This is a genomic window from Paenibacillus sp. FSL H3-0333 (genome assembly GCF_038002805.1).
GTDB classification, from domain to species: Bacteria; Bacillota; Bacilli; order Paenibacillales; family Paenibacillaceae; genus Paenibacillus_AQ; species Paenibacillus_AQ silagei.
Window position 1 is genome coordinate 7,080,664 of record NZ_JBBODG010000001.1, and the last position, 115,343, is coordinate 7,196,006.

The window sequence follows — 115,343 nt, forward strand, 5'->3', positions numbered from 1 at the left end:
ATCCCTTCCGTCACCTTCAGCTGATTGGTGGCATCGGAGATACTAATCCTTCCGTTGCGCATGGCGGATACGACAACAATCATGGCGATTTCATTGTTGTCCAGCAATTTTCGTTCCAGGGAATCGAGACTGTCATAGAATTCCCGCTGTTTGGCGGTGGATACCTTTTTGAGAATACGGTAGGTCTCCTTGAGCACGCCGCCCGTGGCCATCTGAATCGCAGTGCCCAGATCCACGAGTGAGATCAGACCGGAATCCAGCATTCCCTGGGCGATGTCATCCATTGTCCAGCCGCCAATTCCCACCAGCAATCCCAGCAGCCAGACCGGCTGATAATTGATCGAGATGAGAGCACCCGCAACCTCACTGACCTGTGTAAATCCTCCGTCATACAGCGCTTTGGCTAAGGAGTAGTGGCTCATACTGCCCTTATACTTGTTCAGCAGCTTGGCAACATCAATTGCGGACAGACCGAGCTGCTGCCTCAGAACTGCAATAGTGTTGTCGGTCTGCACATTCCGATAAGCAATGTATTCGCTTGGTGTGTAGTCATTGCGGATCAGCCATTGCAGCTGCTCGTCCACGGGCCAGTCTCTCAGGAAGACCAGCGCCTGCGGTACTGAGAGTCCAAGCTTTTTGAGAATCGCGGCAATAGCATCCCCGCCTTCGCCTACTGCATCAAGCCCTCCCATAATCGCCGTACCCGTATATCCGTATTCACGCATGGCAAGAGCAATCTCTGCTATTGGCGCATTCGGCAGTCCTGCCTTGACAATCTTAATGACCTTGTACGGGAGCAGATTCCACTTCCGCAAATATTGAACGATAGCGGCTGGCGTATTAACACCCAATTGTACCAGCTGTGTTCCCTGCTCCTCTTCCGTACCTGCATTTTGGAGCATTTCGTTGAAGTAATTGTAGCGCATCTTCAGAATGCTGGCATTGTCGTAACCCAGGCTCCGCAGCGTATCCACCAGGTAGCTGGACGGTGCCAGCTCCAGCAGCCCCCGGAGCTCCAGCTCGGCAGCCACATCATTGGCATTCGCTCCCCGGTCCTTCATACGCTTTAGATAGGCGTAGAGCGGATCAGCGCCGAACACTTCAGTCACCGCTGCACGAACACGCTCCGCAGACATGATCGTAGTGGAGATCGTATCCTGCACACCCAACGCATCCAGATTGAAAATCACCTTCAGTGCAAGCACGATATCGGTATCCCGGAATTTCGCCTTCATATAGTTCGCCACCGTTCCCGGGCTGCCCATAGCTGTTGCCGGAATTAGCTTCGCGAGGTAACCGATATTCGTGCTGCTGTAATACACCGTAGTGACGGCCAGACCAAGCTCCGGCCCCTTGACATGCACGGCCAGCAGGGCGGTTGCTTCATCGGCACCCAAGTTATAAGCATCCTTCAAATACTGGAGGATATCCTGCACCGGTGTACCTTGCTTATAGAGCAGGCTTACAGCAGCCTCTGTACCCGTGATTCCATACAGATCAAGTACTTGCTGAAGCGTCCCAGAGGATGTGCCCACTGCGAAATACATTTCGGCCACTATCTTCTGTACCGCATCCGCAGTGTAAATACCCAGTCCGTTCAGGATGGCCTTCGCCTCTGCCTCCGTCTTGCCATAGCTCTTCTTCAGTAATTCTGCGATATACGCCATCCGGTAGCCGCTTGTACTCAAGACCTGCGCCGCTTGCGGGGCGTCTGTAAAGATGCCCTGCGCTCTGAAGAACTCCATTGTGGCGGCATCATACGTAGTCCCATAAATGGCGCTGATGCTGCTCAGAACTGCTGAAGCACTGAACGATCCGTCTGCAATCAGCAGTGCTGCGGCAGCCGCCGCAGATTGGCCGTTATACTCTTTGAGCATTTTGACAATATCCTGGAGCGGGTAGCCCGCAGCCCATAGATAGGCAATGGCCGCTGGCTCTCCTGTAATTCCGGCTTCCTGCAGGATAGATTGAGGCGTTGTGGCCGTAGTGCCTTCCTCCACAGCTGATCCGTAGACCTGCCGCACCGTCCATTCTATAATGCTGGCGTCTTCCAATTGGAGCGACAGCAAAGCGTCATGGGTAGCCGGTAGCGAATTACCATAGTAGTTCTTGGATATTTCGGTCACATCCTGCAGCGTGTAGCCCAGCGAACGAAGATATGGCGCTGCATCCTGGATGGAGGCAATGCCGCTGCGGTCCAGCAGCTCCTCTACACTCTCATTCACCGGCTTGCCATAGTATTCCGCCACAGCAGCCAGAATGTCTGCCGCCGGATAGTTCCCGGGTTGCAGCAGGCTGTAAGTCGTCTCTCCGGCGCTGAGCTTGTAGTGCGTCTTGCCTGCTAGGACCAGGTCGGCGAGTGCAAATCCGGCGCTTCTCAGCTCCGGCACAGCATCGGCGAACACGGTGATCCCCAGCGCATTCAGCGTATCCAGCCGGGTCTGCGTCAGATTCTGCCCGTATACATAGGACACCGAATTCTGTATGTCCTCATCACCATAAGATCCCTCGACGGTCAGAGCGGCGGCAGTCTCTCCGGCCGTTAACCGGTAATGCTCCTTGCCCACCCGGACGATCCCGTTCAGATCGAACTTCATGTTGCGCAGGAAGGATACAGCAGATTCCAGGGTGACCAGCCCGCTGGCTTCCAGTGAATCCACGATACTCTCACGCTGCGAGGTCCGGTAGATATCCGTCACTCCCGCAAGGATATCCTCCTGGCGGTATAGCCGGGAATCTGTGAGCAGCTGCAAGGCTGTTCCCGCAGATAATCCGTATTCTGTCTTGGCCAGCCTGATGCTGTTCGCCAGACTGAACCGGGCCTGGAACACAAAGGCAATGGCTTCCTCGAAGGAGGGAGATCCCTGCCGGACAAGCAGTGCATGAATCACTTGTTCAACAGATTGTCCATAGACTGCGGCAAGGGTCGTTACCAGCACATTCCTGTCAGCCAGAATATTCTTCTGGACGAAGAGCAGCGCCGTCTGACCTGCGTCCTGGTGGAAGGCGTCTTTGGCTGAGCTGGCAATATCTCTAGGCGAAAATCCCGCATTCCACAGATATTCAACAGCTGCGCTTACTTCAGTAATTCCCTGCTCCTGCAGTGCTTCTGCTATCGTACTTCCGAGCGTCTGTCCGTATACGGAAGCAAGCCCGGATAGAATAAGACTCTGATCATTCGGATAAGCGGCGGTAAGCAGCTTGGCGGCTTCTCCGGCCGTAAGCCCGTAATAATCCTTGAGTGCGCGGGCCATATCCGGCAGCTTATAGCCGCCCTTCTGCAGAAATTCCAGTCCGTCTCCCGGCGATTCGAGCTTGGCAGCGCTCAGGAGCTGGGCAATGGTAATCTGCTGCTGGCTATAGAGCGACTGCAGCAGCCCAAGCGTCGCCTGCAGGTTGCCCCGCACTCCGACATGGATCAGCAGCCCCCGCATGACCTCGTCCTGGCTAAATCCGCCCTGAATCAGGGCCGGACCCACCTTGTCCGACTGCCAGTAGGCAGGGTAACGCGCAGCAAGCGTGTTAATCACGGAGGCAGCTGTAGCCCCTTGTGCCCGCAGCGTCTGAATCCACAGCGAGATTGGATCGCTGCCGTAGGCCCAGGCCGCCGCCCGGCCGATATCCTCCTGATCCTCGTTCGTCTGCTGGAGGAGCAGTGCCATCGCAGCAGCGCTATCCAGCCCGTAGACTTCGCGCAGCACCAGCGCCCGGTCCTTCAGCGGATACGGAGCCAGCCGGTCAATGACCTGGCTCATGGTAAGACCTTTTGTAACCAGATAAGCAGTCACATCATTTGCTGCAATTCCGTATGTGCTGAAAGCGGCCACCCATTCACTCCACCCCTGACTGTCGAATTCAGCAGCGACCTCTTCGAAGGAATACCCCGCATTTTTCAGCGCAGAGATCAGGTAAGGCATTCCTTTCGCTCTGACACCCTCTGTAGGGTAGAGATTAATCGTTCCTTCCACGATCATATTCAAGGTATACCGGCTGGATAAGCTCATGGCAACAGTGATATCCGGCAGCGTCGCACCAGCGAATAAATACTGGGTATCCTTCACCACTGTCCGCACATCACAGGCGCAGCCAAATCGGGAAAAGGCCTCGGTACGCTCCAGCTCCACCCAATCCTGCATCGTGAGGCCCATCTGCCGGATAAGCGGCCCTGCAATCTCAACCTTATCCCACAGCCCGGAATTACTCATGGCTGCCGCTATTGCGGTAGCATCCGCCTGCCCATCCCTATCCTGGACGAATACGGCTCGCAGCGCCGTCAGGACATCGGCTGCTTCATAACGGTTGTTGTAATCATGGTAGAACAGATCCATTGCACCGCTCAGCGTGAGCGCTGTTCCCGCTTGTCTGTAAGCATCATACATTGTCTGCAGCGATTGTACCGACGTTTTGCCCGCCAGCCTGAACTGTCTGAACAGTTCATAGGAATTGCTGCCCTGCTTCAGATAATAGTCCGCCAGCTGAACCGGATCATAGCCCCCGTCCAGAAGATATTTCAGGATATGCTCCCGCTGGGATTGGGCAAGCCCTGGTGAGAGAGCCGCAATCGCTGCCGGGAGTTCTGCACCGAACTGTTCACGCAACAGCGCGGCCTGTGCTGAAGCCTGATACCCGCTGGCGGCGAATTGAGCGAGTACCTCGCTTAACGTGACACCTGCCGACACCCATAAATCATTCACGATGATGGCAATTTCCTGCACCTCATAGCGCTTGGCCATTAAGGCGCTAATGATCACGGAGGCACCATCTCCGGCCGATTTAACCGCTTCGGCCACTTCCCGTGCAGATACCTTCGCGTTCAGCAGCTCTGTCGCCGCATCCTGCTGCGAATATTCCCGGCGCAGCAGAGAATACGTATACGCCGCCGGGAAGCCAGCGCCCATGAAGGCCCGCAGCATTTCTGCCGCGCCAGCAAAGCTGTATTGCTCTGCAATTGCCTTGCTCACATCCGCCGCCGAATATCCCGCTTGGGACAGCCAAGTCGCACTGGTAACGGCATCGCCCGAGTACAGCTCCTTGATGACCGCTGCCGATTCCGTTGCCGGTTGCTTGCCTTCGGCCATGGCGGACACGGCCTGTGCATGGCTCAGACCATATGCACTCTGGACAGCTCCGGCAATCCCGAGGCTGTCATAACCTGTCAACCGGAGTAACTGTACGGTATTGCCGCTTGTTTCATTCCAGTTATCCTTTAGGACCTTCGCCGCTTCTGTAACGGATACATTGTAGCGCTTCAGATATCCCAGGATGCCTTTGCTGGACAGACCGAATCTCTGAAGGACCGGACCGATCTCACTGGCCGAATACCCTGCCGAGAGAAGCTCTCCTGTAATCAATCCATCATACGCAGCCGTAGCCGGCTTAAGCGAATTGTAAGCATCATAGAGCGCTGACGCATCCGCGTTCATTGCATACAGGATCGGCGTCAGTTCTGAGCGGATCATCCCATACTCGATCAGCACCGCACGGTACAGATTCGCTGCCTTGAAGCCTCCGGCCCGCAGAAGCTCCGCTGTCTCCAGCGCCGTCTTGCCGTATTGCTTGTGAAGTATTTGAGCCGGGTAGGCTGCATCGTTCTTATAGGCATAGCTGGAGACGAACCCGAGCAGGGTCGCCACATTAGCCACCGGCAATTCGTCAAAGACAGCCAGGAACGTCTGATTGACCGCTTTCACACGGTTCACACCGGTGTAAGCTACCGATACCGTGGAGGCTGAACCAATTACCCGGCCGCTGCTGTTCCAGCTCAAGAGGATCTGCGCCGGATCTGCCCCGAGTGCCGCAGTCACGGAGCTTTGCCATTGACCATCGATCTTGACGGAGAAGGACCCGCTTGAAATCACGCTGGCCAGCGGCTTGTCAAACGTAAGGATAACCTGGGTTCCGTTCTCCGAAGAGGTCGCATCCAGCAGGTGCGGGGGCGTGCTTACATTATTCACCGTCAGCTCCGCACCGAGATCATACCCCGCTGCATCCAGCCGCAGCTTGAATTCCTTATTGTAAGCCAGGCTCGCTGCCACCTTGTACGTCTGTCCGAAGTCTGCCGTGGATACCGGACCCAGTGTTACCGGGTTGTTGCCGGCATCCTGCAAGCTGAACTGTACACCCTGAACCGGTGTACTGAAGCTTACAGTGAAGCCATTCTCATTCACACCTGTGAGACTTGAAGTGACACGATAAGCCACATACACCTTAACCGCTGCCCCAAAGTCATACCCTGTTTTCTTCAGGCTTAGCGAATACGTACTGCCCTCTGCAAGTTGAGCCTGAATGGTGTAGGTACCGGCATCTGTTCCCGCAGCGATATCCACCACCTTGATCTGATCGCCTGCCGCCGTAAGAAGCTCCACATCCTCAGGCTGCACATCAATTCCCTTGCGGCCCAGCAGCACACTTATTCCGCCGGCATCCGCACGGGTGACCTGGCTCGTAACCGCAACTGGCAGCACCACTTCGAGCGGCCCTTCTACCGGGTGGGACGGATCTTGCACCATCAGCGTATACGTTTGACCGGCGGCTATAGGCACACGCACCAGATAGATTTTGCCCGCATCGGCTGTACCCGGATTAGCATCATAGAATGAGCCGGATGTGAGTGTAATATTCTGCCCGCCCGGTCCGCTCAGGCGAACAAAGGACAGACTCAGATTAGGCACAGCCTTGCTCAGATTCAGACGGAAGCCGGTAGGTTCAATGGCGCTCGCCGTCAATAGCAGCATCGGAAGGACATCCAGATGAACAGACGGTCCAAAATCATACCCCTTAGCTGTCAGCGCCAGCCGGTACGCCGCCCCTTCCGTCAGCTTCGCTGCCGCTTGATACGTCAGCCCGCCGTCCGCCGTCACCAGGGAATCTAGCGCAACAGCCTCGCCACTGCTGTCCTTCAGCAGAATGTGGGTGACCTTCAAATCCGGGACTGCGGCTTGCAGCCGCAGGGTGAACCCGTTCTTGGACAGCGCCTCGATAGACTTGGCGACAGGCTGCAGCACCGTTAACGGCAGGACCGCGCCAAAATCATGACCGGCTGCCACTATATTCAGACTATAGGCGTCCCCGTATTGCAGCGCCGCCCGTATGGCGTAGGTCGCACCTCCATCTGAGGTGGTTGCCGCAGACACAACGCTCTGATTGCCCTCCGCATCCTTCAAGATGAAGCTGGCTGCGCTAAGTCCCGGAATAGCCGGGTCCAGCTTCACCGTCAGCCCGTCATTCTGAATTTTGTCATAGCTGAGTGCGACTTGTACCGGCACCTTCACCGCAAGAGCTGCCCCAAAGTCATAGCCTGTCCCGGCCACAGTCAGCGTATAGACCGCTCCATCTGCAAGATTAGCAGACAATACATAACCGGCCCCCCCGTTCAGCTCCTTGACGGCTGTAACCGGAGTGGACTGCCCGGAAGCATTAACCAGCTTGAAGCTGCCAGCCTTAAGCCCGCCAACAGCCGGGTTCAGGAAAACACTCACGCCTTGCCCGTTAACAGGACCAACCTCACCTGCAATCACACTCGGCAGCGTAGCAGACAAGACCTCCCCGAAGTCATGACCCGTCTGTTGCAGCGCAATCGTATAGGTCTGGCCTCCGGCAAATGCTGCCTTCAGGCGGTAAGTCAAGCCATGGTCGTCCGTTTCGGCAGACGACACGGGCAGCTCATTCCCGGCGCTGTCTTTCACCGTGAAATCACTGGCATCCATTCCAAAGACGCCGGGATTAAGTCCGATATCTACAAATGTCGATCCCGTTCTCAACACTGCCGCGCTTATCATAGCCGGAACGTCAATGAAGATCGGGGTGCCGAAGTCATACCCGTGCTTGACAATACGCAGCGAGTAACGCTCTGTTCCCCAGAAGCTCGCTTCTACCTTATAAGTGAATCCCCCGTCCGCTGTCGAGATTTTCATAGGATGGTAGACTGTAGCGTTGTCTCCTTGCTTGATGTTGAAATCACCCGGCAGCAGGCTTGGCATCGCCCGATCGAAGCGTACAGTGAACGCCTGATTGTTCCCGGTCTCCATCCCCTCGAACGCAGCCGCCACAGCCTGGATGGACAACGGCAGCTCGGTACCCAGATCATATCCCGGCACATGCAGGCCCAGCTTATACTGCACACCCGCCTTCAGATACACACTAATCTCATAAGACCGGCCCGCATCCCGGGTAATAACCGATCTTAAGTTGACGGTTTGGCCTTGGTCATCCGTCAGGCTGACATTTCCGGGGTCCAGACTGAGCGGTGAGGACAGGCTCAGCTTGAAGCCGGTCACAGACAACTGATCCACCGTGGCCGAAGCCGCATTCAAGGTGAACGGGTCAATGCTGTCAAAAACATACGGTGTCTTCGCAGCAATCTTCACCGTGTACGTCTTGCCTCCGGCCAGCGGAACAAGCACGTTATAGCTGCCTGGAGCAGTGGAAGCCTGGAGGGATTGTACCGCAGCGATATTTCCCTCTTTATCAGTGACCGTAATATCCGCAGCGCTTAGACCAGGCACCTCCGTGCTCAATACGAGTTTGAAGCCGCTCCGCGACTGGCTGTGAATGATTGCATACACCCCTACTTGGAAGCCCACCGTAAGCGGAGCCCCGAACAGATAGCCGGGATACTTGGCTTGCAGGGTATACGTCTCGAAGGCGTCGAATTTCCCTTCAATATTGTACATCGCGCTTGCCGGACCTTGAGAAGTCACCGTAATCGCGATCTTGCGGCCTTTGCTGTCATACAACGCGAAATGCTCTTCGGTCATATCCGGCAGATTCGGAGAGACGGACACCACAATCTTGTTCAGCACAGTGCCCACCAGCCGGAGAGCAGCCGATGCCGAGATATCGAAGGAGACCGGAGACGCCAGCCGGAAATCATCTCTCGCCAGATCCAGGGTGTACCCTTTGCCCGCTGCCACCGCATTCAGCGTCACCTGGTAGCTTAGCCCCTGATCCGTTGTCTTGAGTGAATACTCATTCACAGGGACTGGATTCCCGCTCGGATCACGGAGGATCACTTGCTGCGGGGTCAAACCGGTTACCTTGGAGCTGAATTGAAGCTTGAACCCCAGTACCGTTATATTGCTGAGTGCAGCCGTAATGATTTTCGATATTGGAAAAGCTACGGGTTCATTCACCTGATAAGTTACATCCGGCTTGTACTGTACCGTATACGTTTGCCCTCCGGCAAAGGTACCGGCAAGGGTGTAGTGAGCGCCTGCATCCGCAGTTGCCGCTGAAGTCAGTGCAATGCTGTCACCAGCGGCATTTCGGATTACAAAATGCCGCTGGGCCAACCCCGGAACCGGCGCATCCAGCTGCACCTTCACACTTGCTGTTGTCGCCTCCATAACTGTCAGCGTTGGCGGCAGCCGGAAGGAGACTGGATTCATTGAGAATTCATCCTTGTCCAGTTTGACCATGTAGGCCATACCCGGCTTCAACTGATTGCCCGGCACTCGAAGCTGGTAGCTCGCCCCGCCGTCTGCCGATTCGAACAGATTCGGATAATAGAGCGTGCCGGCTTCATCCGTTAACGACAGCCCCAGATAATTCTCAATCTCCGGGAACGCGGGAGCGAACTTCAAGGTGAACTGCCCGTCCTTCGTTACATCCGCTATGCTGGCGGCAATCCACTTATTCACATGGAACGTGACCGGCGAGTCGAAGAGGATATACCCTTTCTTCAGCACGATCGTGTAGTCCGCATTCTCCGCAAGCGTTACCCGCACATGATAGGTCCCGCCATTATCACTCGTGGTTAACGTAACTCCGTTCAGCTTGTTATTCTGCGCATCCGTGATCGTAAGGTCGCCAGGCAGGAGCCCCATTACCGGGTTGGCAAAAGAAAGCTCGAAGCCCGCACTCGTGATCTTCGATACACTGGTTGTCCCTGCGTCTGTGGTCGCTGCAACCTTGAAATTCACCCCTGCTTCCGGTAGATGCCCGTTCAGCTTCAGAGTATAGCTGCCTCCCGCCAGGTGGGCCGACAGCCGGTAGCTTGCGCCCTGGTCCGCCGTTGTTGCTGAGGATATCACTACGGGATCTCCTGTATCGTTGTTCAACAATACGAAATTCCCGGCATCCAGCCCATCCACAGCATAATCAAGCTTCGCAACCAGCCCATTGTTATCAATCTCATCGACAGAGACTGTAGCAATTAGCGGAACTAAGAAGGTGACCACGTTCGGGTCCACCTCTGCATCCAGCGCGAGACTATAGTAGCCCGGGGTCAAGGCCGCCGAGAACTGGTAGCTTCTGCCTTCCGGATCATTCATGACCGCCTTCTTGATGGGAATCTCCGGGCCTCCAAAAGCCTTGGTTAGCTTAAAGCCGTATTGCGTATTAATCTTCATCGCAGGTGCCATCACAAGCGTGAAGCCGCTGTACGTCGGATCTACTACAGTGTTCTGGGCATACACATAAATCTTCTTCGGCGCGCCGAAGTCATACCCGTCCGCCTGAACCGATACGTAATAACTCTGACCGCCCTCTCCGTCAAAAGCCACTACATAGATTCGCTGCTGGTTATCCCAAGTGACGCCTGTAACCGCAACCTCATGGCCTGCCAGATCCGTGGCCCTGAAATGTTCAGCCGTCAAATCCGGCACGCGCGGATTCAGTCCGGCCATGAATTGGGTCGGCTTCCGCCCCGCGCCCCACACATTCAGAGTCGCGTTCACCAGTGTGGCCGGCTTCCCGAAGCTGTAGCCCGGAGCCGTAATGCCAAGTACAAACGGGCCTCCGGCATTAATCTGCGTGGTAAGCAGCTTGTAGGTACGGCCTCCGTCACTGGAGCCCGCCGAGTCCAATACAACCGCCCCGCCGCTGCTAGTCTTAAGCTCAAAGGCTGAGACTGTCAACCCCGGCACCGCCCGCCCGAAGTGAACCGTAAGGCCGCTATAAGCACCGGGGTACCCGTCGAAGGTCGTATACTTACTGATCTCCACGGTCTCAGGAACAACTAGGGTCCCTTGTATGAACCGTCCGTCATAGAGATTGACATGGTAAGCATAACTTCCTGCTGCGGGCAAATCCGCAGCTATCACTGCAGATTTCCTGTCCAGACCAAGCTGGACTTCATCCACGGCTACGGCCCCGCCGCCCGGAGCCTGCAGAGTCATATCGCCTGCCGAGAAGTCTGGCGTACCTTGCGCAAACTGCAGCTCAAATCCGCTATGCGTCACCCAGCCTGCCGAAGAGGGAACTTCCTCTGCCTGGACCGCCAGAGCCGCCGGTTCCGTGAACTCATACCCGTCCATATCAAGCGAAAGGGTATACGAATCCTTCGGGGCCAGGCTGGCCCACACTTCATATTGCTGGCCGGGAACCACTGTACTGAGCATATCGATACTGACCTGCCCGCCCGCCGCGTTCTCCAGCACCAGGCTCAGAGAATCTATCTCCGGCACTGTCTTATCCATAGACAGGATAAAGCCGTAAGTACGCACAGTGCCAATCGAAGGTTCAACCTTCACCTTGCCTACGGCTGGTACAGTCACTTCAAGCGCTGTCCCGAAGCTATAGCCGCTCCGTTCCATACTAAGCGTGTAGGTGCTGCCCGGGACAAGTCCTGCAGTAATCGTGTATACACCGCCATCCTCTGCGGAGGCCGCTCCGTCCACCGGAATGCTGCTGCCATCCCCCGCTGTCAAAGCGAAATGAGCTGGGGTTAATCCCGCAACCGGTGGATTCAAGGATACCCGGAAGCCCGTCTCCGTGATGCCGTAGACCTCAGCAGATACTGAGATCACTACCGGGTCCGTAACCGGAACGAATACGGAAACAACCCCGACGAAGTGGTAGCCCGCCTTCGTCACGCTTAACAAGTAGGTAGCCCCTTCCTGCAAGGCAGCTGTCAGCTGGTAAGAGCTTCCGCCGTTATGGGCAGCAGCCTCTTGAATAGCGACAGCTTCGCCCGTCCCGCTGCGCTTCAGGGTGAAGCCAGACAGCGGCAAATCGGCTACCGGCTGATCGAACTGGACCTCCAAGCCCGCTACACTGATATTCTGCACCGCCGTGGCCACCCGAATATCCTCCGGTGTAGTCACCGGAATAACTAAGGTTACCGGGGCGCCGAAGGCATACCCTGCCTTAGAGAGTGTAATGGAGTAGGTCTCCCCCTCTTTTAAGACTGCGGCAACCCGGTAAGAGCTTCCCCCGTTCAGTGAGCCAATGAAGGATATCTCTATGGCCTGTCCCGCTGCATCCTTCAGCGAGAGCTCTGCTGCTGTCAGGTTCGCAACAGGCTTGCTGAAGCTGAGCATGAAGCCGCTTGGAGTACCGAGCGCAGCAGTAACTGCCACCTCAAGCGGCTGCTCTGCAGGCGGCAGGGTTGGCTGAGGTGTTGGGGACGGAGTAGATGTTGGAGATGGCGGGGTCGTCGGGTTGCTTCCGCCACCGCCACCACCGCCACCACTTCCTCCGCCAGTTCCACCCGCTCCACCTGCTCCGGCAGGAGGCGTGCTTGCAGCCGGAGCAGTAACCGTATACTCTCCGCGTGTCGTAGTTTCCACGCTGCCGGGGGAACGTTCAAACACTACTTTTGGAGCATCTACCAGTGCCTTCACGATTTCTCCCGCGCCTGATACACTTGCTGTGCCATGCAGCTCCAGATCACTTACCTTCACGCCTTCGTTCAGCGTAATGGACGAAGCGCTGACTCCCCCTGCAACGCTTAAGCGGCCTATGGTCCCCGAGGTGACCACAACCTTGACGTTGCTCTTAATCTCCACAGAGCTGAACTCCCCGCTCAGGGTGACTTCTCCCGACCCTGAAATGACAACTCCCTCAATACCGCCGGAAGCTGTCCCGCTCTGCTCTGACTCAAGCTTGGCATCGGACTGGACATTCAACTGCCTGATGATCGATATCCCGCCGACCACAACCCGTACCAGACCGTCCGCCCGATCCACGGTTACAACACCGAGCTGCGAATGATTGATATGTACACTATGGGCACCGCCGCCTTGAATATCTGTGCTGCCCTGTACCGTCACCTGTTCAAGGTAGATCTCTCCGTCTCCAACCTTGGAGCCGATGAGCAGATTTCCTTGAACCTGAACGTTGCGCAGCGTTATGCCCGGCGCATTTAGGGTAAGATCACCGGCAACGGTGAACGAGCCTGTAGCAGGACCATAAGTGCCGCCCGTCTCCAGAGTCTTCGCTGGAGGAATGATCCCTCCCTCTGCATGGCTGCCGGACTGCTGCTTCAGACGATCCAGCAGCACAACGGCTTCGGCCCGTGTAAGCTGCCGTGAAGCTGCAATCGTTCCATCCGGGAAACCCTTCATGTAACCGGCACTTAGCACAGCACCCAGCGCATCACGGCCATAGCCCGGAATACTGCCGGCATCCTTGAATACCTTCAGCGGATCTTCGCCGTCCTTCATCAGCACAGGCGTAAGCTTGGCGAGCATTACGGCCGCCTCCACCCGTGACAACGGCTTGTCCGGCTGGAAGGTCCCGTCAGGAAATCCCTTCACATATCCGGCCTGGACCGCTGCCTGCACCTGTGAGACGAACCAGGCCGCAGCGGGAACATCCTTGAAACTGATCTTTCCCGTTCCCTGGTAAGCAAACAAGCGGTTCACTAACGCCACAAACTCTATACGTGAGATAGTCTGATCGGGCCGGAAGCTTCCATCCTGGAAGCCTTTGATATACCCGCCTCCTATCCATTCGCTTAGTTGCGGCTCCGCCCAATGACCGCTAATATCGCTCGCAGCAGAGGCTGTCCCGTTCACAGCCGCAGCCTCTGCCTGGCCTGTCAGCCAAAGTCCGGGACTCCACAGCCCCGCAATTAGACTGACAATCAACAGCCAATGGAGCAGGAGCCTTATTCTCTGTTTTGCCCGGTGGTTCTTCACGCCAATTCCCCCTTCATCACAGCACCCTTGTTTTCGACAATCTTTGAGATTTTTCTCATAGACAAAATCATATCTTGTATATTCGAGTCTAAAGGAAGGGAATAAAAGAATAATGAAAACTTTAGAGGACAAACAGAGAAAAACCGCGCAGCAGCAAGGCTTCGCGGTTTTTTATTTGATGAGATAAATATTTCGGGGCGGTTTGTATTTATTTGAAATTCAGTTCAATTCACTAAACCTTTCGAGCATAGTGGCAACCTCTGCTCTGGTTGCCAGACCCGAAGGATTTATAGTCAAATCCGTGTTGCCCTTCATGATGCCCTTGGACACAGCCCAAGTAATGGACTCTTTGGCATAACCTGAAATTTTATTTGCATCTTTGAAGTTCAGGCTTGAATTTTTAGCTTGAAGGTCAACACCTTTAACCTTTGCGTATCTATGCAGCATAACAGCAATTTGCTCACGGGTGATGGCATCATTGGGAGCAAATTTACCCTTATCATACCCGTTAACAATTTTGCTTTGATTGGCCCAAATCACCGGATCTGAATACCAACGGCCACTTTGAACATCAGAGAATACATTTGCAAATGTAACATTCGGTTTATTCTCCATACGATAGATTACAGTGGCCAGCATCGCACGGCTCATTTTCCCGGAGGGTGAGAATTCCGTTTCAGAAGTTCCCGTGAATAGTCCTTTGTTGTAAACATATCTTACAGAAGAATAGAACCAATCGTCATGTGCTATATCTGTAAAAGGAGTTTTTCTCGCAAAGGTAACAACCACAATGGTGTCACGGCTAACCTCTGGAATGGTGTAAATGTCATGGCCTATAAATTTGTCACCGTTGACAAAGATATATTCGGTCTCAAACCCTTCATCCGGAATCATTCTGATGGTCGCAGAGGTTGTTGCACGAATGGTCTGAGCTTCAAAGCCCTCGGCAATTTTGCCATTTCCGCCTTTAACAGAAGCTTTAACGGAATAGTACAGATCAACTGCGGTGTTATTAACTGTGGTATTGTCGGCCGGAGCAGCCCAACGTTTCGGGCCGACAATTTTGGAGTTCTCGAAATCGGAAACGCCCATGCTAAGCTTCTCTATTGCTTCAGAGATTTCCGAAGCCTGCGCATCCTTTTTATCAAAAACAGCCTCAGCCCCGGCAATCACCTCTCTCAATGTTTGAGCGGATTTTGTCGGATACCAATGATCCGGATAGTAGATGGTTTTGGGATTATCCGCAATAGTAACTGAAGCAAGTAAAGCTTTTGCAGCAACAATGTCTTCATATAATAGAGATTTTGAGGGGTCCTTTACTCCATCGCCCACAATAATTTGCACATCTTCAACCGGTTCAATATACCGGTGTGTCGCATCTTTGTTGGTTAGAATGAAGCTGCTTGAAGAAATACTGAACGTGCCGCTGTTCTTAGCTTGAAATACAGCCGTTCCAATATTTTTCAGTATGGAATCCTCTTTTCCCTTGGCGGTCATATCCAGATAGACATAGTTGATGGCACCATCGGAATATTTCATTGAAATGTCCTTTTCCACATTCACACCGGTATTTTCCAGTACATAAGAATCAAACTGCAGCTTTCCTTGAAAGCCATATACAGGTGCCCTTCCGGCACCCGTATAGGAAAGACTAAGCTTAACAAATATTTTTTCTCCGACTTTAAATGATGATTTCAAGGAACCTGAGCTATCTGTTACTGTGATGTCCACACGATAACTAAGGTCTGCAGCATCATTTGCGCCATAGGCATATGATGGTAGGGCAGCCCCTAGAAGCATGATGCACAAAATGATTTTTAAGTATTTGATCATCTTTTAAGTGCCTCCATTAGTGTGAGCTGCGCATCTACAATATCAACAATGCCGTCACCGTTTGTATCAGCTCTCATCCAATTTTCTACAGAACTAAAACCGTTGTAAACATTGTCTAAAATAGCATTCAATGTTGCCATAACGTCGATTTTATCAATAGCACCACTACCATCGGTGTCTCCACGCAGAAGAACAGGAGATTTCACCGTTGGTTCAAAACCAAGCTTGGCTGTTAATTGCTCGCCTGTGACAAGCTCCTTTGAAGCACCAATATATGCTTTCTTAAGATTGTCATATAACAAAGTTTGTTTGTTGCCTCCAATCACAACCGTTGCCTTGCCCATGTTCATTTCAGTGTATATGGTGTACAACGAGAACCCTTGTGTCTGACGAACTTCATAACGGTAACCATAATCTTTTACTTTGATTTTGATAACGTCTGACAGTTCTTTATAGACCGTCTTCCCGTCCTGGCCTTCAAAGGCAGAAAGTCTATAACTAACCTTGATGGCAGTTTCGCCTGGAGCCAATGCTTCAATGGTCCCGTCTTGTGAGAGTCTGATGATGTTCTGATTATAAAGAACGTCCCACACAACGTCTTCTGCTTTTAGAACGGTACCGTTAACTGTGCGGAGAGCTTTCACAGAAAGCGCCGTTGTCCCGCCTATGCCAAGCTCGATCGAATCAGGCTGATCCTCGGAGCCTTCCAGGTCAGAGATTAGTTTAATGCTTTCATACTCTGACAAAACACGATTCACAAGATACACTGGAACAGCCGTTTCGTTACCGGCATCATCAACCGCTTTAAGCATCAGGGTTTGGTTCGGGTCCTCACTCGAGGCCTTACGATTGACAACGAAGGTTCCGTCCGGACTGATAACAATTCCGTCTGAAGTGCCGTCTAACGTTAATGTTGCGGATGGATCTGTTAGACCACGGAAGCTGTAGCTTGAGTCTGCGCCAACAAAAACAACTTGATTGCTGACAGTGTTATCAACGTTTTCCTTATCAAGGCTGGTTTGAACATCTTCATCAAGGAGTAACGCAGGTGCTTTTGTATCAACAGTAAATCCAATAGCCCCTGATGACCTGCTGCCTTGGAGGGTGTCACGGTTTTCAGCAACCGCTATAAAGTCAACCAGCTGCTGGCCGTCTTCAAGACTTTCTTCAAATGACCAGACCTTCTTAAATTCTTGAGGCGTGTTTTTATCTTCGGTGTTAAGATTTAAGGTCATTTTAACAGGTCTGTCGAAGGTGTACGTCGCCTTAAATTGGTCAGTGTTTAAGTAATAGAGATCTTTCGACCGGTCAACGTTTGTTTCAATGCTTACAAGCTGAGGTTTAGCCGTTGAAGGCATAACAAAGCTTGGCGATGACGCAACTTCGGTTGAACGATAATATTCCGCCTGTTTCAGGGGAGACTCCACAATTCTGGCAGCCTGCACTTTAACAAAATAAGTCTTGCCTTCCTCTAATAGAGGCTGGTTGGTTTGGCTTTCCAATGGTTTTAGAATGATGTCACTGCCCACTTTAAATTGACCAAAGGAATTCTCGACCTCAACCCCATCCTCGTCTTGGATCGCCACGAGATAATGTGTTGCAGTTTCGTCGCTTCCCGTTATATTTACCTTCACATAGCCGTCACCGCTGTAGACCGCAGAAACGGATTTCGGGTTTCGAGGGAGCAATGGATTTGTGAAAGTGAATGTTGAAGAAGTGATTTTCTTGCTCATTCCGCCTTGATGGTTAACAAGCATTGCCACCACATGATATTTCCCTTCAGGGAAGGACTCAGGAAGCGTGAACACATGAGAACCTGATTCAATTTCATCTAACTCCAGGTTGCCAATACTAATTAATGATGAAGTATCTTGAATATTTGCGGATTCGATGGTTTTCATGACGGACGGGTCTTTCGTAACATAGACATTAAGTGCACCCGAATATTTGCTTTGCTTGTCCATAGTCCAGGAAACATTAATATCACGGCTTGTATTATTGCTAGTAGAAGCACTAATCCCTGTAAGCTCTGGCATATAGTCAACACTGTTTACTGCAAAGTTGTCTATATAAACATCAGGTGTTGCAACTGAAATGGACCAGTTCCCCGCAACAATCAGAGAGGGATCAGTGACTGAAATGTATAAATAGTTAGTGCCATCTAAAGATTGAACAAGATAGTTACCGTTGCCCTTGTTATCGTCTTCAACCATTGTCAATTTTTTTCCATCTGGATTGGTGACAATGATTTCTGATGCAGAAGGCTTGATTAAACCGCGAAGTGGAACTTCAAAGAGAAGTGCATCCTTTGTTGTCGGGTTAATCTCTTTTGTAACCCCATTCCCGGCCCTTGTCTTAGCGATGGCCTCCGTACTCAGTCTTCTCATATTCGTTCCATAGATCATGGTGGTTGGCACAAGGTTGCCGCTCTCGTCCAGCGCTTCCGAGTGGACATAGTGAACGGCATCTCCTCTTGAGGAGAGGTCGATGGACCCGCCAAAGCTTAGGTCACCGTTCCAATAATAGATAAAGCCAAGCTTCACCCCAATGACCTTAAAGTTTGCACCCACAAAGTCAGATGAGACTGCTGCCTCAACTCCTGCGATCTCCTTGCCCCCAAGCAGCGGGATGGAGTCTGGAATGAACAGCCCTGCGTAAACATAACCATAAAAATAATCTTCCGTAATTTTAATCGTTATACCGCCACGAATGGCTCCGGCATGAATACTGATGCTGCCGAAGGCATTAAGCTGAAACGGCGAGATCCATTGAACATTCATTCCCGCTTGAATATTAAGAAGCCTTCCCTCTTCGTCTTTCTCCAAGTGGCCGCTGCCTTCTATGGCAAGACCGGATAGTTTAGCATCCAGCTTAAAGTCACCTACAATAATGGCATTAATTAAAAGCCTTGTTTGAAGGTGGATGGTGAGGGGTGGAAGTTCGCCTGCCGGGTCTCCGGCAACGGTGTCTGCAAGGTTCGAAATTCCTCCGCCAAGGCCTGTGATAAATACATAAGGTGCAACCACAGGAACCTTCATTGTAGTTGGCGCTAAAAAGAAGGTGAGCTTATCAAGCATCATCTTGGGAACTTCGTTAATAGGAACCTTCTTCAGTGCCAGTGACCCTTCTACTTCCAGCATGGTAACTGAAACACCGGCATCAATGCTATAAATATCATCAATGGTATTAATGGTTATATCCGCCTTAACACCGGCTTCGTTTCCTACTAACGGGCCTAATATATCTTTGGGCAGGGCTACAGACAGTGTTGTGTTAATGCCAACAAAACCAATTTTGCTGTCTTTACTGCCATAGAGAACATCTTGAACGTTCGCTGTTAGCGAGCCTTTATAATCATAATGCTCCTCACCCTTAGATGGATCAGCAGCTTTTAACGGCATTGAAATTCTACCGCCGAAGCTGATTCCGAAATCATCATCGTCCTGGGTCATCACACCATATTTAATATTGATCAAGAACCCTGCAATATTTTGCATCATAGAACCGGCATCTCCGAGCTGAAGTTCAAATGCTTGAGCAGTCTTCTCGGCAACAGCCTCCCGATCCAGGGTATATTTAGTTCCATTGTTCACTTCGAAATGCCACTTATTATGCCAAATATTAATCGAGTTGATCACTTTGACGGTGCCATCGCCTTCTAGCTTTGCACCCTTGTTGTCAACGGTCATCTTAAGAGCTTCGTTGCTGTCATAGGTCAGGATGCTGTTGATGGTAATATCGCCATCGGCTCTGCTGGCAGAGTAATATTTTTCTTTACCCGTATCCATAAGCCTGATTTTTCCGCGAAGGGTCAACAGAATTTCTGTTTTATTTTCTTCAAATGCTATTTCTTTGTGAAGAATGCCATCTTTTTTCACGCCGCCGGATATAAATTTCTTCATTACATCTTCGTTTGTAAAACTAATATAATCATATAACTGTCTGTTGTTTGCAGCGTCTGTGAATCGGACTAGCGAAACAATACCGTAGCTTGCACTTTTATCCGCTATTTTATTGGTGACGTCCACTTTAGTTGTGGCTTGGATTTTTGTACCGAAGGCATCGATCAGCTGTTGATTCGTAAATCTAAATTCAATGTCATACTTTCCAACCGCCAACGTCTGATTCGTTGAGAAGGCAAGCGTTTGACCTTCCTCAACAAAACTTATTTTTCTTTTGTCAATCAGAACAGCCTCAGCGCTGGATGATGGAACAAGGTACAGACTCCATCCGTCACTTCCCGAAAGGGCCTCCATCAGAACCTTCATATCGCCAGAAACGGTGATATTTTTGTCGCCTTCATAATAAACTGCCGCCGGGAAAACATGCTTCATTGAAACTTCCGGGAGCTTTCCTTCCACTGCTGGAATCAAAATGTTTGTGTTTGCACTATAGTCAACCACTTTATTGGTGTTAGCATCAATTATTTCTGTTGCGTTTAAAGAAACGACCAGACGTTTTGATGTGATCATAGACTGTGTCTCTGCAATAATGTCAACATCCGGAATATCAAACACCGTTCCAATGTTGAGACCGCCCGAAATCTTCACCGTGTATTCCCGTGTATTCGTGGCTGCAAACACAAGTCCCTCTTCGAGGCTAAGCTTCACAATGGGTTCTATAAGTTCTTTTGCTCCTGAGACACTATTGTCAATGACTACATTTGCTTTAATAACACCATTGTTTTCATAAGCTTTTTTGTCGTTAGTAAGTAATACATTTTCAGTGTGGATCCCTATGGATACATGCTCCTTTTTGGTTTGTTCAGCAAAGTTACCGATACCATAGAGCATTTCAGAAATTCTGACTTGACCTGGCTCAATTGATTTTTCATTCCAATAATAAGCCGTTGCAGTGTCAGGAACTAAATATTTGTTGGAGTAATTCGTAAAGTCAACACTAGGGTTTGGTGTATAATCGTATCTTGTGTTTGCAAGATTAATCCAGTGCCCGACAATCACTTTATCAACGTTTACATCCTTGTTGCCGCTCCAGCCGGACAAGAGGGCATAAGCCGTCTTGTTCGAAGCTGAAAGAGAATCAACATATCTAATTTGCTGCGGAAGGTTGTCACCGCTATATTCGGTTTCAACGATTGTCGGTTGCGACGGATTAACCAACACATAAGGTGCATCAATTTCTGAACCAAGCGCGTTGTCTAAAAGAAGCCGGATCCCCACCGTTCCGGCTGTGGCATTGTTATTTTTCACATCATATGAGATACCAATGTTACCAGTCCTTGAATTGTTAGGGTCTATCGAAATGGACACCTTTTGTGTGATGGTATAGCCCTTAATGTCCCATGCAATGGTTAAAAGCCTGTTTTGCTCTGAAACGACAGGTTCATGAAGCTTGGTATCGATTCCAAACCAGCCATATTCCTGACCGAAAATAAAATCCTTTCCGTCGATACGAACGGTTGTGAAGGATGTTCCATTGCTCCTTGCCGTATCTTCCTTATAAAGAAGCGGAAGGTTGTTGTCAAACGCTTTTTGTGGATGACCGTCAATGGTTTCAATGGAGAAACCACCCGTTTTTGAATTGATTGAATATTTCATAAATTCGTTCGCAATGGAATAATCCGCATTGCTAGCGTCAGCATGAACAGGGAAACTTGCAAAAGTGAAAAGCATAGATAGAATAATAGCTGCAGCTACGCTGCGTTTCATTGTTCTATAGAACGTCATTGCCTATTTCCCTCCTTGATTTGAGACATATACATGAATGTTGAAATAGTCGCGCTTATCCGTTTGGATATATACGGTGTACCAGCCGCTCGTAACATTATCGAGGGTATACACTCCGCTTTTCTCCTGCAGGACCATTCCTTTTGTCTTCATCTGACCTTGTGTTAAGACACCTTTTTCATAACGTGCATACGAGATCCCGGAAAAGTTTTTTAATGAGATTTCAACTTTGTTTCCAAGAACCGACGCAGCATTGGAACTGTCTGGCATCACGCCGTTCACAAGGGCTATGGTGTCATAAAGGCCTACCAGGCGAACGGTTCGGCGAATAGTGGTCTGATTCCCTGCATCATCTCTTACCGTATAGTCGATATAGTACGGGTTCGAGCGGACAAATTCATTTGCCGAGATGTTGTCAGGGTTAAACACCCGTCCGCCTGCTCCATAGCTTATGGTGACCCGGTTCGTCAGGTCCACCTTTTTACCCGCAACCATATCCCATGCTTCGAAGTCTAGAAGCTTGGACTTGTCATAGGCAATGGAGGCATCTTTTTTAGGCGTCATGCCTTCGATGAAGATTAGCTCTTCCCCATTTTTAAGTTTTAGCTCTGGGGGTGTTTTATCGATTAGACCAATGTCGACACCATACGAGGTATAGGTCCCTGTTCTTCCTTCAAGGTTAAAATTGTAAAGTCCATTTTCTCTATAGTTCATTGACTTCTCTTGTTCCCAAGGATCGTTTCCGCCCACAAATTTAGCATCTTTGTCAGTCATTACTGTGACATTCACATTCTGGTTCGTTGCCGGGTTCTTGTCTATTCCCACAACATATCCTTCTTCTTTTCCAGAGGTGTCAACACCAACAACAATCTTGTTTTGATGATCCTTTTCCACCCATTCGCCGCTTTGGTTCTTTTCGAGATATTTGTATGTCCAGCGAACTTCTTTAACCCTTGGGCCGCCCACTTCAATTCCTTCAACCGTTACAAGAATTTTTTGCGTGATGCCTGTTTGGTCCCTAACTTGAAAGACGTGCTCCCCGTTAGTTTTAACGTTGATTACTGCCTCTTTATAGGACAGGGCATCGCCGGACTCGTCCTTCACTTCAGTCAGAAGTGCATGTTCATATCCACGATAAGAAACGGTAAGCTCTGTTAGTTTTCTAAGAATGTCCAGCGGAACGCCGTCACTGTCACGGATTTGGTCAAAGGTTACATTCACGCTCAGCTTATCTTCAGCTAATGTGGCAGTGGCTTTGATTTGCGGCGGTGTGGACACAATATTCGATATGGTAATCACTTCCTGTCCTTCGTTGCCATAGTCGTCAACAAAGAACATGGACACTGTACCATTTTTTCTAAACCGAACAGCTTTTGTGCCGGGGATATGTACGATATCGTTGGCAGTTAGGCTTCCGGTAGGTTCTACACCGGTGACTGTAATCGTTTTGATATCCTTGCTGAACTGGGTCAACTCCACATTCACGCTTTGTGCAGTAATGGTGGTTGGTGGCGTGCTGTACGTTTTTGCAATTGCAGTTGGCACTATTTTGTTAATGTTTGAGACGGTGATCGGAGTCATCCAACGGTTTCCAGCGTAGTCATAGGCTGTCACATTATAAATTCCTGAGCTGTCCAGTTCAACGACATATTCATTCTCAAGCGGCTCCCCTTTGAAGGGATAGACCACATCGCCCTTCTTCACCTCTGCGAATGCGATTTCACCTGAATCATCCGTTAAAGTGATCGTTGCAAAGATATTTTGGTTCGTCTTGGCCATATTGGATAACACATAGGATGTTCGGCCAATGGTATTATCAAACTGCTTATAGCTAACCGTATGAGAACCTGTGTTGCCCGATTGATCCCTAAACTCAAATGTGAAGGTGTTATTATCCTCAGTTAGAGTCCTTGAGAAGGCTGCGTTGTTGTTTGTCATCGAAAGAGTTTTTCCGCCTCCGGTAAACTTGAGCGTTGCCATAACCCTTCTATAGGCTTTTCCTTCTGTGATTGGAACCCAGTTCCCAAGATAGTTCTCATAGCTGTATTCCACCGTGTAGTGCTTGTCTTGCGTAATTGGCGTTTTATCAATATTCGAGACTGTGACCGGCAGTACCGTTGCTATTCCGGCTTTGTTTGTCACTTTGAAATATACCGTTGCATTCTGCTCGAAGGTTTCGGTATGCGAAACAACAGAGTCAATGGGGCTGAAGCTTATGCCGTCATACGAACGTTCAAGTTTTAATATCCCGCTTTCCGGGTCATAGACAGAAAGTGTTGCGGTAACATTTTGGTTGGTTGACTCTGTGCTTGAATAGTCCACCTTGGCAACAGGTGCAGTTTCGTCAACCACAGTAATGGCAACATATTCAGCTTCCATCCGGTCAGCTTCCATACCTTCTGCCGTGTATGACTCGAAATAAGCTGATTTTGTTGTTTTTCCGTCTCTTAGCGCTTCGAATACCAGCTTTGAATAAGCTGTTCTTCCTTCTTCTTCTGTAAATGAAGGGTCCGGAACACTTAGCTCTGTATTGAGTTCTAATCCGGATAACACTGCATTTTCAACAAAGAAATATTGTCCGGAATACTTTGGATCCGGAACGACAATATAATACAGCTTGTCGCCCTGGTTATAGGATATAAACCCACCGTTTTGGAGCGTTTGACCATTTTTCTCTACATGACCTGAAATGTCAAATCCTGTAACGAAATTAACATCAGGTGTGAATTCTAGAACGCTATCCCTTCCAACCTCGTCCTGAATATAGAGGCTGATTGTATTATTGTTTTGAATAACAACCTCGTAGTCCATTACATAGTTTGCGGATGTTGTTAGAAGTCCTGTATACAGAAGGTTCGACCTTGCCATTTCACCCACAACATCACCCTCTACAGGTGCGTTAGGCATCACGGTGACTGGAACGTTAAAATAAACGCTAACCGTTGCGGTGGTTTTTGTTGTTGCAGGGTTTGCGCTGACACTTACAATGGATGCCTCCGCGTCAACCAGGTCCAGTTTTGAGTCAAAGAACACTTTTTCAGTTACATTTCCTGCTGTGTCGACGGCTTTGACCCCAATGGCATAGCTTCCACTAAGCCCCTTCAAGTCAATGGTGTAGGTTCTCTGTTTGTTGCCTTCGCCATTAATGATTACCGGACTACTCTGCATTTCCACGGAATGGCTTGATTGAAACAACGCATAGTCCGCTTCGGTTAGAATATGGTTGTCTGCCGGGTCTTGAATAAGCGCGAATGAAACGGTTGTATCGTTCTTGTCTGAGACATCAACTGTAACCACACCATCTTGTCTTGCTCCTTTGTTCACGATGTTACTTGAAGCAAGCGCAGATGGAGCTGCCCGGTCAATGTTAGATACGGAAATAGGAACAAGAACACGATTTCCAAGCTCATCAGACAGGATCAGTTTTGTTGTGATGTTTTCGCTTACCGTTACTGTGAATGCACCGTCTGTATATGGAGAAACTGTGATTTTGTCTGCATCCTCTGGTGCAACTGTCAGTTTGCTAATCCCTGTGCCAGCATCACTTGCGATGATTGTTGCTGTCACGGATGCGTTTGTTGGCTGAATGGTGCTATAGTCCGGCAATTCAAAGGTTGGTGCCTGGCTATCATAAAGAATGGTGAGCGGTCTTGCTTCTGTTAAAAATTCAGGTTTGTCGTCAGCAGGAGCATTGATGAGTCCAAACTGGAAGTAGATGGTGTTGACACCTTCTTGAAGCGGAACCGGTGTGTCGAGTGTAAAGGCATAATTCCCGCCGGAATTGTTGCTCGCTGTAAACTCAGGAACTAAAGCGCCGTTATCTGTTGGCATGCCGTCCGTTGTTGCATAATATACCGGGTTTTGATATTTCAATGCGCTATCAGAAGTCCATGCTACATGCGGTTCATTCAAGACAGCATAGACACTATAGGTTCCATCCGTTGTTGTACCCATTCCGTTTACAGTCTTTGACTCCGTAAAGTTCAATGTGTCAATGATCACAGCTTCTGACCTCATGCCAAAGTATGGGGAAACCTTTTTGCTTACTCTGCCATGCGGATCTTGTGCCACAACAACAATGCTGTACGCACCTGTTGGAAGTCCTGTCAGGGTCAAGGTCTGATTAACCTGGGCTATATTGTCACTGTCCATTGTCAGAGTCAGCGGATAGTTTGGCATATCTTCCATTCTGATCTCTGAGTCTGGCTTAGATAAATAGTAATATGCACTTGCAATTCCACTGCGATCTGTCACTTTCACGTTAAACTGTTGTGATGATTTGAAATGATCGTGCTGACTTATTGCGGTATATTTAATCTCCGGGGAATAGGCGTCATACGTGTATACTTGTGAAAATTCGGCAGTGTTACCAGACTGTTTATTTTTCACACGATATTCCAGTATATATTTCCCGTCCATCAAAACTTTGGTTCCGGCAAGATTAGTTTTTTCAGCTGCACCAACATCATCGCTTGATCCATACACTCTAAATTTTTGTGTAAAGCTTTTGTCATTGCCAGGATCAGAAATCCACCGGTAACTCGTTTCAAGGTTTGGATTGCTTACGTCAAAGCTAATGTCAAAATGCGGCTTTGGAAGACTGGAATCCTCCGTAATCAGTGTGTCGGTAACATTTCCATTGAGAATACTCACAGGTTTTTTATAGTATCTTGAGGCTTGCTCGTTTCTAGAATCGTTCCCCAGTGAGTCTACTGTGAAATAATAGAGAGTTCCCTCAAAGTTGTCCCCTTTTGGAATAGATAGAATGGCAGTTGTGCTATCACCTTCTGAGTCTACGAATGCCCATGTGCCTTGAGTTGAAGCAATTTCTGCGGAGGCAGCTTTAATTTGATTGATTGGCGTGTCAGGCGGCGCCGTCATCCCGTTCATAAAGGTATAATAAGTTCTTGACCAGCCGTTATTGCTTTGCTCAAGGTCGTTCATTTCAAAGCTATAGTCATTTCTTTTGCGAAGCTGTGCATCTTGCGGATGTACCGTTTCGGTTACGGTCACTCGCGGAGCCAGATTATCAATTTTGATGTTTTCAATTTCTGCATATCCGGCCTCTCCGCCCAGCGGATTGTCGGCTTTATCCCATCCATACAGCCGAAGCTTAAATTCGCCTTCCACCCGATCAATTGGACTTAGTTTTAGGCTAACGCCATTGATAACCTGCGTGTTAATAGGTGCGGTAACTGTTGCTCTGTTTCCTGTACCGTCAAAGTTTGTTATTCGGGTCATGGCCGGTTCATAGGAATCACCGGTTTTCTTGTATAACTCATAATTAAAATAGTTTTGATTCGACTCGCTGTGGGCGACATTTCCGTCTGGATAGAGTGTTTCGCTGGCAACCATATAAAATTCATGCAGCTTTTTGATGTTGCCTTGAATGGAATCTGCCCCCACCAGGTCATTTCCATTTTTATCGGTCACTCTTACAGTTGGTGTTTTTGTGTCCACTTTGTGAGTCGAGAAATAAAAACTTTGTGATGTCGGTGATTCTGGAGTTGGATTCTCTAAATAATAGGCCTGAGCGCGTCCCTTTTTCATTAGATAGGTAGATACTTTATCAAGCTGAAGCCTTATGCCCTCGCTTTCAACTGCACTAACATCCAGCGGCACTTGTCCGGTGAACTGAAGTTTGCCGTTTGGTTTGCCGTCACTGCCCTGCAGTTTGGTCATGGTAAGGTCGGCAAGCGGTGTTTCCGTACTGTTCCCAATATATAACGAAGGCGTGGCTTGGAAGTTGGTGATCAGCTCCGTTTTAATTTCTTGCGTCATGGCTTTTTTATGAATGGAAACCGCTTCAACTGTGATGTTAACATCTGTCAATTTACGATTCAGATATCGGTTGTCCTGGCTCGGCGAGTAGGTAACGGTCTGATTGATATCGGGGTTACCGAGATTATATATACTACGATAGAACGTATAAGTTACATCTTTATAATAGTAATCCGCTTGCCCTATCTTTGTTGTTAGATAGGTTTTAACTTCGGGATCTCCTGAGCTTGTATGGGCAAAGGTCCCCCCAAGGCTTTCAGCATTGGTAGACTGGGCAAGCAGCGCCACCCTGTAGGTTAGCGAAATCTCTGCTTTGTTCTGTGCAACCATTTGGTCGTGAAGCTTCTTGCGGTCAATATCCAGCTGAAACGTTTTTGTTTTGGTTGGTTCCTGGAATGTTAACCAATCCCTGCCTACAGCGTCGTCCGAAACAGTATAGCTGAATACAGGAGCATCCTCATATTGCATAATGTCATAGTAACCATATTGATCTCTGACTTTTTTGTTCCACTCTGCATGTTCAGAGCCTGACGAATTCGCATCCAGATAGAACTCTCCTCCAAGCTCGTCAACGTAACCTATATCGGTGAATTTTCTTTTGGTTACATCCGAAATGTCATGATACAGTCTGTCCTTGCCTTTTGTCCATGAGTGTATTGGAATGGTCATTACCTTCTCTGGATTGGTATTCCCCTCAAGATAGGGAAGATACAAATCCACAGATTCACCGTACCAGTCATTACTGCCCACCAGCCAAAAAACGAATTCATTCATTCTCCATGGTGGAATATCTTGCATTTTAAAGGTATGTTTTATATCAGACCAAGCGGGAGCTCCGCCAAGATTTGCTGCATGATCAGAGGTTAGTCCAGATTCATAGGTACTCACGCCCATGTGAATCTCATCACCTGTTCCGCCGTCATCGTTTCCTCCTGTTTTCACACCAAACATATAATTGTACTCTGTTGCTACATTCGCATAAACAGGCGTTACTGATGCCAGAAGCGATAGTACCAGCATCAAGCTTAAAATCTTCTTCATAAAATGCCTCCTCCTTATAAGACCACATTCTGGACAACGATCAGCCTTTACAGCTAGTTTTCGTTGATAATAGTTTCTATATATTTTGAGCTAAAGCCAATGGCTTTTAGCTCTTCTTTCATTTCAAGTGTGTGTGCGATTTTTCTGCTAGGGACATATAAAGCCACACCGTTGCGGTTTTTATAGCCTGCTGAATTTCTTACTTCAAATGCAAGCGCTTGGGCTGCAGCTGTGATTTCTGATGATTGGCCCATGATTTCTATAAGATCATATTGATCAAATATCCCATCGTTTTTGCCTAACAGCTCTGAGTGGTTTGCAAGGTCTGTTAGTGAGCGATCAAATTTCGCCTTTTCTATGGCCTTAACCAAGGAATCTGCCTGAGAAAGCTTCATCATTGACATGGTTGTTTGCATCTTAGCTTCCATCCCCGAATGAAGGGTAAAGGAATCTAATATTAACCGCCCTATTCTTTCAGTGCTGATGTGCGGGTTTCGCTCTATCGCACCTATCCATGTGGTATAGTACAAGCCTGCTGCGGGGGTTGAATCTTCAGAAGCTATGAGATATTTGCCCTGATCTCTAAGAGCATAGGCAGTTTCAACGGTGCCCATAAGACAGGCATCAAAGACGATTAAGTCGAAATACAGATCTGCTGAACCGATTGCCTTGGAAAGCTCCGAGACCTTCATCGTTTTTCGCTCGTTCAGCTCGTCTGCACCAAATCCGCCCATTGTACCGTACCCATGGTCCCATAGAATCAGGATATAACGCTCACTGGGTGCAACGGCTTTGCCCCATACAAGAAAATCCCTGAGTGTTTTAGGGTCTGATGCGGCAGTTTGGATATGACTTTCGTGCTTTTGAAGTTGTCCATGGCTAACTTCAAAGCGTTCTGATGCTCCATCAGCCATATATTTGTTGTGATATTTGAGCGTTCCGCCTGTTTGCAGCAGGATCTTCGTATTTTGGTTGGGTTGACCACGAAGAATTTCTTCCAAGTCATCGGTTAGCCGGCCTTGCTGTGATTCAAGGTCAGAACCCACTGCATAGATTAAAATCGTCGCTCCATCCAGATTTTTATCCTGCTCCCAAAGTGACCTTGCCTCGTTTAATTGTTGCGTGGTGAAGACATCTGTTGCACTAAGGGTTTGACCTAGTGTGGCAAGTTGGTTTTTGGGTCTTGTGTTTAGAACATAACTGCTTATTTTTGCAAGCGTTCCCCGATTGAATTCGCGTTCTTTGGTAAGCTCTATTCCTAGAACTATGGAGGCGAAAGAAACCGCGGTTCCATAGTTAAAGTCTCCCTTGGTTTCTGAATATCCCAACACCCTTAGAACCATTGAACAATACTGGTTAAGCGAGATGGGCCGGTTACCGCCAAAACGAAACTCATCTATTCCATTAACTACACCCTTGGTATAGGCATACGACACGTAGCGGCTTTCCCACCCCGTATCCGTAAATGGACTTTGGTAGTTGCTTTTCAGGGCCTCTTTCTCCTTCCCCCACAGACGCAGCATCATTACAAGGGCTTCTGCTCTGGTAGGCACCCGCGACAGCTCATATCCATTCTCCATTCCACTAAACAATCCTAAGTGGTTAAGCGCTTCTGCATAGCTGGAGTTTTGTGCTGCTGCTGCTGGGGTTGTTGCAAGAAGAAAGACTAAAAAAAAGATAAAACCTCGGATTTTTCCCATCAAGTTCCGGCCTTTCAATTTGAAATCCTATCAAGCTATTACTCTATCATGGCGGATTAACCCCTGTGTGAAAGTTAAAGAAATCTTTAACTTCTCGCTTGCCGCTCGACTTTGGCAGACACCACAAATGTGTCCGTAGCTCACACCATTGATTCTGTGCATCAAACGAAAAATAATGATACTATGTATGATGGGTCAAAGACTTTGCTATAGACTATATCGTTTTTATATGTTGCAACAGGAGAAGATAATATGAGTAACGAACCAAACTTTTGGCTGGATTTACCGAAACCGTTTTTTATATTAGCTCCAATGGAAGACGTCACAGATATTGTATTTCGTCACGTCATTAGTGAAGCTGCAAAACCTGACGTATTTTTCACAGAATTCACAAGTGCAGAAAATTATTGTCACCCTGTTGGAAAAGAAAATGTAGGTGGCCGGTTAATGTTCACAGCTGATGAGCAACCGATTGTCGCTCATATTTGGGGCAATAAACCTGCACTTTTTGAACAGATGAGTATTGATATGAAAAAACTTGGTTTTCGTGGTATCGATATAAACATGGGATGCCCAGCACAAAACGCCGCATCCAGTGGAAAAGGGGCTGGATTAATAAAGCATCCTGAAGTTGCAGCAGAAATTATTCAAGCAGCAAAAGCAGGTGGATTGCCGGTTAGTGTTAAAACAAGATTAGGTTACTCTAAAATTGACGAGTGGCGCGATTGGTTAGGACATATATTGAAACAAGATGTTGCGAATCTTTCCATTCACCTTCGTACCAAAAAAGAGAAGAGTAAAGTAGCTGCACACTGGGAACTAATTCCTGAGATAAAAAAATTACGCGATGAAATCGCTCCAAATACGTTGTTAACTATTAATGGAGATATTCCGGACCGCGCAACAGGATTACAATTAGTAGAACAATACGGCGTTGATGGTATCATGATTGGCCGCGGCATTTTCACTAATCCATTTGCTTTTGAGAAAGACTCTAAAGAACATAGCGCGAAGGATTTTCTCAATTTACTTCTTTTACAGTTGGATCTTCACGATAAATATTCAACAGAAACCCTGCCACGTTCATTTAGACCACTTCTTCGCTATTTCAAAATCTATGTTCGTGGATTTAGAGGCGCAGGCGAACTAAAAGACCAATTAATGGAAACCACTTCAACAGACGAAGTGCGTCGTTTAGTAAAACCTCTTTTAGATCAAGATTTAGATTGAAGAATATTAAAGATTTGAGCTGCGAAAAAGAGGCTTCCCACAAGTTCAATGAACTCATAGGAAGCCTCTTATTTTTGCATCATGTGGTCAAACGGTGTTTCCTTCTCAGGAAACACTTGATGCAAAAGGGTTTGTCACCCTTGTTACATCATGCCGCCCATACCGCCCATGCCGCCCATATCTGGCATTCCGCCACCAGCAGCGGCTGGTTCTGGCTTGTCAGCGATAACCGCTTCAGTGGTCAGGAACATAGCAGCTACGGAAGCAGCATTCTGCAGCGCATAACGGGTTACCTTGGCAGGGTCAACGATCCCTGCTTCGAACATGTTAACCCACTCATCGGTAGCAGCGTTGTAGCCGATGCCGATAGCTTCTTTTTTCAGACGGTCCACGATAACGGAACCTTCCTGGCCTGCGTTAGCAGCGATGGTGCGAACTGGTTCTTCCAGCGCGCGCAGCACGAGGTTAACGCCAGTTCTTTCGTCGCCTTCAGCTACTACAGCAGCTACAGCAGCATATACGTTCACAAGAGCTGTACCCCCACCGGATACGATACCTTCTTCAACCGCAGCGCGGGTTGCGTTCAGGGCATCTTCGATGCGGAGCTTGCGCTCTTTCAGTTCAGTTTCAGTAGCAGCACCGACTTTGACAACGGCTACGCCGCCAGCCAATTTAGCCAGACGCTCCTGCAGTTTTTCTTTGTCGAACTCGGAAGTGGTTTCTTCCAGCTGGGAACGGATTTGGCTAACGCGTGCATTAATGTCCGCCTTGTCGCCGCTTCCGTCTACAATTGTAGTGTTTTCTTTGGTTACGCGCACTTGACGGGCGTTACCCAGTTGCTCGATAGAAGTGCTCTTGAGATCCAGTCCAAGCTTCTCAGTGATCACTTGGCCGCCTGTCAGAGCAGCGATATCCTGCAGCATAGCTTCACGGCGGTCGCCGAAGCCAGGAGCCTTAACCGCTACCGCATTGAACGTTCCGCGCAGCTTGTTCACGATCAGCATCGCCTGAGCTTCGCCTTCGATGTCTTCAGCGATGATTACCAGCGGACGCGCCTGTTGAACGATCTTCTCCAAGAGTGGAAGAATTTCTTGAGTGCTGCTGATTTTCTTGTCTGTAATCAGGATGTACGGGTTCTCCAGAACGGCTTCCATCTTGTCCGTATCGGTGATCATGTACGGGGAGATGTAACCACGGTCGAACTGCATACCTTCAACCACTTCAAGCTCTGTCAGGAATCCGCGGGATTCTTCAACGGTGATAACGCCGTCCTTGCCCACTTTTTCCATAGCTTCAGCAATCAGTTGGCCCACTTCTTCGTCAGCAGCGGAGATTGCAGCTACTTGTGCGATCGCTTGGGAATCCACAATCGGCTTAGCGATATTCTGCAGTTCAGCGACAGCAGCCTTCACTGCTTTGTCGATCCCTTTACGCATAACCATCGGGTTAGCGCCTGCAGTTACGTTCTTCAGACCTTCGCGGATCATAGCCTGAGCCAGAACCGTTGCAGTTGTAGTACCGTCACCGGCTACATCGTTAGTCTTGGTAGCTACTTCTTTAACGAGCTGTGCGCCCATGTTCTCGAAAGCATCTTCCAGTTCGATTTCTTTGGCGATGGTTACACCGTCATTCGTGATCAGCGGGCTGCCGAATTTCTTCTCCAGCACCACGTTGCGGCCTTTAGGACCCAGTGTAACTTTTACTGCATTTGCCAAAGCGTCAACCCCGCGCAGCATTGCACGGCGAGCATCTTCACTGAACTTAATTTCTTTTGCCATTGTATAGTTAACCTCCTAATATAATTTGTGAATGTATTCTGAATCTGACTTATGAGAGACGCTTAAGACTAGTCAAGAATAGCGTGAATGTCGCTTTCTTTCATAATCAGATATTCTTTACCCTCGTATTTGATTTCAGTTCCGGCATATTTCGAGAAAAGCACACGGTCGCCTTCTTTTACTTCCAGCGCTACACGGACTCCGTCTTTCAAAGCTCCGCTGCCTACAGCGATAATAGTACCTTCTTGCGGCTTCTCTTTGGAAGAGTCCGGAAGCACGATCCCGAAAGAAGTGGTTTCCTGTTGCTCGCTTGGTTCTACCAATACGCGTTCACCTAGTGGTTTAATCATGTAAAAATAGCCTCCTTTGAAATTATGTGATTTGCCTTAAAAACATAGATTGAGCTGCGGGGATCTGCGCCATCAGCATCCCTTACGGAATGTTGCTCCGGCCAATCCCGGTTTTTCAGCAGCGTTAGCACTCAACCCTCTGTAGTGCTAACAACAATTTTTATGATACTCAACTTGAAGGCGAATTTCAAGTCCTTTTACACAAAATCATATTTGTTTTTGCCAAAATTATGGTTTCAGCGCTTGTCCGACACACACTCTCCTACATTCTATCCAGCAAGGGGCATATTATGCCCCCTTCCCACTAATCTGCCTTCACATACCGCGACTCCCGCTTAGCGTCCTCAGCCAATTGCCTGCGGTAGACGAATGCGGACAGAAACACACTGAATTCATACAGCACCAGCAGCGGAATCGTCACCAGAAAGTCCGAGATGAAATCAGGCGGTGTAATGACCACAGCAATGAACACAAGCGCGAAATAGGCATAACGGCGCATCTTGCGCAGACGCAGCGGGTTCAGCACCCTGAGCTTGGTCAGGAACATGACAATCAGCGGCAGCTCGAAGAGCAGGGCCAGCGGAATCACCAGACTGAACAGGAAATCGAAGTATTCGGCGATGCCGTAGGTCTCCTCAAGCCCCATATTCCGCGTAATCGAAATCGTGAAGGATAAGGCCATAGGGAACACTATGTAATAGGCAAAAGCAATGCCGGCAATAAACAACACAAACACATAAGGCACATAACGCAGGGCAGCGCTCCGCTCCACAGGCCGCAGTCCGGGGCTGATGAACGCCCATAGCTGGAAGACGATGAACGGCACGGAGAAGACCAGCGAGACCGCCATAGCGATCTTCATATACATCCCGATTCCATCCCAGAAGGAGAACGCATGCAGGACGAAGCCTTGCGCAGCATCGGCACTGATCAGGTACAGATAGATTGGCTTGGCGACGAATAAGCCGAGCACAAGTCCTGCTACGAACACGATCAGCACGTAGATAAGACGTCTGCGCAGCTCCGTCAGATGATCGACGAGGGACATTTCTTCCGCTTCCAGAGACATGACTGACACCACCCGGATTGACATTTTTTCATCTTCAAAAAAAGGGCGCCGCCCCGGTCTAAAAGCAGACCTGGGAAAGACGCCCCTGCGTGGGAACCTTAAAATTATTCCGGCAGACGGCGGTCCTGCGGAAGTTCTGCTGCTGCCGTCTGCGCAGCCGCAGGAGCAACAGTCTCGCTCCGCTTGGCCGCTTCCGGCTCGCTCACAATCTCCCGTGCACCGTCCTTGAATTCACGGAAGGTACGCCCGACTGCCCGCCCCAGCTCAGGAAGCTTATTGGGACCGAAGAGCAGCAATGCCAAGATAACCAACAAGATAATTCCGGGTGTGCCAATACCACCTAACATACCGGTTTCCTCCCATCCTTCTGTCCGTTCATGACAATAGTTAACGATAAAATAATAATACCATAACTTATATCACACATCCATTGTGTATCCTGAACGATTTAGACAAAAGTGAATAGAGCAGAGTCCGATTACTGGCGGTATTGTCCCGTAACCATTAACAGAGCTTCCGGAAGCTGATCCATAATCGCCGCCAGATTCTCATGTACCCCCTTCGGGGTACCGGGCAGATTGACAATCAGAGTTCTTCCGCGGATGCCGCAGATTCCCCGGAACAGCATAGCTGCGCGGTTCTTCTGCATCACCGTACTGCGCATCGCCTCGGAGAGTCCGGGCACTTCGCGTTCAATGACCCGCCGCGTCGCCTCCGGCGTAACATCGCGGATGGCCAGATCGGTTCCGCCGGTTGTCAGCACCAGATCCGCCTGAAAATAATCCGTAAGCTCAATCAGTGCAGCAATAATCTCATCCTGCTCATCAGGCACGATCCGGTATTCAATGATCTCGCCGCCCAGCTCCTCCTCCACCAGCTCCCGAATCACCTGGGCGCTCGTGTCTTCCCGTTCGCCCCTGGCCCCTTTATCGCTGGCCGTCAGGATTGCTGTTTTCCACGCCATAGGTTGTCCCTCCCTCTCTATGTACTATGTATATCCGGCTGCTGAAGCAGCTGCCGCTGCGCCTTCGGCTGTATCATTCTCTGTTGCTGCTCTATTCTGCTTCCAGCGCGTAATCCCCATTCTTGCCGCCGCTCTTGGACACCAGCATCGTAGGTCCGATAATCATGTCCTTCTGCAGCGCCTTGCACATATCATATACGGTCAGCGCCGCTGCCGATACGGCAGTGAGCGCCTCCATCTCCACCCCGGTCTTACCGGTAGTGCTGACGGTTGCTTCTATATATAGTTCATCTTTGTTGTTATCCATGAAGCGGATATCCACTCCGGTAAGCGGCAGCGGGTGGCACATGGGAATCCAGCTTGCGGTCTGCTTCGCCGCCATGATTCCTGCAACCTGAGCTACCGCAAGCACATCGCCCTTGCGGATCGTTCCCGCCTTAATGGCGCTCAGCGTCTCCGGGGCCATATGCACCTGGCTTCTGGCTGCCGCTGTCCGCCTGGTAACTTCCTTGTCGCTCACATCCACCATGCGGGCTCTGCCCTGCTCGTTGAAATGAGTTAATTCCATGCAGCCCTCTCCTTCCGGCAATCCCAGATGCCGTTCTCCGTAATCAGCAGATCCATTAAGGCATCATGCTCCTCAAGCGGTACTTCCGGTACCAGCTGGAGGCCGTAGGCCAGACCAATCCACATAGGCTTGGCAGCCGTACCGGGGACTCCGGCCTCCAGGGCAGTGCGCAAGCGGTCATAATAACCGCGTCCGTAGCCGAGGCGGCCGCCCCGCCGGTCAAAGGCCAGTCCGGGCACGAAGATGACCTCCGGCAAGCCGCTTCCCCGTCCTGCTTGCGCGATGGGGCTGGCAAGTGCAGCACTCCCGGCCGGCGGCTCCATGATCCCGTAGGTTCCAGGGACAAGCTCATCCCAGGAGCTTACCTGGTGAAGGCTTAAGTCCCCGCTCTCCCGGTTGACGCGGGGAAGCAGTACCTCATGCCCTTCCGCCCATGCCGCCGCAAGAAGCGGACGGCAGTTCAGCTCGGAGCGAAACGGCGCATACGCAAGCAGTGAAGCTGCGCCTTCCTGCGAGAACCAGCTCCAGGCATGGGCGCACACCCGGGCGGATAACAGCTCCCGCTGCTCCATGGGCAAGGCATCGCGGAGCGCGGTTTTCCCGGTGCGAAGCTCGCGCTTCCGCCCGGCAAGCTGCATGCTGTGCTCCTGCATAGGCAGCCTCCTCCTTCACTTGTTCCTAGCTTATCATAGTTTGTAAGCTCAGTTTACCACTCTTCTCACCGGTTCGCCAAGGTTGATTCATTCCCCTTGTTAGAAGAATGAGCCTCGCACGGCTAACCTTTTTCATGTAAACTGGAGAATAAGATTAGACAATCGCCTGGGCGCAAGCCGCCGAGGCCAATTTGCAAGGGCGGAGGTTTCATCAGAATGCTTCTTCAAGCGACAGGAATTACGAAATCATACGGTATACAAAGCGTGCTGGACGGCATTAGCCTAATGGTGAACGAGAGGGAGAGAGTCGGGCTGGTTGGCGTCAACGGGGCAGGCAAATCGACCTTTCTGCAGATTCTCGCGGGTGAGATGTCTTATGACAGCGGACAAATTCATAAGTCTAAAGAGACTACGATTGGCTATCTGGCCCAGAACAGCGGCCTGCAGTCGGATAACACCATACAGGAAGAGATGCTCGCGGTATTTGCGCCGCTGCTGGAGGCAGAGGCCGAGCTGCGGCAGCTGGAGACGGACATCGCCGATCCGGCACTTGCCGAAGATCCGAAGCGTTATGAGGATCTGCTGGAGCGCTATGCCAGGCGCTCCGACTGGTTCAAGGATCACGGCGGCTATGAGATCAATACGCGTATCCGCAGCGTGCTGCACGGGATGGGCTTCGGAGAGTTCGCACCGGATACTCCGATCTCAACGTTAAGCGGAGGCCAGAAGACACGTCTGGCACTGGCCCGCATTCTGCTTCAAGCCCCTGATCTGCTCATGCTCGATGAGCCGACTAACCATCTGGACATCGAGACGCTCACCTGGCTGGAGGATTATCTGCGCGGCTACGCCGGCGGCATCCTGGTCGTATCCCATGACCGGTATTTCCTTGACCGCCTGGTGACGACCATTGTGGAGATCGAGCGGCACCAATCGCGCAGATACACAGGCAACTACAGCCGTTATATGGAGCTGAAGGCTGCGGAATACGAGATTCGTATGAAGCAGTATGAGAAGCAGCAGGACGAAATTTCACGGATGGAGGATTTCGTGCAGCGCAACATTGTCCGGGCCTCCACCACCAAGCGGGCACAGAGCCGCCGCAAGGCGCTCGACAAGATGGAGCGTATCGACAAGCCCCTGGGCGACCTGAAGAAGGCCAGCTTCTCCTTCGAGCCTGACTTCATGTCCGGCAAGGAAGTGCTGCAGGTCCGGGAGGTCGCAGTCTCTTTCAGTCCTGAGGCTGCACCGCTCTTCCGCAATGCCTCCTTCGAGCTGCGGCGCGGCGAGACAGCGGCGCTGATCGGACCAAACGGGATCGGGAAGTCCACACTGCTGCAATGCATGACCGGCACCCGCGAGCCTTCCCGCGGAACCGTGAACTGGGGAACCAAGGTGAAGATCGCCTACTACGACCAGGAGCAGACCCGGCTGAATCCGCGCAATACGGTGCTGGAGGAGCTGTGGAGTGAATATCCGATGCTGGAGGAGGCCAGAATCCGTACGATTCTCGGCAACTTCCTGTTCAGCGGCGAGGATGTACTTAAGAAGGTAGCTGCGCTGAGCGGCGGCGAAAAGGCCCGGGTGGCCCTGTCCAAGCTAATGCTTCGCGGAGCCAATATGCTGATTCTCGATGAGCCTACCAACCATTTGGATCTCGTCAGCCGTGAGGTACTCGAATCGGCCCTGATCGATTTTGAAGGCACTTTGCTGTTCATTTCCCATGACCGTTATTTCCTCAACAAGATGGCTGAACGGGTACTGGAGCTGCACCCGGACGGAATTGATCAGTATTTGGGCAATTATGACGACTATATCGAGAAAAAGCTCGAGCTCAAGGCGATTGCCGAAGAGGAAGCCGAGCTTGCCGCCGCCAAGTCCTCCCGCAGTGCCGACAACGAAGCGGTATCCGCCGAGAAAGGAAGCTCCCTCTCCTATGAAGCGGAGAAGCAGGCCAAACGCGAGGAGCGGAACCGGCAGCGCCGTATCTCCGAACTGGAGGAGAATATCGCGAAGCTGGAGGAAGCCATCGCGGGGATTGAGCATGAAATGACTAAGCCTGAGGTGTATCAGGATTATATGGCGCTTCAGGAGCATGAAAGTGAGCTTAAGGACAAAAAACGCGAGCTGGGAGATTTATTTAGCGAATGGGAGAAACTGGCTGAGGAATAATGTAAAGGCGCATCAAAAAAATTTTTAACAGTTTCCAATTTGTTCAAATCTAGTTATCCACAGGCTCATCCACAGTTTCCGTGCATAACTATCGTCTAAAATTAGCCCTTCGGGGCTTTTTTCATGCGTAAAATGGCTACTTTGCTTGTCAAGGACTTTTTATCCACCGAACTATCCACATTATCCACAATTCTCACAATTTTGTTTCATAGCATAACCTCCTGTTTATGATGCTCGCAAAAAAGGCGTTATTGCTGATTTTACACGGTTTTTACACAACTCGTGCGGAATATGTGGATAACGTTGTCCACAGGTTGACAAATGCCGCACGGGGCAAAAATCATGTTAGGTTTAGGCGATATGTACGTTCACTTGTGCGCCATCCGGCCCACGCTCCCACGCAACGCCGAATGTGGTCTGTTTTTCGATTACATTTGGCTCGCGCACCCTCACCCGGCGCATTATGGTCGGTTTTTCGACTACATTCGGCCATACGCCGCTTTGCTAGCCCCTGACAGCAAAAATGCCCCTGCCGATGTCGGTGACATGGCAGAGGCATCCGGTCCTTGAAAGGCGTTGAACCCGCGCCGGTAACTTCGCTCTGTTCTTGGGTCTCTAGCTTTTTAGCTATTCACCGCCGAGCCGGGAGAGGGCACCTCCGATTCCGACAGCAGTGCCGCATTACAAGCGGCGATGTAAGCAATGCCTGCGGCCATCACGATATCGTGATGGATGGCCGTGCCCCGGAACTTGGTGTCCTTCCACTCCACCATGACGGCGGCCTCGGCCTGAGCATTCCCGCCGCTGCCGAGGGAATGCAGCTCCAGCCCGTCGAAGCGGATATCCTCGGCAATTCCTTGCCCTATAGCGGCAATGATTGCTTCCAGCGGACCGTCTCCGGTGCTGGTCTGGGTCGTCTCTGCGCCGCTCTGCAGATGGCGCACTGTCACTGCAGCCACGCGGCGCGGCGCGCTGCCGGCCAGAACCTGGACCTCGCCGAGCGCATAGACCTGCGCCTGCTGTCCTGTGGTGCTGCTGACCATCCGCAGCAGCTCATCATCGCTGACGGCCTTCTGGCGGTCAGCCGTCTCCTTGAAGGATGCGTAGAGCGCGTCCAGCTCCGCCGAATCCAGGGCAATGCCGTACTTCGCGGCGCGGTCCTTCAGCGCATGCCTGCCGGAATGCTTGCCGAGGATAATCATGCTGCGCGGGATGCCCAGCCGCTCCGGGTCCATAATCTCGTAGGTGCTGCGGTCCTTCAGCAGACCGTCCTGATGGATGCCGGATTCATGCTGGAAGGCATTGCGCCCGACCACCGGCTTGTTGAAGGCAATCGGGAAATGCATCGCCCCGCTGATCATCCGTGAGGTATCATACAGCTTATCCAGCACGATTCCAGTCTCCGCGCCGATAGAGTCTCCGCGTGTCTCCAGCGCCATGACCAGCTCCTCCAGCGCACAGTTGCCGGTCCGCTCACCCACACCGTTGACCGTGACCTCAATCTGTGTAGCGCCGCCTTCAATGGCCGCCAGGCTGTTCGCTACGGCGAGACCCAGATCGTTGTGGCAGTGGGCGCTGTAGATGACCTTGTCTCCGCCCCTGGCGCCAAGCCGCACACGCCGGAACATCTCCCCGTATTCCTGCGGCAGCGCATAACCTACCGTATCCGGCAGATTGATAATCGAAGCGCCCTCTTCAATTACCGCCTCGACCATCTCAATCAGATCGTCGATGCCCGTCCGCGCAGCGTCCATTGCAGTGAACTCTACCACATCGCAGAACTGGCGGGCATAAGCCGTCATCTCTCTGGCAACCGCTACAACCTCAGGGCGGCTCATGCGCAGCTGATGGCGCAGATGGATGTCGGAGGAGGAGATGAACAGATGAATCCGCCGCCGCGCGGCATCCCGGGTGGCCCGTACAGCAGCATCGATATCCCCCTTGACTGCACGTGCGAAGCCGCAGATCTCCACGCCCTGAATGTTGCGGGAGATCGTCTCCACCGCAGCGAAATCCCCCGGACTGGATACAGGGAATCCCGGCTCCATGACATCCACTCCCAGGTCCGCCAGCTTGCCGGCCAGAATAATCTTTTGCTCAGGGGTAAGACTGGCTCCCGGGGCCTGCTCCCCGTCACGCAGCGTCGTGTCAAAAATCTGAATTCGTTTCTTTACCGGAATAATCATCGTAATTCCTCCTCAAATTAGGTTTATATCATGGAGGGCTGCCTCCTAAAAAGCACAAAGACCCCCCGTCTCTTATAAAGAGACGGGGGGTCAGCCCTCCGCGGTACCACTCTTTTTGACGCATAGGCTCCCTGATGTCAGAAGTCCCCGCTGCGTCCAGCTTAGATCAGATCTCCCAGCCCCGATAACGGAAGCTATAAAGATCTGAATAGTCCGGTAACGGGGACATCCGTAGCAGCGTACCTGTAGCTCTTTCCGCCGCTCCGCTCACGGGCGAGATTCGCCGGCCTCTGGTGTCTGCGTCGCACCTCCCCGCAGCTCTCTGTTCACCTTAGCCGTCTACTGCTCCCGATCCTTGCGTGTCATTCCTATATAACTCCTCACAAAATGTGCACAAAAAAAGCCTGCCGTCTCATTCAAGAGACGACAGGCTATTCACTGTCGCGGTACCACTCTTGTTGATATCCGAACCTGCTAACCTTCCAGCTGTTCTGCGATACCCACTCCATGTCTGCAAGGTTCCCGGAATGTTCCCACTCCGTCCAGCCTTGACTGACCACCCTCTCACGGAGGTTAACCGTAACGGTGTACCTAAGGTTGCCGGATTACACCCTGTACCGGCCAGCGCTCCTGTTCCAAGAGCTCCCTGCTTCCACCGCTCCGCTCCCGGACGAGTTCAGGTCTCCATCGACTGCGTCGCACCTTCCCGCAGCTCTCTTATCCCGGAGTGACCTTACTGCTTCCGATCCTTGCGTTTGTTCAAATATAAGATGATTGAATTGAACTGATTATACCCGGCGGCTTCTGCAAAAGTCAATAGGCAGATACCGACCATTTCTCCAGCGAATAACCGGGATCAGCTACCATATCCAGCGGAATTCCGCCTTCATGTCTCCATTTCACATAAGCTGCGGCACCAATCATCGCCGCATTATCCGTACAATACACGGGAGGAGGGATAATCAGCTCAATCCCTTCTGTTCCGCAGCGCCGGATCAGGGCTTCGCGCAGCCCCTTGTTCGCCGCTACCCCTCCGCAGAGCAGAAGCTGCTCCGCGTGGTATTCACGGACGGCACGGATCGCCTTCTCGACCAGCACTTCAACTACGGATTCCTGGAAGCCGCGTGCAATGCCCGCGACATCCGGCACAAGCCCCTTCATCTTGCTCTGATTCACCGCGTTCAGCACCGCGGACTTCAGACCGCTGAAGCTGAAGTCATACGAGCCCGGCTCCAGCCACACACGCGGCAGAGCGAAGGCTTCCTCCGCTTCATGCGCCAGCTTGTCCACATGCGGCCCTCCCGGATAAGGGAAGCCCAGGGCCCGCGCCACTTTGTCGTACGCTTCGCCGACGGCATCGTCACGGGTGCGCCCGATAATCCGGAAAACTCCTTCCCGCTCCATATGCACCAGCTCCGTATGCCCCCCTGACACCACCAGCGTCATACCCGGATACTTCAATTCCTTGACCAGCCGGTTGGCATAGATATGACCGGCAATATGATGTGTGCCGATGAGCGGCTTGCCCCAGGCCAACGCCAGGCTTTTGGCAGCCACGACTCCAACCAGCAGCGCCCCCACCAGTCCCGGACCCTGCGTTACCGCCACTGCCGTCAGCTCCTGCGGACGTACGCCTGCCGCGCTTAAAGCCTCTTCAATGACCAGCGTAATCACCTCGACATGCTTGCGGGAGGCCACTTCAGGCACCACACCTCCGAATGCCCGGTGGGTCTCAATCTGGCTGGAGATGATGTTGGACAACACCTCACAGCCGTCCTTCACTACAGCTACAGAGGTCTCGTCACAGCTGGTTTCAATCGCCAGAATCAATACAGGCTCCCTTGCGCCCGTGTCTGTCTTCATTTCAAGTCCACGCTTCCTTCCGTTACAGCTTGCTCCCCGTACTCCGGCAGATCGGCCCACATGATGAGCGCATCCTCGCGGTTGTCCGAATAATAGCCCTTGCGGGTACCCGCAGGCTTGAAGCCTTTTTTGCGGTATAAATTCTGGGCCACCTCATTGGAGACCCGTACTTCAAGCGTGATCGACTGCATGCCGAGATAAGCCGCCGTCTTCATCAGCTCGTCCAGGAGCCGCTCGCCCCATTTACGTCCCCGGTATGCCTCCAGCAGTGCAATATTGGTGACATGCGCCTCATCGACAATCGCCCACATTCCTGCGTAGCCAATAATATGCCCTGCCAGCTCCATTACCATATATTTAGCAAAATGATTGTGGGTCAGCTCGTTGCGGAAGGCTTCCTCTGTCCAAGGCATGGTGAAGGCCTCCCGTTCAATCACAAGAATCGCAGGCACATCCTCCAGCCGCATCAGGCGAAAAACAAGCTCAGTCCCCTGAGCCGGTCTACGTTCCGGTTCGATCATCGTGTATTCAGGCTCCCTTCGCTGCTGCGGCGCAGATTCGCCTCCGCCTCCGACAGCTGCGTATAGTTGGGAATCAGCGTATGCAAATCTCCGCTCTCTTCGTAGAGACCCGCTTCCGCCAGAAATCCGGTCCAGCGTCCTTCCAGCTCATAAGGCACTGCCTGGACGTTGGCGGCTTCCATCAGCGGAGCCAGCATGTCCGCACTTCCGTGCAGCGCCGTCTCCCCTACGAACCACAGGGTGTCCGGCAGATTGCCCTCAGCTGCGGCTTCCTTCAGCCGTACCGCCAGCTCCTGCACCCAGTCGGCCATCAGCCGGATCGCATCCGGCGCCAGCCGCCGGGGCGGCTTGTCCCCGTCCGCCGCGAATACAGCGGTGTATGCCTGTCCCCGCCGGGCATCGATCAGCGGAATGATCCAGTCTGTTCCTGCCGTTCCGTTCGGGGAGGTTATGGAGCCTTGCTTCTGCTGCGCAGAAGCCGCATGGTATCCGCCCCAGGCCAGCGCATGCAGGCTGGATACACCGGTAACCGGTACGTTCCAGGCCCAGGCCAGCGTCTTGGCTGCAGTCACAGCGATCCGTGTTCCAGTATAGGAGCCCGGGCCGATCCCGACCGAGATTCCGCCGATTCTGTCGGCCGTAGTGGCAGACGCCTGAAGTGCCTGCTCAATAATAGGCAGCAGATGAACCGAATGGTTCCGCTCCCCGGAAGCATTAATCTCATACAACAGCTCCCCGCCGCCAGTCACGGCCACTCCCAGAACTGCCGTTGATGTATCCAGCGCCAAAAACCGCTTACGCGGCTCATTATTCGAGTTCGTCATGTTTCTTTACCCCACTTCTGGATCAGCATCCGGCACACTTCGCCGTAAGGCTCTCCGATTCCGGTCACCGTAATCTCCCGTTCCTCCGGGCCGGCGGTCTTCAGCTCTATATGGAGATGCCGCGGCGGCATCAGATCAGCAATGATTCGGCTCCATTCCACCAGACACACACCCTGACCGTAGAAATACTCTTCCAGTCCCAGCTCGTCCGCTTCCTGCAGCGATATCCGGTATACATCCATATGATACAGCGGCAGACGTCCTTCATACTCTTTAATAATGGTAAAAGTAGGACTATTCACAATACCTTCCACACCCAAATGGCGTGCATAGCACTGCGAGAACGCTGTTTTGCCAGCACCTAGATCCCCGTCAAGTCCGATAACCATCCCCGCCGATGACGCGGCAGCAATAGCGGCGGCAAGTGCCTCCGTATCCTGAAGGCCGAATGAACGGGTTGTAAACACCGTTTGTGTATTATTGTCCAAAGCTGCAACTACCACCTTTTTGAAGATCCCTTAACCGTTAACAATACTTTTAATTATATCGGTATGCTACTTGCACCGCAACAGCCTGTCAGTCCGTTGAGAACGCCGGAGCCGCCGCAGGCTTCCCCGGATGCCGGGAGAACAGGCTATGCAGCACCATACCACCAATAATGACCGCAATCCCCGCCCATGACAGGAGGGAAGGCAGCGGCGAGGCCAGCAGGAGCATCTCCCCCAGCAAGGCGAACAGCACCTCCAGTGACTGGGTCGCTTCCACGGCTGCCAGACTGCTCATGCTGTCCCGGACCAGATCGGTAGCCCGGAAAAACAGCACCGTAGCCACAACTCCCGAACTGAGTGCAACGATGACCGATTGTCCTACCTGCGAGAAGGAGGGCAGGCCTGTATCTGCCATCCCATACAGAGCGACAGCCAGCCAGAAGGGCAGACTGGCGAGCGTCATACCAAGAATCCGCTGGAATACATCCAGCTGGCCGCCGCACAGCTCCATCATCTTACGGTTGCCGAGCGGATAGGCGAAGGACGCGATAAGTACCGGGACAATGCCCAGCAGGACCTGGGATGGGGCAAGCTGCCGCGCCTGCTCTACTTGCAGCAGCGCCACTCCCGCGAGAATAATCAGGGAGAGCAGCAGCCCGCGCAGCGGGATTTTACCTCTTATGTATACTCGTCCTCCCGTTCCGCTAACCCATTCTCCGAAGAACGGAGCCAGCAGCGAACCGGAGATAATTGTGATCTGCCACGTTCCTGCTGTCAGCCAGCCCGGTGCATAGGCAGCGGCGAAGCAGATGGGCGCGTAGAACAGCCCGAACCCGACAGTGCCCCACAGCAGCCAGGCTCCAGGCCGTTCTCTCATCGCAGCCAGCAGCGGCTTCAGCCTCCCTCTTCCGGCCACAATCGCCAGCAGCAGCGGGAGCGTGAACAAGTACCGCAGCGAGGCGCTCCACGCCCAGCTTCCTCCCGCAAGCTCCATCCTCCGGTTCAGCACAAACGTCACCGCAAAAAACAGCGCCGAGCAGACACCCAGCAATATCGGACGCACTTCCATCATCTCTTTTCGTCAAAATTCTTCTCCCAAATATAGGGGCTCACCACTCCCGGCGTCAATATCTGTGTCAGCTATTATTAGAGGCTACGGCTCCATACCCCGGCTCTGAGCATAACGATTGTATTCGGTCAGGCCACAAAAAAAAGCAGGAGACTCCCGCGATGGTGTCACCGCCAAGAGAACGCCTGCTCTAATTAGTATTTCACCTGGATACCTACCAGGACTTATTGTGCTGACCCGCTACTTCCCCTGCTCCTCCAGCCGCTCAACACCAACAGTCTGTGTATTCGTCGGCCGGGAGCCTACCTGAACCGTTGCCATACCATTATCCGAATCTACATGCTCAATCCAAACCGGTTCTCCGTCGAGATGCACCGCAATCTTGTCCTTGGAAGCGTAAATATCCTGCGCACGTGTTATATCCATTCTTTTCTTGCCCCCCTATTCCTCTTCATCTTCCGCTGGAAGCTCCCCGATCGTTGCATCAGCATCCAGCAATACTGCGTCCTCGTCCAGTCCGGCATCCTCCGGATCGGCAATAATATTGTCCCAATTGACCGCTTCAGCCGGAATATCCTGCTCGGATAAGGCGTCGCTCCAGTGATAATGCCCCTTGTCCATAATGCCTCCTCTTCTCGCTTCGGGTCAGTGCAAGCTGAACAGCATTATTTTTTCCCATGACTCTCTAATCATGCATCCGGCTAGAAAAAGCCCTGCCTCCCCATACTAAGCCATACCACATCCCATCAGGAGGCGATTCTTATGCATACCGTTTGGAAAGGAGCCATCAGCTTCGGGCTTGTGCATGTTCCGGTCAAGATGTTCTCCGCTACGGAGGATAAAGACATCTCGCTGCGCTACATCCACAAAGAATGCGGCAGTCCGCTGTCTTATGTACGTAAATGTCCTGTCTGTGACAAGGAGGTCACCTGGGAGGAGATCGGCAAGGGGTACGAATATGAGAAGGGCAAATTTGTTCTGTTCGACAAGGAGGAGCTGGATCAGCTAAGCGAGGAGAGCAGTAAGAGCATCACCATACTGGATTTCGTGGATTTGACGGAGATTGACCCGATTTATTTCCAGAAGACCTACTATTTATCGCCAGACCAGGCAGGCGCCAATGCTTACCGTTTGCTGATGGAGGCGATGCGTCAGACCGGGAAGATCGGTATTGCCAAGATCTCCATCCGCTCCAAAAGCAGTCTGGCCGCCATCCGCGTCCTGGCGGACTGCTTGGCGATTGAAACGATCTATTACCCGGACGAGGTCCGTCCGGTATCGCAGGTTCCCGGCCTGCCGGAGCCGGGCAGCGTGAACGACAAAGAGCTGGATATGGCCAAGCTGCTGATCTCACAGCTGTCCACCCCGTTCGAGCCTGCCAAATATACGGATGATTACCGCCAGCGGATGCTTGATCTGATTACGCACAAAATTGCCGGGGAAGAGTTCCATATTGCTCCGGCCCGCCAGGAGAACAATGTTATCGATCTGATGGCTGCCCTGCAGGCCAGTATCGAAGCTGTGCAGCATATTCCTTCCGATCCCGGACCGGCTAAGGGAGGCAGCGGGGCTAAGCCAAGGACAGCCGCCGGTGCGAAGAAACGTCCGGCCAAGGCCACTGCCGCAGGGACTCCAACCGATACAGCCGCCGCTCCGGTTGTAGATGAAGCTACCGGACCAATTCCGGTGATTGCCCCGAAGCCGAAGCGCCGGAGCGCGAAGAGCAAGGGAACCGGTGCCTAGAGGCCGGGCGTCTGCACCCGCCGCCAGGCTGGACAGCTCCCTTCAGCTTAAGACCATCACTCCGTTTGAGCCTGTACTGGCCTCTGTGCTTCCAAGCGGAGAACAGTGGATCGCCCAGATCAAATGGGACGGCGTGCGGATGATCTCCTATTACGACGGGAGCCATGCCGAACTGATTAACCGCCGGGGCAACCGCCGCACACTCCAGTATCCTGAGCTGGCCGAACCAGGAAGCTATTGCCGGGCCGGCTCCTTCATTCTGGATGGCGAGATCATTGCGCTCAGCGGCGGCAAGCCCTCCTTCCATGAGGTTATGCGGCGGGACAGCCTGAAGAACGAGGCGGCGATCCGGGCAGTGCAGCCGCAGGTTCCGGTGCTGTATATGGTTTTTGATATACTGTATTGTGACGGCATCTGGCTGCTGGATGAACCGCTGTCCCGGAGGCAGGAGCTGCTGAAGGAGATGCTGCTGCCCCATCCCCATGTGCAGCAGGTGCCCAGCTACCCGGATCCAGTCCAGTTGCTCGCTGCGGCGCGGCAGGGCAGTCTGGAGGGGATCGTCTGTAAGGATATGCACAGCGCCTATGCGCCGGGCGGCAAGGACAAGCGCTGGCAGAAGCTCAAGATCATCTCCGATGTCACCGCTGTCGCCGGGGGCGTCACCTTCCGGGACGGGACGGTCAATGCCCTGCTGCTCGGTCTCTACGATGACGAAGGTAAGCTCCATTATATCGGCCACGCCGGGGCGGGCCGGATGACCGTGCAGGACTGGCGTAAACTGACGGAGCAGGTTCACACGCTGGCTTCGGAGACAATGCCGTTTGCCGAACTGCCGGAGCGCAGCAAGGGCGCATTCTGGATCAAGCCGAAGCTGGTCTTCAAGGTTCATTATCTGGAATGGAATGCCTCAGGCACTCTGCGCCAGCCGAGTATTCAAGCCTGGGTTGAGCTGCCTCCGATGCATTGCCTGCTGAGTCAGCGGGAAGCCCCCGTTTTCAGCTAAAAGCGTTCTTCCGATGGACGGAAGAACGCTTTTGTCTGTTTATTTATGGCGTAATCAGGGTGGCTGCAATGGCTTCCAGCTCTTCTTTGGCAAGGCTGCTGCTATGATTCACCGTAAGCTTGTAGGTCTGGCTTCCATCCTCACTGGCCCAGGTTAACTCTGCCTTGAGATCATTATGATGAGGACCAAACAGGGTATAGACAGCTTCACGCCCGTTGATGATCAGATCCTCAGCCTTGTCGCCTGGCAGTGACGCATAGGTTACCCCTGCCGGGAGGTCGACCGTCGGTCCGGAATGAAGACGGATTCTTTCCGCGCCCTTAGTATAGGTCAACATAACCTGCCCGCCCGTCCACTTGTACTTCTTAAAGATTACTTTCTTGCCGGAAGCTACTGCCTCCGCTTTAAGCTGATCTTTGAGCTTCTTATAATCTGCGCCGAGGAAGAAGGGGATCACAGGGTCAAGAACAGCCTCCTGAAACACGAAGCCCTCCGGTAAGCTCCCCGGTTCCTCCAATGATTTCCCTGTCAAAGCCAGCAGCTTCTTGGCAGCCTCGCTGATATTAGCGAACCTGTATGGCATATAGCGGAAATCAAGCGTCTCGTCCGGATTGACCTTGGCATGATTAATGTAGGTTAGCCGGATTTCTCCGCTCTGCAGCTTGACTGTATTTTCCTTGTCTATCAGCTGCTGAATGGATGGCTCCGTTTGGACAGACTGTACAACAGGTACCGTGCCCTTGCTCTTCTTCTGTGCGGATGACGAAGCAGCCCCTGCCGCACCGCTGGCGGTTCCCATCAGTAATACAAGACTCATTCCTGCAATAACAGCCTTAACATTCATTCTCATGACTTATTCTCTCCTTAGCAACGGTTCCGGCAACCGCTTGTTGTGTATTGTGTAGCTACATATCTGTAACGCCCTTCATACTATAAAAGGGACACTCTACCCAAAAATGATTTCGAATCTAACGCTGCAAGGCTTCTGACCCACCTTTATTGGATAAAAGTGGAGGCCAGCGCCAGCCATTCGCTTTTATCCAGCCTGTTTAAGGCGTCGTTCCAGGTATATGTTGCGTTGGCCGCTTCGTTATAATAGATCAGTCTGTTGGCGGCAGACCAGATATTCTGATTCCCTCCGGATGACACACCCGAGATGAAGAGTGCCTCCTTGCCCTCTATCAACCATTTCTCGGCGGATTGTCCGGGGAGAAGATTTATTGTGCTGGAGCCAATATTCAGTTGAAAGGAACGCGTGACTCCATCTTTGAGGAAGTCCATGGTGATGAATAGTTTATCGGTCTCATCCTTCTCCAGCTTGCGGGCAAATACCTGCTTGCCGCTAGTGTCCGTTTGGGCTTCTGCCTCTAGCGTTTGCAGAAGGTGCTGATAGTCCGGGGTTCCAGGACTTATATAAAAATCATATTTGATCTGTGCCTTGGCAAAGCTATAGCCGCCTGACAGGCTGGAAGGCAGCGGCGCTCCGGCAAGGGCAATGGCACTCCACGCCTTGGCGAAATCGCCATATTCGTTATAGGTCAGCGAACGGGACACAGTGAACAGCCTGGTGCTGTATCCAAGCCCATCGGCCAGCTGCTTAAATCCGGCATCCTTGATGTAAAATACCGCCTTCTCCCCGGGACCAAGCTCAGTCTCCGCCTGCTGTTCATAGACCTTCATCAGATCGTCGTATTTAACTGCAGCGGATGAAGGAGTGGAGATAGGAGTGGAGATAGGAGTGGTCCCCTGCTTACTCCAGAAGGCTTGAAGAACCTGTTTACCAGTGCTGTTATTCAACGTCAGCGGCGAGCCTTCCCGAGATTCGATGATTTCTACAGCAGTGCGGGGCGGTACTGGAAAGTTATTGTCGGCGGTCAGCTTGTATATGCCGAATCCTGCTGCTGACAGGAGGAGGACCGCCGTGAGTCCCGAAGCTGCAATTACAGTCTTGGAACGCGGCTTCCGCTGCCGCGGATACCTCGTACGGGCTTGCTGCATCATCGGTATGCTGTTCCCGGCTTCGGGATCTGCTCCAGTCTCTGCAGGCGGACTCACAGAATCTCCGTGTGCTGCGGCGTCAGGCGCTTCTGACCGATTTCCGGCATGGATTTCACGTATCCGCTGCATCACCCGGTCTTTCACATCCACATCCTCATAGCCCTCATTTCCGCTCAGCTTCTTCACATTTTCTTCGATAAAGCTTCCTTGTCGTTCCATTCGCTCCCTCCTTTGTAAGCTGATATCATTTTGGCTAATTTCATGAGGGTCCGCCTGTATTTTTTCTTAACTGCTTCCATGTTCTTATCCATAATCCCCGCAATTTCCGGGAAGCTCTGCTCTTCAAAAATCCGCAACACCAGCAGATTCCGCTCTTCGGTATTCAGCCTGGACAGCGCTTTGGCAAGCGGTTCGCTAAAAATATTCCGGTCTACCTTCTGCTCGGGGCTTTCCGTGGGCGGCGCAGGCTGAAACAGCTTCAGCACCCGCTGCTGCCTTGAACGTCTGCGGATGAGGTCCAGGCAATGATGGTAGGCAATCTTGTACAGCCAGGAGGAAAAACTGGCAACGGGGCGATACCCCGCAATATTCAAATAAGCCTTGACCAGGATATCCTGCACGGCATCCTCCGCTTCGGACCTGCTTCCCAGCAGACGGCTGCAATACCGGTGAATCGGCTTCTGGTACGCCTCGACAATCTGGGCGTAAGGCTCCACTTCTCCGGCCTGCACGCGGGCTACGGCCTGTTCAATCCAGTTCAAAATCAACAAACACTCCCTTCTACGCACATCTCCTACTCTTATAAGCATCGGCGATAGACAATCGGGACAACGTTCAATAATTTTCACTGCTTCATGTTAGCCTATATACGGATGGAATATCTCTGGTATGCGGATAATACCTGTAACGTAGTGATTCTGAACAGAAAGGGGGGGGCCCGATGCCGGCAGCCACCAAAGGAACCATTACCGTAGACGGGCAGCAAATCAGCATCACCAATCCCGATAAACCGCTCTGGCCCGAGATGGGCATCACCAAGCAGATCTATCTGCAAAAGCTGGCGGCCCTCTCGCCCTACCTGCTGCGCTATTGCAAAGACCGGCTGCTCACGGTGATCCGCTATCCCCATGGCGTTCCCGGGATGTCCTTCTATCAAAAGAACGCCCCGGAGCCGCTGCCGGAATTCGTCCGCACGGCGGTGCAGGATGATATCACCTACATTGTGCTGCAGGGCCTGCCGGAGCTGCTCTGGCTGGGCAATCTGGCTGCGCTCGAATTCCATCCCTCCCTCCATTATTCCGGCAGTACACTGCCTTGCGAATGGATGATTGATCTGGACCCTTCGCTTGAGGTCGAACCGCGGATTATGGAAGCTGCTGCTGTGGTAGGGGAGGTGCTGAGATCGCTCGGACTGGACTCCGTTCCCAAAACCTCGGGAGCCACCGGAGTGCAGATCATTGTTCCGGTTAAGCCGGGGGTGACCTTCGATGAGCTGCGCCGGATCGGGCGTTTCGTAGGCCTTTATGTTACCGAGAAGCGGCCCGATCTCTTCACCCTGGAGCGCCTGAAGAAGCATCGCGGGGATAAAATATATTTCGATTATCTCCAGCATTACGGCGGCAAAACGCTCGCTGCCCCTTACACCCCGCGCGCCCGGCCGCTGGCTACTGTCTCCACTCCCCTCCTGTGGGAGGAGGTTGAACGGGGCGTCAAGCCTACAGATTTCAACCTGCTGAATATAGAGGAGCGTCTCAGCCGGTTAGGAGATCTGATTGCCAAGGTTCCTCCTCAGCCGGTCGAAGCGATTATTGCCAAGCTGCCCTCAGGACAGCAATAAGCCCGCAAATGCCATTCTCAGGCTGCGGGCTTATCTGACGTCCAGAATCAGGACGGAAGGTATTATTATATATGGGCATACGGCGCAACAAGTCAGGACCGCCGTATGGGTTACTCTGTCGTTCGTAAATATACCTTCCTTCGAAGCGTTCCGGCTGAACCGGTTACGCTAATGCTAATGAATTGCTTTTTTCTTGAAGCGGCCGCCCTTAACATCATGGATATTGCCGATCGCGATGAACGCGTCAGAATCCCAATCTTCTACGATAGACTTCAGCTTCGCTTCTTCCAGACGGGTAATGACAACAAAAATCACTTTCTTGTTATCGCCGGAGAATCCGCCCTCACCATCAAGATAAGTCACTCCGCGTCCCAGACGCTCCGTCAGAGCTTCGCCGATATCACGGAATTTATCACTGATAATCCATACCGACTTGGACTGGTCCAGACCTTCAAGTGTAATATCGATCAGTTTGAAAGCAATGTAATACGCAATGAGCGAGAACATCGCATTATTCCAGCCGAACACAAAGCCTGCGCCGGACAGGATGAACAGGTTGAAGAACATAACGACTTCCCCTACAGAGAACGGAAGCCTCTTGGATACAAGAATGGCTACAATCTCAGTACCATCGAGCGATCCGCCGTAACGGACAACGAGCCCGACCCCAACGCCGAGAATTACCCCTCCGAATACTGCTGCGAGCAGCGGCTCAACCGTAATGGGATGAACAGGATGGAGCAACTGGGTACCGATGGACATTACAATTACAGCAAATAGAGTAGATAAGGCAAATGTCTTACCGATCTGCTTATACCCGATAACCAGGAACGGCAGGTTAAGCAGGGTCAATAGAATACCGAGCGGTATATTGAAAATATGGGACAACATAATGGAAATACCGGTGATTCCGCCATCAATCAACTTATTGGGAACAAGAAAAATTTCAAGGGCAACAGACATCATGGCCGCTCCGATGACAATCATCACAATCCGCTGGGCCAGTCTTGCCGTCTTGAACACTCCAGACTTCTCCGGCTTCTTCTGTTCTTCACTCGTAAAGATATGTTGGCTTACAGTCATAGAACTCCCCCTATAAATAGTATATCTAAGAAGCTTACGAAAGCGAACGTACAGTCGTGCCTTCTCCCCTGTTCTTCTTATATTTCCATTATATCATAAAAGAAAGTCAAATAACGCATGTAAATTGATATAACCTTCGATAATCGATGATTCGGCCATCTTTTCTGTCATAATAGCGGAGATAAGAGCTGACACAGACTTTCTATGCGTTTGACATTACGGCTGCGCTCCCGGAACTTTTTCGGATCAATGAATTCACTCTGCTCCAGATCTCTGCTGAAGTCCTCAGCCAGCTCTGTAATTGTCTCCGGACGGAACAGCACCGCCGTCAGCTCGAAGTTGGAATAGAAGCTGCGCATGTCCAGATTGGCACTGCCGACGGTGGCCAGCAGACTGTCGATAATCATTACCTTGGCATGCATGAACCCTCTGGTATAGCGGTAAAATTTCACGCCGGCGTCCTGCAGATTCTCCAGATACGCCAGCGTGGCATAATAGACCAGCTTGTTATCCGGCTTCGCCGGGATAATAATCCTTACGTCCACACCGCTAAGGACTGCATTCTTCAGCGCCCTGCAAATCGCGGGGTCGGGGATGAAGTATGGCGAGGTCATCCAGATACGTTGCCTCGCGGCACAGATGGAAGCAAAATACATCTCCTGGGTGGCATCTATGCCCGCATCGGGACCGCTGGCGACAATCTGCACGGCTTCCCTTCCGCTACAGTCATGATCCGGAAAGAAGCGCGGATGGCTGAGAGCTTCACCGGCCGCCAGCCGCCAGTCCTTGAGAAACACATACTGCAGATGATAGACGGCATCCCCTTCAAGTCGCAGATGCGTATCCCGCCAGTACCCCATTTCCGGATTTTTGCCCAGATAATCATCGCCGATGTTCATGCCTCCGGTGAATCCGGTCAGTCCGTCCACCACCAGGATCTTCCGGTGATTACGGTAGTTGAACCGGCGGTCCGGCAGTGCAGTCAGCGGCGGCAGAAAAAAATAAACCTGCACCCCCGCGTTCTTCAGTGTATTCACAAAGCCCCGGCTTAGTTTATGGCTTCCCAGGCCATCGCACAGCAGGCGCACCCTCACCCCCTGGCGTACCTTGCGGATCATCAGCTCCTGGAACTGCTTGCCGATCCCGTCCTCCCGGAAAATATAAAATTCCATGTGGATATGCTCCTGCGCACCTTCCATCACCTCCAGCATCGACTTATACGCTGCCTGTGCGCTGGATAGCACTTCACACCGGTTGTGGCTTGTAACCGGACTGTCCGCCAGTTCAGAGAACAGGTGCAGCAGCTCAGAGCGATGTTCAAATCCGGGGTTGCCGGTATCCTCCGCCTGCTTGACCTTATGAATCTTGCCGGCAACATGAATACGGATTTCCCGCAGCAGGGAGACACACCGGTTCACGAGCTTGCGGCTCTGCCAGTAATCGCGCCCCAGGAAATAGTAGAACAGCAGACCCAGCGGCGGGCAACAGAAGGTAATACATATCCAGGCAAGCGCCCGCTGCGGACGGCGGAATTCGGAAGCGGTAATAATGGCAAGCTGCACAATAAAAAGGCATAAGATTACGGCAAATATCCTCATTCCGGGCCTCCTGATCAACTGAATGAACTATTACTATCTCTGCGGGCATAGACGGCGCCTGCTAACTTTCATGAGAAATCGGCGGCGGCGGAAGCCTGCTCTTACTACAGGTTTTGCCTTAACTCTCCTTCTTTATTCAAGTAAACCGTTGTCATGTTCACCTTAGTTATGGAATACATAGAGTAGTAGGACGAATCGGATAAGCCCCCTGCACTCCGACAGATTGTTTCAGTCAATTCATACCCAGCGGCTGCCATGGCCGCAGTAAGGAGACGTTATGAAGAGTCAGCCAAGTCAGGAAAAGATTACGCTGCTCGTTATGCGTGAGGCCGGACGGCCTGTGAAGCAGCTGCAGATGTCAAAGCCCTTCGCTCTGGCGCTGCCTGCCGCGGCCGCGCTGTCCCTCTCCAGTCTGGTCACCTCCATGCATATCCATGCTTCCCGGTCCATCGCAGAGCTGGAGGCCGAAGCAGCCGCCTTATCGCTGACCAATATCCGCATGGAGCTGAAGGTTGCCGATAAGGATCAGGCATTGCAGCAGCTGCGCGGTCAGGTAAGCGAGCTCTCGGAGGAAGCGGAGAGCATTAAAGACAAGCTGAAGAGTGTCACAGAGCTGGAAGAGCAACTGCAGTCACTGATCAACAAGGAGACCACCTCTTCTGCTGCCGGTAGCAGTTCTAGTAAGGCTATCCGCACTGAAAATGCTGGCTCCAAGACCTACAGCGCGGATACGTCAACCTCAGCAGCTTCCTTCAAAGGCAGCCAGCCGGTAGTGGCAGATTTGCCTGATACCGGAGCAGGAACCGCAGCCGCCGGAAGCTATGGCAAGGTCAGCCGGTTAAGCGCCGGCCCGTTCATCCGGGAACAGCCGGAAGCTCTCTCTGCAACCGTATCGCCTGCCGTCAACTTCCGGATCAGGGCTGCTGCTACAGCACTGAGCCTGCCTGCCAATCCACAGGTCGGCGGTGAATATGTCGCCGTCTACGAGAATGATCCGCAGCGGCTGGTTGAGGAGACAAAGGACGACTTTGAGGAGATCCACAGCATAATGGATGAGATGATCAGCAGTATCTCAAGCACGATTACACAGGCCGAGAAGGCACACAAGACAAGAGCGGAGTTTCAGGCCAAACAAGCCCAGGAGAAGCAAGCCCGGCTGGCACGGGCCGTGATGTGGCCTACCGGCTCGAAGGTCATTACCTCCAGCTTCGGTTACCGCTCTGATCCTTTTAAGGGCGTCTCTGCTTATCATTCAGGTATTGATATTGCGGGGAATACTGGAGATGCAGTATACGCGGCGCTGGGCGGCGTGGTTACCTCCGCAGAACAAATGGGAGCCCGGGGCAAATACATCATAATCAAGCATGACAATGGACTGGAGACCTGGTACATGCATTTGAACCAAATGACGGTCTCCCCCGGCGAGCGGGTCGGCAAAGGGGAGCAGATCGGCATGCTGGGCAGCACCGGGCGCAGCACGGGCCCCCATCTGCATTTTCAGGTCGTGAAGCAGAACAAGCCGGTGAATCCGCTCAACTATGTTAAGCCTTCATAATATTAAGAATATAAGGAGGAATGCTGGAATGTGGAACAGACGTCAACCGGGTGCTTCACCCAAGTCAACCGACTCGCTGATCGGACATGGCGGCACGCTTGAGGGGAAAGTGCATTGCGATACGAACCTGCGGATTGAAGGGAATTTCAGCGGGGAGATTCTGTGTGAGGGTACAGTGACGGTTGGTGAACAAGGCACCGTCCACTCCAGCATTGAGGCGCAGGAGATCATTATCGCCGGCAAGGTCTATGGAGACGTAACCGCCCAGCGGAAGCTCATTCTCACCGGAACAGGACAGCTGCATGGTAACATTGCCGCCGGTTCCCTGAGCATTACGGAAGGCAGCCTGCTGAACGGGGCTGTGGCCATGACCGAACAGCCCGCCCCTGAGACAGCGGGCGGGCTAACGGTCAATACCAAGAAGACTGCAGGCAAGCGCAGAGAGAGCAAGCAGAGTAAGCTGGAGGGCGCATGAGCCGTAAGCTCTCAGCTTGTACGGTTACACTAGCCAGCCCTATTTTGCTACTTACGCTGCTACATCCCTTTTACGGAACACAATCCATGATACCGCCATGAATACCACATAATACACAGCCAGGACGGCAATCGCGAACCCCAGCGTCGCTCCCCCGGGACCGGTATCCGACACCACATAATTACTAAGATTCATATGGGCAAAAATCAGATAGTTCGCCCACTCATACCGGTCGGGGTTGAAGATGGCGATAAAGATATCCTTGGTGAACATGATCGACAGCGACAGCACAATCGCAAGGCCGCTGGAACGGAATACGCTGGAGATCATGAAGGCAATGGCTGCTGTCAGGAACAGCTCAATGTAACTGCACAGAATCAGCATGAAGACATATTCTCCCTGCCCCCAGCCCATCACCGTGTCCCCCGTAATTCCTGCAGCCCCGGAAGAGAAAATGAAGGCGGAGCCATAGCCGAACAGGATCAGCACGCCCGTGCTGACAAGGCTGAAGATGACCAGCGAAATATATTTCGAGAGCAAAATTTTGGACCGGCTCCAAGGGCGGATCAGCAGCAGCTTAATCGTTCCCCAAGTGAATTCGCCCGCCACGGAGTCGGCAGCTACCAGAGCTGTGAAGATGGTATTCAGGAAAAATGCGATGGCTACGGTGGTCCGGAAGCTGTCCCATAGCCCGACTACATCACTGCCGTTCGTGGTGAAATGAACCAGCGCCGGAAACAGCGCGCTCATCAGTGCCAGAAGAACCAGCATAATCCATGTCCGCAGACGTCTGAATATTTTGATATTCTCATTATGTATGAGAGAAGCGAACTCACCCAATGCCTTCACCTCCTGTAATTTCCAAGAATTGATCTTCAAGCGAACGGGACATCGCTTTGATGCTGTAGACCTTAATCCCGGCAGCTACCAGCTTGGCATTCAGCTCGGCAATCTCCTCCCGCACCGCATCCACAGCAATTCCGCCTTCCATGATTACACCTTGGCCGATCTGAGCCAGTGCAGCCTCAGGGTTATCCACCTCGAAGAACGTCTGGCTTACCGGTACCGCTGCATCTCCGACAGTCTTAAGCTGCTTCACATCGATCAGCCGGCCGTTCTGGATAATCGCCACACTATCGCACATCAGCTCCATCTCCGACAGCAGGTGACTGGAGACAAACACGGTTGTCCCCTCGCTCTGACACAGCTTGCGCAGATAATCACGCAGCTCGCGGATACCCTGCGGGTCCAGTCCGTTGGTTGGCTCATCCAGAATCAGCAGCTTCGGCCGGTGCAGCAGAGCCTGGGCCACCCCCAGCCGCTGGCGCATCCCTAAGGAATAGGTCTTGACCCGGTCATTGATCCGCTGACTGAGGCCGACCAGCTCCACTACTTCATTGATGCGTTCTTTGGTCACGCCGGGCACCATACGGGCATACTGGCGAAGATTCTGGTATCCGGTTAGGAACTTGTACATTTCAGGATTCTCTACGATGGCACCCACATTGGCTATGGCCTCTTCAAAATGGTCTTTGATGCTTCGTCCGCAGATCAGGATATCCCCGCGGCTAATGGAGATCAGTCCTACCATCATACGGATGGTAGTGGTTTTACCGGCTCCGTTCGGCCCGAGGAATCCGAAGATTTGCCCGGGTGGAATGTCGAGTGTCAAGTCGCTGATCAGCGTTTTGGAGCCTATTCTTTTGGTAACCCCCATCAGGCTGGCTACAGGCTTCACCACTTCTGCCGTATTCGGCATAACTTCACTTCCTTTCGTCGGTTTGGTGTGAAACGGGTACAGATTAAATTAAAGTGTCCATCGCAACTGCGGGAAAGGTTTGGACTTCCCCTCCGTTACTTACACTTTATTGTTATATCCAAAACCCGTTTCAACCATTTATATATTTTACCACACCTTTCCTTTTCCCTGAAATTAGGGAAGATATGCAGGGAAAGGAATTATCCTACCGGCTGAACAGGATAGCACAATGCATGCTGTTTTTCGCATACATTCGGGCCATGCGCCTGCGTGCGAGCACAATAATCGGCCAGCGTGGGGCGCGAGGGCGGTATGTAATCGGAAAACCGATTACATTGGGCCAGCGCGGGGCGTATGGGAGGAATGTAATCGAAAAACCGATTACAATGGACCAGCGCGGGGCGTATGAGCGAAATGTAATCGAAAAATCGATTACATTGGGCCAGCGCGGGGCGGATGGGAAGAATGTAATCGAAAAATCGATTACAATGGACCAGCACGGGGCGCGAGGGCGGAATGTAATCGAAAAACCGATTACATTGGGCCAGCACGGGGCGTATGAGCGAAATGTAATCGAAAAACCGATTACAATGAACCAGCACGGGCCCCGTGTACCGAATGTGTACTGTTTTTCGCATACATTTGCTCCGTCCACCTTCGCGTCAGCACAATGTATGCTGTTTTTCGCATACATTTACCCCGTTCACCCTCGCGCCAGCATCTTGTGGATAAATGAAGGAGCATTTCTCCTCCACAATTCTATACATACTTTATCACCATCAGACGAGACCCTAATTTCCTGTAAGAAAAACATAAGAGGCTACCTCTTCCATATGGGAAAGAGGTAGCCTCTTGAATTGACAATGCGCTCCGTCAATGCTGAAGCACATCACTTATGAAGTGTAAAATCTTAACCGCCAACACGCGCAAGCTCACGCATATTCGCTTCAAAAGCAGCCATCAGTGCAGCTTCACCGGTCAAACCGCTGCTCTCCACCTTGCGGATCTGCTCCAGCATCCGTTTGTAATCCTTCGGAATGACACGGGCAAATCTCGGCAGGGCCTCATCCCATGAATCCAGAATTGCCCGGCCCGCATTACTGTCTGTATGCTGGGTATGGCGGCTGATCATAGCATGCAGTTCAGCGATTTCGTCCGCTTCCTCTACACGCTCCAGCAGCACCATCTCCAGGTTACAGCGTTTGATGAAGGTGTTGTCAGGGTCGTATACATAAGCGATACCGCCCGACATCCCTGCTGCAAAGTTACGGCCTGTTGTACCCAGTACAACCACACGGCCGCCGGTCATGTATTCGCAGCCGTGGTCGCCCACGCCTTCAACGACTACATTCGCCCCGGAGTTGCGGACGGCGAACCGTTCACCGGCAATACCGCTCACATAAGCTTCGCCGCCGGTTGCTCCGTACAGCGCCGTATTTCCGATGATGATATTCTCTTCTGCCGCGAAGGTAGCCTTGCGCGAAGGCCGGATAATCAGCTTGCCTCCGGACAGCCCTTTGCCGACATAGTCATTCGAGTCGCCTTCAACGGTAATAGTGATGCCCTTCGGCACGAAGGCGCCCAGACTCTGTCCCGCAGATCCGGTAAAGTGCAGCCGGATCGTATCGTCCGGCAATCCGGCTGCGCCGTATTTGCGCGTCAGCTCACTGCCGAGAATCGTACCCACGGCACGGTTCACGTTCGTGATCGGCAGGGAAGCTTCCACTGCCGTGCCGGATTCCAGCGCCGGTGCAGCAATATCCAGCAGATGGGTCATATCCAGGGTCTCTTCCAGACCGTGGTTCTGGAACTTGCTGCGGAAGCGTGTGCTTCCTTCCGGCATAGCCGGAATGTGCAGCAGGCTGCTCAGATCAACGCCCTTCTTCTTCCAGTGTGTGGATGCCTTAACCGCATCCAGGCAATCGGTACGGCCGACCATCTCTTCAATTGTCCGGAAGCCCAGCTCTGCCATAATCTCGCGCAGATCCTGTGCCACGAAGGTCATGAAGTTCACCACATGCTGCGGATCACCCATGAAGTTCTTGCGAAGCTCAGGGTTCTGGGTAGCTACGCCCACCGGACAGGTGTCCATCTGGCATACACGCATCATGATACAGCCTACGGCTACCAGAGGTGCAGTAGCGAAGCCGTATTCTTCAGCACCCAGCAGAACGGCTACCGCGAGATCGCGCCCGCTGAGCATCTTGCCGTCTGTCTCCAGCACGACACGGTCGCGCAGATTGTTCAGCATCAGCGTCTGGTGGGTCTCCGCCAGGCCAAGCTCCCAAGGCAGTCCGGCATGACGGATGGAGTTCATCGGCGAAGCGCCGGTACCGCCGTCGTAACCGCTGATCAGGATAATATCAGCGCGGCCCTTCGCCACACCTGCGGCAATGGTGCCTACGCCAACCTCAGAGACGAGCTTCACGTTAATGCTGGCACGCGGATTGGCATTCTTCAGATCATAGATCAACTCTGCCAGATCCTCAATCGAATAGATATCGTGATGCGGCGGCGGCGAGATCAGTCCCACGCCTGCCGTTGAACCGCGGACCTCCGCAACCCAAGGGTATACCTTGCGGCCCGGAAGCTGTCCGCCTTCACCCGGCTTGGCGCCCTGCGCCATCTTGATCTGAATCTCGTCGGCGTTCACCAGATAGTTGGAGGTAACGCCGAACCGTCCCGAAGCCACCTGCTTGATCGCACTGCGGCGGGAATCGCCGTTAGCGTCCGTAAGGAAGCGCGCCGGATCTTCTCCCCCTTCCCCGGTGTTGCTCTTGCCGCCGATACGGTTCATGGCAATAGCCAGCGTCTCATGTGCTTCCTTGCTGATCGAGCCGAAGGACATGGCACCGGTCTTGAAGCGTTTCATGATCGATTCAGCCGATTCCACCTCATCCAGCGATACCGGAGCACCTACGCTCTTGAACTGCAGCATCGAGCGCAGCGTCTGGTGCTTCTCGCTTTCGCCCTGAACGAGCGCTGCATACTTCTTATACATCTCATAATCACCGCTGCGCACGGAGTGCTGAAGCAGATGAATGGTCTGCGGGTTGAACAGATGCTCTTCCCCGTCGCTGCGCCACTGGTATTCACCGCCGGAATCCAGCACCATATCGTTGCCGTCTTTGTCGGTGAAGGCGCGGTTATGGCTGGCAAGTGCTTCTTGAGCCACTTCCTCCAGGCCAATTCCGCCGATACGCGAAGGTGTCCAAGTGAAGTAACGGTCTACGAACTCCGAATTCAGCCCGACCGCTTCAAAAATCTGTGCCCCCCGATAGGACTGAATCGTGGAGATTCCCATTTTGGACAGAATTTTGACCACGCTCTTCGTAGCTGCCTTGATATAGTTCTTCACAGCCTTCTCATGCGAGATTCCGCGGAGCAGGCCTTGGCTGATCATGTCATCGAGACTCTCGAAGGCCAGGTAAGGATTGACCGCACTTACACCATAACCCAGCAGAAGCGCATAATGATGAACTTCACGCGGTTCGCCGGATTCCAGCAGGATGCTGACCTTGGTACGGGTTCCCGAGCGGATCAGATGGTGATGCAGGCTGGAGACTGCCAGGAGCGCCGGAATTGCCGCATTCTCGCGGTCTACACCCCGGTCGGACAGAATAAGAATATTATGGCCCTTGCCCATGACGCGGTCTGCCGCCTCATTCATCCGGTCAAGCGCGATTCGCAGCCCCTCTGCCCCCAGCTCGGCCGGGAAGAGAATCGGAATGGACATCGACTTGAAGCCCGCACGGCGGACATGACGGATTTTGGCGAAATCCTCGTTCGAGAGAATTGGAGAATCCAGCGAGATCTGCCGGCAGCTCTCCGGTTCTGCCTTCAGCAGGTTGCGTTCAGGTCCGATCGTAGTCGCTGTGGACGTTACCAGTTCTTCACGGATGGCGTCAATCGGCGGGTTGGTGACCTGGGCAAACATCTGCTTGAAGTAATTGTACAGGCGCTGCGGACGGTCAGACAGTACGGCCAGCGGCGAATCGTAACCCATGGAGCCGACAGCTTCGGCGCCTGTGGAGGCCATAGGCTCCAGCACCTTGCGCAGATCCTCGAAGGTATAGCCGAAGGACTGCTGCAGCTGCTGCACATTATCATGCTTCGGATTCGGCAGCTCCGGTGCATCCGGGAGCTGATCGAGACCAATCAGATGCTCATCCAGCCACTCTTGATAAGGCTGCTCGGAGGCGATCTCGGCTTTGACCTCTTCGTCCGAGATAATCCGGCCCTGCTTCGTATCCACGAGCAGCATGCGGCCAGGTCTCAGCCGGTCTTTGTATAGAACATCTTCTGCCGGAATGTCGAGGACACCCGCTTCAGAGGAGAGAATAATCAGATCATCTTTGGTGACATAGTAACGCGCAGGACGCAGGCCGTTACGGTCGAGGATGGCCCCGATCTGTACACCGTCGGTAAAGCCCATTGCGGCAGGCCCGTCCCACGGTTCCATCAGGGTGCTGTGGTATTCATAGAAGGCTTTCTTCTTCTCGTCCATGCTGTCATGATTGCTCCAAGGCTCAGGAACCATCATCATCGCCACATGGGGCAGGGAGCGTCCGCTCAGGTAGAGGAATTCAAAGGTATTATCGAACATGGCCGTATCGGAGCCGTCCGGATTCACCACCGGCTTAACTTTGCTGATGTCTTCTCCGAACTTCTCGCTCTTGAACAGCGACTGGCGGGCATGCATCCAGTTCACATTGCCGCGAAGGGTGTTAATTTCACCGTTGTGGATCATGAAGCGGTAAGGGTGGGCACGTTCCCAGCTCGGGAAGGTGTTGGTGCTGAAGCGGGAGTGGACCAGCGCAATCGCTGATTCCAGCGTCTCTTCCTGGAGGTCCAAATAGAATTGTCCTACCTGTACGGTAGTGAGCATGCCTTTGTATACAATCTTCTTGCAGGAAAGACTCGGCACATAGAAGGATTCGCCCTCTTCTGCCCCGCCGTAGCGGATCGCCAGCTCTGCCCGTTTGCGGATCACATACAGCTTGCGTTCGAAGGACAGGTCATCCTTGATTCCCTCCGAGCGGCCGATAAATACCTGGCGTACATAAGGCTTAGCAGCCTTGGCCGTCTTGCCGAGCATTTCGTCAAAGGTCGGGACATCGCGGTAACCGAGTACCTGCTGACCCTCTTCCGCGATAATCTCGCTCAGGAGCGCCTCGTGGCGGGCGCGGATCTCCTCGTTATGAGACAGAAAGATCATGCCCACGCCATAATGGCCCGGCTCCGGAAGCTCAAAGCCCAGCTTCGCAGCTTCGCCGGCAAAGAAACGGTGGGGAATCTGCAGCATAATGCCGGCTCCGTCTCCAGAGTTCGGCTCGCTTCCCTGGCCTCCCCGATGCTCCATATTGAAGAGCATAGTCAGTGCATTACTGACAATATCATGGGACGGCTTGCCTTTTATATGCGCGACAAATCCCATGCCGCAAGCGTCTTTTTCGAACTGGGGATCATAAAGGCCCTGTTTGCCGGGCAGTTCAGTGTGTCTCATCACATGCAACCTCTCTATTATAAAGTAGACGGAATTCCAGGAAAATTTTTCAGCGGAAAATCTTAATAATTATTCAGGCAGAATTGGTGTTATTATTTTATCATCGAGCTGACATGAGCGCAATTTAAACTTTTTTATGAGCTTGATTAACATTTGCTTTTGCATTGCAGCTTTAGCGAATAAAAGCGTAAAAAAACTGTCGAATGTATAATTATGCATAAATGACGAATAAGCGCTTATGCACTGAAAGCGTTTCAATCATTTTCCCGGCCTGAAAACGGCACTTCCTTTAGCTATTTATATTTATGAATAAACCAAAAGCGCCCCGTAAAGGGGCGCTTTTGGTTCGTATGTTTTACAAAGAATGTTGTTGCTTTATACAGTCAAAACTTGTTCACTTTTCAGTACTGCTTCATTGCCGCGGTCACGGGTCATGAAGTAGGTGAAGGTAAGGGCCAGGAAGATTATCCCATAAGCGCCAAGCGTTCCTGCATCGGCCCACATGGAGCCGAAGTCTCCCGTAGAGATTACTGCCTTGAAGCCTTTGACACTGTAAGTCATCGGCAGCAGCGGATTGAAGATCTTCATCCAGTTAGGAATCAGCTCCAGCGGGAAGGTTCCTGCGCTTGTAGTCAACTGGAAGATCAGAATCAGAATGACTACGAAGCGGCCAGGCTGATCCAACCAAGTAACAATCGCTTGAATCATCCACATGAAGGCCAGGCTGGTAATGAACGAGAAGGCGTAGAACAAGGGTACATTCTGTACTTCAAGTCCCAGACCATACAAGACAATCAGGACAGCCAGCAGAGCCTGAAGCACACTCATCATGGAGAATGTAAGTGTACGGCTCATGAACCGGTTGAACCGGCTGGCGCCAATGACTTCGGAGTCACGCATAGGGATAACAATCGTACAGATCAGAGCACCTACGAACAATCCGAGGGACAGGAAGTAAGGAGCGAATCCTGTGCCGTAGTTAGGCACCTTGTTAACCTTCACTTCTTCGATCTGTACCGGCTGGGCGAACATCGATACCAGTCCATCGGTCTTATTCACCGATTTGGTCTGTGAAGCCGCATCGCCCAGCTTGCTTGCCAGCTCACCGGAGCCTGTCTTCAGCTCATCCAGGCCATCCTTCAGCTGCCCCGCTCCGTCACTCAGCTTCTTCGAGCCATCGGCTACCGAGCTGAGACCAGTGCCCAGCTTGCCTGCTCCAGCCAGCAGCTTCGTGGTGCCGGCTTCCAGCGCCTTGCCGCCGTCTGCCAGCTTCACGCCGCCCGCTGCTGCGATGTCCAGCTTCGCGCCGAACTGCTTCATGCCTGCGGCAAGCTTCGCGCCGCCGTTCTCCAGTGCGCCTGCTCCGGCTGCCAGCTGATTCTGGCCATCCAGCAGCTGTGTGCTGCCTGCGTAGAGCTTCTGCGCTCCCTCATGCAGCTGACCCACACCTGCATCCAGCTGCTGTGAACCGCTGTGCAGCTGATTCGCTCCCTGCAGCAGCTGCTCCTGGCCGCTGTTCAGGGCCGCAGCTCCGTCAAGGAGCTGCTGCTGGCCCTGGTCCAGCTGCGCCGCGCCCGCAGCTACTGCTGCGCTTGCTGCCACCAGCTTCTGCACCTCAGGGCTTGCTGCCAGCTGAGGATTCGACTTCGCCAGCGCCTGCAGACCGTCAGACACAGCCTTAGCTCCGGCTGCTGTCTTGGCACTTCCGTCCTTCGAAGCCGTAAGTCCGGCTTCAAGCTTCGCACTGCCCTCGGCGGAGGATGATAATCCGGCCGCTAGCTTCGCGCTGCCATCCACAACTGCCTTCGTGCCTGTCTGCAGCTTCTCGGTGCCGACGACAGCCGACTGTGTTCCAGCCTGTAGCGAAGCTGTTCCGGCTGCCGTCTTCTGCAGCCCGGCATTCAGCTGCTTGCTGCCCGCTGCCGACTGCGTCACGCCATCCTGCAGCTGCTTATGCGCTGCGGATAACTGCTGCAGTCCTCCGGCCAGCGTGCTGCTGCCGGTTTTGAGTGCGGCCGCTCCGTTATTCAGATCACTCACACCCTGCGTAAGCGGCGCTACACCATCCAGCAGCTTGCCGGTGCCTTCGGTGAGGACAACCAGATTGTCCTTCAGCTTCAGCGCGCCGTCATCCAGCTTGGTGGCGCCGTCTGCGATCTTGGTCGCACCGTCTCCGGCTTCGCCCAGACCGTCTGCGATTTTGGTGATTTTATCAAACACAGAACTGGTATAAGCTTCCGTAATCTTGGCGGATACCTTGCTCTTGATATCCTTCACTGCCGTGCCGCCAATCTGGCCTGCCAGGAAGTTGTAGCCTTCATTCGGCTCGTAGATGATCTTGGCCGGCTGCGGATCTGCATCCAGCAGTGTAGTTGCCTTGGCCGAGAAGTCTTCCGGAACCACAATCGCCATATAATAGGTATTGTCCGCAAGCCCGGCTTCCGCCTGCTCCCGGCTGACGAAATTCCACTTGAACCCGTCCGTCTTCTTCAGCTCCGTGACCAGATCTTCTCCGGCGGTCAGCTTGGTGCCTTCATAATCAGCACCCTTATCCTGATTGACAACCGCTACCGGAAGCTCGTTCATTTTACCGTAAGGGTCCCAGAATGCTTTCAGGAACAATCCGCTGTACAGAACAGGAATAAATAGAATGGCGAACATGGAAATACGCATCTTGGGATTCTTGAATACCGCGCCAAGATCCTTCATAAACACGGATAAAGATTTCATTCTGGTTCTCTCCTTATGATCATATGCTCTCTCTTGAAAATACGATGTCTTGCTGTGAAATGATAGTTTCGTGAATATTACAGTAACACCGGATGACTGTTTTCCCCATTTGGTCATTCAAAGGCAAAAAAAATGGGTCTATCCTGTTCAGTACGATCCAACTCAGCACCATCCGCCTCAGCCCATCAATTCCAATCAGGGAAAGCGCAGCAATGCGAGACGCCATCCCTATACCGGACTTAACTTCTACTGTGACAACCCCTCTGCCAAAAACAGATGAAAGTAATACTTGATCTGTTCTTTGGTCAACGGCACATGTACCTTGCTCAGTTCAGCAGTAAGCGCGATATATAACCTGAACATTACCACCGACACAATCTGGGGATCGCAGGGTTTGATTTCCCCTTGACGAATGGCCTGCTCCACCTCCCGTTCCAGATATTCAAGCACCACACTCTCGATCTTGTCGAGTCCTTCACCAGCCTGCGGCGTTCCGAAGTCCAGACTCTCCTGGGAGAGCTTGATGAATAGCTCGTGTTCGCTCCGAAATTCCAGCAGGGCATCCAGCACACGGTGCAGATTATCAAAAAATGGCTTATCGCGCCTAATCTCCCGCTCGGCGATCATTTTCATCTCGAGGATGACATCCCGCAGGATTTCATCAAATAACTGTTCCTTGTTCGTAAAAAAGGTGTAAATCGTCCCTTTGCCGACATTGGCAATCTTGGCGACCTGGTCCATCGTTGTTGCCTTATATCCGAATAATGAAAAAGACTTCGTCGCCGCCTGCAGCACCTGCTGCCTTCGATCTACCACAGCCATTCATACACTCCCTTTCCTGAAGGATCGTCTGCCACTTCCGTTTTGACCATTTTACTAATCCGGTCACTCGGTCAAGACCAACTTTACCACTTTGCCTATGCCTTTGCAATACTTTTGCTAAATTTTTTTATTTTATTGCAGTGTTTTAACTTTCTATTTACGTCTTATTTGTATAATGTGAGAAAAGAAGCAAAATCCCTAGTATAATATTAGGAGAAGCATGTACGCGGTAACCGCAGACGGAATACTAATGAAGCTATCTAACAAACCTATCTATAATGGAAAGTTGCAGGTGAACTTATGCGAAAGAAAAGAGTACTGCTGTTTTCGGAAGGCTTCGGCACGGGCCATACAGGGGCAGCCTATGCTCTGGCTGAAGGAATACGACTGCTGAATCCCGATGTTCAGTGCCGGGTCTTCGAGCTCGGAAAATTCCTGAATCCTACGGTCGCTCCTTGGATTCTTTCCGCTTACCGCAAAACTGTCAGCAGCCAGCCGAAGCTGGTCGGCATGATGTATAAGACCCAATATCATAAATCACTGAACCGGTTGACCAAGCTGGCCCTTCACCGGATTTTTTATACCCATGCCTCTCAGGTCATTGAACAGCTGCGGCCGGATCTGATTATCTGCACGCATCCGATTCCCGCTGCGGTCATCTCCAGGCTGAAGCACCAGGGTCTTGATGTACCGTTCTATACGCTGATTACAGATTATGATGCCCACGGCAGCTGGGTAAATGCGGAAGCCAATAGATATCTGGTATCGACCTCAAGGGTCAAATCCATTCTTACGGGGCGCGGCGTCCCCTCCGAGCTGGTGACGGTGACCGGGATTCCCGTGCATCCGAAATTCTGGGAGTCCCAGGGTAAGACTAAGCTGCGCAAAGAGCTGGGGCTTGCCGACATCCCGACTGCGCTTATTATGGGCGGCGGCTGGGGCCTGATGTTCGGCAAGGATATTATGAACTCGCTCACCGCCCGGATCAATGAGATCCAGCTTATCTTCTGTATGGGCAGCAACGACAAGGCTATAGCCAAAATGCAGGCCAACCCCCTGCTGAACCATCCCAATGTAAGGATTCTCGGTTACAGCAGCGAGATCAACAAGCTGATGGATGCCTCGGATCTGCTGATCACGAAGCCTGGCGGAATGACCTGCACTGAAGGTCAGGCCAAAGGCATTCCGATGCTGTTCTATAACGCCATCCCCGGCCAGGAAGAGAAGAACAGCCAGTATTTCGTCGAGCTGGGTCTAGCCGAGATGCTTAATCCGGGCGTCGTGGACAAATGGTTCTCCATGCTGCTAAGCGAATATGCCGGATTCGGGGGACCGCAGAAGCGCAAGGCCTCTCCGGACCTCCAGCAGCCGCAGCACTGCGCCGCCACCATTCTTAAGATGCTGGGCAAGCCAGCTGCGGAAGCGGTCTTCTCCGAGGCGTGGAGCGCCCCTCCGCCCAAAGTACGGAGCGAAGAAGCCGTCTATGTCACACCTTAAGCGGGTTACCCTACCCGAACCGCAAAGAGCCTCCAATCCAACGTTAAGCTTGGATTTGGAGGCTCTTTTTGTACGGAGCTGACAAGACAGAGAAGCCGGCGATATCCTCAAGTTGGCTGCAGCTGCCGTTAAGACCATATGGCCGTAATAATATAGACGTATGGCGTCTGAAGTGTAGCGGGTCTTTTATTTATAAAAGGTATGATTGCCGATGGTCTTGGCGAATGTCCGTGAATGATGCACGGTCAGATCCTGTGCCAGCGTCAGCGACAGGAAGAAATAGGTATCATCCGTAACCTCTTTGACCCCCATAAGCGCTGCATTCACAGCCTTAATGCTATCCGCATTTGGCTTCACGCGTTTAAGACGCCCGTTGGCCACAGGACTGAACTGCCTTTTCTGATAAATAACTTCTCTAATAGTGTCGGGATAATTGGCTGACCGCAGCCGGTTTAGAACAACGTTGGCAACTGCCACCTTGCCCTTGTACGGTTCGCCTTCTGCCTCTGCCATGACGATTTTTTGCAGCAGATGCAGGTCTTCTCCGGATACGGCGTAGCTCCAGGTAGCTTCAGCTTGCTGCTCCTTGGGTAGTAGCTTGGTCCGGGAGAAGAACAATGTTGCGGGGGGATGTTGCTGAGTTACAGCCTTGCTTGATTTCACACTCTTCGTCCCCGTTGCCGCGATCTTGGGCGCTTGCGCCACTGGCGGCGATGCTTTCACCACAGTTACCTTAGGCTTAGTCAGAATGGAAGCCGGCTTAGCCGCAACCTTGTGCTGCAGCTTCTCGGGACTCAACCATCCTGCACTCACCGTGCGGGTCCAGGTATGGACCGGTTTGGCAGCTGTGGTGTAGAGCATGGGTGTACTAATTTCGGCTGAATGGCTTGTCCTGTGCAGGACGGATGCGGCTTGCGGAATAAGCTGCTCTACCGATTGATGGCTTGCAGACTTCAGCTTACCCATTTCTATTACATTCTCCCCGGTAGCAGCAGTTCCTTCGGGGTTCATCAAACTTATCGCTGAGAAAGACACTAGGATTACACCAACCAGCAGCGCAATATAGCGGCTCTGTTTGAAAATCAACATGTTTTACCTCCTATTTTACGGCACATTCCTATTGTATGTAACCGAAAATGGAAGCTTTGAAAACTTTCTTGTCGATTTTATATTCAGAAAAATGTAAATTTTTCAGTCATTTCATACATAGGAATGGCATGCATCCTGGTAGCATACACCACAAAACCCTCTACCGTCCAGCCTATGTCTGGAAGTAATTCGCCCGGGGGCTGATTCTTTATCCGTAAATTTTCCAGCTGCTCCAGCGTAAACGGATCTTCTCCTCGGTATTTGCGGGCTACTGTCAAATGGGGATTGTACGTTCGCATCTCTGGGGTGTAGCCTAGGGGAAGGGTCGCTGAAACTACCTTTTGCTGCAGCTCCTTCAGCGGCTCCAATTCGCCGGAAATCCCGGCCCAGAGCACTCTTGGCGAGTCTGGAAGACCGAAGGTGCCCCATTCGCCGAGCTTCAGCTGAAAGCCTTTACTTGAACGCGCAACCTTCCGGAGTGCCTCATAGAGAGGTGGAATATTTTCCCTGGGGGTATCTCCAAGAAATTGAAGCGTAATATGGAAATCTTTGAAATGTGTCCATCTGGCAAATTTAAGTCCGGACGACACACGGGCAGACTCATTCTTCAGATATTCAAGCAGCGTATCAGGCAGCGGCACCGCAACGAACAGGCGCTCCACTTCTTGCTCCGGGTCCAAATGGCTCATGCGAATTTCACCTTTCCAGACAGATTTGTTATGCTTATCTATACTTATCGTCTATTTCTCTACTGAAATGTAGAACAGGAGGGAACCATCATGACTAAATCCATCGTTTGTATGCAGCAGCTGTCCTCTGCTCAACAGGAGCTGATCCGCGCCGCTGCACCAGAGTACACCCTTACCCTTGGAGATTCCAGGAACCCTGATCTGGAGCTGCTCTCCGGCGCAGAGATTATTATCGGCTGGGGCAAAGGCATCCGGGACACCGTGCTGCGCCAGGGCTCACCGCTCCGCTGGGTACAAGCCTGGTCCGCCGGAGTAGAGAAGCTTCCGCTGGATGCCCTGAAGGAACGCGAAATTCAGCTGACGAACGCCAGCGGCGTGCATGCGCAGCCGATTACTGCTGTCATCCTAAGCTTCATGCTAATGTTCACGCGGAATATGCACACGGCTATCCGTAACCAGCAGAACCGCCGCTGGCACTCGGACGGGCAGGAGAGCGAGCTGACCGGCAAGACAATCGTCATCGCCGGAACTGGCGCGATCGGCAGCGAGACCGCCAGAATCGCCAAAGCCTTCCGGATGAAGACGGTCGGTGTCAGCCGCTCCGGGCGACCGGTGGACGGCTTCGACCAGATCTTCACCACCGGGGAGCTGAAGAACGCCGTCCGCGAGGCGGACTTCGTGGTCAACACGCTGCCGCTCACCGACGAAACGCGCGGGCTGTTCGATGCTGAGGTCTTCTCCGCCTGCAAGCAGGGGGCATATTATATTAATATCGGCCGTGGAGTGACCACGCATACGGATGACCTGATCGCTGCACTGAACAGCGGCCAGCTGGCCGGTGCGGGCCTCGATGTCTTCGAGACCGAGCCGCTGCCGGAGGACCACCCGCTCTGGGGCATGGAGCAGGTCATCATCACCCCTCACTGTGCCGGGGTAACCGACCGCTATGCCGACCGGGTGGTCGACATCTTCGTGGAGAACATGAAGGCCTACCTGGAATCCGGCAAGCCTTCGCGCAACCTGGTGGATTATAGCCGCCAGTATTAGGGGGCCATCAGCATCACCCACATGTCGCATACATGCTCAGCTCGTTAAACTCTTTTAACTAATTTCAGCAATTCAGTTCATTCAGTGATTCACGAATTCACGCATAATAAAGAGCCTCTGCTGAACTAAGCAGAGGCTCTTTATTTACTTCCATCCCTAAATAGATTGAACTTGAAATTACCACAACTAGATGAGAGTAACGGAGGGGATATTTGGAACTGTAGGAGCGGCAGCGTCCGCCTTTGTTCCCGGATTTCAACCGCTACTGCGGTTCAATCCAAGAAATCCGGGAACAACAGCGGCCGTAAGACCAAATATCACCGCAGTTACGGCCGGCATCGCCGTTGATAAGCTTTTAGTCCAATCTATCCCCTCACACCTTAAAGCGGGTCACCGACTCCCGGAGCTCCGTAAGCAGCAGCTTCAGCTCCGCGATGCCGTTAGCCACAGCGGTGGTCGAGCTGAGCTGCTCATGCGCTGAAGCGGAGGTCTCTTCGACACCTGCCGCCGATTGCTGGGAGAGTGCCGAGATATGCTGGCTGAACTCGTTCATGGTCTCGCTGGCACCGGTCATTTGCTGCAGGTCCTGGCCCATCTCGTCGATTGTCACCGCCATCATGCGGACCGAGCCGTTGATCTCAGCCAGCGCATCACCGGTCTCGACAATCTGCCGGCTGCCTTGCTCCGTCTTGGCTACCCCGCCGCGCAGCTGCTCTACCATGGTTCTGGAGTCAAGCTGGATGCCCTGTGTAATCTCTGTAATCTCCGAGACCGTCTGCTGCACATCCTCTGACAGCTTCCGTACTTCCTGTGCGACAACGGCGAAGCCGCGTCCGCTGTCACCGGCCCGTGCGGCTTCAATAGCGGCATTGATCGCCAGCAGATGAGTCTGCTCCGAGATGCTCCGGATGGAGCCTACCAGATGGAAGATACCTTCATTCTTGCGGTTCAGCTCTTCTACGGTATCCATGGATTGCGAGACCGCATCGGCAATCTCGTTCATCTGCGCCACGGAGCTTTCCATGAGCGCCCGGCCCTTTTCACCCTTTTGCCGTACCTGCTCTGAATGATTGGAGAGATCCGTACCTCTGCCGGCAAAATTCTCAATTAACGTATTCAGCTCCTCCACCGCCTTGGAGGCATCCACCGCTGCTTCGGCCTGGCTTCCGGACGCTGTGGCCAGCTCTTCCATCGTCAGTGCGATCTGGCTGCTGCCTTCCTTCGTATCGGCAATGGTATGCATTAACACATCGCCCTGCTCCCCAATGATCCTTGATACATCTCTGATCCGGCTGACCATTTCCAGCAGCGTGCGGTTCGTTTCATTCACCGTCTTGGCCAGCAGGCCAATCTCGTCCTGGTTGCGGATCAGCGTCTCTTCCGCCGTCAGATCCCCGCTCGAGATCTGCTGCAGCTGCGCTGTTACTTTCTTCAGCGGATTGATGATCGTTCTGCGGATCACCATATTAACCAAACCGATAACGATAAGGACAATCAGCACAGTCGCAATATTCATTCTCCCGGCGGTATTGAAAATACTCGCAGAAGTTTTGCCCTCATCCTCAGCATCCTTCTGGCTGTGCGCCACCAGCGCATCCAGATCCACCTGCATGGAATTAAAAGCGTCAATCCCCTTCTCTGATACCTCGAGGGCCAATTTCTCGTCATTGGAGCTGCTGAGCAGAATCGCCTGATTGTTGACGGTCAGGAACTCGCCCCATTTTCCGACGAGCGACTGTAATTGCTTCAGCTCCTGATCTCCTTTCAGATTGGCTTTATATTCCTTAAAAGTATCCGCTACTTTGCCGATGAATTTGGACCGTTCTTCCGCAAGCGCGTTTTTGTCCGCGTTATCAGTGCTCAGGATATGCTGCAGGCTGAGTGCCATAACATGCTCTGTAAGATAGTTGACATTGTGAATTTTGTTCAGCTCGGGAATGATGTGATTAATGACTTTCCCGGTGTTCTTCTGCATATTGTTCATTTGATAGAGCGAAACCACGCCGCTGATGATAACGAATACAGCCAGAGCCGCATAACCGTAGGCTATCTTGGAGCCGATGCTTTTTCTGCCCCGGAACAGACTTGCCTGCTGCTCCTTGTCTGCTCCCTTCCTCCCTTTTCCTAACAGATCCTTCAGTCGCTGACCTATCCCCACACCTGTGTGCCCCCTTGAAATTATTCTGGATGATTCCACCAATTTCCATCTGATTACATTTATTTTCATAAAAAAAGCAAAAAAAAATAGGTTATATGTACTATGTCGGCAGCAGACGGTTAAAAATTAACATGTTTCTCTCGATGTAAGGTTTTACCTGCCAGCCCAGACGGCGGACAGGTAAAGTTTCTACTATATAGGATAGGTCTAATCCAGATCGTATATCGAACCGACCTTCAGCCCGTACAGCTCATTGTAGATTTTCTCGGCAAAAGCGTCGGTCATTCCGGCGATATAATCGGTCACCATATGCTCCCAGGTCCAGATCGGCTTGGCCGACTTCTGATCCTTCTCGAACCGCTGCAGCCAGTCCGAAGGGATAATACTCCGGGACGTCTCGGGATCAAGGAACGCCTCCCACAGCCGCCGCAGTATCCACTCGCTCCGTTTCTGCAGACGCTGTACGCGCAAATCGCGGATCATCGTTACCCAGGCGAAGCTTTTGAGCACACTGACGGTCCGCAGCATGTCCTCATCCTCCCTGCCTTCCTTAATGAAGGTAACCTTCTTCCAGTCCCCGTCCCCGATCACGCCGAGGCTGGCGACAAAGGTACTGACCCAATAGGCCTTGACTTCACGGCGGGTGCGGGAATAGTCATTCTCACAGGTAGGCATCTTCTCCTTCCAGATCCGAAGGAATGAACTCAGCACCTCCTCCACCTTGAAGCGGATAGCCGACTTGTTCCAGCCGGACCAGAAGGCATCCTCAAGCGTAGTGATCTTCTCCACAATCAGCCGCTGAATATAGTCGTCATGCATGAAATGCTCATGTACCTCAATCTTACCGGCCTTGATGCCGTCCTCCAGATCATGCGCCGAATAAGCAATATCGTCACACAGGTCCATCAGCTGCGCTTCCAGCGTCTTTTTGCCTGCCGGAATTCCCCACTGGGTGCGGATCTCATGGATATACTCCCATTCATGCAGATACATCCCCTTCTTCAGCACCGTCCCGGGAAAAGGATATTTGTTAATGCCCAGCAGCACCGCGTCCGAGAGGTTCAGACCGTCGATATTCTCGCGCTTCTCCAGGAACATGATCAGTCGGAAGTTATGGGCGTTACCTTCAAAATGCTCATATTTGCGCTTCATGCTCTCATGAATCGTCTGCTGCTGAACCGGACCTGCCCCTGACTTGGCCACTGCCTCCACCGTCTTGCGGGTAACCAGCTTCTCCAGCAGGCTGTCCAGCACCTCTTCTCCCTTATGCCCAAATGGGGGATGTCCGAAGTCATGGGCGATTGCCGCACATTCCACTACCTCGGGATCAATGACCAGGCCCGGATTCTCCGCCGCTCCTGTCTCTACTTCCGGGTAAGAACGCAGCAGACTCTTGGCCGCTTCACGGGCAATCTGTGCCACCTCCAGCGAGTGGGTCAGGCGCGTCCGGTAGTAATCCCCGGTTCCGGCCCCGAACACCTGCGATTTGCCCTGCAGCCGCCGGAAGGTCGGCGAATGGATCAGACGCGAATAGTCGCGTTCATATGCGGCTCTGGAGGTCTCCAGCTTCGTGATTTCGGGATATTGTCTATGCTCTCTTTGTTCAATCAGTGTCATCTCCGCCGCCCCTATTCCTTGATCTGTATTTAGTAACTTATTATAAGTCATTTCTGCCGGAACTTTCACTCTAAAATGCAAATCGCCCTGCGGGCTGCTATAAATGCATAGCAACCAAGGGGGATAGAGCATTCTAAGACTTAAGCAGCAAAAACCGCTTATAAAAACAAGTGTGGAGTGAATTTGAGAGCCATGAGAACAGCTACCCGATTGACCGCCGCAGTTCTTGCCGCACTGGCGCTGATGCACAGCCCTTCCGATCTGGCCCTGGGCAGTCCGAACAAGGCAAAAAACCGCTACTACTATGAGGAGCGCGGCGATATGATCTGGGAAGTGCGCACCAGCCAGAAGGTGATTGCGCTGACCTTCGATGACGGCCCGGACCCCCTGGAGACGGACGGCATTCTGGAGGTGCTGCATGAGTATCAAGCGAAATGCACATTTTTTGCGATTGGCAAGCGGATCGCCGCTTATCCCGATGTCGCCAGACGCGTGATTAATGAAGGACATGAGCTGGCGAACCATACCTATAATCATGTCTATTTCAAAAGGCCGATCTCCGGGGAGCAGATTCAGGAGGAGCTTGCGCTGACGGAGAAGGAAATTATGAAGATATCCGGCAGACACAGCAGCCTGTTCAGACCGCCGGGCGGCATGTATGACGAGACGCTGATCGATGTGTCCAACAGCATGGGCCTGAAGCCCGTTCTGTGGTCCTGGCATCAGGACACCCGCGACTGGAACCGCCCCGGCGTCTGGAACATCTCCAGCCGGGTGATCCGCAATGCCAAGAGCGGCGATATTGTCCTGTTCCACGACCATGTCCACGGGCCGTCGCAGACGAAGGAAGCATTGAAAATCATTCTGCCAGAGCTGAAAAAGCAGGGCTTCCGGTTCGTGACCGTCTCGGAGCTGATTCAGCTATCCGATGTGCAGCAGGCGAAGACAGACCGGCATATGACCTATTAGGGGGCCTGCCCGGATTGCACAGGTTCACAAAATAAGGTAGTCTTGAGCATAATAAGGCTATCCTAATATGGCTAATTGTGAATCTGCCGATGTCCATCCCCCAGGAGGGTACAATACATGACCGAGAATACTTCCTATACAACCGAGGAAATCGCCCGACTGCTCAAAATCTCCAAGCTCAAGGTCTATGATCTCATTAAAAAAGGTGAGCTGCCCTCTTACCGTGTCGGCAAGCAGATGCGGGTTGACCTCTCTGATCTGGAGAGGTACAAGCAGAATTCCCGCAACAGCGGGCCTTCTGCCCATCCGCTGCCCGGGGGCGGGCTGACTGAAGCTGCATTGCCTCAGGCGCAGCCATCGCAGCAGACGGGCCCCCCGTTCGCCGCGCCTTATCAGGCCTTCGCCTCCCCGCCGCCGCACAGCATGAAGAGCAGCGGCGTACATGTAGTCATTACCGGTCAGGATATGTCACTTGATATTCTGGCGACCCATCTGGAGCGGACCCTGCCCTCCACCCGCCCGCTCCGTTCCTATGCGGGCAGTCTGGACAGCCTCATCGCCATGTATCAGGGCGAATCAGATATTGTCAGTACCCATCTGCTGGATGGCGATAGCGGCGAATATAACCTGCCCTATATCCGCAAGCTGCTCGTAGGGTTCTCCTATATTGTAGTGCATCTGCTAACACGCAGCGCAGGCTTCTATGTGCAGAAGGGCAATCCGCTAGGCATCCGCAGTTGGGGGGATCTCCGGCAGGACGGGCTAACGCTGATTAACCGTGAGCGCGGCTCCGGCGCCCGGGTGCTGCTGGATGAACAGCTGCGCCTGCATGGAATTCCGTCCTCCCGCTTGAACGGATACATTAATGAAGAGAACAGCCATCTGGCAGTAGCCAGCCTGGTGGCAAGAGGCGGGGCGGATGTGGGCATCGGCACCGAGAAAGCCGCCAGAATCATTGACGGCATCGACTTCATTCCGCTGATCCGGGAGCGCTACGATCTGGTCATGGTGAAGAAGCCGGAGAATGAAGCCTGGATTAACGCCATTCTGGATATTCTACGCTCGGAGGCCTTCCGCAGTGAGCTAAGCTCGATTCACAGCTATGACCTGAGCGAGACGGGAAATATTATTTACGAGACTTGAAACCAGAGGAGGAACGCATGTTATCCACAATACCGCAGGCAGCACTCAGGCTGGAGCGCTTGTTTTTTTCAAGCGTACACAGCTATTACGGAAGATTGGCAGAAGGGGAAGCTTTGCCCCGAAGGACCCTTCACCACCATGCCTTATGTTATGTCACAGAAGGTAAAGGACAGATTATCCTAAATGGGGGCCTGCTTACGGCGAATAAAGGAGACTTCTTTTTGTTGTTGCCCGAAACTTCGGTGGAAGGCAAAGCGCTGACGACAGAACCGCTGCGGTATATGATCATTTTCTTCTCTTGTATCCAGCTTAGTAAAAATCACAGGCAACAGAAGCTCCACCCTCCGGAATTTCCAACTAGCGGGAAGCTTGAAGCTTCCGGCCATCCACAGGCTGCAGAGATCACCCGGCAAATGACCTCCTCTCACCGCACCCGTAACCCGGAGGATATCATGCACGCCAAGTACCGGCTGCAGCGGCTGCTCGCGTTGCTGCTTCAACCAAGTAAGCATATTGATCAGGACAAGGCTGTAGGGATGGATATTGTGCTTGCCCACATGAAGAACAACTACAACCAAGAGCTTAAAGTTGGGCAACTGGCTCTAATGGCAGGCTTAAGCCCCAATCATTTCATCAGAGCGTTCAAGCAGCTTACAGAAAAGACACCTATGGCCTATTTGCTGGAGGAACGGATAAAAAGGGCTAAGCAGCTGCTCTTCTCTTCCGAACGTGTCAAGCAGATCGCCAAGGAAGTGGGCTATAAGGACGAGCATTATTTCAGCCGGGTGTTCAAAAAATCGGAAGGCGTGGCACCGGCCGGTTACCTCAAAAACAATCATATCCGTATTGCTGTTCTCTACTATGGTCTGGATGATTACCTAATGACACTTGGACTAACGCCAGTGGCTGCGCTGTCTTACCGGGAGCGGGTATCGAGAAATTACAGCCTTCCCCACTCCGGTATACTGGAGCAGGACATTGTCCGCCTGAACGGTTCCCGGTTGAATTATGAAGAGCTGGCACGGGTGAAGCCTGATCTGATTATTGGGAGCGACCGCCTGTTACCAGGCGAGCTGCTGGAGTCCATCGCACCCACGGTTGTCCTTAAGCATACCGATAATGTGGATCAGCAGTTGTCCTGGTTGTCCCGTATTCTGGGCAGAGAGCAGCAGGCTGACGATTGGATGAACTGCTACACAGAGCAGAAGCACCTCCTTAGATCACGGCTGGAAGCACAGAATGTACTGCCCACGGTTTCTTTTATCAGAGTCAGCTCTGAATTCTACCGCTTGTACGGCGCCTCCAATCAGACAGGAACTCTGCTATACCAAGATCTTGGACTGAGTCCGCCCCCCTCAACCCGTGAGCAGACTGAATCAATGGATTTCGAGATTCATGAGCTTCCTGGGTATAACCCGGGAACCATTTTTTTGGCTGCGGACCCTACCCTGGAATCGAGACAACGGCTGGAAGCACTGCTCTCGTCCAGAGAATGGTCTTCACTGGATGCAGTGAAGCAGTCCCGGGTATTCGATGCCGGAGATCTGTTGTTCAAAACACTCGGACCCTCAGGCAGAAAGTGGGCCATGTCGTATGTTGCATCCCGGATAGGAACGCTGGACGATAGAATTATCCACGCCAACACAGGGTTATAATCCATTGAAAAACATGTATCGATCTCCTATCATAATGATAATGATTATTATTATCTATTACACAAAGGAGACGAGAAATAAATGAATCGAATGAAATCCATCCAGGTCATGCTCCTTGCCGTTCTGCTGCTGATACTGGCCGCTTGCAGCAATACAGCGGGACAACCGGCCTCCGGAGAACAGAGTCCCGCCGCTTCCCAAACCAGGGATCAGGCGGCTGCAGAACCGGACACACGCACGATTACCCACCTTAAGGGAGAAGCTGTGATTCCGGCCAAAATCGAAAAAATCGTTGTTCTCTCGGCAGAGTACATAGATCATCTGTTGACTATCGGAGAGAAGCCCTCCGGTGTGAACACCGAGGTCCGGTACGGAGGAGAGTATCTTCCCTATATGGCTGACAAGCTGCAGGGAGTACAAACTGTAGGTTCGGCGGATAATCCCAACCTTGAGGCCATTACCTTGCTTGATCCGGATGTGATTCTTATTGAGAGCCGGACGGCCGAGAATAAGTATGAGCAACTGAACAAAATCGCCCCTACCATCGTTCTTGGAAATGAATGGCTTGATTATGGCGACGATACTTCCTTTTGGACCAAGGATCTGCTAACCATTGCCGAGATGTATGACAAGACGGATGTGGCGAAGGAAAAAATTGCCGAACTGGAACAGAAAACGGTCCAGGCCAGTGAGAAAATCAAAGTGCTGGACAACAAAAAACTCGCCTACCTCCGTGTACGGGAGAAGACACTCCAAGTGTACGCAAAGCAAGGTCATCCAACCAATGCATTACTCTACCAGGATCTCGGGTTCGAACCTGCCGCACTTACGCCGGAAGAGCAAAGAGCAGATTTATCCTTGGAGAAAATACCGGAGCTGGGGGCAGACTTTATCGTCCTTGAGGTGGATTCCAATGCCCGCGATTTCCTGGACAACATGCAGGCCAGCGCACTCTGGAAGAACATCCCTGCCGTACAGGGAGGAAAGGTTCATGAGACCGATTCCTTCTGGCTCTTTAAGGGCTGGGGAGTGATCGGCCGGGGTGAAATTATTGATGAAATCATGGCATGGCTAGAGCAATGAGTGAGGTTATACCTTTTAGCAGCCAGTGGATACAAGATTTCATGCAGCAGCATTTTGCCGTGACGGTCACGGAGAAGCGGGATCATTCTTTTCCTTACAGTACAGAAGATCTATTGGACGAGGCGAAGCTCCCGTTAATTATCGGGCAGCAATCACTCCAGCTTGGGGAGCCTGGAGGAATTGTGGTCGGAACTTTGTTTGCCAAAAGGTACTCGGTGTTGATCATGGGACTGGCCGCCTCCATCACTCTCTTCGATACCCCGCTCTCTCTGCTGCCCGGCGCTTTACGGTTCAGGCTAACGGATGCAGGAATGATGCAGTATGAAGCGGAGACGGCAGCCACGGACAAATGGCCTGATAACCCTTCGGAAGTTCGTCAAGCCTGCCTTTCCGGCTATATAGATCGCCTGCTGGCACATTTACGGCAGGTGCTCCAGGCTGTATCAGGGTATACGGGAGCTAAGGAGAAGATCATGTGGTCGCTGATTGCGCATAATTTGCATAACCTGTATGAAAGGCTGCATACGGACAAGGGACTCTGGGACTCTGAGGATCGGGGCCGGATCATCAGCCAGGATTATACTACCCTGCTTCAGCCGGAGAAGCCGGATGAATTATCCATGCGGTTCCGGCGGTATGAGCATCCGAAGCTGTGCGGCCATTCATTATATCTGCGCAGGCATTGCTGCCTAGCCTACCGGATCAAGATTGGGCCTGATGCCGGAGAGTATTGCAGCACTTGCCCCAAGCTATCACCGGAAGAGAGATACAATATATTGGACAACTAAGCAACGCCCATCCCCGGTTCAGGATGGGCGTTGCTTAGTTCTGCTCTGCTATTCTCTAAGACCACTAATGACAATAACATCCCGGTTATAGCTGTCTCCGGCAAACGCAATGCCTTCCGGCTCCGTCTTGCGGGGCAGCAGCGCTTCAGAGATCATATTGCCGGTATGGTCGAGGTAGCTCGTGACATCGACACTCTTATGGTAAAGGCAGATGTCATCCACCCGCTCCTCCATTACGATACGCAGCGCGGTGGCCTCCTGCACCGAGAGCAGTTCCCCATGCTGCCGCACAGGCAGCCGTTCTGCATGCATCTGCGGCTTCGCTGCGCCGAACGGAACAGCCAGGGTGACGATGGCTGCACTGCCGGTTAGGGTAAGGGAACGCTTCATGACCGGACTCTCATGGTAGTGACCTTGCTTGAAGATCAGGCCCTGCTCCAGCGTCAGCCGGTCGTCCTCCAGCCCGGAGGGCAGCGGCTTCAGCAGCAGATTAGTCCCCTCCAGTTGAGAGACAACGTCCCCGCTGAGAGCATCGTAGGCCGCTGCACCCGGCGGCAGGTGGAAGTACTGCTCATAGCGGTGCTGACCTTTGGCTTCGAACAGATCCACGATCAGCCAATAGCTGTTCTTGATGAACAGCACCTTGCGGGAGTGAACCACCGGATCTTCGTACCGGGTATATCCGTACTGGCTCGCAAAGGTGTAGTCATATGCTTCATTGAACTGGGTGTCCCAGATTCTGCAGCTCGCCGTAGGCGGTGTATTCCAGTGGAAGCTGCGGACATGCTGGTCCTGCCCGTCTACAACTACAGTGTTATGGGCACGGGTCGAGACTGTATATTTACGTTCCTTGTTCCACTCAAACAAGCCCATACCCGAATCCGCCAGCAGCTCGCGTCCTCCGGCGTAGAGCACCAGGCTGAGCGCATCGGAATGCGCATGCCCGCCGATCCCGACACCTGCACGCATCGCCATGTACATGTCGTTAGGGCTCCAACCCTGACGCGAGGTCACATAACCGCCTGCCGGGAAGCAGGCTGCCGTCTCCGCCGGCTCAACGGCCTTCAGCTGATCATACTCCGCCGCAGCCTCCGGCCCGATTCTCCACAGCAGGGAGAACGGCAGCCGCTCATGCCCCAGCGCCTTGAAGTCCCCCCGCTGATACAGGTAAGCGCCCAAGCTCATGACATTACGCAGCTCGCTGACGACCTGCACATCGGTATCGCCGAACTTGACCAGCTGCCCGTCCGGTGCCAGCAGATGCATCGTGACGACATACATCTTCTCCAGCGTCTCCCGGTATTCTCCGGCATCGATGCCGAGCTTCTGGTACAGAACCACCAGTTCATACAGCTCGCGCATGACGATCAGGTGGTAATTCGGGCTGCCCTCGAACTGTACCCCGTCGGGGTAGACGTTCTCAAGGATGTATCCCGGCAGCTTACGCCCGGCGTATTCCAGCCATTCGGCGGAATCCTTCAGCTCCGGCAGAAGCAGCGCCGTCTGAGTCAGCCCCCGGAGCTGCATGCAGACATGATTGCCGCCACTGGCATGGTATTTGCGCACATATTCGCCGTGCTGCTGGAAGGACTGAATCAGCTTCAGCTTCACCTCAGGCTCGAAGGCCGGAGAGCCGAAGAAGGTAATGAAGGCTTCCGGCAGCATGAACATCCGCACACCGGCCGAGAGGGGGTCCCAGCTACAATGCTCCGCCCGGAACGTACCATCCACCGGCATAGGGTTGTCGTCAATGAAATGATTGATCATATCATTGAAGCATTTGGCGTATTTATCATCCCCGGTCAGCGCGTAGGCTCTGGACAGACGCTTCACATAGACGAACCGGGTCAGATGCAGCTGATACTGCGAACTGTCGAACAACCAGCTGTTCCAGTCGTAGCTTCCGTGCCGGAAGAGCACTCTTTTCCCTTTGAACAGGGGAATATCCCCCTCCACAATCCGGTCCGCCTCGGCAATATCCTGCTGCGCCTCTTCCTCCCCGCTGTAATGGCTGGCGGCGTACGCCCGAAGCTTGGGAACATCCTTCACCTCAAAGTAATATCTCCCGTTGTTACCCGCTGCAATGACTTCTAAATAAGCATCCCGTGCACCGGGGACATCGCCTAAGTCCAGCTTCGCAGCTACCTCTGCAAGCTCCGGTTTGTTCAAGTCCAGCATCGTGCTTAAGAATTCCCCGGCCGTTAGCTGCGGCTTCGTGTATGCGGGATTGTGGCGCAGATCTTTATATCGCATAGTCAATTCTATCATCACCTTTATATTCGCGTATCTCTCCGCCTAAAGTCTATTCCTTAATTGAACCAAGCATGGCACCCTTGGCAAAATACTTCTGCAGGAACGGGTACACTATGACTATAGGCAGCATCGCCAGCAGAATGGCCGCATTCTGGACATTGGGTCCAAGGTTGGCCGCAAGCGAAGCATCTACCGCTGCCTCTGCCGAGATATTGGAGGCGCTGATTGCCACCATCTGCCGCAGGAGCGGTTGAATCGGCCAGCGCGACGTATCATTCAAATAGATCACCGCTGAGAAGAATTCATTCCAGAACTGCACCATGAAAAACAGGGTGAAGGTGGCGATAATCGGTTTGGACAGCGGCAGCACGATCGAGTAGAGAATTCTGAATTCCCCGGCCCCGTCAATTCTGGCTGCTTCGTCCAGACTCTCGGGCAGGCTCTGGAAGAAGGAGCGGATGACCATAATATTGAAGGCACTGGAGGCTGCCGGAAGCACTACCGCCCAGTAAGAATCGATCAGACCCAGATTTTTGACGACCAGATAGTTCGGAATCATGCCCCCATGGAAAATCATCGTGAAGAAAATAACCAGCAGCATGATCCGGCGTCCGGGCAGAAATTTCTTCGACAGGGCATAGGCCAGTGTAATGGAGACAAACAGGCTGAGCACCGTGCCCATCGCCGTGATAATGACAGAATTCTTGACAGAGGTCAGGAACGTATTCGCATTCAGCAGATAGCTATAAGCATCCAGTGTCCAGTGCTTGGGCCAGATGAAGAAATTCCCGGCCATAGAATCTCCCGGCGGACTGAAAGAGACCGCAATAATATATAGAAAAGGCAGAATAACCAGCAAGCTGATTAAGCAAATCATGACTACAATAATGGTGTCAAACCAGGTTGCCTTAAGCTTCATAACCTCTCCACTCCTGTTCTTGTTCTAGAATATGCCTTCCTCACCCAGCAGCTTCGCCGCATAATTGGCCCCGAGGACCAGGATCAGACTGGCAACGGATTTGAACATGCCTACGGTAATCGCGAAGCTGTAATTGAATTGCTCCAGACCGACATGGTAGACGAACAGATCGAAGACATTGGAGACATCCAGGTTAAGGCTATTGGTCATCAGGAAGATCTGCATGAAGTTGGAGTCCATCGAGGAGCCCAGACGGAGCAACAGCAGAATCACGATGGTCCCTTTGATGCCGGGGAGGGTGATATGCCAGATGCTCTGCAATCGGCTTGCTCCATCCACCTTGGCTGCTTCATACTGCTCAGGGTTAATCCCCGCCAGTGCCGCCAGGAAGATAATCGTGCCCCAGCCTGCATCCTTCCAGATCGACTGGAAGATGACCAGCGGCCGGAACCATTCGTTGCTGACCAGGAAGTTAGCGCTGCCGTCGAACCATTGGCCGAGGTAATGGTTAATGACGCCCGAAGGCCCGAAGAAAGAAATCGTAATCCCGTAAATCACGACCCAGGAGAGAAAATGGGGCAGATATACGATGGTCTGCGAGACACGCTTGAACACCTTAAGCCGCACTTCATTCAGAAGCAGCGACAGGAGGATCGTGAAGGGAAAATAAATGATCAGATTCAGCAGACTGATCAGCAGCGTATTTTTCAGCAACATATAGAAATCGGAGGTTCCGAAAAACTGTCTGAAATTATCCAGCCCCACCCAGGGACTGTCCATCATGCCCTTGAACGGGCTGTATTCCTTGAAGGCCAGAATGAGTCCTGTCATCGGAATGTAATGAAAGGTGAGAAAGTAGAGAATACCCGGTGCTGCCAGTAAGTAAAAGGGCCATAGCTGATGAAACCGTTTGGGTCGTAAAGCTCTTTGCACAGGCTAAACCTCCTTATCCAAATGGGCAAAAGAAAGGGGAAAGCCCCTCCTTTGCCTCTGTATATAGTGTTGTTGTATTACTTCGTGGAATGCTCTGCGTGATATTGGTCCAGCAGTTCCTTGGTGATCTGCTCGCCCGGACCCTTAGTCCAGGTATCAATCTCCTTCTGCACATCCTCCCAGGCTCCCTCGCCCAGCACATACTTCGTCATGACCGCACTCATTTTCTTATAGCTGTCCGGATTCTTGCTGGCGTACTGTGAGTTGTAGCTGAGGAACGGATTCTCCACCCCGATCTTGCTGATCGTATCGAGAGTTGTCTTTTGCAGCGCCAGGATGTCCGGCTCCTTGGAGTTGGCGTATACATATGGATCTGCACGGTTCTCCAGGATGAAATTGTTCGGCTTATCGAGCTCATACTGCTTCTTCTGCTCCTCGGTCTGCACCGCAACCCCATTCTTGAAATCGCTGGAATGGATGCCGGTGACTCCCGCTTTGGAGAACGCTACATTCTCTTCGGAGGCCGTGAAGTCAAGGAAGTCTACAATCTGCTGCACCTTATCCTCCGGTACGGAGCTTGGAACCGCCCACAGTCCGTAGTACCCGGAGAGTACAGAAGCACCCTTCTGTCCGTTCGCGCCTTCAAGCACATCGACAATCGCGATTTCGGCCTTCGGGTCCGTCTGCTTCAGCTTTTCTACGTTGGTCTCTACAATATCACTGACATTCCCGACAAAAGCACCCGCTGTGCCCGCAAGGAACTTACTCCGCGCCTGCCCCTGGTTCTTCAATACCGGCGCATCCTTGTCGATCAGGCCCTTGCTCCAGGAATCTCTCAGCCACTCCAGGAATGCCTTGTATTCAGGCGTCTGGAAATCACGGACCACGTTGTCGCCGTCCAGCTTCCACACATTAGGAATGCCAAAGGCATACTGGATCGGGAGGACACCCGAGAACGGCCCGGGGCTATTCACACCGTCTGAACCGTAGATCGTGAACGGTATGGTTTTGCCGCCGCCTGCCGGGTCCTTCTCCTTGAACACCGCAAGCGCATTCGTCAGCTCGTCCATCGTCTTCGGAACTGGTAGATTATACTTATCCAGCCAGTCCTTGCGGATCAGAATATTGGCTTCGCCTCCGCCGTACAGACCGCGCGGCCGGGGAATCCCGTACGATTTGCCGTCAATCTTGGCTCCGTTCCAGACCACCTCATCAATCTGGCTGATATTCTTGGTCTTCGCAAGGTAAGGGGTCAGGTCATGAAAAGCGCCCATTTTCACCAGGTTGTTAAATTTATCGTCCTTGCCGCCATCCATCAGCAGCAGATCATAGGAATCTCCGGCCGATACTGCCACAGAGAGCTTATCCGTGTAGGCTTCGGATGGTACGAAGGTTACGTTCAGATCTACATTGCCGCGCTTCTCCAGATCCTCCAGCGCCTTGTTGTTCGTCATCTCCGGCGGATTGCCGAACAGAATGGTCATGGCCTTGATGCTGGCCGGCTTGCTAGCCTCACCGCTTGGTGTACTGCCTTCCGGTGCCGCTGTGCTGCCTGCCGCAGAATTATTGCCGCCGCCGCAGCCCGCCAGTGCAGTTACCATCAACGCCGCCGAAGCTACAAGCGGTACAAGCTTTTTTGTAATATTCATTGTCATCCCCCATTTGCTTGTATTGATTGCGTTTACATCGTGCTTACACTTTGGATTATAGAAGACGCCGGAGCTTAAGAACATGCCGGATTCCAGCCAAAGTGTCACCATTTTTAAGATTTGCCGGTCCGCAGGTATCTCCATGTCCGCCAATGTACTATAATCTGTTTAGGATAGCCTGCCCGGTATCCATAGTCCAAAACCCTTAACGGATGTGACGCTATGAATTCACCCTTTTTCAGCTTTTTGCGGCGGAGCTTCTACATTAAGATGATTGTGGTCATGTTCGCCATCTCGGTGGTTCCGCTGATTGTGCTGTCCTTCATCTCTGTAAGCGTATCCAGCACGACAGTGGAGCAGCAGGTGAACCGCCTGAATGCCCAGCTCGTCAATCAGGTTGTGGACCGGATTGAATTAACCATGACCCGGCTACGGGAACTCAGCGAGCAATACTCGCGGATCTCGTCCATTCAGAGCGCGCTGGTATCGCCTTCTGCCCAATATTTTGAAGAGGTGGTCCGCAAAAAGGATCTGATCTCCGTGCTCAGCGGCGCGTCCGCCATCATCGGGAATGTGGAGGGCCTACAGGTCTATTCCGCCGTTACAGGAGAGGTTCTCTCCTCCACGGAAGCCCCGGCCATGCTGGAGGAGTCCCCGTACCGGCCGCTGATTGAAGCGTATCTGGCTTCGGGACGGCCGAATCTTTTTCTGGACAAGCATTCGCTGCCTGAACTGGCTATTCTGAATTCGTCTACCTATTATATCTCACGCGTTCCCTTCGACTTATATAAGGACCTGAAGGGCGTGCTGCTGATCTCCATGAATAATAGCCAATACCAGCAGCAGATTGAGAATATTCAGCTTGGGAGCGAGGGCTCTATCTCCCTGCTGACGGAAGACGGCCTGACCATTGCCACGACCAGCAAGCTGGATAAGCAGGCGGATAAGCAGCGGGTTCAGGAGATTCTGAGGCGCTGGAAGGAGCTGAAGCGCCCGGATCAGTTCGCGGCAGGCTACTCTATTGTCTCTGTCAAGCAGACCTCCACCTATGACAAGTGGATCGTGCTCTCGGAGATTCCGTCCAAGGAGCTGACGGCCAGCGCCGAGATTATCCGCCGGACGGTCACTTATTTTCTGCTCATTCTGGTCTGTCTGGGGGCGCTCTGTGTGGTCGGCTTCGGGTATCAGCTCTACCGGCCTCTACAGGCTGTGAAGCGGCAGGTCGATGCTCTGAAAAAAGGGAATTTCGATGCCCGAGTCACCCATTTCGCCAATAATTAAATAGGGGATCTGGGCCGGATGCTCAATACCATGGCTGTCCGCATACAGGATCTGCTGGCAGACCTGCATGATTCGGAGGATCTGAAGCGCAAGCTGGAGATCCGGGCGCTGCAATCGCAGATCAACCCCCATTTCATGTACAATACCCTCAATACGATCCGTATGTTCGCCATGATGAAGGATTATGAGAAGATCAACTCCCTGATGGGAAGGCTGGTGGCCTTGCTGCGGTATTCCATGGAGAATTTCGAGCAGACGGTACAGCTCCAGCAGGAGCTTGATTATCTGGCGGATTATGTCGGGCTGCTGAATATGCGCTACAAATGCCAGATTCATCTGGAGGCTGAGATTGAGGAGCCGCTGCGGGGCATGATGATTCCGAAGCTGGGTCTGCAGCCGCTGATTGAGAACTCCGTGTTCCACGGCATTCTCCCGCGTAAGGCACCGGAAGGGCATATCCGTGTGCGCGTATACAGAAGTCCCGGCGGGAGCCATATTATTGTACAAGTCGAGGACGACGGGAACGGTCTGGAAGAGGCTGATCTGAGGAAGGTGCAGCTCCAGCTCCAGCAGGAAGAGTCTGCCGAGAACATCGGACTGCAGAATGTATGGATGCGCATGAAGCTGCTGTTCGGGGCGGAGACACAGATCCTGCTCACAAGCGCTCCGGGTGAAGGCTTGACCATCCGCATGCTGCTGCCATCCGGGAACGTTCTGATTAAGGAGGAACATCATGAATCACTATAGAGTTGTCCTTGTGGAGGACGAGATTCCGGCAAGAACCGTCTTCCGGCATTTCATTGAGGAGCGCGCAGACCTGTTCACCCTTGTCGGTGAAGCCGAGGATGGCCGGGACGGGCTGGAGCTGTTCCTGAAGCATAAGCCGGAGCTGATCGTCACCGACATTACGATGCCGGGCATGAACGGGCTGGAGATGCTGCGCGAGATTGAACGGAGCGGGGTACGTGCGCCGCAGATCATTATCCTGACCTGCCATCAGGACTTCCACTATGCCCAGCAGGCCATTCATCTGAAGGCAGCCTCCTATCTGATTAAGGATGACTGCCTCTCCGATCCGGGACTGCTGACCCGGACGATGGAGGAGCTGGCGGTCCTGGCGGATTCACGCGGCGAGACGAGAGACAATTATCTGCAGCTGGAGCAGCAGGTCCGCCTGAGCGAATTGGAGATCGAGCAGAGCCTCTTCCTGGAAATGCTGCGCAGCCCGGCGGCGGAAGCCAAGTGGCTGCACAGTCTTGCGGACTCGCAGCTTCCGCTTCACGGCCAGGGCTTCATGACCCTGCTGCTGGAGCTGGACCGCAACTCCCTGCGCTTCCCGATCGACCAGCTGGAGGAGTTGAAGCTGTGGCAATTCGCCGGGGTGAACGTGCTGAAGGAGCTGCTCGGCAGCATAGGCCCGCATAAGGTTATCGCCCTCGACAAAGGGCGGTTCCTTGCCCTGTATACCGACAGCTTCAAGACGGAGAGACCCCGCTTCCTGGAGCAGGTGCTGGAATCCTTGGCCGCGAATCTCCGGATGAGCTGCATCGCCCTGCTGTGCAGCTTCGAACAGGGACTGGAGGACCGGCCGGAGGCACTGAAGCTGCTGGCTTCGGCGCCGTATCCGTTCTTTTACCGCTGCAATGAGCTTATCGGCATTGGGGAGTGGGGGCAGCTCTCCAGCTTCCAGCGGATTCCTGAGCCGCAGAGCCGCTTCTGGAGCAAGGTGCTGAAGAAAGCACTGCTGGAGCCGCATCTCAGCACGGCGGCTCTGGAGCAGGAGCGCCAATCCCTGCACCGTCAGGCGATGGAGCAAGCCTGGGACCCGGAGCAGATCAAGTCCCTATATCTGCGAGTCTTTCTGGATATGAGCCATAACGTTATTGGGGCGGAAGGCGGGGCGGATCTTGAAGCAGAGCTGCGTGTACAAATCGAGCTGTGCCAGACATTCAACGCTGTACATGAGATCACCTGCGATCATTTCCGCAAGCTTCAGCAGCTTCAGGAGGGCGGCCGGAAGATCGATGCCTCCATCACACGGATCATTCAACAGATGCGCGAAGATCTCAGCTATCCCTACAAGCTGGAGGAGCTGGCCGCTTCGATCAATTACAGCGTGCCCTACTTCAGCTCCATGTTCAAGAAGGCCGTCGGTGAGAGCTTTGTCCAATACCTGACCCGCCTGCGGATCGAACAGGCCAAGCTGCTGCTGCTCACCACCGACCACAAGACCTTCGAAATCTCCGAATCCATCGGCTTCGAGAATTACCGGTCCTTCAACCGGATCTTCAAGAAGGAGACCGGCGTCTCCCCCTCGGATTACCGCCGGCAGGGAACACACAGCATATAAATTGGACTATGGGCCGTCGGCTGGCCGATTGTGTTCGGTTTTTCGATTACATTTGGCTTACGCGCCGTCCTCCGTCCTATTGTAGTCGGTTTTTCGACTACATTGGCTTACGCGCCGTCTTCCGTCCAATTGTAGTCGGTTTTTCGATTACATTTGGCTTACACGCCGTCTTCCGTCCTATTATGGTCGGTTTTTCGATTACATTTGGCCTACGGGCCGCTCCCGGTCCTATTGTGGTCGGTTTTTCGATTACATTTGGCCTACGGGCCGCTCCCGGTCCTATTGTAGTCGGTTTTTCGATTACATTTGGTCCATGGGCCAGCGGCTGTCTGATTGTGTCCGGTTTACCGTAAACAACCCCCGCCTTCACCGGAAATCCGGTGAGGACGGGGGTTGCTCTTGTTAACCTGTAATCATCCGTCAGGAACGGCGGTTCACGAACATCAGCATAAGCATGGAGATCACAATGATCGAGCCGACCCACATCCAGGCCAGCGTCATGTTGCCGCCATCCACCGCCACATAGATCGCGGTAGGCACGGTCTGGGTACGGCCCGGAATATTGCCCGCTACCATCATAGTCGCCCCGAATTCGCCCAGTCCGCGGGCGAAGCCGAGGACATAACCGGCAGCCAGCGAACGCCCGGCCAGCGGCAGGGTCACATAGCGCAGCACCTGAAGCTCGCTGGCTCCCTGCGCCCGCGCTGCATCCTCAAGGTCTTTTTCTACCCCCTCGAAGCCTGCCTTGACCGTGCGGTATACCAGCGGAAAAGCAACCACAACAGCGGCAATGACTGCCGCCCCCCAGGTGAACAGAATCGTCTGCTCCGTGAACTGTTCATACAGCCTGCCGATCCAGCTGCGCCGCCCGAGGAAGACCAGCAGGACGAAGCCGACCACGGTTGGCGGCAGCACCAGCGGCAGCAGCAACACGGTCTCTACCAGATTATGTCCGAAGAACCTGCGCCCCGCCATCTTCCTGGCTGCCAGCATGGCCAACAGGAACACGATGATACTGGTCAATACCGCAATCTTGATTGATAACCAGACCGGGGCGAAAAAGTCGGGCCAATTGATCTCCATCTCTCTTCACCCCATCTAATGGTAGTTAGTTATTTAGCTAATTGAAATCCGTAGCTGGTAAAGACAGAGCTGGCAGCAGCGGTCTGCACATAGCTATAGAACGCTTTGGCCTCGGCCTGATGCTTCGAATCCTTAACAATTCCCGCCGGATAATTAATCGCCTTATGTACATGGCCGCCAACGGTCAGGGCAATCTTCACCTTCTTCGAGGTAAGCGCATCCGTCTTGTAGACGAACCCGGCATCCGCATTGCCTGTCTCCACATAGGACAGCACCTGTCGGACATCCTTGGCGAAGACCAGCTTGCCTTGCAGCGTATCCCATACCTTCTTCGCGGTCAAGGACTGCTGAGCGTATTGTCCGGCCGGTACCGATTCCGGCTGGCCTACGGCTACCTTTTTGAAGGCCGGAGCGGTAAGGTCAGTAATGGTTGTAACCTTCGTGTTCGAATCGGAAGGCACAACGACGACCAATTGATTCTTCAGCAGCGCCTTGTGGTCTGCAATCAGCCCTTTATCCACCAACGCGTTCATCTGCTTATCGCCTGCCGAGAAGAACAAGTCGGCCGGTGCCCCCTGCTCAATCTGCTTCTGTAGCGTACCTGAGGCGCCATAATTGAACACCAGCTTAATCTCAGGATGCTGCTTCTCATACTGTACAGCAATCTTGTCCAGACTATCCTGCAGACTCGCTGCTGCGGAGACAATAATCTCCGTCTTCTTCACTGCCGCCTCAACATCTCCTGCTGAACCCGCCGACACGCCCGCCACCATAAGCAGCACCAACAATCCCGCTAACCACTTCTTCAGCACACTCCATACCTCCCCATCACTATTCTTTATTTTGATCATATTCTAGCAAGTTAAATCGAATTATACAATGCATTTGATTATGTTTGTATATGTTTAGTTATAATTAGTATCAAAACACCCCCACAAAGTGCGGCTTTAGCTTCGATGATGACTCAGGTACTTTGCGGGGACCCCAAAACATATAAATTCTAATAAAATAGGGATAACCCTAGCCGCACGCTAAAAAAACCCCGCCCTATTGTATAGGGAAGAGGCCTTTTCTAGGGCTATTCGCAATAATCTTCTCACAGTTCCTGTTATTCGACCTTGAAGGCAATCTTGAAGCTTCCCTTGGCATCTTCCCCCTTGATTTCAATCCGGTATTTCCCGTCCTTCCCGGCCTCCACCTTCTCGGTACCTGATTCATTGGTTGCCAGTTCAGTAAGCACCTCATTATCCGGCCCGTATAACTTCATGGACAGCTGGCCCTTTTCCACCTTGGATTTGTAATCGATGCTGATCGTTTCACCGCTTTTCATGCTCAGCTTCTTCTCCTCTGTGCCCGTAAAAAGCTTGTAGGAGCCGCTTATTTTGCTCTTCGTGCTGGACCCGACGTACATTATTTTCTTGTCACAGGAAGTCAGCAGCACCGACGCCATGATGATCAAGCCCCCCAGTGTCATCCATTTCTTATTCATATACTTAACACTCCCCGGTTTAGATTAGATGGCCGCAGTGCGGACAACGGATACCCTCATTGCCTGCATTAGATGCTATGTGAATGTGATGCTGTTTCCTTGCCAGGAGATACAGGATCAGACCGATGAAATTAGGAATATAGATGACCGCAGTCACCCAGAGCCAGGCATTCATCCGCCGCCGCGAGGCATCTTTATAAATGAATACCGCAATGAGCACATTCAGCCCCAGGAACAGCAGGGCCAGCAGGCTTATCACAATAAGCCAGGTCAGATTCTCCTCCAAAAACTCGCCCATATAGGGGCTTATGGCATACCCCAGCGCAATACAGCTTAACAGGATGGTTGCCGTAAGCGCCCAAAAAACAAATTGCTCAACGGTTAAGTGAACTTTCATAAGACCCTCTCCCGCTCCCCAGGGTACTGTACAACAGCAATGTTCCGGCGATCATTGGAGACAGGATGAACAGCAGCCCCATGTTGATCTTCCATTGCAGGGCAGCCGGACCAGCCAGGAAGTACAGTCCCAGCACCATGAATATCAGCCATTGCAGGGCCATTAAAATGGAAAGTGCGCCCATTGTCCTGCGCCCTTGTATCCGCTGAATCGTATTAGAGACAAGCTCTGGTGATGGCGTAAGCGGCAGCTTGAAATATTCCGTCAGCAGCCGGTCTTCGTCTCCGGACTCCTTCATTTAGTTCATCTCCTTCATTAGCTTGTGCAGCAGCTTCTTGCCATGATTCAATCGGGATTTTACAGTTCCGAGGGGAACTCCCAGCACCTCCGCAATGCCCTCATAGCTGAACTCCTCATAGTAATACAGCACGAGAGGGGCAAGATAACGTTTAGGCAGACTCCGCAGGCATTCCTCCAGGAGCCTGTGCTCCTCATGCCACAGCAGATCCTCTTCTGCCAGTGGAGCTGGGTCTCTAATATGTATAAGCTCCGCATCCGAGGACAACCAGGTCCAAAGGGCATACACGCTTTTCCACTTCCGATAGCGGTCACGGTACATGTTGAAGGCCACCTGGAACAGCCAAGGCTTAAAGGGACGCTCCGCATCATACTTCTCCAGCTTGCGGAGCACACGTACCCATACCTCCTGGAACAAATCCTCCGCATCCTGCCGGTTCAAGGTAAGATGGCGGCAGAACCGGTATAAATCATCCCTATACCTGACAATGAGAAACTCAAGATGCTCTTGTTGACCGGACTTGCATCCTTCAACGAGCTGTTTGTCGGTCATCATCTGTTCTCCGCCGCCCTTTCAACCTACATTACGAAGCATCCCAGATATTGTTCGAAAATTCACAAGGTTATTTTTAGAAAAAGTTAATGAAATTTGAAAATAGCCCTGACCCGAGGATAGGAGGTGGTTTGGCTTAATTGCACTTTGTACAACTAAAATGTCCTATTCATAACCATTTCCACGTTTAGTTGTATTTCGGACATTTAAAAAGCATCCTTCTCCCGGTTATCAGCTAAGTAGGCAGATTTAGTTGTACAGAATACAGTTAAAAGATGAAGCTATGCTTTTTCGCTGTTTTTAAGTGTACATTCTACAACTAACTATATTTGAACAACATCATCCTAACAGGTGAAGCATCCTCGCGCCTTCCAACAGTAAACCACCTTCTGTTAAAATAAAGGGCTGTCCCAAGCAGCCATTGATATGGCTTGGGACAGCCCTTGCGAATACCTTCTATTCAGATTCAGTTCTTCATCCGCGGGTCCAGCACATCCCGCAGGCCGTCGCCCATCAGGTTGAAGCCGAGGACGGTCAGCATGATGGACAGACCCGGGAACACTACGGTCCAGGGGGCCTTCTGGATAAACTGGCGGGAATCCGATAGCATCTTGCCCCATTCCGGGTCCGGCAGCTGAGCGCCCAGTCCAAGGAAGCCCAGGGCAGCAGCTTCAATGATGGCTGTCGCGACGCCAAGAGTGATTTGAACAATGATCGGCGTCAGGCTGTTCGGCAGGATGTGGCTGAACAGCCTGACGCCCGTTCTTCATCCCGATGGCCCTGGCCGCCGTAATGTACTCCTCGGACTTCAGGCTCAGCACCTTGGCCCGGACCAGCCGGCCGTAGGTCGGAATGTTGACGATGGCAATCGCGTAGAGCACCATCCACTTCCGGAACCTCACCGCGGTCCGTTAAAAAGTGGGTATGCAGGTTCTCAATGCTCAGAATCGGCTGGATCAAGTCTCTCCCTCTTTTCTGTTAAAAATTGAACGAAGGTCAAATGCCTGATCAGGAAAACTATTTAAAAAGTTAGATATATTAACTAATACCTAACATAATAAGTAATCTAATTAACTGTAAATACATATTACTGTTATTTAATGTATAACTTTACTATGGATGTCCTATCTAGGCAAGGAAAATTTGTACATATAACTAACCCTATGAATTTTATATGAATATATCAGAGCATAAAAGTGTGAGGAAAATATACCTGCAGTTATTTGTACAGCGACAGCCACTTCTCCAGTTGTTGCTTCAGCACATCCCGGTAATATAGCGGCTCCATAATCTCAGCCTCTTCCTTGTATTTCATAATCCAATGAACGAAGCCGATATCCTGCTCCACAGCGACCTTGAAATGCAGGCTGCGGTTCTGGCGGTCCACCCTGCTCGGCTTTACAAACATCTCCTCCTGCTTCAGCCGTTCCATCATCCGCTGCGAGAATTTGACTCTGAATTCAACCTGCAGGCTGTCCTGTTCCAGGGACCACTTCTGCTCCATGAAGGACTGCAGATCGAACTGGTCTTTGGAGAACCACCTGTCCAGCGGATTGACACTGGAGAAGCCGTTAATATGAAAGGTTCGGATGATCCCGAAGCGGTGACAGAAACCAATCAGGTGAAAACGATTCTCTAGCGGGACCAGGCAATAGGGATCAATCCGGATACCTTTTTCTTCGTAGGCATTCTCACTATAGTCAGCCTGTATGCTTCTCTGCTTCATTACGGCATCCAGAATGTCGGTCAGAAAGAGGGGCTGGTCTCCCTGAGATCTGCTATTTTCCGTCCAGTTTGGTCCGGCTTCCTTTTTCGTACGCTCCATTGTTTCTTCCCTTTCTGCCTTTTGCTTATAATCTGCCGCCATCACTTTCTCGTATGCGTCTTCAAAGCCCGGGGGCAGCAAAGGTTTGATCTCCGCCATAATACTGCGCAACTGTGAAAAAGCCTCTGCTTCCTCTTCTGACCAATCCAAGGGGTACAGCGCGAAATTACCGATAAAAGCATACCCCTTGCCATGTCCCATATGAGTAATGGGGATATGCATGGCACTGAGCGCATCCATATCCCGATAAATCGTTCTCTCGCTGTTGCCGCATCGTTCCGCCAGCTCACGGGCCAGAATTCCCGGTTTGGCTTGAACTAGCGTAATGATGCGCATCAGCCGGATCAATCGGTCTGTCATATTCAGTTCTCCTTGACTTATGGTAAAATAGACCCATTATTTTTAAATAAACTAGTTATATATATCTATAACCAAGGATGTAATAACCGAGATAAGAAAATATAATAGAACTATTTTACTATGTTACCACATTTAGATATTACGCATTTCTTTATCTGCTCCGCCGAGTGTGATTCTATATTTGAGCCCTATGTATGGGTAATTCCTATTCTATCTACGCAGCTTCCCAGCAATTATCTCATTCCTATCCTGCTGAGCGGCAGATGCTCTGCCTCCAGTCTTTTATACAGCGCTTCCGCTTCTCTGAGCAGCTGCATATCCCCGGAGCGGGCAGCCATCAGGAGTAGATGATCGGCCTGCCTGCGAAGAATATCTGCGGGTACCTCAGGCTTGTTCTTCATCCGGGCCTCCTGGTCTTCCGCGATTAGCACCTCTGTCTGCAGCAGCGCCAGATGCTTCTCCACATGGAAGCAGGAGTTGGCCCCCAGCAGGCCGGTATGATGGGAATATTCGATTCCCAGCTTCTTGAGCGGCAGCTCGCGGATACGTTCCACCGTAGGCTGCTTGTATTGCCATTGCAGCCAGAGGGCTTCATGTATGCCTGCAGGCATACCAGCCATCATGAATTCCAGGGCGATGTACCTGCGCTGCCCGGAATGGATTTTGCCAAGCTTCAGGAGCAGTGACCTCCCCTCTCCTTCTTCTGCACTACAGCCGTAACATCCTGTTACCTTGACATGACTTTCGAGCCAGACACGCAGCTCAATATCCCGGGCTACCACCTTGCGGCTCTTCTTGCGGGAATCCTCCCCTTGTAGCGCTCCCTTCCACTCCACGAGCAGCACTATTTTCTTGGCACCGCCTGCCAAAATACGCTCCTGGCTCCATGTAAACAACGTCTGAATACTTGCTTGCATATTTCCACCTCTTTCTTAATTTGGGTCTTCTATTAATGTACCAATATTGGCGGACAACTCCTTGTCATGGAATGTATGTTCGGTCCTATAATATCGACAAAAAAAGAGCCAACCTACCCCAAAAGGTGATTGCCTCTTTATGAAAGTCTATTCTTTTGTCAAAATATGACGAACAAAGTTTTACGCATTACATCAATCGGACCCGTCTGCCCGCCTTCTCATGCCGGAAGAACAGCCCAAGGGCCCAGGTTGCACACAGCAATGCCAAGAGGAAGAACAGGAGTGACCACACAGGGGCCGGTAAAATGGTCAATCTAGCCAGATTCGCTGCATCCCCTGCCCGGGAAGGTGTCACGACGGAAGCATAGACCAGGAATAAGGTCCCCATCACGGACTCCTCCAGGGTCAGGAACGCAAGAAACAGATAGTACACCTTGCTGACCTTCGGCCAGAGGAACAGCATCGCAGCATTCAGCAGAATGAAGCCGCTTAGCCAGATCATCCCGAAGCCGCCCCGTACATACAGCACAAGCATAATCAGCGCGACCAGGCTGGTCAGAACAAGCCCCCATTCCCGCTTATCTCTACTATAGAAATAGAAGAGCAGCAACGCGAACAGTGAAGCCAGAGGATAACCCGCCAGCGACACCAGGATCGCCTTGCCTCCGGCAGCAATCGCCGAATAGGTCACACCGCTGTGATCAGAATACAGCTCAATGCGCAGCACATTGCCGGAGAGCAGCAGAGTCATCAGCGCGTGGCCGAATTCATGGAACATGGTATCCAGATTACGGAATAAGGAGGAGAACGGAATAAACCGGGTCAACAGGGCGGAGCCCGCCAGGAACAACAGTGTTTTGAGCCATCTATTCATTGAATACAGCCCCTTTCCGTTCACAGTATACGTTAATTTGCAGCGACACTCAATATTATGGAAACCATCCCTGCCTTAACACTGTATTACCTCTTGGTTCTCTCCATAGACACAAAGGGTAATTATGCCTACAGCCGCCCGGGTTGTTCAAACAGCAAGCAGCTATGATAAAATAGGAGGACAATTAGCTCTAACAGGTGGTGATCAGTTGATGAAAAGACGGGTAACAGGAGTGATGCTGAGGCTGCTGGGTTCTTCCCTGCTTATGCTTGGCCTTACTCTCACTTGGCCTGCCCCCGAGGCCAAGGCCAATTATCTGAATGATATATACAATGGAATACAGAGCTTCTCGGAGCTTCCCGGAGAAGTCACCAAGCTGCAGGAGAGTTACCAGAAGACTGCAGAAGAGCTTCAGCAGACGAAGGAGGATCTCGGTGAAGCCAAGGAGCAGCTGACGGACAGCCTGCAGCAAATGCAGACGTATCAGTCCCAGAATGCTGCCCTGCAGGAGCAGAACCGCCAGCTCAGCCAGGTCGTGGACGAACTGAAAAATGACCGCACGGCGAGAGAGAACTACTTCAACCGGATCAAGGTGACGGTCATCTCCGGGATTGCTCTTCTGCTGGGCTACTTCCTCCTGATCCGGGTGCTGCGCTTCACGATGCGGTACCGCTCCAGAAGAAGCGACCGGCTGCGTTAAGGAGGATGAAGAATGAACATTGACATTCAGGATGAAGGCGACAGCGGCAGCGGACAGGCGGTTGCTTTTACCGTTCAGGAGAACGAGGAGGTCCATGTGCTGCATCCGCAGCAGATTATTGCTTACCAGGGCCCTTCGGCGGGACGGGCCGACCGGTTCATGGATGTGAAGGGCATGTACCGCAAGCGCAAGCTGATCCGGGCGGATCTGACCGGCCCTTGCCGGTTCACAGCCGCGCTGCCGCCCGGCTACCGGGTCAAGACCATCCAGCTCGACAGCAAAAGCGATCTGCTCTACGACTTCAGGCATCTCTTCTTCTACAGCAAGGGTGTCACGATGCAGACGAGAGTGCTGAGCATGAAGAATATGCTGATTACCCGGGATATCGTCAAGGTCAAATTCTCCGGCCGCGGCAGCATCGGCATTCTCACGGAGGGCACGGTCTGCGAAGCCGAGCTGCATCCCTTCGATCCGCTCTATGTCGATGCCGGCAGTATTATCGCTTATCCCGAGAATGCCAAGCTTGAGCTGACGGTGTACGGCAACCACCTCGCCAGCCAGCATATGAGCTATCACTGGAAGATGACCGGCCATGGGCCTGTGCTGTTCCAGGCCGGACGCCAGAGCAGACGCTTCGAGCGCGACAATAATGAAGACGGTATTATCAAACGCTTCCTGCGGGAAGCCCTGCCCTTCGGCGGTGTATTTATTAAGTAAGTGGAAACGGCATTGCCGTCCTTTTAAAGGACGGTACCGTTTCAGCGAGAAATAGAAGGATAAGTTATTGTGTGCAGCATATAAATTCTTATATTTTAAGCAAAGAGCGCCCGCATGTATAACGCGGGCGCTCTTTTATATGTCCGATGCCGGAGTTACGCCAGATAAGCGTTCAGCATCCAGGCTGTCTTCTCTACACTTGTCCGGATTCCGATCAGCAGATCGGCGGTAGGCTGGTCGCTGACCTCCTCTGCGCTAGTAATGCCCTGCTTCAGCTCTTCAGCTACGGCAGCGAAGTCTTGAACCAGCTGTGCCACCATTTCCTTGGCGCTCTCACCGCCGGCAGCTTCCTTCAGGCTGGAGAGCTTCAGGTACTCTGCCATCGTAGAAGCAGGACGTCCGCCGATGGCGAGCAGCCGCTCAGCCAGCTCATCCACATAACCCGCAGCTTCATTGTACAGCTCTTCGAATTTCTCATGCAGGGTGAAGAATTGGGTTCCGCTGACATACCAGTGGTAGTGATGCAGCTTCACTCCCAGCAACGTCCAGTTCGCGGTCTGACGGTTCAGAACAGCATGCAGTGCAGTGTGGCTGTTAACTTGTGTACTCATTTAAATAACCTCCCGGAATGTGTATTCTACAATATATTGTATTTAGACTCGTTCTAAATCTATATACAATTTAACACACTTTTTACTGTATTGCAATCTAATGTCCCGCATCCTTGATGTACTGCACATTCTAGCACTCCTCCGGGAGGCTATCCTATAATTTGAATCACATCTCTGCAAAAGCACATGGATTGACATAAATCACCCGAACCGGAAGAGAAGCTTACATCCTCCCGTAGGATGTCCCTTATACCGTAGGGATATCCGTCTCTGCCGCCCGTCCCAGTCCACTGCGGAAGATGGCACGCATCTCCTCCCGTTTGCTCTTGGGGCTAAGCACATATACCGTATCTCCGGGCTCAATCACCGTGCTGCCATGCGGCGTCACGATGGTCTTGTTCCGTATAATGGCCGTGAACAGAATATCGTCCGGCAGGCCGATCTCTGCAATCTGCATGCCGGATATCGCCATCTGCCGGTCGATTCCGATATGATTGAATTCGGAATCGGTCTTCCCTAGCGCAACAAGCTCCATCAAGGATGGCTGGGACGCATGCTCCCGGCCCACCAGCCTCAGCCGCGAGGCCAGGGGTGAAATGGTTGTTCCCTGAATTACTGCCGAGGTCAGGACAACGAAGAATACGACATTGAAGAACAGCCTGCCATGCGGCAGCCCCGCGAGCAGCGGGTAGGTCGCCAGGACAATCGGGACGGCTCCCCGGAGCCCGGCCCAGGAGATCAGTGTCTTTTCACGGAAGGAGAACCGGGACAATAGCAGGCTGAGGAATACGCCGAGCGGCCTTGCCAGGGCCATCAGGATGACGGACAGCAGCAGCCCCTGCCAAGCCACAGCCGCCAGCTCCTGCGGGAAGACCAGCATTCCGAGCAGAATGAACATGGCAATCTGCATCATCCAGGCAAAGCCATGACTGAAATTCATAATGGTGCGGTGGTACACCAGCTCGGAATTCCCCAGCACCAGCCCCATGACATAGACGGCAAGCAGTCCGCTGCTGTGCACCATAGCCGAGACTCCGTAAGTCAGAACTGCGAAGCCTACCGCCATGACTGGATACAGCCCGGTGGAGTCCAGATTGATCCGGTTAATCAGATACACTGCCAGCTTGCCGATGATGATCCCGACCAGCAGCCCTACCCCCATCTCCCAGAAGAACGACAGCATCAGGCTCCAGACTGCGGTATCCGGGTGCTGCACCCATTCAATCAGCGACACGGTAAGGAATACAGCCATCGGATCATTGCTGCCGGATTCGGCTTCAAGCGTCGAGGTCAGCCGTTTGTCGATATTTTTGCCGCCCAGCACGGAGAATACAGCCGCCGCATCTGTGGAGCCGACAATGGCCCCGAACAGGAAGCTCTCCGCCCAGGGCACCCCGAGTATAAATTTGGCAAAAACACCAACGATCACCGCAGTCAGCAGCACTCCGAGTGTAGCCAGCGACAACGCCGGCTTCAGAATCGGGCGAATATCCTTCATGCTCGTCTGCATCCCGCCCTCAAACAGAATCACCACCAGGGCAAAAATGCCGGCAATCTGCGTGAGCGAAGCATTGTTGAAATAAATAAAATGGCTGAGGACCATGCCGGCTGCAATAAACAGGACCAGGGCAGGCATGCCAAAACGGGTGGAGAATTTGGTGGAGAGCACGGCGATCAGCAGCAAAGCCGCCAGCAGCAGGATGATTTGATCTGCAAGATGAGTCATGAACCGGTTCACACCTTTCCCGGGAGCGGGTATTCGCCTTAGCCCCATGTATTTTATAGTATGTGTATGATTCGTTAGATAGAAAAAAACCCCGGTGGGCTGAATTCCACGGAGGTTATTATGCCGTCCTTCATTCTCTTGAATACACCTGCAGCTCCTGAATGGACCAGTAGTTGCCGCCGGAGCCTGTCTGGGTAATCTTGATATGCCGGGTCTTGACCGGAGCAAACGTAATCTTGGTCTTCTCCAGCTGGCCTTTGCCCGCTGCGACCTGTCTCCAGCTCTTGGCATCCTCCGATACGTGGACAGTGTAGCCGCGCGGATAATCATATGGCGATAAAGGGTAATCCATATCTATAGCTTCTACCGTATGTTCTGCGCCCAGATCAATCTGGAAGTACTCCCCCGAAGCCTGATGCTTGACCGTATCCCAGCGGGTCCGCCGGTCTCCGTCAATGGCACCTGCCGGATTGGAAGCCTCCTTACTCACACTGGACGTCACCTTCCAGCCTGCCCGGTCCAGCGGGACAAGTCCGGTTGCTGTAATCTGTGTCTTCTCTGACATCACACCAGAGCCGGACACTCTTACAGCATAAGTATAAAGTGTGCCTTCCTTCAGCTTGCTGTCGTTGTACTCCGTTCCCTTCACTGCTGTAGCGATGACCTTCAGCTTCTCGTCCGGGCCGTCCGCCCGGAGCACTTCATAGCTTGCTCCGGGGGCTTCCAGCCAGTTCAGATGCATCGATAATCCCTTGACAGCAGTCGCCTTCAGGCCCTGAGGCGCCGTATCCGCCACCTCGGAGGAAGGCTCCAGAATGTACTGCACGCCTTCTCCCGGAGCCAGCGTCTCCGTGAATTCCAGCTCCGGCGAAGCGGCTCTGCCGGTTACATAACTGCGGGCCTCCGCATAAGTATCGCCCTTGCCGAACCGTTCTCCTTCGTACACCGTTTTCTTCGGCATAGTGATCTTAACCTTAACGGTCTGCTCGGTCTCCTCGAAATTGACGAAGTTCACCAGCACCTTGTTGGATGTCGCCTTGCTGCCCGCCAGCGGCTCAAGCGTGGAGGTGTCCACTGCTCTTACGTAGACCAGCTTATCCTTCAGCTCCTCCTTATTGCTGATCTGGTAGGTCAGCGGAGCGCCGTGTGTAGCATAAGCCAGATCCAGCCTGCGCATGATACTGACGCGGGATTCTTCGCCTTCCTTGGTGTAGTAGATCTCTGTAGCCGCCGGATCATGATCCTCCAGATTGAAGCCGTATTTGAACAGGCTGAAATTTTTGAAAAAGGCGGCATGCTGCACGAACATCTCGGCATAGCCGATATGTGCCCGCATAATCCGGTCGAACACCGCTGAAGTCCGCTCCTTGGCCCCATATTGATACGCGTCCACATGGGAGTCCGAGGTGCCGAACTCGGTGGCGAGCATTTTTTTGCTAAGGCCGTCTAGCGAGCCCCCGAAGGTCTTCAGGTTCTCCGTGAAGCTCCCGCCCTGTCCGAAAATATAGGAATCCCCATAAGAATGGCCATTCGTCAGATCCGTTACCGCTTCAAGCTCATCGCGCTGCTTCGGATCGCGTTCCCAGCCGTCGGGGTCTCCGCACTGCTTCACCGGCCCCTTCTGATTGCCGCACGAGTCTTCGCTGTAGCCCGGCCAGTAGGCCCATCCGGGTGCAACCGTCTGCAGATGCGGTGCGATCGTCTTACCCTTGCTGTTCAGCCACCCGGCTATGGCCAGATTGACCGCTTTGGAACGGTTGAACAGGCCCGGTTCGTTATCCACCTCGTAATACTGGAAGTACGGGCTGTACTTCTGGAAATAATCCGTCAGCTTCTTCTCCGCATCCTCTGGCAGCGTTCCGTCCGCCTTCAGCTTGATATCGCCTGTGTACAGATAGAGCGCTACGGCCTGCATATTGTAATCCTTCAGGACCTTGTAGTACTCCTCCATATTCTCACACGAGCGGCCTACATCGCTGGCACAGCTGGTCCGCATGATATTGCCGCTATAGGCTACACCCAGCCACTTCATAATATAGGGCAGATGCGTAACCGCCCCCTCGTCAAAATAAAACTGCTTGTTATTCACCACCGTCCCCGTCAGCGTATAGCTGCCGTGAATCGGCTCCTTAATCGGAGACTTCAGCGCCTCCAGGCTGAGATTATCCCATGTCCACCAGTTGTACTTATCCTCAGCCTCTGAGGAATAGATTCCTCTGGCCGTCCGCAGCGTCAGCTCGTTGGTGCCGCTGATGAGCTGCTCTTTGGGAATGTACAGCTCATAGGTTTTGCGGAAGTCGTATTTGCTGCCTGTTCCGGCAATCCCGGCGATCTGAATGATGCCTGAGAGCTGACGGTTGGAGAACACGCTCATCTGGGGAACGGATTTGTAAGCATCGATAATGCTCACGCGAAATAAGACCCCGTGCTCCGGGATCTTATCCAGCTCATACTGAATCCGCAGCTCCGGGTTGGTCTCCCCGTGCAGGCCGGAGGGCAGTGACTTCAGCTCTGCCGACTTAGCAGTAGTTGAAGCTATGCTGAGCGTCTTCTTCACCCCGTTTGAACCTGCCGCCTTGAACTCACCGGCAGAGCCGTCATGCTTGCCAAGCTTCCATAGAACAGTTCCTTCCGGCATCTCAGGACCGGCATCCTTGGCCGCCGACAATGAAGACAGATCCACATCATCTTCACCGTCCTTCGTCCCGTAATCTCCGAAGACAGAGACGGACAACAGAATCAAGATGATCAGTGCTGCAAATTTTAGTAGCCTGTGGAGATATTTACTGGGTTTCTTTTGAACTCTAGTCCTCATTCCCTTGTCCTCGCTTTCTTCCGGAATTCTATGCTGTACCGGTTACGTCACACTTCTTCTGCGGGGGCTTCCTTAAGGAAGCGTCAGCGCACTCTGGGGAATAATCATCTGCTTCTGGCTCTGGCTCCTCCACATCAGACTGACGCTGGCATCCCCGCGGTTCTCGTAATACTCCACCTTGATGGCGTAGGGGGTACCCGCAGAGAGCGTGATGCTGCCCTCCTTGCTCGCACTGCTCTGGTTCTTCCAGCTGTCGATCAGGAGCTTGCCGCCGATCCATACGCGGATGCCGTCATCCGAAGAAGCGGTGAACGTATACTTTTCACTGTAGAGAGGCTTAAGGGTCCCGGTCCAGCGTACCGAGAATGCATCCTTGGGAAGGCCGGGAGCCGGTGAATTGCCATGCCAGTTGAATTGAAGGGTGCTGTCGTTACGGGTAAGCAGCGGTGTACCGGACAGGTCCATATTGCCATAATACTGGCCTCTCAGGCCGTTCCTTGAGCTTACAGCCACCGCATGCGTTTTGGCACCCCCCGCGAGCTTGTAATCCTCCCGCGATACCGTGTATTTATGGTTCATGAAGCTTTGAATTTTCACGGTCGGGTTATTCTCAACCAGCATCTTGCCCCATGTCATCGTATATACCCATTTGCTTTGTTTTTGAGACATGATGACAGGGTCTGGAAGCTCTCCGCTCTCCCCGATTCCGATCGGTTTGCCGCCCGCCAGCTTCAGGAGGCTGTCATAATAAGACTGCTTGAAATCATTGTCATAAATGTCGGCAGCCAGAATATCCACCTTGGCGATGCCGGGAAAATAGGCGGCATACGGCTCAGACGACTTGTTGGGGGCATTCGGATTCCACACCCACAGCAGATTGTTCAGCTTATGCGTATTCACCATGCGGTCATAGACCAGGTCCCAGAGCTTCACAAAGTCATCCTTCTGCCCCCACCAGAACCAGCCGCCGTTCATCTCATGATAGGGCCGCCATAACACGGGAACTCCGGCATCCCGCAGCTCACCCAGATACTTGGCCACTTCATCCAGCTCGGCAATCAGAGCCTTATACTGCGGCGTTCCGGGAGTGACGTACTGCTTGAATTGATTCTGGCTAAGCGGCTTCTGCACATTGGTCCATACTGGCGCAGTTCCCGGCAGATTCTGATGAAAGGTCATGGCGACAATACCGCCGCCCTCATGCCAACGGATGGCGCTGTCCACGACAGCCTGACGCTGCTTGGCAATGGTCTCCTTGGACTGGTTGCCTATGGCTCCCAGCTCATAGCCATGCAGAACGGCATAGCGGCCGGTTGTGGTGCGGAGCTTATTATTAAATTCATCGGGGCTCTCCAGGTAATCATGCTGGCCGGATATCATCCCCTTGCCGCTGAGATTACTGAGATAGCTTAACAGTGCGGAAGCCTCCTTGGAGGCCGAAGGATTAATGGGCTGTATGGGAGCGGGGGCGGCAGGTGCTGTAACCTTGGCAGCTGCGGGCAGACTGCGCCCTTCCCCCCATGGAAGCAATGAAAGGATAAGGATTAGAGGAAAAATAGTTGTATATAGCCTGTACTTACGGTAAGTGTTCAATGTAATCTCCTTTCTTCAGCCACACTCTCCGGCAGGGCCCCGGAGGTTACACCTGCCGGATTGTCTGCCTTTCTATAGCTTAGTAGCCCTGCTGGTAAGCAGGGCCATTAAGAGTGGCTTACAGGATTTATAATTGTAACGTCTTAACCAGTAACAGCGCCAATGTTGAACACAGCTGCGGACCTTATGAGCTTACTAAGCGGACGGGAGGAACAACGCGCTTGCCGGAATGGTTCCTTTGGCCTGGCTTGGACTCTGCCACATCAGCCGCGCTTTTGCATCCCCTTGATTCTCATAATACTCTACCTGAATATCATACAGCTCGCCTGCGGTCAGGCTGATGCTGCCCATGCGTTCGGTGCCGCTCTGCTTCACCCAGCTGTCAATCACAAGCTCACCGTTCACCCGTACGCGGATACCGTCATCGGAAGTGGTGTAGATCTGATAAGTCTCCGTGTAGAGTGGCTTCATCTTTCCGCTCCAGCGGACAGAGAAGAAGTCTATGCCGATAGCGGCATCCGGCGTGCCTTGGCGCCAGTTGAAATCAAGCACAGCATCGGTACGCACTACAGCGGGTTCGCCTGATAGCGTTATGTTATTGAAGTATTCCGCGTACAGTCCATTGGCAGCAGGAACTTCTACCGGCGGATCCGCCGGTGTTGCTGTAGGAGAAGGAACGGGAACAGGAACCGCTGTCGGCGTAGGCACCGGTGTTGGCGTTGGTGTCGGTGCTGGCGTCAGTGTTGGTGCTGGTGTTGGCATTGGTGTCGTTACTGGTGCCGGCGTTGCTGTCGCTGCTGGTACCGTTGTCGGTACTGCTGTTGCAGCCGGAGCAGGTATGGATGTGTTGCCTGCTCTGGAGAAAAGCGCACTTGCAGGTACGGTTCCCTTCACCTGGCTGGGGCTCTGCCACATCAGATGAACATTCGCATCGCCTGCATTCTCGTAATACTCTACCTTGATATCGTACAGTTGCCCGGCAGTCAAGGCTATACTTCCTGTGCGGGCAGTTCCGCTCTGCTTGACCCAGCTGTCAATGACTGCTGTGCCGTTCACCCACAGGCGGATACCATCATCCGATGTAGTATAAAACTGATAGGTCTCGCTGTATGCGGGCTTAATCTGGCCGGTCCAGCGGATCGAGAAGTAATCCGCGCCGAGTGCGGTATTAGGAGTACTCTGACGCCAATTGAAGCTTATGACATCATCGGTACGCACCATAACCGGTGTCCCCGAGAGCGTCATGTTCTTGAAGTATTCACCAAGCAAGCCATTCTGGGCAGGCTTACTCTCCGTATCACCGGAGGTTGGGACCGGCTTCGGAATCGGCGCAACGGTTGGTGTTGCCGTTGGTGTTGCCGTTGGTGTCGGTGTTGCAGTCTGCGTTGGTGTTACAGTCGGCGTTGGTGTTGCAGTCGGCGTTGCGGTAGGCGTTGCGGTAGGCGTTGCGGTAGGCGTTGCGGTAGGCGTTGGCGTTGCCGTTGGCTTAGGAGCCGCCGCCGGAGCAGACCAGGCCTTATATTGGTCACGGGTCAGTGTGTAGCTGTCATTCATAAAATTCTTGATCGTAGCCGTGCTGTTATTCTCATAGAGCATCTTTCCCCAGTTCATCATGAACACGTAATTCTGCTGGGTCAGCTTCAGCTTCGAGATGTTCGGCATTTCGCCGTTCTCGCCGATGCCGATCGGTTTGCCGCCAGCCAGGCTGGTCAGATCATCATGATATTTATTGGAGTAGTCGTTATTATATATATCTGCTGCCAGCACATCCACTCTGTCCGCGCCCGGATAGGTCCGTGCATAGGGATCAGAGTTGGCATTCGGCGCATTCGGGTTCCATACCCAAATCAGATTATTTAACTGATGAACGTTCACGAACCGGTCATACATAATATTCCATAGTGCAGTGAAGTTGTCTTTCTTGCCCCACCAGAACCAGCCGCCGTTCATTTCATGGTACGGTCTCCAGAGGATCGGAACCTTAGCATCCCGCAGGCTTTTCAGAGAGACAGCTACTTTATCCAGATCGGTGATCAGCGCATTATACTCTGGTGTCCCTGGAGTTACGTACTTGTTGAATTGTGCCTGAGTGATTGGCTTCTGCACATTGGACCATTCGTACTTGGTGCCCGGCAGGTTCTGGTGGAAGGTCATGGCGACAATGCCGCCCGCTCTGGACCAGTTCGTCGCACTCCAGACGATATTTTTGCGTTGTGCAGCGACTCCGCTCTCACTCTGTCCACCGATTGCTCCAAGCTCATAACCATGCAGCGCGGCGTATTGTCCGCTTGTTCCCTTCAGCTTGTTGCTCAGCTCATCCGGACTCTCGAAATAGTCATGCTGCCCTGTAATAATTCCATTTCCCGAGATATCATACAGATTGTTCAGCAGCTTGACCGCCTCGGCTGAGGCATTAGGGTTCACGGGCGCTCCTGTAGAGGAAGCAGCCTTGACAGTGGACGGGGCGATTCCCAGTCCCACGGGTACAGCAGACAATACCACGGCCAGCGACAGCACAGCGCAGAGCAAACGAGACTTACGGTAAGTTTTCACAATATTCTCTTCCTTTCGGTAGCCAGGCTGCCACTCTTGCGAAGGCCCTATAGCTTTGCGTCCCTATCTTTCGATTAGGTTTGCCATTGTCGTTTTGGAAGGATCAATCCCTCTTACCGTAAGTATCGTCGATATGCAAATTTAATGTAGAGTAAAAACAAAATTTGTCTGAAAAATAGTTCTAAATGCCTGATTTAAAATTGTAACAATTGGTTAAATAGATAAGTTAGACCTAAGAAATAAACTGATGTAGAGCGATATCCTCCCAGTCCAGAGTAATACGGATATTGTCTTCCTCTACCAGCTCAGACCCCGTCTGCACCTCAATGAACTCCACATCGGTAAGAGCAAGAATGGCATGCTTGGTTCCTTCCGGTATCCTTACCACATCTCCCGCCTTCACCGTATGCATCTTCTCATTGATGACAATGCTGGCTTCCCCGCTGACGAAGGTCCAGATTTCACTGCGTTTGTGATGCAGCTGATAGCTGATATTTTTACCCTCGCCTATGAAAATCCGCTTGGTCAGCACCTCGTTGCCTTCGTCATATTTCACATAATCGATCACCTTGTAGTGTCCCCAGCGGCGCTCTTCGTACATCGGTCTTTGTTCAAAAGTCTTCAGCACTTCCTTGATCCGCGGACTCTCGGCCTTGTGCGTCACCAGAATGCCGTCCGGGCTGGCGGCGATAATCAGATCCTTCGCCCCGATTACCGTGATTGGAATATCCAGCTCGTTAATGAGGCAGGTGCCTTCGGAGTCAGCAGTGATGAAGCCTTTGCCGACATGGTTACTGGTCATTTCCTCGGTCAGCGTATTCCAGGTGCCCAGGTCTTTCCAGAATCCGGCGTAAGGCTGCACGACGATGTTCTCTTCTTTCTCCACCACTTCGTAATCGAAGCTAATCGAGGACAGCAGCTTATACTGCTTCTGCAGCTCCTCGTAATTGAGCGGCAGCCCTTTGCGCTGCAGGATATCCAGCAGGTAACCCAGACGGAAGGCGAACACTCCGCAGTTCCAGAGCGCCCCCTTGCCGATCAGCTCCTCGGCCTGCACACGGTCCGGTTTCTCCTGGAAGTGGCTCACTTGCAGGTAACCATTCGCTCCCGCATCTGCGCCCGTTGGAATAATGTAGCCGTATTTCTCCGAAGCATGCTCGGGAACTACGCCCATCAGCGCCAGGTTCGCCCCGCTCACCAGCATGGTGTTCTCCAGCTGCAGCACCGTTTCGAAAAAGGAGGATTCCACGTATGGGTCCACCGGCAGAATCGCCACGGTCTCGCTTGGGGACACCCCCGCGATGGAATACAGGTAGGCCGCCGTCAGCGCAATAGCCGGGAAGGTATCCCGCCGTTCCGGCTCCACAATGATCGGCACCTCGCTGCCGAGCTGGCTCTGGATCATCTCCACCTGGCTGCGCCCGGTCGCCAGATACGAGGACCCGGCCATGCCGTTCTCCTCCAGCTGTCTCCATACCCGTTGTACCATTGATTCCGGTTCACCTGCCGGGCTTGCCAGTACCTTCAGAAATTGCTTGGAGCGTGAATCATTGGACAACGGCCAGAGCCGCTTGCCGGAGCCGCCTGATAGAAGTACTAGTTTCATAGTGAACCCTCCATATCGTATTGTTATTGGGTATTTCTTGTTGCGTCTGTGTGGTAAAAACCTGCCTGTTATGAGGGTCGCTGCAAGGAATTTTGGGCTTACGGCCGCTGTTGTATTTGGATTTCTTGATTAAAACCGCTTCTCGCGGTAGAAATCCAAATACAAAGGCGGACGCTAACGCTCCTACAGCTCCAAAATTCCTCTCCGCTCCATTTCATAACAGGCTGTGCTTTTACATCCGCTTCGCCCGCAGGCGAAGCTCCCGGCTAAAGATCCGATCTTGCCGCTTGTTGTAGCGGCAAGGGGGCCGGGCTGCCGCGCTATGCTTGTGGCAGCAGCAGTTGAAACCCTGGTTGCCGCCAGCCTGCCTTCACGACAGTTGAATCCCTGGTTGCCGCCTACTGTTGCGGCGGAGAAAGATTCAAAAGCTCAAAGACTCTTAAGTGCCGCTTGTTCCAAGGCGTTGCCGCTGACCTAGCGGCTGGAGAGAACAAGAGTTCCAAGACAATGGAATTCAAGATCGGGATTCAAGACTCTTGTGCCAAGGGCTCACCGCGCAACTTCGCGGCTGCAGAAGCTGGTTAGTTAAGTAATGGGCATTAGTACTACTCAGTTGCTCCATTTAGCCAACTTTTCGAGAATTCAGGTGCACTTATGCTCTTCATTTGCTCGTTTAGCCAACATTCCTGGGATTCAGGTGCACTTGTGCTCTTCATTTACTCATTTAGCCAACTTTCCTAGGATTCAGGTGCACTTGTGCTCTTCATTTGCTCGTTTAGCCAACTTTTCGAGAATTCAGGTGCACTTATGCTCTTCATTTGCTCGTTTAGCTAACATTCCCGGGATTCAGGTGCACTTGTGCTCTTCATTTGCTCGTTTAGCCAACTTTTCGAGAATTCAGGTGCACTTATGCTCTTCATTTGCTCGTTTAGCCAACTTTCCCGAGATTCAGGGGCACTTATGCTCTTCATTTGCTCGTTTAGCCAACTTTCCCGAGATTCAGGGGCACTTGTGCTCTTCATTTACTCGTTTAGCCAACTTTTCGAGGATTCAGGTGCACTAGTGCTCTTCATTCGCTCATTTAGCCAACTTTTCGAGAATTCAGGTGCACTTATGCTCTTCATTTGCTCGTTTAGCCAACTTTCCCGAGATTCAGGGGCACTTATGCTCTTCATTTCCGCTTCCAGCCCACTTTCGGCGCATTTAATGGGATTTATCCCTCTCATTTCGCCGCCCAGTCCACTTTCAGCGCATTTAATGGGATTTATCCCTCTCATTTCGCCGTCCAGCCCGCTTTCAGCGCATTTAATGGGATTTATCCCTCTCATTTCGCCATCCAGCCCACTTTCAGCGTATTCAATGGGATTTATCCCTTTCATTTCGCCGTGCGGCCCACTGCCGGCGCACTCCGCCAGAGAGATTAGACCGCGCCAGCCACGCTGGCGGAGAATCCGCTAAGCCCGCCCATCTGCGGGCGACCAACGGAGATATATTCGAGGCCGGTGCCTTCTATTTGCTCTTTGGTGTAGACATTGCGGCCGTCGATCAGCACCTGGCGGCGCATGGTTCCGGCAAGCTGGTGCAGGTTGATCTCCTTGAACTGGCTCCAGTCGGTCAGCAGGCAGACAGCATCGCTGCCTTCGGCTGCCTCTTCGGCCAGTCCGCACCAGCGGAGCTGCGGGTGATCGTACTCGCGCCGGAAATTCTCGGCAGCGATGGGATCGTACAGCTTCACGATGGCGCCCTCGGCGACCAGCGCCTCGACGATCTCACGGGCCGGGGCCTCACGAACATCATCGGTATTGGGCTTGAAGGCAAGCCCCCAGATGCCAATGACCGCGCCGCGCAGGCTGCCGAGCGATTCATGGAGCTTGGAGATAATCATGAAGCGCTGGCCTTTATTGACTTCAACGACGGATTTGAGCAACTTGAACTCATAATCCACATTCCCGGCAATCTGGATCAGCGCATTGGTATCCTTCGGGAAGCAGGAGCCGCCATAGCCGATACCTGCCTGCAGGAAGGTCGCACCGATTCTCTGGTCCATCCCCATGCCGCCTGCGACTTCGGTGACATCCGCTCCTACCTTTTCGCAAATGTTGGCAATCTCATTAATGAACGAGATCTTCGTCGCCAGAAAAGCATTCGAAGCATATTTGATCATCTCGGCGCTGCGGATATCCGTGACGAATACGTTGTCCGTAAATCCCTGATGAAGCTCGCGCATCGTGGGCTCAAGCGCCTGATTATCCAGTCCGATCACGATCCGGTCGGGATGAAGCGTGTCGCGGATGGCAGAGCCTTCACGGAGGAATTCAGGCGCAGAGACGATATCGAAGGGATGATTCGTGAGGGAGGAGATCAGCTGGCGGATGCGCTCATTGGTTCCAACAGGGACGGTCGACTTGGTCATAATGATCTTATAGCCTTCCATCGCCTGCGCAATCTCGGCAGCGGCTCCTTCGATATATCTCAGGTCGGCTTCGCCGCCCGGCAGAGAAGGTGTACCCACGGCAAGAATGACGATATCGGAGCGGCGGACCGACTCCTGAAGATCGGACGAGAAGCTCAGCCGCCCCTCGCGCAGATTCATTTCGATCAGGGCTTCAATGCCCGGCTCATAGATAGGGGATTCCATCCGGTTCAGCTTCTCGATCTTCTGTTCATCCTTATCCACACAGATGACATGATTTCCATTTAGGGTAAAGCATACGCCTGATACAAGTCCTACATAGCCGGTACCAATCACTGCGAGTTTCATACTTTCATCCTCCTTTTAGGAAATTGACGTAGGCCTGTTCCACATACTGCTTGAACTGAACCATAAACGCCTGCTCATCGAATTTGCGTGCATGGCCCATAATCTGGTCGATATCCCACGCATAGGACTCCACCTCATCAATGGCCTTAAGCAAATCATCAACTTCCTGGTGCTGGAAAAACACGCCGTTAACGTATGGAATAATCGTGTCGAGCGCTCCCCCAGCCTGATAGGCGATGACCGGCCTTCCTGCGGCATTCGCCTCCAGCGGCGTAATACCGAAATCCTCTTCCCCGGGAAAAACAAACGCCCGGCACTGGGACATCAGCCCTGTGACTTCCTGATCCTCCAGCCGGCCCAGAAACGATACATTCCCCTTGGCCATGCCTTCCAGACGCTTCCTGTCCGGTCCGTCCCCGACAATATACAGCTTAAGCCCGTTACGGTTGAACGCCTCCACCGCCAGATCGATCCGCTTGTAGGAGACCAGCCGCGAGACAATCAGATAATAATCGCCGATGCTCGTAGAGCTGGTGAAGCGGGCCGTATTGATCGGCGGGAAAATCACATCGGAATCCCGGTGGTAATAATTCTGAATCCGCGTCTTCACGACTGAGGAGTTGGCGACGAACTGGTTCACATTTTTGGAGGTGCGCTGATCCCAGTTCTTGAGCCGCTGCATATACACCTTGAGCAGTCTTTTGAATAACCCGGAATTCGATTGCCGCTCCATGTACGTGTCATAGTCCCAGGCAAAACGCATCGGCGTATGACAGTAGCACAGATGGAAGGTGGACTCGGGCACCTGGATGCTTTTCATAAAAGCACTGCTGGAGCTAAGAACGATATCATACCCGCTGAAGTCCAAATCGCGGACAGCCATGGGGTAGAGCGGGAGCACCCCTTTGAAGTTACGCTTCACTCCCGGAATCTTCTGCAGCCAGGAGGCCCGGATATCGGCATCTTTGAGGTTATCGGTCAGGCGGCTTCCGTTAAAAACCGTTGTGAAGATCGGAGCCTCCGGGTACATGTGATGAAAAACCTCCACCACCCGTTCCGCCCCGCCCATCTGGATTAAATAATCGTGCGCGATCGCAATTTTCATGTGAATCATCCTCAAAGTTTTATGGAGCAGCATCATTAAGCAGTACACGCATGGCTAGAGACAGATATGATGCAAGCCTTAAGCATTATGAAGCGGGAAGGTCAGGTAACTGCCAGCAGACCTTTGTAGTAAGCGACAATATCCTTGACCGTGTTCTCGATGACAAAATGCTCTTTCACCCGTCTCATTCCATTGTCCGCCATCCGTCTACGCTCTTCGGGATGGTTCAGCATCCAGGTGATGGAGTCTGCAAGTACAGTAGCATCTCCCGGCTGGATCAGCAGTCCTGTCTCACCAGGAACCACGATCTCCACCGGTCCGCCTTCATTGGAGGCAATCACCGGCAGTCCGGCTGCCATGCCTTCGACGATGACCTGGCCGAACGGCTCAGGGGTAATCGACGTATGGATCAACAGATCCGCTTGGTTCATGAGTCCTTGTATATCATCTACATGACCCAGCAGGCTGACATTGGTGATGTCCCCCTGCTGCA

General features: G+C 52.5%; 75 protein-coding genes, 1 pseudogene, 1 riboswitch and 1 other annotated feature (2 of these 78 only partly in view). Of the genes and pseudogenes, 19 read left to right on the top strand and 57 right to left on the bottom strand.

What is annotated here, in order from left to right:
* The 5 genes from MHH78_RS31045 to MHH78_RS31065 form a co-directional block, all read right to left on the bottom strand.
* On the bottom strand, positions 1-13,862 hold the 5' portion of the coding sequence (locus tag MHH78_RS31045) for an S-layer homology domain-containing protein (RefSeq protein ID WP_341169955.1). Its footprint begins 214 nt before the window's first position; the window shows 13,862 of its 14,076 coding nt (coding positions 1-13,862); its start codon is at positions 13,860-13,862; its stop codon lies off the left edge, out of view.
* 219 nt (positions 13,863-14,081) lie between these two features.
* Positions 14,082-15,695 carry an S-layer homology domain-containing protein gene (locus MHH78_RS31050; RefSeq protein ID WP_341169956.1) on the bottom strand — a complete coding sequence of 538 codons (1,614 nt, stop codon included), beginning with the start codon at positions 15,693-15,695 and terminating at the stop codon, positions 14,082-14,084.
* The gene (locus MHH78_RS31055) at positions 15,692-21,382 is read right to left on the bottom strand and encodes a dockerin type I domain-containing protein (RefSeq protein WP_341169957.1); all 5,691 of its coding nucleotides are present in this window, start codon (positions 21,380-21,382) and stop codon (positions 15,692-15,694) included. The genes MHH78_RS31050 and MHH78_RS31055 overlap by 4 nt, the downstream gene beginning before the upstream one ends.
* Positions 21,383-21,385: 3 nt before the next feature.
* Entirely contained in the window at positions 21,386-28,204 is a 6,819-nt protein-coding gene (locus MHH78_RS31060) for a hypothetical protein (RefSeq protein ID WP_341169958.1), read from the bottom strand.
* A gap of 53 nt (positions 28,205-28,257) precedes the next feature.
* Complete coding sequence (locus MHH78_RS31065) at positions 28,258-29,904, bottom strand: clostripain-related cysteine peptidase (RefSeq protein ID WP_341170416.1); 1,647 nt, start codon at positions 29,902-29,904, stop codon at positions 28,258-28,260.
* Between the two features lie 252 nt (positions 29,905-30,156).
* Between MHH78_RS31065 and MHH78_RS31070 the strand changes: the two genes are divergently transcribed.
* Positions 30,157-31,134: a tRNA dihydrouridine synthase gene (locus MHH78_RS31070; RefSeq protein WP_341169959.1), complete on the top strand. Its 978-nt coding sequence runs from the start codon at positions 30,157-30,159 to the stop codon at positions 31,132-31,134.
* Between the two features lie 143 nt (positions 31,135-31,277).
* Here MHH78_RS31070 and groL read toward each other — a convergent pair whose 3' ends face one another.
* The 7 genes from groL to MHH78_RS31105 all read right to left on the bottom strand — a co-directional run bounded on the left by groL (position 31,278) and on the right by MHH78_RS31105 (position 36,516).
* Positions 31,278-32,912 (bottom strand): chaperonin GroEL, encoded by a 1,635-nt coding sequence (gene groL, locus MHH78_RS31075; protein WP_036723193.1) that lies wholly within the window; start codon positions 32,910-32,912, stop codon positions 31,278-31,280.
* 68 nt (positions 32,913-32,980) lie between these two features.
* Positions 32,981-33,262 carry a co-chaperone GroES gene (gene groES / locus MHH78_RS31080; RefSeq protein ID WP_036723192.1) on the bottom strand — a complete coding sequence of 94 codons (282 nt, stop codon included), beginning with the start codon at positions 33,260-33,262 and terminating at the stop codon, positions 32,981-32,983.
* A gap of 304 nt (positions 33,263-33,566) precedes the next feature.
* Complete coding sequence (gene tatC, locus MHH78_RS31085) at positions 33,567-34,331, bottom strand: twin-arginine translocase subunit TatC (RefSeq protein ID WP_076081116.1); 765 nt, start codon at positions 34,329-34,331, stop codon at positions 33,567-33,569.
* Positions 34,332-34,435: 104 nt separating this feature from the next.
* Positions 34,436-34,678: a twin-arginine translocase TatA/TatE family subunit gene (tatA, locus tag MHH78_RS31090; RefSeq protein ID WP_076081114.1), complete on the bottom strand. Its 243-nt coding sequence runs from the start codon at positions 34,676-34,678 to the stop codon at positions 34,436-34,438.
* Positions 34,679-34,809: 131 nt separating this feature from the next.
* A complete protein-coding gene (locus MHH78_RS31095) occupies positions 34,810-35,295 on the bottom strand; it encodes a MogA/MoaB family molybdenum cofactor biosynthesis protein (protein WP_036693720.1) in 486 nt (161 codons plus the stop codon).
* Positions 35,296-35,386: 91 nt separating this feature from the next.
* Entirely contained in the window at positions 35,387-35,863 is a 477-nt protein-coding gene (gene moaC / locus MHH78_RS31100; protein WP_076081112.1) for a cyclic pyranopterin monophosphate synthase MoaC, read from the bottom strand.
* Positions 35,854-36,516: a 5-formyltetrahydrofolate cyclo-ligase gene (locus MHH78_RS31105; protein WP_341169960.1), complete on the bottom strand. Its 663-nt coding sequence runs from the start codon at positions 36,514-36,516 to the stop codon at positions 35,854-35,856. The genes moaC and MHH78_RS31105 overlap by 10 nt, the downstream gene beginning before the upstream one ends.
* A gap of 216 nt (positions 36,517-36,732) precedes the next feature.
* On the opposite strand from MHH78_RS31105, the gene MHH78_RS31110 reads away from it, so the two are divergent.
* Positions 36,733-38,688, top strand: a complete 1,956-nt coding sequence (locus MHH78_RS31110) for an ABC-F family ATP-binding cassette domain-containing protein (protein ID WP_036723187.1) — start codon at positions 36,733-36,735, stop codon at positions 38,686-38,688.
* Positions 38,689-39,311: 623 nt separating this feature from the next.
* Here MHH78_RS31110 and MHH78_RS31115 read toward each other — a convergent pair.
* The 8 genes from MHH78_RS31115 to MHH78_RS31150 form a co-directional block, all read right to left on the bottom strand.
* Positions 39,312-40,874 (bottom strand): 2-isopropylmalate synthase, encoded by a 1,563-nt coding sequence (locus tag MHH78_RS31115; protein ID WP_341169961.1) that lies wholly within the window; start codon positions 40,872-40,874, stop codon positions 39,312-39,314.
* A gap of 75 nt (positions 40,875-40,949) precedes the next feature.
* Positions 40,950-41,239, bottom strand: a binding site (T-box leader).
* A gap of 448 nt (positions 41,240-41,687) precedes the next feature.
* Positions 41,688-42,737 carry a tRNA (adenosine(37)-N6)-threonylcarbamoyltransferase complex transferase subunit TsaD gene (gene tsaD / locus MHH78_RS31120; RefSeq protein ID WP_341169962.1) on the bottom strand — a complete coding sequence of 350 codons (1,050 nt, stop codon included), beginning with the start codon at positions 42,735-42,737 and terminating at the stop codon, positions 41,688-41,690.
* Positions 42,734-43,258, bottom strand: coding sequence for a ribosomal protein S18-alanine N-acetyltransferase (gene rimI / locus MHH78_RS31125; RefSeq protein ID WP_051477836.1), 525 nt, complete (start codon positions 43,256-43,258; stop codon positions 42,734-42,736). Before rimI ends, tsaD begins: the two co-directional genes overlap by 4 nt.
* Positions 43,255-44,082, bottom strand: coding sequence for a tRNA (adenosine(37)-N6)-threonylcarbamoyltransferase complex dimerization subunit type 1 TsaB (tsaB, locus tag MHH78_RS31130; RefSeq protein WP_341169963.1), 828 nt, complete (start codon positions 44,080-44,082; stop codon positions 43,255-43,257). The genes rimI and tsaB overlap by 4 nt, the downstream gene beginning before the upstream one ends.
* On the bottom strand, positions 44,079-44,570 hold the full coding sequence (gene tsaE / locus MHH78_RS31135) for a tRNA (adenosine(37)-N6)-threonylcarbamoyltransferase complex ATPase subunit type 1 TsaE (protein ID WP_445668075.1): 492 nt from the start codon (positions 44,568-44,570) through the stop codon (positions 44,079-44,081). The genes tsaB and tsaE overlap by 4 nt, the downstream gene beginning before the upstream one ends.
* Before the next feature lie 88 nt (positions 44,571-44,658).
* Positions 44,659-45,633, bottom strand: coding sequence for a DMT family transporter (locus tag MHH78_RS31140; RefSeq protein WP_341169964.1), 975 nt, complete (start codon positions 45,631-45,633; stop codon positions 44,659-44,661).
* A 246-nt stretch (positions 45,634-45,879) separates the two neighbouring features.
* Positions 45,880-46,065 carry an H-type small acid-soluble spore protein gene (locus MHH78_RS31145; RefSeq protein ID WP_341169965.1) on the bottom strand — a complete coding sequence of 62 codons (186 nt, stop codon included), beginning with the start codon at positions 46,063-46,065 and terminating at the stop codon, positions 45,880-45,882.
* Positions 46,066-46,080: 15 nt separating this feature from the next.
* Positions 46,081-46,260: a hypothetical protein gene (locus tag MHH78_RS31150; RefSeq protein ID WP_341169966.1), complete on the bottom strand. Its 180-nt coding sequence runs from the start codon at positions 46,258-46,260 to the stop codon at positions 46,081-46,083.
* Between the two features lie 141 nt (positions 46,261-46,401).
* Here MHH78_RS31150 and ku point away from each other — a divergent pair, with 141 nt between their 5' ends.
* Both ku and MHH78_RS31160 read left to right on the top strand, forming a co-directional pair.
* Positions 46,402-47,382, top strand: a complete 981-nt coding sequence (gene ku, locus MHH78_RS31155) for a non-homologous end joining protein Ku (protein WP_341169967.1) — start codon at positions 46,402-46,404, stop codon at positions 47,380-47,382.
* Complete coding sequence (locus MHH78_RS31160) at positions 47,375-48,385, top strand: ATP-dependent DNA ligase (RefSeq protein ID WP_341169968.1); 1,011 nt, start codon at positions 47,375-47,377, stop codon at positions 48,383-48,385. Before ku ends, MHH78_RS31160 begins: the two co-directional genes overlap by 8 nt.
* A 43-nt stretch (positions 48,386-48,428) precedes the next feature.
* Here the strand turns inward: MHH78_RS31160 and MHH78_RS31165 are convergent, their stop codons facing one another.
* From MHH78_RS31165 to MHH78_RS31175, 3 genes are all read right to left on the bottom strand, one after another.
* Positions 48,429-49,235 (bottom strand): hypothetical protein, encoded by an 807-nt coding sequence (locus MHH78_RS31165; protein ID WP_341169969.1) that lies wholly within the window; start codon positions 49,233-49,235, stop codon positions 48,429-48,431.
* Positions 49,236-49,381: 146 nt separating this feature from the next.
* A complete protein-coding gene (locus MHH78_RS31170; RefSeq protein WP_341169970.1) occupies positions 49,382-50,602 on the bottom strand; it encodes a hypothetical protein in 1,221 nt (406 codons plus the stop codon).
* The gene (locus tag MHH78_RS31175; protein ID WP_341169971.1) at positions 50,566-51,144 is read right to left on the bottom strand and encodes an RNA polymerase sigma factor; all 579 of its coding nucleotides are present in this window, start codon (positions 51,142-51,144) and stop codon (positions 50,566-50,568) included. Before MHH78_RS31175 ends, MHH78_RS31170 begins: the two co-directional genes overlap by 37 nt.
* Before the next feature lie 179 nt (positions 51,145-51,323).
* Here MHH78_RS31175 and ligD point away from each other — a divergent pair, with 179 nt between their 5' ends.
* Positions 51,324-52,220 (top strand): non-homologous end-joining DNA ligase, encoded by an 897-nt coding sequence (gene ligD, locus MHH78_RS31180; protein WP_341169972.1) that lies wholly within the window; start codon positions 51,324-51,326, stop codon positions 52,218-52,220.
* A 174-nt stretch (positions 52,221-52,394) separates the two neighbouring features.
* Here ligD and MHH78_RS31185 read toward each other — a convergent pair whose 3' ends face one another.
* The gene (locus MHH78_RS31185) at positions 52,395-53,303 is read right to left on the bottom strand and encodes a YitT family protein (protein WP_076081086.1); all 909 of its coding nucleotides are present in this window, start codon (positions 53,301-53,303) and stop codon (positions 52,395-52,397) included.
* A gap of 167 nt (positions 53,304-53,470) precedes the next feature.
* Positions 53,471-54,901, bottom strand: a complete 1,431-nt coding sequence (gene cls / locus MHH78_RS31190; RefSeq protein WP_076081084.1) for a cardiolipin synthase — start codon at positions 54,899-54,901, stop codon at positions 53,471-53,473.
* A gap of 277 nt (positions 54,902-55,178) precedes the next feature.
* Here cls and MHH78_RS31195 point away from each other — a divergent pair, with 277 nt between their 5' ends.
* Both MHH78_RS31195 and MHH78_RS31200 read left to right on the top strand, forming a co-directional pair.
* The gene (locus tag MHH78_RS31195; RefSeq protein ID WP_341169973.1) at positions 55,179-56,456 is read left to right on the top strand and encodes a M23 family metallopeptidase; all 1,278 of its coding nucleotides are present in this window, start codon (positions 55,179-55,181) and stop codon (positions 56,454-56,456) included.
* A 28-nt stretch (positions 56,457-56,484) separates the two neighbouring features.
* The gene (locus MHH78_RS31200) at positions 56,485-56,931 is read left to right on the top strand and encodes a bactofilin family protein (RefSeq protein ID WP_341169974.1); all 447 of its coding nucleotides are present in this window, start codon (positions 56,485-56,487) and stop codon (positions 56,929-56,931) included.
* A 51-nt stretch (positions 56,932-56,982) separates the two neighbouring features.
* Here MHH78_RS31200 and MHH78_RS31205 read toward each other — a convergent pair whose 3' ends face one another.
* From MHH78_RS31205 to MHH78_RS31225, 5 genes are all read right to left on the bottom strand, one after another.
* Complete coding sequence (locus tag MHH78_RS31205; RefSeq protein ID WP_076081080.1) at positions 56,983-57,771, bottom strand: ABC transporter permease; 789 nt, start codon at positions 57,769-57,771, stop codon at positions 56,983-56,985.
* Complete coding sequence (locus tag MHH78_RS31210) at positions 57,764-58,690, bottom strand: ABC transporter ATP-binding protein (protein ID WP_341169975.1); 927 nt, start codon at positions 58,688-58,690, stop codon at positions 57,764-57,766. Before MHH78_RS31210 ends, MHH78_RS31205 begins: the two co-directional genes overlap by 8 nt.
* A gap of 910 nt (positions 58,691-59,600) precedes the next feature.
* Positions 59,601-64,196, bottom strand: a complete 4,596-nt coding sequence (gene gltB, locus MHH78_RS31215; protein ID WP_341169976.1) for a glutamate synthase large subunit — start codon at positions 64,194-64,196, stop codon at positions 59,601-59,603.
* 375 nt (positions 64,197-64,571) lie between these two features.
* Entirely contained in the window at positions 64,572-66,926 is a 2,355-nt protein-coding gene (locus MHH78_RS31220; RefSeq protein ID WP_341169977.1) for a YhgE/Pip domain-containing protein, read from the bottom strand.
* Positions 66,927-67,172: 246 nt separating this feature from the next.
* Positions 67,173-67,748 (bottom strand): TetR/AcrR family transcriptional regulator, encoded by a 576-nt coding sequence (locus tag MHH78_RS31225; RefSeq protein ID WP_076081070.1) that lies wholly within the window; start codon positions 67,746-67,748, stop codon positions 67,173-67,175.
* A 300-nt stretch (positions 67,749-68,048) separates the two neighbouring features.
* Here MHH78_RS31225 and MHH78_RS31230 point away from each other — a divergent pair, with 300 nt between their 5' ends.
* Positions 68,049-69,245 carry a UDP-N-acetylglucosamine--LPS N-acetylglucosamine transferase gene (locus tag MHH78_RS31230; RefSeq protein WP_036723158.1) on the top strand — a complete coding sequence of 399 codons (1,197 nt, stop codon included), beginning with the start codon at positions 68,049-68,051 and terminating at the stop codon, positions 69,243-69,245.
* A gap of 186 nt (positions 69,246-69,431) precedes the next feature.
* Here the strand turns inward: MHH78_RS31230 and MHH78_RS31235 are convergent, their stop codons facing one another.
* Positions 69,432-70,334 (bottom strand): cell wall hydrolase, encoded by a 903-nt coding sequence (locus tag MHH78_RS31235; RefSeq protein ID WP_076081067.1) that lies wholly within the window; start codon positions 70,332-70,334, stop codon positions 69,432-69,434.
* Positions 70,335-70,417: 83 nt separating this feature from the next.
* Complete coding sequence (thpR, locus tag MHH78_RS31240; RefSeq protein WP_036723156.1) at positions 70,418-71,023, bottom strand: RNA 2',3'-cyclic phosphodiesterase; 606 nt, start codon at positions 71,021-71,023, stop codon at positions 70,418-70,420.
* Positions 71,024-71,113: 90 nt separating this feature from the next.
* Here thpR and MHH78_RS31245 point away from each other — a divergent pair, with 90 nt between their 5' ends.
* Positions 71,114-72,070, top strand: a complete 957-nt coding sequence (locus tag MHH78_RS31245; protein WP_341169978.1) for a D-2-hydroxyacid dehydrogenase — start codon at positions 71,114-71,116, stop codon at positions 72,068-72,070.
* 373 nt (positions 72,071-72,443) lie between these two features.
* On the opposite strand, the gene MHH78_RS31250 is transcribed toward MHH78_RS31245, so the two are convergent.
* Both MHH78_RS31250 and MHH78_RS31255 read right to left on the bottom strand, forming a co-directional pair.
* Complete coding sequence (locus MHH78_RS31250) at positions 72,444-74,228, bottom strand: methyl-accepting chemotaxis protein (protein WP_341169979.1); 1,785 nt, start codon at positions 74,226-74,228, stop codon at positions 72,444-72,446.
* A 207-nt stretch (positions 74,229-74,435) separates the two neighbouring features.
* The gene (locus tag MHH78_RS31255; protein ID WP_341169980.1) at positions 74,436-75,845 is read right to left on the bottom strand and encodes a deoxyguanosinetriphosphate triphosphohydrolase family protein; all 1,410 of its coding nucleotides are present in this window, start codon (positions 75,843-75,845) and stop codon (positions 74,436-74,438) included.
* Between the two features lie 192 nt (positions 75,846-76,037).
* On the opposite strand from MHH78_RS31255, the gene MHH78_RS31260 reads away from it, so the two are divergent.
* The 5 genes from MHH78_RS31260 (at position 76,038) to MHH78_RS31280 (ending at position 81,483) form a co-directional block, all read left to right on the top strand.
* The gene (locus MHH78_RS31260; protein ID WP_076081055.1) at positions 76,038-76,814 is read left to right on the top strand and encodes a polysaccharide deacetylase family protein; all 777 of its coding nucleotides are present in this window, start codon (positions 76,038-76,040) and stop codon (positions 76,812-76,814) included.
* A 117-nt stretch (positions 76,815-76,931) separates the two neighbouring features.
* A complete protein-coding gene (locus MHH78_RS31265; RefSeq protein WP_341169981.1) occupies positions 76,932-77,957 on the top strand; it encodes a helix-turn-helix transcriptional regulator in 1,026 nt (341 codons plus the stop codon).
* 17 nt (positions 77,958-77,974) lie between these two features.
* Positions 77,975-79,612, top strand: coding sequence for an AraC family transcriptional regulator (locus MHH78_RS31270; protein WP_341169982.1), 1,638 nt, complete (start codon positions 77,975-77,977; stop codon positions 79,610-79,612).
* An 81-nt stretch (positions 79,613-79,693) separates the two neighbouring features.
* Positions 79,694-80,695: an iron-siderophore ABC transporter substrate-binding protein gene (locus MHH78_RS31275; RefSeq protein ID WP_341169983.1), complete on the top strand. Its 1,002-nt coding sequence runs from the start codon at positions 79,694-79,696 to the stop codon at positions 80,693-80,695.
* Positions 80,680-81,483: a hypothetical protein gene (locus MHH78_RS31280; RefSeq protein WP_341169984.1), complete on the top strand. Its 804-nt coding sequence runs from the start codon at positions 80,680-80,682 to the stop codon at positions 81,481-81,483. The genes MHH78_RS31275 and MHH78_RS31280 overlap by 16 nt, the downstream gene beginning before the upstream one ends.
* A gap of 48 nt (positions 81,484-81,531) precedes the next feature.
* Here the strand turns inward: MHH78_RS31280 and MHH78_RS31285 are convergent, their stop codons facing one another.
* The 4 genes from MHH78_RS31285 to MHH78_RS31300 all read right to left on the bottom strand — a co-directional run bounded on the left by MHH78_RS31285 (position 81,532) and on the right by MHH78_RS31300 (position 87,237).
* On the bottom strand, positions 81,532-83,736 hold the full coding sequence (locus MHH78_RS31285; RefSeq protein ID WP_341170418.1) for an alginate lyase family protein: 2,205 nt from the start codon (positions 83,734-83,736) through the stop codon (positions 81,532-81,534).
* 49 nt (positions 83,737-83,785) lie between these two features.
* The gene (locus tag MHH78_RS31290; RefSeq protein WP_076081038.1) at positions 83,786-84,655 is read right to left on the bottom strand and encodes a carbohydrate ABC transporter permease; all 870 of its coding nucleotides are present in this window, start codon (positions 84,653-84,655) and stop codon (positions 83,786-83,788) included.
* Positions 84,656-84,679: 24 nt separating this feature from the next.
* A complete protein-coding gene (locus MHH78_RS31295) occupies positions 84,680-85,588 on the bottom strand; it encodes an ABC transporter permease (RefSeq protein ID WP_036723142.1) in 909 nt (302 codons plus the stop codon).
* A gap of 77 nt (positions 85,589-85,665) precedes the next feature.
* On the bottom strand, positions 85,666-87,237 hold the full coding sequence (locus MHH78_RS31300) for an extracellular solute-binding protein (protein ID WP_341169985.1): 1,572 nt from the start codon (positions 87,235-87,237) through the stop codon (positions 85,666-85,668).
* Positions 87,238-87,459: 222 nt separating this feature from the next.
* Between MHH78_RS31300 and MHH78_RS31305 the strand changes: the two genes are divergently transcribed.
* Genes MHH78_RS31305 through MHH78_RS31315 form a run of 3 tightly spaced genes read left to right on the top strand, consistent with a single transcriptional unit; the run spans position 87,460 to position 90,868 of the window.
* On the top strand, positions 87,460-88,518 hold the full coding sequence (locus tag MHH78_RS31305) for a sensor histidine kinase (RefSeq protein WP_341169986.1): 1,059 nt from the start codon (positions 87,460-87,462) through the stop codon (positions 88,516-88,518).
* A gap of 18 nt (positions 88,519-88,536) precedes the next feature.
* Entirely contained in the window at positions 88,537-89,265 is a 729-nt protein-coding gene (locus tag MHH78_RS31310) for a sensor histidine kinase (RefSeq protein ID WP_341169987.1), read from the top strand.
* Complete coding sequence (locus MHH78_RS31315) at positions 89,252-90,868, top strand: helix-turn-helix domain-containing protein (protein ID WP_076081031.1); 1,617 nt, start codon at positions 89,252-89,254, stop codon at positions 90,866-90,868. Before MHH78_RS31310 ends, MHH78_RS31315 begins: the two co-directional genes overlap by 14 nt.
* 420 nt (positions 90,869-91,288) lie before the next feature.
* On the opposite strand, the gene modB is transcribed toward MHH78_RS31315, so the two are convergent.
* The 10 genes and pseudogenes from modB to MHH78_RS31365 form a co-directional block, all read right to left on the bottom strand.
* Positions 91,289-91,951: a molybdate ABC transporter permease subunit gene (gene modB, locus MHH78_RS31320; RefSeq protein ID WP_341169988.1), complete on the bottom strand. Its 663-nt coding sequence runs from the start codon at positions 91,949-91,951 to the stop codon at positions 91,289-91,291.
* A gap of 29 nt (positions 91,952-91,980) precedes the next feature.
* Complete coding sequence (modA, locus tag MHH78_RS31325) at positions 91,981-92,724, bottom strand: molybdate ABC transporter substrate-binding protein (protein ID WP_341170419.1); 744 nt, start codon at positions 92,722-92,724, stop codon at positions 91,981-91,983.
* Between the two features lie 335 nt (positions 92,725-93,059).
* On the bottom strand, positions 93,060-93,440 hold the full coding sequence (locus MHH78_RS31330) for a hypothetical protein (protein WP_341169989.1): 381 nt from the start codon (positions 93,438-93,440) through the stop codon (positions 93,060-93,062).
* 19 nt (positions 93,441-93,459) lie between these two features.
* Entirely contained in the window at positions 93,460-93,837 is a 378-nt protein-coding gene (locus MHH78_RS31335) for a PLDc N-terminal domain-containing protein (RefSeq protein WP_341169990.1), read from the bottom strand.
* Entirely contained in the window at positions 93,815-94,135 is a 321-nt protein-coding gene (locus MHH78_RS31340) for a hypothetical protein (RefSeq protein ID WP_341169991.1), read from the bottom strand. The genes MHH78_RS31335 and MHH78_RS31340 overlap by 23 nt, the downstream gene beginning before the upstream one ends.
* Positions 94,136-94,690 carry an RNA polymerase sigma factor gene (locus MHH78_RS31345; RefSeq protein ID WP_341169992.1) on the bottom strand — a complete coding sequence of 185 codons (555 nt, stop codon included), beginning with the start codon at positions 94,688-94,690 and terminating at the stop codon, positions 94,136-94,138.
* A 463-nt stretch (positions 94,691-95,153) separates the two neighbouring features.
* A pseudogene (locus MHH78_RS31350) lies at positions 95,154-95,565 on the bottom strand (ABC transporter permease); the annotation flags it as partial.
* Positions 95,566-95,906: 341 nt separating this feature from the next.
* The gene (locus MHH78_RS31355; protein WP_341169993.1) at positions 95,907-96,872 is read right to left on the bottom strand and encodes a helix-turn-helix transcriptional regulator; all 966 of its coding nucleotides are present in this window, start codon (positions 96,870-96,872) and stop codon (positions 95,907-95,909) included.
* A 233-nt stretch (positions 96,873-97,105) separates the two neighbouring features.
* A complete protein-coding gene (locus tag MHH78_RS31360; RefSeq protein ID WP_341169994.1) occupies positions 97,106-97,789 on the bottom strand; it encodes a hypothetical protein in 684 nt (227 codons plus the stop codon).
* A 187-nt stretch (positions 97,790-97,976) separates the two neighbouring features.
* The gene (locus MHH78_RS31365) at positions 97,977-98,663 is read right to left on the bottom strand and encodes a M50 family metallopeptidase (protein WP_076081013.1); all 687 of its coding nucleotides are present in this window, start codon (positions 98,661-98,663) and stop codon (positions 97,977-97,979) included.
* A 208-nt stretch (positions 98,664-98,871) separates the two neighbouring features.
* Here MHH78_RS31365 and MHH78_RS31370 point away from each other — a divergent pair, with 208 nt between their 5' ends.
* Positions 98,872-99,363: a hypothetical protein gene (locus MHH78_RS31370; protein WP_143803785.1), complete on the top strand. Its 492-nt coding sequence runs from the start codon at positions 98,872-98,874 to the stop codon at positions 99,361-99,363.
* Between the two features lie 12 nt (positions 99,364-99,375).
* Positions 99,376-100,080: an AIM24 family protein gene (locus MHH78_RS31375; protein ID WP_036723116.1), complete on the top strand. Its 705-nt coding sequence runs from the start codon at positions 99,376-99,378 to the stop codon at positions 100,078-100,080.
* Positions 100,081-100,235: 155 nt separating this feature from the next.
* Here MHH78_RS31375 and MHH78_RS31380 read toward each other — a convergent pair whose 3' ends face one another.
* The 9 genes from MHH78_RS31380 to MHH78_RS31420 form a co-directional block, all read right to left on the bottom strand.
* Positions 100,236-100,691 (bottom strand): Dps family protein, encoded by a 456-nt coding sequence (locus MHH78_RS31380; RefSeq protein WP_076078998.1) that lies wholly within the window; start codon positions 100,689-100,691, stop codon positions 100,236-100,238.
* A gap of 247 nt (positions 100,692-100,938) precedes the next feature.
* The gene (locus tag MHH78_RS31385) at positions 100,939-102,417 is read right to left on the bottom strand and encodes a potassium/proton antiporter (RefSeq protein WP_341169995.1); all 1,479 of its coding nucleotides are present in this window, start codon (positions 102,415-102,417) and stop codon (positions 100,939-100,941) included.
* A 130-nt stretch (positions 102,418-102,547) separates the two neighbouring features.
* Positions 102,548-105,232 carry a discoidin domain-containing protein gene (locus MHH78_RS31390; protein ID WP_445668076.1) on the bottom strand — a complete coding sequence of 895 codons (2,685 nt, stop codon included), beginning with the start codon at positions 105,230-105,232 and terminating at the stop codon, positions 102,548-102,550.
* Positions 105,233-105,304: 72 nt separating this feature from the next.
* Positions 105,305-106,825 (bottom strand): glycosyl hydrolase, encoded by a 1,521-nt coding sequence (locus tag MHH78_RS31395; protein ID WP_341169996.1) that lies wholly within the window; start codon positions 106,823-106,825, stop codon positions 105,305-105,307.
* A gap of 195 nt (positions 106,826-107,020) precedes the next feature.
* Positions 107,021-109,378 carry a PA14 domain-containing protein gene (locus tag MHH78_RS31400; RefSeq protein ID WP_341169997.1) on the bottom strand — a complete coding sequence of 786 codons (2,358 nt, stop codon included), beginning with the start codon at positions 109,376-109,378 and terminating at the stop codon, positions 107,021-107,023.
* 14 nt (positions 109,379-109,392) lie between these two features.
* Positions 109,393-109,473, bottom strand: a riboswitch (cyclic di-GMP riboswitch).
* Positions 109,474-109,610: 137 nt separating this feature from the next.
* On the bottom strand, positions 109,611-110,984 hold the full coding sequence (locus MHH78_RS31405; RefSeq protein ID WP_341169998.1) for a sugar phosphate nucleotidyltransferase: 1,374 nt from the start codon (positions 110,982-110,984) through the stop codon (positions 109,611-109,613).
* Between the two features lie 1,420 nt (positions 110,985-112,404).
* Entirely contained in the window at positions 112,405-113,745 is a 1,341-nt protein-coding gene (locus MHH78_RS31410) for a UDP-glucose dehydrogenase family protein (protein ID WP_341169999.1), read from the bottom strand.
* Between the two features lie 4 nt (positions 113,746-113,749).
* Positions 113,750-114,850, bottom strand: a complete 1,101-nt coding sequence (locus MHH78_RS31415; protein WP_076078991.1) for a glycosyltransferase — start codon at positions 114,848-114,850, stop codon at positions 113,750-113,752.
* Between the two features lie 101 nt (positions 114,851-114,951).
* Positions 114,952-115,343, bottom strand: the 3' portion of a protein-coding gene (locus MHH78_RS31420; RefSeq protein WP_076078990.1) for a glycosyltransferase family 4 protein. It continues 748 nt past the right edge of the window; only the last 392 of its 1,140 coding nucleotides appear in the window; its start codon lies beyond the right edge, outside the window — the gene reads right to left on this strand; its stop codon occupies positions 114,952-114,954.

Excerpts from the sequence above, each read along its gene's own strand:
- MHH78_RS31050 (WP_341169956.1), bottom strand. The coding sequence starts at position 15,695 with ATGATCAAATACTTAAAAATCATTTTGTGCATCATGCTTCTAGGGGCT.
- MHH78_RS31055 (WP_341169957.1), bottom strand. The coding sequence starts at position 21,382 with ATGACGTTCTATAGAACAATGAAACGCAGCGTAGCTGCAGCTATTATT.
- MHH78_RS31060 (WP_341169958.1), bottom strand. The coding sequence starts at position 28,204 with ATGAAGAAGATTTTAAGCTTGATGCTGGTACTATCGCTTCTGGCATCA.
- MHH78_RS31065 (WP_341170416.1), bottom strand. The coding sequence starts at position 29,904 with ATGGGAAAAATCCGAGGTTTTATCTTTTTTTTAGTCTTTCTTCTTGCA.
- MHH78_RS31070 (WP_341169959.1), top strand. The coding sequence starts at position 30,157 with ATGAGTAACGAACCAAACTTTTGGCTGGATTTACCGAAACCGTTTTTT.
- groL (WP_036723193.1), bottom strand. The coding sequence starts at position 32,912 with ATGGCAAAAGAAATTAAGTTCAGTGAAGATGCTCGCCGTGCAATGCTG.
- groES (WP_036723192.1), bottom strand. The coding sequence starts at position 33,262 with ATGATTAAACCACTAGGTGAACGCGTATTGGTAGAACCAAGCGAGCAA.
- tatC (WP_076081116.1), bottom strand. The coding sequence starts at position 34,331 with ATGTCTCTGGAAGCGGAAGAAATGTCCCTCGTCGATCATCTGACGGAG.
- tatA (WP_076081114.1), bottom strand. The coding sequence starts at position 34,678 with ATGTTAGGTGGTATTGGCACACCCGGAATTATCTTGTTGGTTATCTTG.
- MHH78_RS31095 (WP_036693720.1), bottom strand. The coding sequence starts at position 35,295 with ATGGCGTGGAAAACAGCAATCCTGACGGCCAGCGATAAAGGGGCCAGG.
- moaC (WP_076081112.1), bottom strand. The coding sequence starts at position 35,863 with ATGGAATTAACTCATTTCAACGAGCAGGGCAGAGCCCGCATGGTGGAT.
- MHH78_RS31105 (WP_341169960.1), bottom strand. The coding sequence starts at position 36,516 with ATGCAGGAGCACAGCATGCAGCTTGCCGGGCGGAAGCGCGAGCTTCGC.
- MHH78_RS31110 (WP_036723187.1), top strand. The coding sequence starts at position 36,733 with ATGCTTCTTCAAGCGACAGGAATTACGAAATCATACGGTATACAAAGC.
- MHH78_RS31115 (WP_341169961.1), bottom strand. The coding sequence starts at position 40,874 with ATGATTATTCCGGTAAAGAAACGAATTCAGATTTTTGACACGACGCTG.
- tsaD (WP_341169962.1), bottom strand. The coding sequence starts at position 42,737 with ATGAAGACAGACACGGGCGCAAGGGAGCCTGTATTGATTCTGGCGATT.
- rimI (WP_051477836.1), bottom strand. The coding sequence starts at position 43,258 with ATGATCGAACCGGAACGTAGACCGGCTCAGGGGACTGAGCTTGTTTTT.
- tsaB (WP_341169963.1), bottom strand. The coding sequence starts at position 44,082 with ATGACGAACTCGAATAATGAGCCGCGTAAGCGGTTTTTGGCGCTGGAT.
- MHH78_RS31145 (WP_341169965.1), bottom strand. The coding sequence starts at position 46,065 with ATGGATATAACACGTGCGCAGGATATTTACGCTTCCAAGGACAAGATT.
- MHH78_RS31150 (WP_341169966.1), bottom strand. The coding sequence starts at position 46,260 with ATGGACAAGGGGCATTATCACTGGAGCGACGCCTTATCCGAGCAGGAT.
- ku (WP_341169967.1), top strand. The coding sequence starts at position 46,402 with ATGCATACCGTTTGGAAAGGAGCCATCAGCTTCGGGCTTGTGCATGTT.
- MHH78_RS31165 (WP_341169969.1), bottom strand. The coding sequence starts at position 49,235 with ATGAGAATGAATGTTAAGGCTGTTATTGCAGGAATGAGTCTTGTATTA.
- MHH78_RS31170 (WP_341169970.1), bottom strand. The coding sequence starts at position 50,602 with ATGGAACGACAAGGAAGCTTTATCGAAGAAAATGTGAAGAAGCTGAGC.
- ligD (WP_341169972.1), top strand. The coding sequence starts at position 51,324 with ATGCCGGCAGCCACCAAAGGAACCATTACCGTAGACGGGCAGCAAATC.
- MHH78_RS31185 (WP_076081086.1), bottom strand. The coding sequence starts at position 53,303 with ATGACTGTAAGCCAACATATCTTTACGAGTGAAGAACAGAAGAAGCCG.
- cls (WP_076081084.1), bottom strand. The coding sequence starts at position 54,901 with ATGAGGATATTTGCCGTAATCTTATGCCTTTTTATTGTGCAGCTTGCC.
- MHH78_RS31195 (WP_341169973.1), top strand. The coding sequence starts at position 55,179 with ATGAAGAGTCAGCCAAGTCAGGAAAAGATTACGCTGCTCGTTATGCGT.
- MHH78_RS31200 (WP_341169974.1), top strand. The coding sequence starts at position 56,485 with ATGTGGAACAGACGTCAACCGGGTGCTTCACCCAAGTCAACCGACTCG.
- MHH78_RS31210 (WP_341169975.1), bottom strand. The coding sequence starts at position 58,690 with ATGCCGAATACGGCAGAAGTGGTGAAGCCTGTAGCCAGCCTGATGGGG.
- gltB (WP_341169976.1), bottom strand. The coding sequence starts at position 64,196 with ATGAGACACACTGAACTGCCCGGCAAACAGGGCCTTTATGATCCCCAG.
- MHH78_RS31220 (WP_341169977.1), bottom strand. The coding sequence starts at position 66,926 with ATGAAATCTTTATCCGTGTTTATGAAGGATCTTGGCGCGGTATTCAAG.
- MHH78_RS31225 (WP_076081070.1), bottom strand. The coding sequence starts at position 67,748 with ATGGCTGTGGTAGATCGAAGGCAGCAGGTGCTGCAGGCGGCGACGAAG.
- MHH78_RS31230 (WP_036723158.1), top strand. The coding sequence starts at position 68,049 with ATGCGAAAGAAAAGAGTACTGCTGTTTTCGGAAGGCTTCGGCACGGGC.
- MHH78_RS31235 (WP_076081067.1), bottom strand. The coding sequence starts at position 70,334 with ATGTTGATTTTCAAACAGAGCCGCTATATTGCGCTGCTGGTTGGTGTA.
- thpR (WP_036723156.1), bottom strand. The coding sequence starts at position 71,023 with ATGAGCCATTTGGACCCGGAGCAAGAAGTGGAGCGCCTGTTCGTTGCG.
- MHH78_RS31245 (WP_341169978.1), top strand. The coding sequence starts at position 71,114 with ATGACTAAATCCATCGTTTGTATGCAGCAGCTGTCCTCTGCTCAACAG.
- MHH78_RS31255 (WP_341169980.1), bottom strand. The coding sequence starts at position 75,845 with ATGACACTGATTGAACAAAGAGAGCATAGACAATATCCCGAAATCACG.
- MHH78_RS31260 (WP_076081055.1), top strand. The coding sequence starts at position 76,038 with ATGAGAACAGCTACCCGATTGACCGCCGCAGTTCTTGCCGCACTGGCG.
- MHH78_RS31265 (WP_341169981.1), top strand. The coding sequence starts at position 76,932 with ATGACCGAGAATACTTCCTATACAACCGAGGAAATCGCCCGACTGCTC.
- MHH78_RS31270 (WP_341169982.1), top strand. The coding sequence starts at position 77,975 with ATGTTATCCACAATACCGCAGGCAGCACTCAGGCTGGAGCGCTTGTTT.
- MHH78_RS31275 (WP_341169983.1), top strand. The coding sequence starts at position 79,694 with ATGAATCGAATGAAATCCATCCAGGTCATGCTCCTTGCCGTTCTGCTG.
- MHH78_RS31280 (WP_341169984.1), top strand. The coding sequence starts at position 80,680 with ATGGCTAGAGCAATGAGTGAGGTTATACCTTTTAGCAGCCAGTGGATA.
- MHH78_RS31285 (WP_341170418.1), bottom strand. The coding sequence starts at position 83,736 with ATGCGATATAAAGATCTGCGCCACAATCCCGCATACACGAAGCCGCAG.
- MHH78_RS31290 (WP_076081038.1), bottom strand. The coding sequence starts at position 84,655 with ATGAAGCTTAAGGCAACCTGGTTTGACACCATTATTGTAGTCATGATT.
- MHH78_RS31300 (WP_341169985.1), bottom strand. The coding sequence starts at position 87,237 with ATGAATATTACAAAAAAGCTTGTACCGCTTGTAGCTTCGGCGGCGTTG.
- MHH78_RS31305 (WP_341169986.1), top strand. The coding sequence starts at position 87,460 with ATGAATTCACCCTTTTTCAGCTTTTTGCGGCGGAGCTTCTACATTAAG.
- MHH78_RS31310 (WP_341169987.1), top strand. The coding sequence starts at position 88,537 with ATGCTCAATACCATGGCTGTCCGCATACAGGATCTGCTGGCAGACCTG.
- MHH78_RS31315 (WP_076081031.1), top strand. The coding sequence starts at position 89,252 with ATGAATCACTATAGAGTTGTCCTTGTGGAGGACGAGATTCCGGCAAGA.
- modB (WP_341169988.1), bottom strand. The coding sequence starts at position 91,951 with ATGGAGATCAATTGGCCCGACTTTTTCGCCCCGGTCTGGTTATCAATC.
- modA (WP_341170419.1), bottom strand. The coding sequence starts at position 92,724 with ATGGTGGCGGGCGTGTCGGCGGGTTCAGCAGGAGATGTTGAGGCGGCA.
- MHH78_RS31330 (WP_341169989.1), bottom strand. The coding sequence starts at position 93,440 with ATGAATAAGAAATGGATGACACTGGGGGGCTTGATCATCATGGCGTCG.
- MHH78_RS31335 (WP_341169990.1), bottom strand. The coding sequence starts at position 93,837 with ATGAAAGTTCACTTAACCGTTGAGCAATTTGTTTTTTGGGCGCTTACG.
- MHH78_RS31340 (WP_341169991.1), bottom strand. The coding sequence starts at position 94,135 with ATGAAGGAGTCCGGAGACGAAGACCGGCTGCTGACGGAATATTTCAAG.
- MHH78_RS31345 (WP_341169992.1), bottom strand. The coding sequence starts at position 94,690 with ATGATGACCGACAAACAGCTCGTTGAAGGATGCAAGTCCGGTCAACAA.
- MHH78_RS31355 (WP_341169993.1), bottom strand. The coding sequence starts at position 96,872 with ATGACAGACCGATTGATCCGGCTGATGCGCATCATTACGCTAGTTCAA.
- MHH78_RS31360 (WP_341169994.1), bottom strand. The coding sequence starts at position 97,789 with ATGCAAGCAAGTATTCAGACGTTGTTTACATGGAGCCAGGAGCGTATT.
- MHH78_RS31365 (WP_076081013.1), bottom strand. The coding sequence starts at position 98,663 with ATGAATAGATGGCTCAAAACACTGTTGTTCCTGGCGGGCTCCGCCCTG.
- MHH78_RS31375 (WP_036723116.1), top strand. The coding sequence starts at position 99,376 with ATGAACATTGACATTCAGGATGAAGGCGACAGCGGCAGCGGACAGGCG.
- MHH78_RS31380 (WP_076078998.1), bottom strand. The coding sequence starts at position 100,691 with ATGAGTACACAAGTTAACAGCCACACTGCACTGCATGCTGTTCTGAAC.
- MHH78_RS31385 (WP_341169995.1), bottom strand. The coding sequence starts at position 102,417 with ATGACTCATCTTGCAGATCAAATCATCCTGCTGCTGGCGGCTTTGCTG.
- MHH78_RS31390 (WP_445668076.1), bottom strand. The coding sequence starts at position 105,232 with ATGAGGACTAGAGTTCAAAAGAAACCCAGTAAATATCTCCACAGGCTA.
- MHH78_RS31405 (WP_341169998.1), bottom strand. The coding sequence starts at position 110,984 with ATGAAACTAGTACTTCTATCAGGCGGCTCCGGCAAGCGGCTCTGGCCG.
- MHH78_RS31410 (WP_341169999.1), bottom strand. The coding sequence starts at position 113,745 with ATGAAACTCGCAGTGATTGGTACCGGCTATGTAGGACTTGTATCAGGC.
- MHH78_RS31415 (WP_076078991.1), bottom strand. The coding sequence starts at position 114,850 with ATGAAAATTGCGATCGCGCACGATTATTTAATCCAGATGGGCGGGGCG.